This window comes from Actinomadura pelletieri DSM 43383, from assembly GCF_003634705.1.
Lineage (GTDB): Bacteria > Actinomycetota > Actinomycetes > Streptosporangiales > Streptosporangiaceae > Spirillospora > Spirillospora pelletieri.
This window is the reverse complement of sequence record NZ_RBWU01000001.1, coordinates 1284322-1396629: the sequence shown is the minus strand read 5'-3', so window position 1 is coordinate 1396629 and position 112308 is coordinate 1284322. Positions and strand designations below refer to the sequence as shown.

Genomic DNA, 112308 nt, shown 5'->3' with positions numbered 1-112308 from the left:
GTGCAGCACCCGGATCGGTGCCGTGTCAGCCGTGTCGGCCGTGTCAGCCGTGTCGGCCATGGCCCGTCCGCCGCCGCTCGGACAGGCGCGCGCGGGTCCGGGCCAGACCGGCGAACGCGGCGGCCGACGCCGACCGCCCGAGGATGATCCGCTGGTTCTGCACGAAGTCCGGCCGCCATTTCAGCTTGTACGGTTCGACGCCGCGCAGCAGGCTGACGCCCTGCCGGTGCCGTTCCCGCGCGATGGCGAGGTCCTCGCGCAGCAGCATCAGCGAGACGTCCACGCGGGCGCGCAGGTCGGGGACCGCGCCGTACAGGTAGGCGCCGACATGGCGGTGCCCGATGAGGACGAGGTCGCTGGCGACGAGCCGCTCCCGCGACCGGTACTGGAGGACGGCGGCGCGCCCGTCGCGGACCATCCCGGTGGCGGCCTCGGCGAGGTGGCGGCCGAACCGTTCCCGCGTGTGCTCGGGATTGATGGGGCGGCCCCGCCACTGCCGGACGTGCAGGTCCAGCAGGGCGTGGACGGCGTCCGCCACCCCGTCCGCCGGAACGGACTCCACCGTGAGGCCGTGCACGTCGATCTTGCGAAGTTTGGCGCGCATCTTCCCGGCGGAGCGGCGCGGCAGCCGGTCGAGGACCTCGTCGATCCCGTCGACGGGCAGTTCCAGGCACATCGACGACGGCAGCCGCCATGCCCGGTGCGGCCACCGCGCCGCGACCAGGTGCGCCGCCGACCCGGGACGGACCTCGCGCAGGTCGACGGCGCACGCTCCGCGCTCGTCCAGCAGTGCCCTGACCAGATGCCGGACGGCGCCGTCCGCGTACACGGGATCGAGGAGGAAGTCGGTGAAGTCGCTCTGCTCCGCCGCGATCGGCACCAGCACCGGGAACCCGTGCCGGACGCTCGCCATCAGCGGCGCCGCCGCGACGAGCCGTCCCCGGCGCCGGACCAGGACGAGCCGGAGCCGCCCGCGCGTCCCGTACCAGCCCCACCACGCCTTGATCCACTCGTAGGTCTGGAACGGCGTCGCTGCGGGGCTGCGGTCGTAGAGGTCGCGCAGTTCGTCGGCCGCGCCGATGAGCGACTGTTCGTCCCGGTGGACCTCCGCCGTCCAGTCGACCGCCGGAGAGGCGAGCCGGGCGGCGGGCGCGACGGCCGTCACGATCCCACCTCCGCGAGCCGACGGGCGGACTCGGGCCGCTCCGCGCCGGACCCGCCGCGCGGAGGCCGCCGCCCGCTCAGCACGGCGGCGCTCAGCCCGGCGAGCAGCACACCCGACGCGGTGCCGACGGCGACGCCGAGGGGCAGGTTCGGCGATGTCGGCGCGGACGGCGGCACCGCGAGGCTCATCAGCGTGACCCGGACCCCGGTTTCGGCGCGGTGGGTCGTCCCGTACCGGACGAGCGCGTCGGCGGCGGCGTTGGCGAACCCGGCGGCGACCCGGGACGTCCGTCCGCTGCCGGTGAGCCGGATCAGCGGCGTGTCCGGCGAGGTGGACGCCCGGACATGGTCGCGTGTCCGGCCCGGCTTGACCTTCGGCAGCGGGCGTGTGGAGTACCGCAGCGTCTCCGGCAGCGGCGCGAGCCGCCCGTACGCCTGCGCGAAGCTCACCGCCGCGGGGGCGGTCCGTCCGTCATCGGTCTCCTCCACGACCAGCACGAACGCGGTCGCGGTGTAGGTGGTGGGCGCGAACAGCGCGTATCCGAGCCCGCCGAGGAACCCGGCCAGGACCAACGCGATCGACACCCCGAAGCGGCGCAGCGTCGCGACGATCGCGCCACGCCACCTTCCTTCGCCGTCAAGTGGCGGCATCATGAGCCCTTTCTCGTGTCGGAACGGTTTCGGGCGTCTCGGCCCGGTAGAGCCGGGTGAGCCGGGCGGCCTGCTCGGCGATGGCGTAGCGGCCGACGACCGGCGGCACGACCGTCCTGTCCCGGTTCGCCGCCGACTCCAGGACCCGCCGGAGTTCGGCGGTCCAGGCCCGCACGTCGGAGGGCAGGCGCCGGGCGTTCGGGGCCTCACCGGGCGGAAGGTCGTCGAGGGCCGGGCAGGTCGTGTAACGGACGGGCAGCCCGGCGGCCAGGGCCTCCACGACCCCGAGGCCGAAACTCTCCTGGACGGACGGCGCGGCGAGCACGTCCATCGCGGCGAGCGCGCCCGGCATGTCCGACACCTCACCGGCGAAGGTCACCCGGTCGGCGACGCCGAAGGCCCGCACGAGCCGTTCGAGCGGCTCCCGCATCGGGCCCGTCCCGGCGACCAGCAGCCGGACGCCGTCCAGCCTGGCGACCGCCTCGACGACCAGGTCGAACCGTTTCGTGGGGACGAGCCGACCGGCCACACCGACGACGGGTTCGTCCGCGCCGATGCCGAGCCGCCGCCGTGTCTCGGTGCGCCGCTCGGCGTCGAACGCGAACTCCGCCGCGTCGACGCCGTTCGGGATCACGACGATCCGGCCGGGCCGCACCCCCCAGCCGCGCAGCCGGGCCGCGACGGTCGGCGACACCGCGACGGTCACCGACCCGAGCCGTTCCGTCGTCCGGTACAGCGCCCGGACGCCGCGCGTCGTGGAACGTCCTTCGATGTGGCCGTCGCCCAGCGAATGCTCGGTCGCGACGACACGGGACGTACCGGCCAGACGGGCCGCGACCCTCCCGTACACGCACGCCCGGTACAGGTGCGTATGGACGACGTCGTACCGTCCCCGCCTGATCACCCGCACCAGCCGGGGCAGCGCGGCGAGGTCCCGGTTCCCGCGCATCCCGATCTCGTGGACGGTCACCCCCGCCCGCCGGATCTCCGCGCCGACCGACCCGACCCGGGTCAGCACCGCGACCTCGCTCGCGACGGGAAGATGCCGCAGCAGCAGCGCGAGCTGCCGTTCCGCGCCACCGCGCTCCAGCCCGGTGATCACGTGCAGGACCCGGGTCACACGCGGCTCCGGTGCCGCAGCTCATGCCGGACGACCTTCGCCCGGAGCCGCAGCGGCCCGTCCCGGTCGCCGACATAGGTGCGGGGCAGCGCGTGCCGCTGCGGCTCGTCGGGACCGATGTCGCAGGCGTAGTCGTATCCCGCGGCCCGTACCGCCGCCACCTCCCGGGGCGTGGCGTGCCCGTACGGGTAGGCGAACCCGGTGACGGGCCCGTCGACCAGTTCCTCCAGCGCGGCCCGGCTCTCCTCCAGTTCCTCGCGCAGTTCGGTCTCATCGGTTTCGGGCAGGGAGACGTGGTGCCGTCCGTGCGAGGCGACCTCGATGCCCGCGTCCGCGACGGTTCGGAGCTGGTCGGACGTCATGAGCGGTTTGCGGGGGCCGTCGTCCCACGCGTTGTAGGTGCCGATCCGTCCGGTGACGACGAACACCGTGGCGCCGAACCCGTAGCGCAACAGCACCGGAAGGGCCCGGGTCGCGAAGTCGGCGTAGCCGTCGTCGAAGGTCAGCCCGACGAGGCCGCGGGCCCGTCCGGCGGCGTGCGCGTCCAGGTATTCGCGCATGCCGACACCGCGCAGTTCCCTCGCCCGCAGCCACGCCATCTGCCGCGCGAACCGCGCGGGCGACACCGTCACCAGGTGCGGGTCCTCATCGAAATGGTCGACCGAGTGGTACATCAGCACCAGCGGCACCGGTCGGATCTCCTCCGTCGGACGCGCGGGCGCCGTCACTCGTGTCGGTTCGGTCGGCTGGCTCACTGCTCTCCCCCGATTCGGTTCTGCCACGACGAAATGAAGCGATAAGAAGGTCGGGTGCGATCAGGACGGTCAGCACCACGAAAGCCGCCCCTGTCACCACCCCGCCCACGACGAGTTCCACGACCGCGCCGCCACCGAGCAGCGCGGCGGTGAACGCACCGGCGCCGCACGCCCCGACGGCGGCGAGCACGAGCCGGGAAACGTCCACGCCGACCCGGCGCAGCGAGATCGGCGCGACGCCCGTCCGCAACCCGGCCAGCAGCAGGACGGCGGCGAGCGTGATCCCGGCGGCGTTGGCGGCGGCGAGCGCGACCGTCCCGGCGGACGCGACGAACACGCCACCGATCACGGCGGTGACGGCGAGGCCGAGGCCCAGCACCAGCGCGGGCCGCCAGGTCGGTCTGCGCTGCGCGAAGAACGCCCGCGCGGCGAGCCCGACGGCCGACTGCCCCCACAGCCCGAGCGCGTACACCCGCATGATCGACGCGGTGTTGTCGGTGTCGGCGGACGTGAACTCCCCGTGCTCGAACAGCACCCTGACGATGGTGGGCGCGAACGCGACGAGGAACGCCGTCGCCGCCAGCACCATCGCGCTCGCGACCACAAGGTCCTGCTGGATCCGGCGGGCGACGAGCCGGGTGTCGCCGTCCGCCGAGGCCCGCGCGAGCCGGGGGAACGTCACCGTCACGATCAGCAGCGACAGGATCATCGGCACCTGCGCGACCTTCTGCGCGTAGTTCAGGTGCGAGATCGACCCGGCGGCCAGCCCGGAGCCGAAGAACCGCTCGACGAACACCTGCGCCTGCCGGGTCACGGTGTAGACGACGGCGGGTGCGACGGCCGCGAACCCCATCCAGACCTCGACCATGTCCGGCGTGCCGCGCTCGCGGAGCGATTCGCGGGGGGTGGCGCGCAGGCAGCGCAGGAACGCGGGCAACTGGACCGCGATCATTAGAAAGCTGCCGCAGGCGACGCCGATCATGATGCTCGTGATGCCGACGAGACCGGACAGCCCGCCGATCAGGGCGAGCACGCCCACGTTGTACGCGAGATAGATCGCGGCGGGCGGCCCGAACCTGTGGTGGGCACGGAGCGCGGCGCTCATGAACCCCGCCACCCCGAACGTCAGCACCGTGATCGCCGTCAGCCGGACGCCCTGGACGGCCGGGCCCCGCTCGGTCAGGCCGGGGGCGAGAACGTCCACCAGGACGGGCGCGGCCACCATCAACGTGACCGTGACCAGCGACAACCCCAGGACCATGCGCGGCACCACCGTGCCGATGAGCGGGCGCAGGCCGTCGCCCCGCGCGAGCAGCCGCGTGACGACGGGCACGATGAGCAGCGCCATCGCGTCCTCGATGAGCAGTGGGGAGGCGGTCTCGGGGATCGTCCAGGCGACGAGGAACGCGTCCGTGCCGCCGTCCGCGCCGAACAGGTGCGCCACCGTCAGGTCGCGGGCGAACCCGAGCCCGGTCCCGGCGGCGATCAGCACTCCGGACAGGGCGGCGGCCCGGCCGACCGACGTCATGCGCGCACCGTCCCGAACGCCCGTGCCGCCACCGCCCCGAGGACGACCGCGACGAGCGCGCACGTCGGCCCGCCCAGATCGGCGTACAGAAAGTTGACCAGCAGGAACGTCACCAGCGCGACGCTCGCGAGCCAGAGCGGGTCCCGGCTGCGGCGCCGCCGCCACAGCCCGGCGAGCAGCGCGCCGAGCAGCGCCATGAGCCCGGCGAAACCGACCACGCCCTGCTCGGCCAGGAACAGCAGGTACTCGTTGTGCGGCGACAGGAGCGGCTGACGGACGTACCCGTTCGCCGCGTCGGCGGTCTCGCTGCCCGACGACAGTTCGAGGCCCGCGTAGGCGTCGCGGTAGGCCGGGAAGTTCTTCACCCCGACCCCGGTGACGGGATTGTCCTCCCATATCCGGACGGCGGCGCCCCAAAGGTGGTAGCGGTCGGTCACCGACCGGTCCGGTTCGTGAACCGAGCCGACCATCGACTTCGACCGGTCCACGATGGTCTGCGACCCGCCGCCCGCGACGGTGACCATCACGAACATCAGCGCGGCGCAGCACGTCAGCACCTTGACGGCCGTCCACCGGTCGAACAGCACCAGCACGAGCACGGCGGCGGCGCCGAGCGCGAGCCAGGTGCCGCGGCTCAACGCGACCGCCAGCGCGACGGCGAGCACGCCGAGGCCGGCGAGCGCGGCCACGACGACGGTGACGCCGCGTCCGGGGGCGGCCATCGCGAACGCGGTCAGCACCAGGAACGCGAACCCGACCACGATGGACATGGCCATGACGTCCAGCGACCCGAACGTCCCCACCGCCCGGATGGTCTGGCCGCCCATCGACGCGCCGTTCCCGGTGGCCGACTGCCAGATCCCGTACGTGGCCTCGCCCAGTCCGAGCCCGAGCAGCGACGCGCAGACGATCGAGAGGTCACGGCGGTCCCGGACGAGCACGACCACGGCCAGCGGCACCAGCACGAAGATTTGTAAGGCGCGGACGAACCCGGGCAGGCTCGACGCGATGTCGGCGGAGCACACCGTGCTGATCCCGAGCCCCGCCACCAGCGGCCCGAACGCCAGGAACGCGGCGCGCGGCAGCACGACCCGCCTGGTGACCAGCAGGAAGGCGGCGGCCAGCACCAGCCCGGCGCTGGCGACGTCCCCGAACGTGACCTGCACACCCGGGCCGAACGACTCCGAACCGGGCGGCGCCCCGACACTGACCACGGCCGCGGCGACCAGCCAGCTCGGCCGCCGGAGACCGGCCAGCCGCCAGGGGAGGGGAAGCGCGGATACCGTCATCCCGCGTCCCGGAAGATCATCGCCCGGACGGTCAGCAGCAGGATCTTCAGATCGTCGGTGAACGTCCAGTGGTCGATGTAGTGGTTGTCGAGCCGGGCGCGCAGCTCGATGGAAGTGTCACCCCGGAACCCGTGGATCTGCGCCCATCCCGTCAACCCGGCGGGCACCCGGTGCCGCAGCGAGTATCCGGGGCACGTCCGGGAGAACTGCTCCACGAAATGCGGCCTTTCGGGACGCGGCCCCACCATGCTCATGTCACCGCGAATGACGTTCCACAGTTGCGGAAGCTCGTCCAGCGACGTGGCCCGCAGGAATCGCCCGACCTTCCCGACGCGTTCTCCGTCGACCGTCCAGCGGGTGTCGGACTCGCGCTCGTCGACCGGCCGCAACGTCCGGAACTTCAACAGGACGAACTCCTTGCCGCCGAGCCCGACGCGCCGCTGCCGGAACAGCACGCCCGGACCGTCCAGTCGCACCGCGACGGCACACGCCACGAACACCGGCAAGGCCATCAGCAGCAGCAACGCCCCGACCCCCACGTCGAGCAGCCGCTTCGCGCACCTGGCGGACGGCTCCCGCAGCCCCCACCCGACCCGCGCGCAGGTCAGCCCGGCGAGCTGTTCCCGCCGCGCCACCGGCACCGGCACCATGTCCGACGGCGGCCGGACGAGCAGCGTCTCGCACGGCAACCCGAACGAGACGTGCAGGACCGTTCCCAGCTGATCCGGGTGGACGTCCTCGGCGACCACGACCAGGACATCGACCCCGTACCGCTCGACAAGCGCGGGCAGGTCGGCGATCTCTCCCACCAGAGGCGCCACGGGCTCCCCGTGAACCCCGGCCGCCACCTGCCCGACCGCGGCCAGCCCGAACTCCCCGCGTTCCCGCAGGATGCCGATCAGATGAGCGGACGTCCCACCCGTCCCGACCACCAGCGCAGGCCGCGCCCACGACCGCCGAAACCGGTACGTCCTGACCGCCGCGTTCACGAACGCCCGGACACCGAGCGCCGACCCCCCGGCCACCACGATGATCCACAACCAGGCGAGGGTCGCGTCCCGCACCGGGCCAAGCAGCAGCACCGCCGCGCCCACACCCGCCGTCCGAACGAGCACCCGCGGCGCGTCCGCCAGCAGCGACGGGCTCCGCCGCACCCGGTAGAGCCCACCGGCCGCATTGCACACGATGATCGCCACGGCCGCCGCGCCCGGCAGCGCCGCACCCGGCCCCGGCCGCAGCGCCGCCACCGCGACCGCCATCGCCCAACCGTCCGCCACGGCGACGCACACCGGGCCCAACATGCCCAGCACCCGCGCGCCCGCCCCGCGATACGGACGGTCCGGCGCGACGACCGCCGCACCGGAGGTGAGATCGGACGCACCGGAGTCGATGGAGGGACTCAACCCCTGGGTACTCATCGCGCGCCCCTTCACCGGATTCACTGGAGGATGCCCCGGCGTTCAAGCCGGGCGAGGAACCCGGACTCCGCCAGGACCACAAACGTGTCTTCTTGTGAACTCCACCGCCGCAAAGCGTCGGCCTTCCCGCCTTTCACCAGGTGACCCGACATGAACCGGCACGGCGGCCACAATCCAGCATCGCGCGCCCCCGCACGCGGATCGCCGCTTTTGACCGCCGCCTTCCCAATCTTGAATAGAAGATCAAGACCAGGCCCCCGGCCTGCGGGAACGTCCCCGGAAAGCCCCATCACCGCGCCAAAGTGATCATCCGTTCCCGGCGGCATTTCCCCCACGCCGGAATTCCGCCAATTATTTCCGGAAGCGTCCCACCGCCGCACGGGACACGAGGGATCCGGAAACCGGTCACAGGTGGCCGACCTTCGCGGGACAATGGACCCCATCGGACGTGTCGACCCGCCCGCCCGCCACCACGCGGGCCGGAACATCAGGCCCGTTCCGTAAGCGATCTTGATGCCGGGGTGCGGGCCCGGCGGGCTGATGAGGGAGAGCGGTGCGAGGCAAGGCGTTGGCGATGGCGCTGGTCCTGGGGCTGGCGACGGCATGCGGCGGAGGCGGCGGCGACAGCGGCGGCGGGACGACCACGAAGGGCGGTGACGAGGGCACCCCGCAGGTGACGATCACCCCCGCGAACGGCGACGGCAAGGCCCGTCCCGACACCGGGGTGACCGTCAAGGCGTCCGGCGGAACACTCGGTCCGGTCTCGGTGAAACTCAAGGGAGCCGACGTCCCCGGCGCCCTGTCCGCCGACAAGACCACCTGGCGCTCCACCTGGACCCTGAAACCCGGCGGCTCCTACGAGGTGTCGGCCACGGCGACCTCCCCCACCGGCAAGACCACCACGGCGACCAGCGCGTTCCGCACCAGCCGCGCCACGGCCGCCACCCGGATCAACAACGTGGTCCCGAGCCAGAACGAGACCGTCGGCACCGGAATGCCGGTGTTCGTCCAGTTCAACAAGGCCGTCCCCGAAAAGGCCAAGGCCGCCGTCGAGCGCAGCATCGAGATCTCCTCGACCACGCCCACCGAGGGCTCATGGCGCTGGCTCAGCCCCGGCGAGTCCTTCAACGGCCTCCCCTCGGTGGTCTTCCGCCCCGCCCGCCCATGGAAGCCGCACCAGAAGGTCACCGTCACCGTCCACTACGCGGGCCTGAAGATCGGCGACAACGTCTTCGGCGACCGCGACGTCACCCGCACCTTCCGGATCGGCGACTCCCACACCATCAACATCAGCGCCAAGACCCACCGCGCGGTCGTCAAGAAGAACGGCCGCGTCATCCGCACCTGGCCGGTCAGCCTCGGCAAGGGCGGCGACGTCCAGCGCGACGGCGTCGACCACCTGATCACCACCAGCGGCGTCCACCTCACCATGGACCGCAGCCTCCTGGAACGCATGCGCCCGCCCGGCAAGAAGAAGGGCGACCCCGGCTGGTACGACGAGAAGGTCCCGTGGGCGACCCGCATCTCCAACAGCGGCGAGTACATCCACCAGAACATGGACGACCCGTCCTGCCTCGGCCGCCGCAACTGCAGCCACGGCTGCGTCCGCTCCCCGTCCGCCGACGCCCAATGGTTCTACAACTGGTCCTACCGCGGCGACATAGTCACCATCACCGGCACGAACCGCCCCCTAACCTGGTGGAACGGCTGGGGCTACTGGCAACTCCCCTTCACAAAGTGGACAAAGGGCAGCGCCCTAGGCAAACCCATAACCACCACCCCCCACCCCTGATCACCAGGTGGACGGGTACATGCGGCGCTTGAGGAGCAGGTCGACCTGCTCCGCGGCCGCCTTGGCGTCCCCGCACGGAGACAGATAGGCGGCCCTCCGGACGTCGTGGTAGCCCCAGAGCCCCCGGCCGCAGACCCGCACGTCGATGACGATCCCGACATCGTCGGCGACGCCGCTCGCGTACACCCAGAGCAGCGGCCGGGGGAACTCGCGCCCGTACAGCTTCACGCACCGCCACCCGCGCACCTTGACCGCGAGCGCCAACACGTCCAGGTACCGGACGGCGGTCCGCCTCCGCCGCCACGTCCACCACCGGCTCAACACGCGACCGCCGCCCACACCCACTTCCCGACCGGCGGCGTCGCCTTGACCCCGCAGCCGGACGCGAGCGCCTGAACGATCTGAAGCCCCCGCCCGCCCTCCTCCAACGCCAACGCGTCACCCCGAATGTCATCCAGGGTCACCTCCACAACCGGCCGCGCCACCGGCATCCCATCACCCGGATCCCACACCGCCACCACGACGGCCCCGACGTCCCGGGTGAACTTGACCCGAATTTCCCGATCCGGCGCACTTTGCACCGCATTGGCGACCAATTCACCGGCCACCAGAAGCACATCCCCGGCGACCCGCTCCAGCCCCCAGTCCGCAAGCCGGAACCCCACCAACGACCGCACCATCCCCGGCACCGTCCCGGCGGCCCGACAAGAAATGTCCAACTCGCCCACCTGCACCACTTTCGCCACCATTTCCCCCTCCTCCTTTTCTTTGCATTCTTCGAACAAGCGTGGCGCCAAGGAGTTAGCTTGTCGCTATTCCGTGAAAGACCCGGAAGTCGGATGAGAGGGGCACCGGCAGAATGAACGTCAACGAGCCACCTGACCCGAGGCTCAACCTCTGGGCGACCATCGCGTTCTACCTGCGGTTTTTCCGCACACAACACGGCCAGACCGGCGACACCGTCGCGCGCTGGCTCAACCGGTCCCGCTCCTCGATTTCCAGACTCGAGAGCGGCGAATCACAGCTCAAGGAGAACGAGGCCAAGATCCTGGACGCCCGATGGAACACCGGCGGCCTGTTCGGCGTCCTTCTGTGGTTCGCTCGCCTGGGCCATGACCCGAATTGGAACAAGAACTACCTAGCCTTCGAGGAACGTTCGTCCGAGATCCGCATGTACGAGGGCCAACTGGTTCCGGACCTGTTCCAAACCCCCGGCTACGCACGCGCGCTGCTATTGGCTGGCCGCCCCAAAAACCTGGAAAAGTCTGTCGAAGCTCGCATAGCGCGCCAGACGGTCTTGCATAGAGCGAGCGCCCCGGAAGTTTGGGTACTCATCGCAGAGACGGTCCTGGGGCCGGACGTAGGCGGACGAGACGTGATGCGGGAGCAGATCGCGCACCTGATCCGGCTTTCGCACCTTCCGAACGTGATCTTGCGCATCGTTCCAAACAGTGCGGGCGCCAACGAAGGCCTAGATGGACCGTTCAAGGTCCTGAGGGTCAAGGAGGGCGAGATCGGTTACCTTGTAGCGCCAAACGGGGGCCGACTAGAGTTGGACACCGAAGAGGTGGCGGGCCTGCGGAAAAGGTTCGACCGCATCGGTGCCATAGCACTACCCGTGGAGATGTCCCGGGCACTACTCAAGGACGCAATGGAGAACACGTGATGACGACTCCCCCCGAATGGCGCAAGAGCAGCCGAAGCACAGGTGGCACCTCCGAGCAGTGCGTGGAACTCGCGCAACTTCCCACCGGCATCGGCTTCCGCGACAGCAAAGCCCCTCACACCCCCCATCTCACCCTCACCCCCGACGCCTTCACCACCCTCCTCACCCAGGCAAAACACGGCAAGCTGGACCCCTAAAGGAGCAGGCCATGGCCACATGGCGGAAGTCCAGTCACAGCGACGAGACCGGAGGTCACTGCGTTGAGATGGCCGCGATCCCCGGCGCCATCGCCATCAGAGACAGCAAAACCCCTTACGCCCCCACCGCACCCTCACCCCTGCAGCCTTCGCCACCCTCCTTCACCAGGCGAAACAGGGCGACCTCGACTACTGAGGGAGCAAACCATGACCACATGGCGCAGATCTATTAGGTCGGAGGATCATGGCAACTGCGTCGAGCTGGCTGCCCTACCCGACACCATCGCCATCAGAGACAGCAAAGCTCCAGACACCGGCCACCTCAACCTCACCCCCGACGCCTTCGCCGCCCTCCTCACCCAGGTAAAGCACGGCAAGCTGGACCTCTAAGGAGCGGGCCATGGCCACATGGCGCAAATCCAGTCACAGCGAGAGCACCTCGACCCAGTCAGACTGCGTTGAGGTAGCTGATCTGGGCCAAGAGCTCGGCATCCGCGACAGCAAGGCTCCCCACACACCCCACCTCACCCTCACCCCCGCAGCCTTCGACGCTCTTCTCGTCCAGGCGAAGCGAAACGAGCTGAACCTCTGAGGAGTGCTATGCCCGCATGGCGTCGTGCGGGCCAGGCGGCGCCTATGGGGATGAGTGCGTCGAGGTCAATGAGCCTGGCGTGAGCGTCGGGTACAGGGGTGGCAAGGCCTCGAGCACAGGCTGCCTTGCACTCATCCCCGCAGGCTTCGCTGTTCTCCTCGGACGGTGATCGGCAGGTTGTGCGGCAGTGTCTTGCCTGTACTGAGTGCGGCTCGGGGGTTGCCCTGAAGCGGTATCAGAGTTGATCTGTCCGATCTCTTTCGTACAGTGGTGGGGACGCGGCGCCTGGCGCGGCCCGATCGAGGGATTGCCACTGACCGATTTGGTTTCGAGCATGGCAGGCTCTGGTCATTGGTCTGGCGGGTTCCGCTGCGGCGCATGGACCATCTTCGAGGAGCCCGTCTTCTACCAGGAGCGATCATGACGACGCTGCATTTGACGACCGATGGCCTGCCGCCGACTGATCGCTTTCCGTTCTGGTACGACGTGGTGCTGCGCAGCCAGGTGCCTTGCTACATCCGCAGTGCGGAAGTTGCCGCCTTTCATGCTTCCCTGCACTCCTTGAGCCTGGGCGAGGTGCAGATCTCGGAGGCGTCGGGCGCGCCGATACGGTCGTCTCGCCCGGCCAAACTGATCCGGTCGGATGACCCCGATCTCTATGGCTTCTTCTTCATACTTCAGGGAGTCATCGGGTATGCCACGAAAGATCATCGAGTGGTGCTCAGAGCGGGGCAGTCCTTGATTATGGACACCCATCTTCCCTCGGAGGGCTGGCAGGCCTCCCGGTACGCGCGGGCACTGATGGTCGGGGTTCCTCGTAACGAGCTACGGCTGCCCACCCGTGTGATCGACGATATGATCCCGGGCCCGCTGGACACGCGGACCGGAATGGGAGCGGTGCTGGTGAGCCATCTTCAGCAGGTGCTGCGCCAAGCCGACACCTACTCCAGTGTCGACCGGTCGGCACTGGCCCGGATCACCCTGGACCTGACCGCAGCCGCCCTTGCCCAGCACCTGGACATCGACAACGCCGTCGATGATGCCACCCAGCGAAAGACGCTGCTGGCACAGATCTATCACTTCATCGATCAGCATCTCGCCGATCCCGCCCTCTCCCCTGCCACCATCGCCGCAGCTCATCGCATATCGGTCCGCTACCTCCATAAACTTTTCGAATCCGAGGAACTGACCATAGGCGCCTGGATCCGGCACCAGCGGCTGCAACGCTGTCACCGCGACCTGGCCGATCCTCGTCTCGCCGGGCACCCCGTGCACGCCATCGCCGCTCGCTGGGGACTCACCGACCGCGCCCACTTCACTCGAACCTTCCGCTCCACCTACGGCATGACACCCGGTGAGTTCCGCCGCGCCAGCCACGACGCCGGCCGTGCCGCCGGCTGAGTGCACTCAGCCCCACACACAGTGCACTCCTTGACAATGACACGCCCAGCCACCGCGTGCCACACTTCACTAAACGCCAATTTCAGCGGGGAGAAAAAGTGGGATGCCAGGGGGCTCGGCACGTGGTGAACAACGTCCGCTGCGGGTCGCGTTTTTCGTGCGTCTCGACGTTTGACCGATCGCCTTTGACTTCGGAATCCTGAGCGTATTTTACGCCAGCCTTCGGGCCACAGGCGTTTGGAAGGGGACGGGGTGACCAAAAGAGCTGTATGAGTTGGTTGCGTCGGTGAAGGACGTCCCAGGGATGCCTTCGACGCCGACAAGGATGTCTCGGGGGCAGCGGGGGCGCGTCCTAGACGTCCAGGACGCGTCGAACAGCCCAACGGTGACCACAACATCCTCCACCCTGACGACGTCGAGATCCTCTCCGTCATGGCGATTCGGCGTCGGGGCTCCACTTCGGGGTGGCCGCCGTCGAAAGGGACGAACGCCGGAGACCACCGACGGCGTCGAGTCGTCGGTGGTCCCGGCCTTCGTGGCACGTTGGCACCCTAGGGAATGAGGCGCACCGGAACCGCCGTTCACGAGGATCGGCGTGGGTCAGGGCACTCTTTCCAGGCGAATTCATAGAGGTCGTCGTTGGGTAGTTCGAGGAAGTTCCTTCTGGACTTGTCCGGGGCGTCAACGAGCAAGTTTGTCTGGATGCGGATGAGGCGATCCTCGCCGCACGGGTTGTACCGCAGTTCGGTGTCGGCGGGCGGAAGTTGCCGGAGCCCTGTGAAAGGGCCGCTGAGCTTCTCCGTTCTCGTCGGTATGCCCTGATCGCCCGTGAAGAAGGTCCGCACCCACAAAGTAGCCGTGGTACCGGTCCTCAGTTGCCCACGAACGGTGTAGGTCACCGGCTTGAGGGCAAAGGTGTGGCTCGACGGAATATCGTGATCAAGGATCAGGTCGCAGCCTTTATGGAGTTCACCTTCTCCTGAGCCGGGGCCGATCTTGGCAGCCATCGAGCCCAGTCCGAGGGTGAATCCGGTGTGATCCTTCTTGAGGGAAAGCCTTATTTGCGCGGCCGGGCCGGGCGGGCATCCTGTACCGGAGAATTCCCTCACCTTCAGGGTCATCTCCGTGGGCGGGATGGGGTCGGCGGACGCCGTGGAGGTCAGACAGGGCAGGACGAGAGCGGCACTCAGGGCCACGAGCATCGTGCGTCCGGTGTTCACCATTGGGCAGCACTCCAGGCCAGGCGTGAGCGAAGGCCGTGCCGGTGGCCGGTACAGCCGCGATGATCCTGGCGCCGGGAATCACCATCAGACTAATTCCGGTTATCAAACAATGTCAATGTTGAATTCGTTCTGTTTCCTTTCACCTTTTAACTTGAAGGGCACCAATACCTCCACCGGCCTCCGATCAACTCTCCCGCACCGAGCACGGTGACCTGCCGGTTCCTGCCCGGCATCGACATTCCAGAGCGACGCCCGCGCAAGGTGCAACCAGCACGCTCGTCCGGCGGCACCTAGGCCTTTATTAGTTGGTGGCCGCCGTCGACGAAGATGTGAGCGCCGGAGACGGCACGGAATCCATCGTCGGTGATCGTGGCGATAAGGGCCGCGACGTCGTCGGGTTCGGTGATTCGGCCGAGGACGGAGTTCTCGGCGATGAATGTGTCACGTTCCGAGGTGCGGGCCGCGCGGGTCGCCTCGGTGTTGACCAGGCCGGGGGCGACGGTGTTGACGGTGATCCCATGGCGGCCCGCCTCGGCTGCGATCTGGCGGGCAAAGGTGTTGAGGGCTGCTTTCGCGGTGGCGTGCGAGAGCGCACCCGGCATGACCACGTCAGCGAGCACGCTCGAAACGTAGACGATCTGCCCGGACCGCTGCTCAAGCATCCGCTCAAGGGCGCGCTGTGTGACGTGGAAGACGGCCGCCAGTTCGCCCACGACCTTCGCGGAGAAGTCCGTCCAGCTCATCGCGCTCGCCGGGGCGAAGGTGGGGGCGATGTTGGCGTTGCAGACCAGAAGGTCGATCCGAATTCCGTCGGCGATGAGGTCGGCGACCTCGGCCGGATCTCGCACATCGGCCTGCACGGCTTCGGCCGTACCACCCGCCGACTCGATATCGGCGACCACCGCTCGCGCCGCCTTCTCGCTGCGGTGGTAGTTGACGATCACGTGATATCCGCGCCTGCCCAGGCGGGTCGCGGTCGCGGCGCCGATCCCGCGGCTCGCACCGGTGATGAGAGCGGTCCTGTTCATGTGCTTCCTCCGCGTCGACTTTCCGTGCTCGCCGAACGTACGGAACGCCGCTAACTTTTGGAAAGTACATACCTCTAGGTAAGCTGATGAGGCTGCGGGTGGTTTCCAGATGGGAAGAGGGCTGCCAAGGAAATGGGTGACGCATTTCATGTCGACTGCCCGGCCCGCGCCGTCCTCGACCATGTCACCAGCCGATGGGCCACGCTGATCCTGACCGGCCTGCGTGACGGGCCACTCCGGTTCTCGGAACTGCGCGCCAAAATCGAGGGCATCAGCGAGAAGATGCTGTCCCAGACACTCCGCACCCTGGTGGAGGACGGCCTGATCGCACGCACAGTGCACCCGTCCACACCCCCGGCCGTCAGCTACCGGCTCACCGAACTCGGCAACGGCCTCACGCACCTGCTGCACGGACTGATGACCTGGATCGGCGAGCACGCCGACGAGGTCCAAGCCGCACGCACCACCTACCGAGAATCCGCGTCACTCACGCCCCAGTGACGCACACGCCCCATCTCAGGTGGTGCGGGCCACTGCCACAGCGGACGAAGACCACACCGCTGGCGTCGAAAGGACCTGGCATCATCCCGGACCGGCTCTCCTTCACCGCGTCGACCCGTCCGACCGGCGGTCGCCAGTAGTTGGGGGAGTTGCGGGCAACTTGTGGTTGGGGGTGTTCGTTGGGAGCGCGTGGCCGTTCTTGTTTTCATAACGATTCCCGGGCTTGTGGTCGGGCTGGTCGCGTTCGCCGGTCTCGATCGGGTGGGGCTGTGGGGGCAGCGCCGGTTCCATTTGCCGTGGCGGCGGGACGAGGTGGGGCGTCCGATCTCGGCGGTCGCGGTCGGTGAGTTGGACGCCTTCTTTCACGGCACGCATCGTCACCAGCAGGAGCAGCGCCGCATGTCGTTGATTCTGCGGGACGAGGAGAACGACGGCGCGCCGCCGCGGACCCGCATCGATCTCGATGCCGGGATCGCGGTTGTTCGGCGTCCGTCCGACCCTGTTTGAGCCGGTTCGGGGGAAGCTGACGTATCTGCGTCATGTATCGCCTTCTTGTCTGGATGTCGGCGCCATCTGCTCCCTAGCGTGGTGACTTCGTCCAGGGGGGAGAGCGATGGTCGTCGTCACCGAGCTGTACACCTACCCGGTCAAGGGATGCGCGGGGGTCCTGTCGACCGAGACGGCGTTGACGGAGGCCGGGCCGGCGCATGACCGCACGTTCATGGTGGTCGACGAGGGTGGGGTGGCACGGACGCAGCGGCGGGATCCACGGCTCGCGGTCGTCCGGCCCGAGATCGACGAGGGGGGTCGGCGGTTGACGCTGCGGGCGCCGGGTGTTGATGCGTTGCGCGTCGATGTCGAGGTGGGCGCCGGTCGGCGGGCGGTGGAGATGTTCGGGACGGCCTATCAGGGCATCGACCAAGGGGACGCCGCGGCGCGGTGGCTGACGGGGGTGCTCGGGAAGCCGAGCAGGCTGGTTCGGGTGCCGCCCGAGCATGATCGGGTGACCGATGGGTGGACGCCGGGCACGTCCGGTTACGCCGACAGTTGTGCGGTGCTTTTTGTTTCTCGGGCCAGTCTGAAGGCGTTGAACGCCCGGGTTGAGGGCCCGGCAATTCCGATGAACCGGTTTCGTCCCAACATCGTGGTCGACGGTTGGGACCGGCCGCATCGTGAGGACGAGGCGCGCCGGATCGTCATCGGGAATGGCGAGTTGGGTTTCGCCAAGCTCGCCATTCGGTGCGCCGTCACCATGGTCGACCAGCACACCGGCGTCAAGTCGGGGCCCGAGCCGCTCCGCACGCTCGCCACCTACCGGCGGGCGTCCGAGGGTGGGGTGGCGTTCGGCGCCAAATTCGCCGTGGTGCGTCCCGGCAAGCTCGCCGTGGGCGATGAGGTCGTGGTCACCTCGTGGGAAGAACTTGAGTGAACCTGGATTGGGAGGAGTTCTGGGCCGGTCTCTGGCCGGTGTGGCGACGTGTTCTGGCGGGCACCGAGTCGCCGACGCCGCCGCCCGCCGGGCCGATTCTGCGGCGTCGCCGTCTCACCACCGATTTCGCGTGGGTCGGGACGTTCGAGCCGGTCAGGTACCTTCCGGCGGTGACTGAGGCGCTTCTGTGGGACGACAACGGCATGGACCTCGGGCCCCTGACCGGGCGTCATTGGGAGTTGCTGCACCTGGGCGGTCCGGCCGTGATCGACATCGGTGAGTTGAGCGGCACCCCGGTCGACCACCTCGCGTTGACGGTCGTGGACGTGCGCGACATCGTCCGCTTGCGCGAGATTCCGGGCCTGCGGTCCCTGACTTTGGCGCACGGCGATTTCGGGGAACTCCCGGCGCTCGACCGCCTCATGGAATTGACCATTTATGCCGAGGTGACCGTCGATACCGCTCGGAACCCTGGTCTGCGGGTCGTCCGGCGGGACGAAATGTACTTTCCTCCCTTCGGCCCCGACGACGTGGACGTTTGATGCGGCCATAACCGTGCCGATGCCTACGACAGGTCGATTGACTCGATGCTCATGCCCGGCCGGGGACGACGGACGGTCCGGCGATGCGGATGGCAGCCGTCACCACCTGTCCGGGGAGTACGGCCTGAGCCACAGGATGACCTGGAGGGTCACTGACTTGAACCAGGCCTGGTGCATGCGCTCGACGTCGGCTTCGCCGTGGCCCTTCTTCGCGAGGAACGGACGCATGGTCGCCGTGATCGGGTAGATGAAGGCGACCATGTAGCGCAACGGAATATGGGGAACGGACGGAGCGTCGTCGGTCTGGTTCTTCTTCTCGTAGGTGTGCCGCAGGCTGATTTCGTGGGCGTAGGAGAGCCATTCCTGGTCGTGCGGGCGGCGGCACGTGTCCAGGATCCACTGGCCGAACCGGCCGCGGACGCGTGTCAGGTAGTCCTCCAAGAGCGTTCCGTCCGGGGTCGAGAAGTAGGCGGCGAGGTGCGGGTGAGCGGCCACGAAGCCGTACCAGACGTCCAGGACGTCCTCGACCTGGCTTTCCAGGACGTCTCCCGCCATGCGCAGGGCCTCCCGGTCCTCGGCGGTGAACAGCACGCTCGCCTCCAGCTTGGCGAGCTCCTCCAGCGAGACGGGGCTGGGCGGGGTCGAACCGTAGGTGTATCCGGCCGGGGCCTGTGTCGTCATGACGGTACCTCTTATCTATAGGACTCCTATGCATATATAGAGAGGAGTCCTATAGGGTGTCAAGCATGGGGAGCAATCAGGATGTCGGCGACAAAACCGTCGATGCTCTTGAGCGGCTGACCGTCGCCTACCGGGCCTTCGGCCAGCAGGTCGCCGGCGCCGAGCGGCTCAGCCCCCTCCAGGCGCAGCTCCTCGCCCTGCTCGCCGCCGGGCCGCCGCCGGAGGCTCGCGTCGACGCGCTGCACCGCGAACTCCAGGTGTCGCAACCGACCGTCAGCGATGCGATCACCGCCCTGATCTCCAAGGGCTTGGTGACTCGACACCCCGATTCGACCGACCGTCGCAGGCATCGGCTGTCCCTCACCCCCGCGGGACGGGAGACGGCGGACGGCATCGCCGCCCGGCGCGGGGAACTGGTCTCCGTCGTCGACGCGCTACCCGTGGAGGTGCGCGAGACCGTACTGAATTCTTTGCTGATCCTTATTGAGCGGTTCCACCGTGCGGGCATCATCGCCGTGGCCCGGACATGCCTGACGTGCCGATTCCATGAACTGCACGGCGGCGACCACCATTGCGCGCTGCTCAACATGCACCTGGACGCCGGAGATCTACGCGTCAACTGCCCCGAGCACCAGCCCACGAGTGCCTAGGTTCGTAGGCGTGCCAGGTCGGAGACCGGTCCGAGGTGGCCGAGCTTGTCGGGGTTGTTCACCGATCGGATCGTCTGGATCCGGGCCCGGCGCGTCGGCGGGGACGACGACCGGCTCCGGTAGCCAGTCACCGACGTACGTTTCCCGCCGCACACGCGCCGAACTCAGATGGTTGATGCCGAGTCGCGTCACCGCCGTCGTCAGGTACGCCTTCGGGTCGATGATCGTGGTGCCGGCCCGGCGTGCCCGGGTCAGGCCGAGGAACGCGTCCTGGACGATGTCCTCGGCGTCCCCCACGGAGCCGGTCATCCCGTAGGCGATGGAGAACATCAGCGGCCGGTACGTCTCATCCGGCGACCCAGGCACGGAATCCCTCCCGCCAGCTCGCGTACCTGGGCTCCCAGCCGAGGATCTTCTTGGCCTTCGCGTTCGAGTAGCCGCGCGAGGTGGTCATCTGGGCGACCATGAACTCCCCGGCGAGGGGCCGCGCGAGCCATGTGGGCACCCGCAGGGGCGGTTTGGCGCCCGCGAGTTCGGCCAGGTACGGCAGCCATTCCCGGACGGGAGCCGGATCGTCGTCCACGATGTTGTACAGGCCGGGCGGGGCGCTCTCGATCGCGGCGACGGTCGCGGACGCGGCGTCGGTGATCTCGATGAACGATCCGACGCCCGTTCCGCCGCCGACGAGCGGCACCTGCCGTTTGCGCACGGCCTCCAGCAGGACGTCCGAGGCGCCCGGCCCGTAGAACCCGCCGTAGCGCAGCACGATGCCCTCCGACACCCGCGCCGGGACGGTCTCCTCCACATGCTTCATCGCCGCCCGGCCGCGCAGGGCTCCCGGGATCGGCCGCCAGTCGTCGGTGTCCTCCTCGGTCTTCGGCGGGCCGGGATACCGGTCGGGTCCGAGGCCCGCGTAACTCTGCGCGACGACCCGGCGGGTGCCCGCCCGTTCCGCCGCGTCGAGCAGGTTGTCGGTGCCGCGGGTGCGCAGCTCGTTCGTGGCGGCGAAGAACTTGTCCGGGTTGCGGACGTGCCGCATGCTGCCCGTCAGCGCCGTCATCTGATGGACGATCACGTCGGGCGCGGCGTCCAGGACCGCCGCGATCACGGCCTCGCGGTCGAGACCGTCCAGGACGACCGGTTCCGCGCCCGCCTTCCGCAGCCCCTCGACCTTGCCGGGCGAACGTGTGGTGGCCGTGACGTCGTGCCCCGCCGTGACCAGGCCGGGGACGAGATGCCGCCCCAACGCTCCGGTCGCCCCCGTGACGAAGACTCGCATGATCTTTCCCTTCCGCGTGGTGCTCTGCCTTATAGACAGGGCCCTACCCGGAGATGTGACATCCAGGGAAAAATGCTCGTCTGTCGGGTGGCCGCGTCGTGTATCGCAACCACCGCGGGGTGCGCTCAACTCACGAGTCGTCGTCTCGTGGTCGCTTCGCCTGCTCCGGGGCGTCGTCCGTAGTCTCGGCGGTTCCGAAGTCCTCGGCGGTCATCAGGTCGGCGTCCCGGCCCCACCGCGCCCAGTCGGCGAGGGCCTCGTTGACTCGGATTCCGGCCTCCAGGGCGATGCGCATGGCGCGTGCCTGCCCGCCGGTCCCCCACTCGCCGCGGTCCTTGGCCTCGGCGTAGCCGCGCAGCCTCCGGGCCATCTCGGCGTAGAAGCGCTCCTCCTCGGCGAGGTGCGCCCTGACCTCGTCCGGCTCCATCAGCCAGAAGAAGTAGGAGCGGAACAGCGTCTCCATGCGGAAGGTGTGGTCCACCTCCACCTGGGTCAGCCAGCGGCGGACCTCGGCGCGTCCCGCGTCGGTGATCCGGTACGCCTTGCGACCGCGCGGGCCGTGGCTGTCCACCTCGATGAGGGCGGCGGTCTCCAGACGCGACAGCTCGGTGTAGATCTGCGGGTGCCGAGCGGGCCAGACCAGGCCCAGCGCCTCCGTGAAGCGGCGCGCCAGGTCGTACCCGCTCGCCGGCCCTTCGGCGAGCAGCCCGAGCAGCCCGTGGCGCAGCGACATCCGCACGCTCCTCACGACGACCTCTGTTCCGGGCTCGGGACCATCCTGACACTTGACAGCAACAGGTCGATCGTTACATGTTCCTACCAACATGTCTCTCCATACAGCTGTGAGGGTGATCGCATGACGAAAGCGAGCGGATCGCGGGCCGTGCTGCTGACGGGCGCGAACGGCGGACTCGGCGTGGCCACGGCACGGGTGCTGGCCCAGAAGGGCTTCCGCGTCTTCGCGGGGGTCCGCGGGCGCGCCGGCCAACTCTCGGACCTTCCCGACGTGCGGATCGTCCCCCTGGACGTCACCGAACCGGACAGCGTCGACGAGGCGGTCCGCCAAGTGCGCGCGGATACCGGTGGCGCCCTCCACGCGGTGGTCAACAACGCGGGGATCATCGTCCAGGGCCCGCTGGAACTGGTCCCGGACGAGGACTTAGCGCGGCAGTTCGAGGTCAACGTGTTCGGCCCGGCCACCGTCACCCGGGCGTTTCTGCCGATGCTGAGGGCCGCCCAGGGGCGGGTCGTGAACATCACCGCCGCCACCGCGCGGGTCGCCGGTCCGTTCTTCGGGCCCGTCTCGGCCAGCAAGGCGGCACTGGCGTCGATGTCGGACGCCCTGCGCCTGGAACTCGGGCACTGGGGCATCCGCGTCATCGTGGTCGAGCCGGGCCTGATGGACACCCGGATCTTCGCCAAGGCCGGGGCCGCCGCCGCGAAGACGGTGGCCGCGCTGCCCCCGGAGCAGGTCGCGATGTACCGGCGGCAACTCGACGCCGTCAACGCATCGGTGGGGTCGTCGAAGCCCGCGCCGCCCTCGCTCGTCGCCGGTACGGTCGAGCGGGCGCTGACCTCGTCCAGGCCGCGGCCCCGTTACACCGTCGGCCCCGACACCCGGCTGCTCGGGCTGCTGGCGCGGTTGCCGCTGCGAACCCGCGACCGGCTGCTGGCCAGGGTCATGGGGCTGCACAGGATTGCTCCGGTGCGGGGCTGAAGGCGCGGGGTCAGGGGGAGTAGAGCCAGGGGTCGCGCAGGTCGTGGAAGGTCGCCTCCGCGTCGTAGTGCGTCATCTCCTCGTCGCGCCACTCCTTGAGGTCGGGTGGCATCGGTCTGCGCTCGCCCTCGCGCGCGTCCTCCTCGGTGGTGAAGAAGACCTCGATGGTGCAGGCGCCGTCCGGGAAGACGATGAACAGGCCGCCGATGGTGTCCGGTCTCGCCACGGCCATGGCCCGGGTCTCCTCGTCCGTCCAGAACGGGCGAAGGGCCTCCCGGTCGCGGACGCGGGTCTGGATCAGCTGGACGAACTCCGCCGTGTCCGAGCCACCCACCCCGAACTTCTCGACGTCGGTGGTCTCGTCGACGGTGGGTTCACCGTGGAGCAGTTCCGGGAGGGTCGCCCACCATTCGCGGTGGGCCCGCCGCCTGTCGTTGCGGTGGGCGGCCCGGGGGGACTTGAAGCGCGACACCCAGACGAACGCCGCGTCGTCGTCGGTCACTCCGGCGGTCGAGCCCAGCCAGCCTCGCGGGGCCAGGTCCCGATGCCAGCGGTCGAGCGCGTCCCGAAGCCCTGTCGGGTCACGTGCTCTTCCCTGGACGATCCGGACGTGCATCCTGCTCTGGAATGGCATCCCCGCCCCCGCGCACTCCCCTGCCCTCGGCCCTACAGCCTTACCCTGGGTGGCCGTGTCCTCACCTGGCGGCCCATCCGGCGGTTCGGGGCCGTCGATCATAGGCGGGATCAAGGACGAAAGCACGTGATAGCACCCCGTTCGCAAGGGGGAGGTGCTAAATCGGGGCATTTCACTAGGATGCTCACGTGCACGAAGAGCGAGGTGTCCCGGACGACGGCGTGTTGACCGCGCCGCTCCGGCTGGCGATCGACGGCCCGGGAAGCGGGTCGACAGACGAGCCGGCGGGCGGAACTGCCGTCGTGCCGGCCAACGGACCGGTCGGTGGCGGTGAGCGCGCGCTGCCGGTCGAAGCTGCGCAGGTCAGGGCGTTCGCGAGGGACGTCGAGCGGCTGGCCGGGCTGGTGGGCCAGCTCGCCGCCGCCGCGTCCACGCTCGGTGAGCGGCTGGACGGCGAGGTGCGCGACACGCTCGACCAGGCGGAGACCGCGCTGGCCGAGGCGCGCGGCGCCCGACAGCAGGCCGCCGAGGCGGACGATCGGGCCCGGCAGGCCGAGGCGCGGGCGGAGACGGCCGCGCGTGAGGTCGCCGCCGCGCAGGAGGAGCTGGAGAAGGTCACCGCCGCCGCGGCCGCCAGCGTCAGCGCCGCGCAGGAGAGCGAGGCGAACGCGTGGAAGGAGGCCGGTGCCGCGCAGCAGGCCCGCGCCACCGCCGCCAACGAGGTCGCGAACGCCGAGGGTCTCCGCAAGCGCGCCGAGACGGCGTGGAGCACCGAACATCAGGCGCGCACCGAGGCCGAACGGGAACGTGACGATCTCGCGACCCGCCTCGCGGCCGAGCAGACCGCGCTCGCGACCGCGCAGGCCGAACTCGCGACCCTCCGGGCCGAGATGACCGAGGCGCGTACCCTCCTCAAGACCACGACCGAGGCCGAGCGGCAGTTGCGCGCCGAGCTGGCGGCGGCCAAGGGCGAGATCGCGGGCCTCACCGTCGAACGCGACTCCGTCGTCGCACGCGCGGCCGAACTTGCCACGCGCGCCGACCGCGCGGAGGAACGGGCCGACGCCGCGGAGGTCCGCGCCGAGCGGGCCGAGCTGCGCGCGGAGGCCTCCGAGATCCGCATCGACCGCGACGCCTCGACCGTCCGCGGCCTCCAGGACACGCTCCGCGCGGCGCTGGACCTTCCGTCCGTGGAGGACCTGCCCGAGGGGTACGGGGTGCGGGTCGGTGACTCCGGCGCGGTCACCGCGCTGTCCGGTGCCCTGATCGGCGTGGACCAGATCCCGGCCGTCATGGACGGTGAACAGGCCGCGAGGTTCGCCCGCGCGCTCCTGGCCGTCCGCGTGCACCAGGCCACACACCGGTCCGTCGAGGACGAACCGGACCCGGCGGACGAGGACGAGGCGCCCCCACTCGACGACGACTGAGCCCGGTCAGCGCGGCGGGGCCTGGATCTTGCCGATGCCGAGCGTGTTCTCGGCCGGCATCAGGCCCGTCTCCAGGACCTTGACCAGGATGGGCATCGTGAGTTCCGCGAGCCGGTCGGCCTTGTCGGGGCCGAGCGTCCGCCACGGCTCGTAGGCGAGGTCGTCGGTCGTCCGCTCGACGGAGTCGCGCAGCTCGCGGCCCCGGTCGGTGGCGGTGCCGTCCGCGTGCACGAGCCCGCGGGACGCGAGACGGTCACGGGCGGCGGCCCATTCGGCGTCCGTCCAGCCTCGGCTCGCGAACGTCCGCTCCGACGCGGCGCCGACGGCCGCGAACGAGACCAGCGCCTCCACCGGGTCGAGCCCGGCGGTGAGGAGCGCGGCCACATGCCCGTCGCCGCGCTGCTCGCGCAGGATGCCGATGGCGTGCCAGAGGACGAGATGCGGCTCGTCCGGCCAGGGCAGGTCGGCGTTGGCGGCGGCAAGGGGACGGCCCGCGACGCTCGCGCCCTCCGCGGCGGCACGGGCGAGATCGGCGGCCTCATCGACGTCCAGATCGTCCAGCAACGCCCTGTACATCCGGTCGACGGCCCGGAGGCGCGCCTCCAGGACGCGGTCGGGCGGCGCGACCTTCCAGGCGGCGGGGACGTACTCGGCGACCTTGCGCGGGTTGAAGCTGTAGAAGGCGGCCGAGACGGCCTCGGTCCCGGCCGCGCCCAGCGGCGCGGCCCGCCACGCGAAGTAGCTCGGCCAACGCTCGTCCACCGCGTATCCGAGCGCCTCGGCCTCGGCGAACACGTCGGGCGAGTACCAGAACAGCGCGTGCAGGGGTTCGAGCTGGTGCCACATCCGTCGAGCCAGTCCAGCGTCCGTCATGAGCCCTCCCGTAATCTTGACAGTGACAAGACTACCTGATGGAGAGGGGGTGGTGGAACACGTTGTGGGGGTCGTAGCGGCGTTTGGTCTGTTGGAGGCGGGGGTGGCTGCGTCCGTAGTAGAGGGTGTGCCAGGGGGTGGACGAACCGTTCTGTCTCGGGTCGGCCAGGTCTGTGTCGGGGTAGTTGATGAAGGTGCCCTCGTCGGCGGGTCCGGCGGGGACACCGCCGGTGTCGGCGTAGACGTCCCGGTAGAAGTCGCGGATCCAGTTCAGGTGGCGGGCGTCCTCGGCGGGGTCGTCCCAGCCGACCAGGAAGCCGACCATGAATTTCGAATCGCGGTGCGACACGGCGGTGGCGTCGGGGGCGACGGTGTTGACGCGGCCGCCGTAGGTGTTGATGAACATGTGCCCGTACGGGTGGCGGTAGTCGGACCTGCTCAGATGGTGGTGGGCGACGCCGAGTTGACGGTCGGTGAAGCGGTGGCGGCGCAGACCTGACTTGATCTTGATGCGGTGGAAGGGACCGGGGCCGCCGCCCCAGCCCTTGGTGGCGGCGGTGAGCCAGGGGAGGGTCGACGACCGGCGCCACGGTCGGACGTCGACGCCGTGGCCGAGGGCGTTCACCAGGTCGTCCAGCAGGCGTCGCGCGCCGGTGTCGGTGGCGACCTGCCCGGACAGGGTGATGGTCTCGGACGGCCTGCTGGTGAGGGTGAACTCGCCGTAGAGGGCGGCGGCGGGTGAGCCGGGCGCCGAGTTGTCCTCCGTCCACTGCCCGTAGTTGCGGAGCAGCCGGACGAACGAGTCGCGGCTGAGGTCGTCCCACGGCCAGTCGAGCGAGAAGTCCAGCACCGTGGAGGGCGGTCTGGGCAGGGATCGGGTGGGGGAACGGAACCAGTAGCGGGTGACGATGCCGAAGTTGCCGCCGCCTCCGCCGGTGTGCGCCCACCACAGGTCCCGATGGGGGTCGGACGGCTCGCGGGTGGCCACGACGCTCTTCGCCCTGCCCGAACGTCCGACCAGGACGACCTCCACGGCGTACAGGTGGTCGACGGTCAGGCCGTGCAGCCGGCACAGCGCGCCGTAGCCGCCACCGGCGACATGCCCGCCCGCCCCCACGTCGGCGCAGGTACCGCCGGGAATCGTGACGCCCCACCCCAGGTACAGGCGCCGGTAGATCTCGCCCAGCGTGGCGCCCGCCTCGACCATGAAGGCGCCGCGGCGCTCGTCGTACTCGACGGCCGTCATGGTGGACATGTCCACGAGCATCCGGACGGCGGGGTCGTCGACGAAGCTCTCGAAGCAGTGGCCGCCGCTGCGGACGGCGATGCGTCGCCTCGTCCGTACCGCGTCGTCGACCGCCCGTACGACGTCGCGGGTGGACGTGACCACGCGGATCTGGTCGGGCCTGCCCTCGAAGCGCCGGTTGTAGCCCCGGAGCACCAGGGAACGGTAGCGGGGATCGTCGGGGCCCACGGTGATGGGCGGGTCCTTGCGGGGGGACGAAGCTGAACCGCCCATGGGGACGGCTGCGGCGGTGAGGGCGGCGCCGCGCAGAACGGTCCGTCGGGAGTGGTCGGCCACGAGCAGGCTCCTACGGTCGGGGTCGTTGGTGCCGCCAGGCTCGTGCGCGGGGATCGGTCGGGGCATCGGCCGATCCGGTGCTTCGGGTCGATGGAAAGCCGCGATCTTGGGGGGTCGGCGTACAACTTTCTGCCGACGCCGAAGGGGTCGTGGCCCGGTTAGGTTGACCTTCATGGGTCTGTGGGGGCACCGGCGCGCGGTGTTCGACGCGGTCCTGGCGCTCGCCGTCGCCGCGACCACGGCGGCCGGGGACGGGGGCGTGGGCCGGTCGCTGGGCAGCCACGACATCGCCTTTCTCGACCGGGAGCCGCCGCTGTGGTTCGCGGTTCCGCTCGGGGCGCTCGTCGGCGTCGCGGTGTGGCGGCGGCGCCGGTGGCCGGAGTGCCTCGTCGCCCTGGCCCTGGCGGCGTGGGTGACGATGGGCGCGTTCGTCGTCCTGCTCGTGGCGCAGTACACGTTGGCGGAGCGCACGACGTCCTGGCGCAGGGTGTCGGTCGGCACGCTCGCCGGCGCCGTGCTCGTCGGCGCCCCGGTGTGGCGGGAGGGCGGGCCCGACGCCGCGCTGCCGTTCGGCCTGGGGATCTGCGCCGGGCCCGCCCTGCTGGGCCTGTACGTCGGGACGCGCCGTGAACTGGTCGCCAGGATGCGGGAGCGGGCCGAACGGGCCGAACGCGAGCAACATCAGCGTGTCCTTCAGGCGCGCAGCGACGAGCGCGCCCAGATCGCCCGCGACATGCACGATGTCGTCACGCACCGGGTGGCGTTGATGGTGCTGCACGCCACCGCGCTGGAGGCGGCGGGCGGACGGGACGCCGTCACGATCGCCGGGCGGATCGGCGGGATCGGACGGGAGGCGCTCACCGAGCTGCGGTCGCTGGTACAGGTGCTGCGCGCCGAGGACGGCGCGCCGCTGGCGCCGCTACCGGGTCTCGCCGACCTGCGGGACCTGATCGCCCAGTCACGCGACGCGGGCACGCCGGTCACGCTGGACCTGGACGACGGGTCGGGCGATCCGCCTCCCGCGATGGTCGGGCACGCCGTGTACCGGGTCGTCCAGGAGGCGCTGGCCAACGTGCACAAGCACGCGGGCGGCGCGCCCGCCCATGTGCGGGTGCGGCGGACCCCCACGGAGCTGCGGCTGTCGGTGGTCAACGGGCGCGGTGGCGGTTCCGTCCTGCCCGGCGGTGGTCACGGCCTGCTGGGCGTCGCCGAGCGGATCCGGCTCGTCGGCGGGCGGCTCACCGCGGGTCCGACATCCGAGGGCGGTTTCGAGATCAGCGCCGAGGTGCCCCTGGAGCATGGCCGATGAGCGCGCCGATCCGGGTCATGATCGTGGACGACGAGTGGATGGTGCGCGCGACACTGCGCACCATCATGGAGACCGCCCCGGACGTCAGGGTGGTCGGCGAGGCCGCGGACGGCGACGAGGCGGTGCGCCGGGCGTTGACGGACCGTCCGGACGTCGTCCTGATGGACATCCGGATGCCGCGCGCCGACGGCCTGACCGCCACCGAACGCCTCGCCCGGCTCGCCCACCCGCCGAACGTCGTGGTGCTCACGACGTTCGACCTGGACGAGTACGTGCACGCCGCGCTCCGGCACGGCGCGGTCGGTTTTCTGCTCAAGGACGCCTCCGCGCAGGAGATCGTCCTCGCCATTCGGAGCGCGGCCCGGGGCGATGCCATGCTCTCCCCCAAGGTCACCCGGCGGCTGCTCCAGGAGTTCGTGGACGCCGAACCGGCACGGGCTCGGGCTCGGGAGCGCCTTTCGGTGTTGACCGGAAAGGAACGCGAGGTGCTCGTCGCGGTGGGCGGCGGGCTGTCCAACGCCGACATCGCGGCGACCCACCATATGAGCGAGGCGACGGTGAAGACCCATGTGAGCCGAATCCTCAACAAACTTTCCCTCACCAACCGCGTCCAGGCCGCCATTCTCGCCCACGAGGCGGGGCTGCTCGGCAAATGAGCCTCAGGGCCGGGGAATGTTGCGGAGGTTGCTGCGGGCGAGATCGAGCATCTTGCCGACGCCGCCGGTGAGGACGGTCTTTCCGGCGGCCAGCGCGAAACCCTTCACCTGCTGCGGGGTGATGTGCGGGGGAATGGAGAGGGCGTTCGGGTCGGTGACGACGTCCATGAGGTAGGGGCCGGGGGCGGCGAGGGCCCGTTCCATGACCGTGCGGACATCGGACGGACGTTCGACACGGGCGGAGTCGATACCGATGGCCTCGGCGATCGCCGCGTAGTCGACGGGTTCGTGGTCGGTCTCGTAGGACGGGAAACCGTCCACCAGCATTTCCAGGCGGACCATGCCCAGTGACGCGTTGTTGAACACGATGATCTTCGCGGGGATCCGGTGCAGTTTCACCGTGAGGAGTTCGCCGAGCAACATGCCGAGGCCGCCGTCGCCGGAGACGGAGATGACCTGCCGTCCGGGGGCGCCGTACTGCGCGCCGATGGCGTGCGGAAGCGCGTTCGCCATCGAACCGTGGACGAACGAGCCCATGACACGGCGGCGACCGTTGGGCGTGATGTAGCGGGCCACCCAGACGTTGCACATGCCGGTGTCGACGGTGAATATCGCGTCGTCGGCGGCGAGGTCGTCCAGGACGCTCGCCACGAACTCCGGATGGATCGGAATGTGCTTCTCGATGTCGCGCGTGTAAGCGGAGACGACGCTCTCCAGGGCGCGTGCGTGGCGCTTGAGCATCTCGTCCAGGTACGACCGGTCGCGTTTCTGGTGCACCTTGTCGAGGACGAGCCGGAGCGTTTCCCCGATGTCGCCGTGGACGGCCAGATCGAGGACGGTTCGGCGGCCCGGTTTGGACGGGTCGTCGTCAATCTGGATGGTGTTCTTCCCCGGCAGGAACGGGTCGTAGGGAAAGTCGGTGCCGAGGAGAACAACCAGGTCCGCCTCCTGCATCGCCTCATAGCAGGCGCCGTAGCCGAGCAGCCCGCTCATGCCCACATCGAACGGGTTGTCGTACTGGATCCATTCCTTGCCGCGCAGCGCATGGCCGATGGGAGAAAGCAGCTTGTGAGCGAGCCCCATCACCTCGGAATGGGCGTCCTTGACACCGGCACCGCAGAACAGCATGACCCTCCGGGCCCGGTTCAACGCACCGGCGAGCCGTTCCACCTGGTCGGACGGAGGCCGGACGATCCCCTTCCGCACCAGGAAGTCATGCTCCCCGGTCGGATTGGCGGCGTCCTTGCTGGCGATGTCGCCCGGCAGGGTCAGCACGGAGACACCACCGAGGCCGACCGCGTGCTGGATCGCGATTCGGAGAATGCGCGGCATCTGCGCCGGAGTGCTGATCGACTCGCAGTAATGGCTACAGTCGACGAAGAGCCGTTCGGGGTGCGTCTCCTGGAAATAGCCGCTGCCGATCTGCGTGCTCGGAATCTGCGACGCCAGCGCCAGCACCGGAGCCCCCGACCGGTGCGCGTCGTACAGGCCCTGGACGAGGTGGGTGTTGCCGGGGCCGCAACTTCCCGCGCACACGGCGAGCCGACCGGTCGTCTCGGCCTCCGCGGCGGCGGCGAACGCCCCGGCCTCCTCGTTGCGGACGTGCACCCAGTCGATGCCGTCCGTCCGGCGGACGGCGTCCACGATCGGGTTGAGGCTGTCGCCGACCACCCCGTAGATCCGGCGAACCCCGGCCTGCCGCAGCACCGCGATGAACTGGTCGGCGACCGACGCCATCGTCCCTCCCCACACGCCCGCACACGCTTCCCCCACACCCATGCCCGACGATCTTCGGCTGACACCCGAGCCCCGGACGGGTTAAATGGTTTACACCTGAATCAAAATCGAGGAGGTTTTCGAGTGGCGGCCACGGAGAGCAACGTCGACGACCTCGACTTCTGGTCGTTCGTCGACCTCGCCGGGCGGCGACTCTCGGACGAGTACGGTTTCCGGCACCGGCTGGCCACCCGGCTGCTGCTGACCCTCAACCGGGCCTCGGCGATCGTCACCTATGACCTGGAGTCCACCGTCCACCGGCCACGCGGACACTCGTGGGCGGCGTTCCGGCTGCTGTTCGTCACCTGGCTCGCCGGGCCGCTGGAGCCCGGCCGGGCCGCGGCGCTCGCCGGAATGAGCAGGGCCGCCGTGTCGAACCTGACGAAGACGCTCGTCGCTGCCGGAATGATGGACCGCTCCCCGGGCGAACGGGACGGCCGCTCCGTGATCCTGTCCCTGACCGACGAGGGACAGCGCGCGATGCTGGACATCTTCAAAGGCCAGAACGAGCGGGAGCGCCAGTGGGCCGACGCGCTCACCGAAACCGAACAACAGATGCTGATCATGCTGCTGGACAAGCTGATCGCGGGCCGCACCCGATTCGACGCGCGCGAACGTACCTGATTCTTGCAGGCCCGGCCCACTTCGCTCGCCTGGCGGCTGTGTTCACTGCAGGCCCGGCCCACTGCGCTCGCCTGACGGCTGTGTTGACTGCAGGATCGGCCCACTCCACTCGCCTGGCGGCTCGCTACGTGACCGCCCCTGGGGCGAACGCGACATCGCTTCGCGATCCGCCCGGTTTCGCTCGCCTTCGGCGTCGCTGCACCGGGCGGGTAGCGCGTTCGCGTGCGGGCCGAGGCCACTCCGTGGAGCTGGCACCAGCCCGTGCCGCGAGGCGGGTTAGGCCCTTCCCTCTGCCGGAGAAGAGTCGTAGTGTCGGCACAAAGTAGTTAACGCGTTAATCATCGGAGGCGATGGACCATGGCCCACTACCGCCGGGTCGGCCACGTGCCGCCGAAACGGCACACCCAACATCGTCAGGACGATCACGGGGGCGGCGAGGGGCGGCTCTACTACGAGGAGCTGATGGGCGAGGAGGGGTTCTCGTCGGACTCGTCCCTCTTGTACCACCGGGAGATTCCGTCCGCGATCGTCGACTCGCAGCCGTGGGAGATCCCGGACGCGGCCACCACGCCGAACCATCCGCTGAAGCCGCGCCATCTCAAGCTGCACGAGCTGTTCCCGAAGGAGACGTGGGCCGAGACAGACGTCGTCACCGGCCGCCGGTTGATCCTCGGTAACAGCGACGTCCGGCTGTCCTACGTCGTCTCCGCCGCCGACTCGCCGCTGTACCGCAACGCCACCGGTGACGAGATCGTCTACATCGAGTCCGGCACCGCGACCGTCGAGACGGTCTTCGGGTCGTTGGAGGTGAAGGAGGGCGACTACGTCATCGTCCCGACGTCCACGACGCATCGTTGGCTGCCCACCGGCGACCAGCCGCTCCGCGCGTACGCCATCGAGGCCACGGGACACATCGCGCCGCCGAAACGCTACCTGTCGCGGTACGGACAGTTCCTGGAACACGCCCCCTACTGCGAACGCGACCTGCACGGCCCCGGCGACCCGATCCAGGCGGACGGCACCGACGTCGAGGTCCTCGTCAAGCACCGCGGATCGCGCGGCCTCACCGGCACCCGAATGACCTACGCCCGGCACCCGTTCGACGTCGTCGGCTGGGACGGCTGCCTGTACCCGTTCACGTTCAGCGTCCACGACTTCGAGCCGATCACCGGCCGCGTGCACCAGCCGCCGCCCGCCCACCAGGTGTTCGAGGGCCACAACTTCGTGGTGTGCAACTTCGTGCCCCGCAAGGTCGACTACCACCCGCTGTCGATCCCGGTGCCCTACTACCACTCCAACGTCGACTCCGACGAGGTCATGTTCTACTGCGGCGGCGACTACGAGGCCCGCAAGGGCTCCGGCATCGGGCAGGGGTCGGTGTCCGTCCATCCGGGAGGGTTCGCGCACGGCCCGCAGCCCGGCGCGTACGAGCGCAGCATCGGCGTCGAGTTCTTCGACGAACTGGCCGTCATGGTGGACACCTTCCATCCGCTCGAACTCGGTGAGGGCGGCCTGGCCTGCGAGGACGACGCGTACGCCTGGACCTGGGCGAGGCAGCGGTGACCGGCTTCCCGACCTTCGCCCTCGGCCTCTGCGACGACGCGGCCGTGTTCCCGCCCGGCCTCGCACCGCTCGCCGCCGCCGTTCCGGCGCACCGCGCCCACCGCTCCTCCTCGTACGCCGAGCTGGTCGGCCCGCTCGTCCTGCCCGCCTCGGCGCTGGACGACCTCGAACCGCTCCTGCGCGACTCCGACCCCCTCGATCTGTCGATCACCGCGCCGGGCGGCCCGTGCGAGGCGGCGAAGGCGGTCGCGAAGGCCGCCCATCTGGCCGTCGACGTGCGCGGGCTGGAGGTCGCCGTCCCGCCGGGGATGGGGGCCGACGAGTTCTTCCGGGTTCTCGGCAGCGTCGACGTGCCCGTTTACGTCGAGGTTCCCAGGGACGAACGGCGTGCGTCGATCATCGAGGCGGTCGCCGAGTTGGGGCATCGCGCGAAGTTCCGCACCGGCGGCGTGAAACCCCAGCTGTATCCCAGTCCGGAGGAGCTGGCCGCCGCGATCAAGGCGGTGGTGGACGCGGGCGTCCCGTTCAAGGCGACGGCGGGGCTGCACCATCCGGTCCGCAACACCGACCCGGAGACCGGTTTCCACCAGCACGGGTTCCTGAACCTGCTGCTCGCGACCGACGCCGCCGCGGACGGCCGCCCGGTGGACGAACTGGCCGCCGTTCTCGCCGACCGTGACGCGGCGGCCGTGGCGTCCCGGGTCGCCGGGCTCGGGGAGCGGCGGACGGTCGCCGCCCGTGCCCGCTTCCTGTCGTTCGGGACGTGCAGCATCACCGACCCGCTGCACGAACTCACCGACCTCGGTCTGCTCACTCCCATCCTCCAGGAGTCCGCCTGATGACCCGCATCGCGATACCCGAAGACTCGCTCTTCGGGCTCGCCAACCTGCCCTACGGCGTGTTCTCCACGCCGGGGACCCGGCCCCGCGTGGGCGTCCGCGTCGCCGACTCGGTCGTCGACCTGACCGTCCTCGACGAGGTGTTCGCGGCGCCTTCCCTGAACCCGTTCATGGCGCAGGGTCACGCGCGCTGGGTGGAGGTCCGCGAACGGATCCGCGACCTGGTCTCGGGCGACGTGGACGACGCGGCCGTCCACCCGGTCGACGCGGTCACGTTGCACATGCCGTTCGAGGTGGCCGACTACGTCGACTTCTACGCGTCCGAACACCACGCGTCCAACCTCGGGCGCCTCTTCCGACCCGGGTCCGAGCCGCTGCAACCGAACTGGAAACACCTTCCCGTCGGCTACCACGGGCGCGCCGGGACGGTCGTGCCGTCCGGGACGGACATCGTCCGGCCGAGCGGCCAGCGCAAGGCCCCGTCCGACGCGGCACCGACGTACGGGGCGAGCCGCCGCCTGGACATCGAGGCCGAGGTCGGTTTCGTCGTCGGCGCCGGGTCACCGCTCGGCACGCCGGTCGGGATGGACGACTTCGGCGAACGGGTCTTCGGGGTCGTCCTCGTCAACGACTGGTCGGCGCGGGACATCCAGGCGTGGGAGTACGTGCCGCTCGGCCCGTTCCTCGGGAAGAGCTTCGCGACGTCCATCTCCCCGTGGGTCGTGCCGCTCCTCGCCCTGGAGTCGGCCCGGGTCGCGACCCCTCCCCAGGACCCGGAACCGCTTCCGTACCTGCGCGAGAAGAACCCGTGGGGGCTCGACCTCGAACTGAGCATCTCCTGGAACGGGCAGGTCGTGTCCCGTCCGCCCTACCGGGAGATGTACTGGTCGCCGGCGCAGATGCTCGCGCACCTGACGGTGAACGGGGCGTCGTCCCGCACCGGTGACCTGTTCGCGTCCGGGACGGTCTCCGGCCCCGACCGGGACCAGCGCGGCGCGTTCATCGAGCTGACCTGGGGCGGCGCGGAGCCCGTCGAGGTGAACGGCGAGCCCCGCACCTTTCTGGAGGACGGCGACGAGGTGGTCATCTCCGCGACCGCACCGGGCCCGCCCGGCACCCGCATCGGCTTCGGGGAGGTGGCGGGTCGCGTTCTGCCCGCCCGCTGACCTTTCGTGGACGGTCAGAGGGAGCCGGCGGGGGCCCGGACGGTCACGTTGATCGTGTTCCAGGCGTTCATCGCGGCGATCGCCATCAGCAGACCGGCGAGCGTCTTCTCGTCGTAGTGGTCGGCGGCGGCGTCCCAGACCTCGTCCGGGACCCCGTCCGGCTCGGTCGCGATCCGGGTGGCGGCCTCGGCGAGCGCGAGCGCCGCCCGCTCCTCGTCGGTGTAGTACGGCGCCTCACGCCACGCCGCGACGGACCAGATCCGCTCGTCGGTCTCCCCCGCCTTCTTGGCGTCCCGCGAGTGCATGTCCACGCAGAGCCCGCAGCCGTTGATCTGGCTGACCCGCAACCTGACCAGCTCCAGGGTGCGGTGCGGGACGCCGCTGCCGTAGACGTACGACTCCAGCGCCAGCATGGCCTTGTACCCCTCGGCGGCGGCCTTCCTGACGTTCATTCGCGCAGACATTGATGGTTCCTCTCCATCTCGGACACTTAATATCCAGAATTACGGTGTACGCCGCTCGCCGGTGGACGGCGAACGGTCAGGTCCGCAGGTTCGCGAACCGGTTGCGGGTGTCGCCGGGCACGGTCGGATGCCGGTTCTCCACCGTCCTCTGCAGGTCGGCGATGGTCTGACCCGCCAGTTCCCTGCGCCACGCCATCTCCGCGCGCCGCATGGACTGCGAGATGGCGCACGCCTTCCGGTAGTCGACTCCCTCGTGGTCTCCGGGAACCCGGCGAAGGATCTCCTCACATCGGAACGCCGGCTCGGCACCCTCGATCGCGGTCACCACGTCCAGCACGGTGATGTCCTCGGGGGGTCGTGCGAGCCGGAACCCGCCTTTGGGCCCGGACGTGGACGTGAGGATCCCCGCCCGCGCCAGCGCCTGGAGCTGCTTGTTCAGGTAGGCCGTCGGAAGCTGGAAGTAGCCCGCGAGCTTCGCCGCGGTCATCGCCTCACCGGGTCCCACCCAGGCGAGGTTGAGGCAACTGTGGAGCGCCCACTCGACGCCCTCACTCATCCGCATATTCTGGATATTAAACGTCCAGGATCACCGGGTCAACCCGGACAAGTCCTACAATTTCATTCCGTGACACATGTCAGCCCCTCCTTCCGCCCGGCCACCGAGGCCGACATCCCCGCCCTCGTCGCACTCATCGAGTCCGCCTACCGCGGCGACGCGAGCCGCGCCGGCTGGACGACCGAAGCCGACCTCCTCGGCGGCCAGCGCATCGACTCCGGCATGGTCGGGGCCGTGGTGCACGGCGACAACGGCCTGATGCTCCTCGCCGAGACCGACGGCGCCCTCGAGGCCTGCTGCCAGGTGGAGAAACGCGATGACCACGCCTACTTCGGGACGTTCGCGGTCCGTCCCGGCCGCCAGGGCGGCGGCCTCGGCAAGGCGCTCCTCGCCGAGGCCGAACGGATCGCCCGCGACGAGTGGGGCGCGCCCGAGATGCACATGACGGTGATCAGCCTCCGCGAGGACCTGATCGCCTGGTACGTCCGGCGCGGCTACGTCCGCACGGGCGAACTGCGCCCGTTCCCCTACGGCGACGAGCGGTACGGCATCCCCAAACGCGACGACCTCACCTTCGAACTCCTGACGAAGAAACTCCACCACGCCTGACCCGGCCGAGGCCGCCAGGGGCTCGATGCCGTCGTCCGGAAGCCCGCGCGCAACGCGCGGAGCGTCAGATGGCCCTCCTGTTCTCAACGTCTCCCCTATCCGCGACGTGAGACTCCTCCGCGCCCCCGCCTAGACGACGAACCCCTGTACCAACTGCCCTGTACCAGCTGCCCAGCCGGGGCCGACACGGGTGGGGAGCGCCGTCCGCGAACCGTTCCTCTGGCTCGCCTGCTGCTTCCTTGTTCCTCCATTTGAGGCTTTTCCGGTGCACCACGCGTGTCTGCGGGGGCTTTTGATGGAAACCTTCACTTGCTATTTCAATGAAATGGTTGAAGGAGGCGATAGTGGGAGGTGAGGGGCGTGAAGTTCGTCCTGGAGGTCGACATGAACCGAGGTGTCGTGGGTGAGGACACCGTCCGCGAGTTGGAGCGCATCCTGCGGTACTGGGGTGGGAACCTCCGCCATTACGGGTTGAAGCCCGGTGACACTTCGGTCATCTACGACTCCGGTTACAGCGAGGTCGGACGGTGGCGCATCACCGACCCGGCCGAGACGCCGCCGGAATGAGGCGGAACGCGACGAAGGCGGGGAGAAGCTCCAGCTTCGCGTGGTCGTCCGGGTAGCGTTCGGCCATCTCCGGCACGGGACGCGGCTCCAGCAGCTCATCGATGAGGAAACCGGCGGCGCGGAACTCGGCGCAGATGGAGGTCAGCGGACGTCGCCAGGCCCGGATCGGCCAGTCCCGGTCCGGGCTCAGCGACTCCTCCACGGGCTCCTCGGTGAAGTACGAGCCGCCCAGCCGGGTCCAGCTCATGGTCGGGTGCTCGGTCGACAGGACGAGCGCGCCGGACGGGCGCAGGATGCGGCGGAACTCCTCGAGCAGGGTCACCCGGTCGTCGAAGTAGTGCAGCGCCAACGCGAACACGACCAGGTCGGCCGAACCGTCCGGGACCCAGGTCAACGGCTCGGTGAGGTCGTGGACGCGCAGGTCGGCGCGGCCGTCGCAGCGGGCGCGGGCGAGGTCCACGAAGGTGGGGCTCACATCGCAGCCGGTGACGCGGGCGCCGCGGTCAAGCAGTTCGCGGGCGTACAGGCCGGGGCCGCAGGCGGCGTCGAACACGGCGAGGTCGGAGACGTCACCGGCGAGGCCGAGTACGGCCGGACGATCGTAGAGGGCGTTGTGGGAGTTGTCCTCGGCATGGGCGGCGTATTCGTGGGCGAAGCGCTCGTACATGCACTGATCGTTTCAAACCTGTCAAGTCGAGGTGTCAGAAGACCTTCGACACCAGTCAGGCTCACGGCTCCGCCAGGGTCGCGCCGCCTCCCTCCGCCGGTGCCCGCTGGACCTCGCGCTGGGCGGCGCGCGACTCCTCCGCGACACGGTCGAGTTCGGCGACCCGCTCCTCGTCCCGGGTGAGGTTGTCACCGGTGGCCGGGTCGAAGAGGTGCAGCCTGGACGTGTCGATCCACAGCTCCGCCTCCCGGCCCGGCGTGATCATGCTGGCGGCGTCCAGCGAGACGACGGCCTGGGTGCGGAGCTGGTCGCTGTCCAGCTCCCGGGACAGGTCGCGGAGCTGCGCGGCGAGGTCGGCGGGCGCCTCGTACGGGACGTACGCGTACTGCTCGTTGCCGAGCCACTCGGTCACGTCCACGCGCGCCCGGATGATGCTGCCCTGCGGCTTCTTCTCCTCCCCGACGAGTGACGCGTCCTCAAAGTGCTCCGGACGGATGCCGACGAGCACCACCTCACGGTCGCCCACGGCGGCGAGCTTGCGTTCGTCGTGCACCTCGAACCGTCCGAGTGGGGTTTCGAGGAAGGAACCGTCCACGGACGCGGGAAGGAAGTTCATCGACGGCGACCCGATGAACCCGGCCACGAACAGGTTGACGGGCTCTTCGTACAGAGCACGCGGGCTTCCGACTTGCTGCAGGACGCCCTTGCGCAGCACCGCGACCCGGTCGCCGAGCGTCATCGCCTCGGTCTGGTCGTGCGTGACGTACACGGTCGTGACACCGAGGCGTCGTTGGAGGCGTGAGATCTCGGTGCGCATCTGGCCGCGGAGCTTCGCGTCCAGGTTCGACAGCGGCTCGTCGAACAGGAACGCGTCCGCCTCCCGGACGATCGCGCGTCCCATCGCGACGCGCTGCCGCTGACCACCGGACAGGTGCGAGGGCTTGCGGTCCAGATGCTCGGTCAGCTCCAGCAGCTCCGCAGTCTCCTTGACGCGCCGGTTCACCTCTTCGTTCGGCGTCTTGGCGAGCCGTAGCGGGAACGCGATGTTCTCGAACACGGTGAGATGCGGGTACAGCGCGTAGTTCTGGAACACCATCGACAGGTTCCGCTCCCGCGGCGCGACCTTGTTGACGACCTTCCCGCCGATGAGCATCTCCCCGGACGTGATGTCCTCCAGCCCGACGATCATCCGGAGCAGCGTGGACTTCCCGCAGCCGGACGGCCCGACCAGGATCATGAACTCGCCGTCCCGGACGTCCAGGGACACCTCCTTCACGGCCGGGAAACCGTCGCCGTACCGCTTGACGATGTTCTTCATGGTGATGGCGGCCATGATTTCCCCCTCAGCCCTTGACGGCGCCGGACGTCAGCCCGGCCACGATGCGACGCTGGAACAGCAGGACGACGATCACGACCGGGACCGTGACGACCACCGCGGCGGCACAGATCGCGGTCGTGGGCTGCTCGAAGAAGGACTCCCCGGTGAAGAACGCCAGCGCCGCCGGAACCGGCCTGGCGCTCTCGGTCGAGGTCAGCGAGATCCCGAACACGAAGTCGTTCCAGCAGAAGAAGAAGGTCAGGATCGCGGCGGTGAACACCCCCGGCGCGGCCAGCGGCACGATCACCTTGCGGAACGCCTGCCAGGACGTGGCCCCGTCCACCTGCGCCGCCTGCTCCATCTCCCATGGGATCTCGCGGAAGAACGCCGACAGCGTCCAGATCGCCAGCGGCAGCGCGAACGAGATGTACGGGATGATCAGGCCCGGCCAGGTGTCGTACAGGCCGATGTCGCGCCACAGGTCGAACAGCGGCCCGACCAGCGACACCACCGGGAACATCGCGATGGCCAGCGCGAACGACAGGATCAGCCGCTTGCCGGGGAAGTCCAGCCGCGCGATCGCGTACGCCACCAGCGTCGCGAACGTCACCCCGATGAAGGTCGCGATCAGCGAGATGCCGATCGAGTTGATCAGTGCCGAGGTGAACAGGTCGGTCTTGAAGACGGTCTCGTAGTTCTCCCACGTCCAGTCCTGCGGGAAGAAGCCCTGGACGTTGCCGATCTCGCTGGGCGTCTTGAACGACAGCATCACGATCCACAGGATCGGGAACGCCGTCCACACCAGGATCAGCAGGGAGACGACGATCCACAGCGCCCTCGAACGCGTCGACTCCATCAGCGGTCACCTCGCACCTGGGAGAGATCCACTCTGAACCCCTTGATGAACACGGCCGCGATCAGCACCACCGACAGGAACAGCAGCACCCCGACCGCGTTGCCGAGGCCGAGTTCGGTCCGCGTGATGATCTGCTGGTAGGTCAGGAACGACAGCACCTGGGTCTTCTCCTGGCCCGCGGTCATGATGAACACGTTGTCGAAGATCCGCCACGCGTCCAGGGTGCGGAACAGCAGCGCGACGAGGATGGCGGCCTTCATGTTCGGGATCGTCACCCGTTTCAACCGCTGCCAGGCGGTGGCGCCGTCCACCGTCGCCGCCTCGCCCAGGTCGCGCGGCACCTGCGCGAGCCCGGCGAGCAGCAGCAGCGACACGAACGGCGTCGTCTTCCAGATCTCCGACAGGACGATCACGAACAGCGCGGCCCACCGGTCGGAGAACCACGCGTAGTCGCCGAGCCCGAACCACGAGTTGACGAACCCGGACTGGACGTCGAAGGCGTACTTCCACGCGAACGCCGAGATCACCGTGACGATGCCGTACGGCAGCAGGATCGCGGTCCGCACCGTCCGGCGTCCGAACACGGCGCGGTGCATGACCATGGCCAGCGCGAACCCGATGACCAGCTCCACGCCCACCGTGACCACCGTGATGATCAGCGTGGTGAGCACCGTCTGCCAGAACAGGCCGTCGGTCAGCGCGGTCGCGTAGTTGTCGAGACCGACGAAGCGCCGGTCGTCCGGCGCGGTGAGCCGGTAGCTGAACAGGGACTGGTACAGGGCGTTGCCCAGCGGATACGCGGTGACCAGCAGCATCACGACCACCGCCGGGGCGGACAGCAGCAACCCGAGCCTGCGCTCGGCCCGGCCGCGGTCGGAGATCTCCCCGCGAGCGGGGGCCGTGTCGACGGACGTCATCCGAACACCTCCGTTAGAGCAGGGCCTGGCCGCGCAGGACCGCGCGGATGAACTCGGCGGACTCGCGCGGCGTCGTGTTCGGGTTCACCGACGCGGGCGGGTGCCAGCGGCTCTGGATGGCCCCGGACACGTCCGCGTAGTAGGGCGTGGCCGGACGGGGCGCCGCGGCGGCGATGGAGTCCCGCATCAGCGGGGCCATCGGGAACTCCTTGAGGATGTCCGGATCGCTGAAGATCGCGGGACGGGCGGCGACATTGCCCTCGTCGAGCATGTACCGCTTCATGTTCGCGGGCGAGGTGATGCAGCGGACCGCCTCGATCGCCAGATCGTCGCGGTGCTTGCCGTACGCGCTGACGCCGATCTCGATGCCACCGAACGGCGGCCTGCTCTCCTGCCCCGGATTCACCCGCGGATAGCGCGCCCACCCCAGGTCGGCGGGAATGTTCTTATTGATGGCACCGGCCTCCGCGTCACCCTGCTCGGCCCGCCAGACATATCCCCAGTTGAGCAGGAACCCGCCGCGCGGACCGTTGATCGTCGCCCGGGACGGCTCCTCGATGTCGGTGGACAACGTCGGGCTCGCCGCCCGCGACCTGGCCAGCTTCTGGATGATCGCCGCCGCCTGCCGTCCCGCCGGAGAGTCGATCTCGATCCTCGCCTCGTCGCCCTTCTCCGCGTCGCTGATGATCCGTCCCCCGGCGGACGCGATCAGCGCGTTGATCCACACCATGTAGCCCTCGTACCGGTTGCCCTGCACACCGATCGTGGTGTTGGTCCGGACGGCCGCGTCGATCAGCTTGTCCCAGGTGAAGTCGGGGGCGGTCGGGTCGATGCCCGCCTTCTGCGCGACCGACTTCCGGTACCAGAGCAACTGCGTGTTCGCCCAGAACGGCGCCGCGTAGAGCCTGCCCTCCCACGTCGAACTCCGCACCGCGCTGTCGAACACCCCCTGCGTCAACGGCGCGGCCTCGCTCGCGGTGAACGGCCGCAGGAACCCGGCGTTGGCGGCCTCGGCGACGAACACGGGGTCCAGGCTCATCAGGTCGACGCCCTTGTCCTCGGCCGCCAACCGCCTGATCAGTTGCTCCCGCTGCTGGGTCGCGTCGCTGGGCAGCAACGCCGTCTTGATCCGGTACTGGCCGCCCGCGGCCTTCGTACAGGACGCGGCGATCGCCGCCTGCCCGCCGTTGTCCGGGTTGATGTACCAGTTGAGGGTGGGAGTCCCCCCGCCGCCCCCGCAGGCCGCCAATCCCCCGGCCACCAGCGTCAGCGCGACCCCGGCTCGCAACAGCCGTCCCCCGGGCCCGTGCCGTCCGGTCGCCCTCCCCCGTCGGGACCGCACGTCCGGTTCCGCTCGTCCGGCCTGCTCGATTCGCTCGACCATCGGACCTCCCGAAGCCACCCACCCGGACGCGACACTCCGGCGGGCCGCATCCGTGGCGGTTTCGACCTCTATTCGATCACCGGATCCGGTAACTGTCGAGATCCAAGGAGTGATCCGAAGCGGATTTGGTTTGTGATTCCGCGGTGAACCCCCGTGCGCGACCTGCTCTGAGGGGACACAGCGAAGGAAGGCGCGGAGGGTGCGGACCCCGACCGACCCGCGACGCCTCCGCGCCTTCGTCTGTGGTGGTGGCTAGTAGCCGCCGCCGGTTCCCGTGGTCGCGGCTCTCGTGCCCGTGGGGGTGGTGGCCCACCAGACGCCGCCGACGCCCTGGCCCTTGACGTCACCGGGTTGTTCGTCCTGCTCGTAGTAGTACATCGGCCAGCCGTTGACGGTGAGCTGGCACGTGCCGTCGTCCTTGCGCTCGATGAAGCTGACGAGCTTGCGGTCGACGCCTTCGAGCTTGAGCTTCTTCCAGGTGGTGAAGGTGACGGGCGGCCATGCCTTCTTGCACGCGCCGAAGCAGTTCGTCGTCGGTGGCTTGGGGGTGTCCTTGTCGAAGCGGTACATGGTCCGGCCCTTGCCGTCCGTCAGGATGATGCCGAGCTTCGGGTCGTTCCTCGTCTTGACGACCGTCCAACCCTTCCAGCGGTCACCGGTCTGCGCGGGCGTGGGTTTCGCGAGGGCCTTCTTGCCGGTCGGGGACGCGGCGAACCAGGTGCCGCCCACGCCCTGGCCCTTCACGTCGCCGGGGCCGTCGTCTTTGGCGTACCGGTACAGCGGCCAGCCGGCGAGGGTGACCTGCCACTTGCCGTCGGGACGTTTGACCTTGCCGACCAGGGACTGGTCGACGCCGTCCACCCGTGTCGCCGCGTCGCTCGCCGACACCGGCGGCCACGTCTTCGCGCACGCGTCGGCGCAGGTCGACGCGGGAGGACGGGCCGTGTCGTCGTCGAAGCGGTACAGCGTCCTGCCGTCGCCGTCCGTGACGACCTTGCCGAGCCTGGTGACGTTGGCGACCTCGAGCGTGGTGGGTTCGGGCACCGGTGACGGGGACGGTTCCGCCGAGGGCTCGGCCTGCGGCTGGGTGCCCGCGGCGTTCTGCCGGCTGCGAGGGTTCTCCTGTCCGCAGGCGGTGAGCAGCAGCCCGGACGCGGTCAGGGCGGCCGCGGCGGGAATCGCCCAACGTGGGATCTTCATCGTCTGTGTCCTCCGTGTCGTCTGGGCCCGGCTCCGGTTCCTGGTCCCTTCCGCCGATCGGGGTTGGAGCTGCCCGCACCGCTCTCCCGGATCGTGGAGCAGTACGGTGAACCTCACGGAACGGGTTCAACCCCTCGGAACCGGTCACCCCCGCGCCGAGTCAAATGCACTGTTCAATGGCATTCGGCGGTTCACGAGGCGGTGGAAGTGAGCTCGGACGACTCTCCGATCAACCTGGGCAAGCAGGCCCCACCGGCGCGTCCGGGACCGGCGTGGATCGTGATGCCGGCGCGCGTGGTCGCGTTGGTCGTGGTGGTGCCGCTGCGGCTCGTCTACGAGCTGGTCCTGGTGCTCGGCCGTGGTGTTCTGGCGGTCTGGAACGGTCTGATGCGGGTGCCGGTGTGGATCGGTCGCCTGCTCTACCGGTTCGTTCTCGCTCCCTTCGGCCGACTGCTCGCGGCCATCGGACGCGCGCTCGCGGCCGTGTTCGGCCCGCCGCTGCGGTGGCTCGGCCGGATGCTGCTGGTGCCGCTGCGGTTGCTGGCGCGGGGGCTGGCCTGGCTGCTGAACGTCCTCGTGGTGCTGCCCTGCAAGTTCCTGTGGCGGTACGTTCTGCGCCCGCCGCTGCTGGCGCTCGCCTGGCTAGGCCGGGGCGTGGTCGTCGTCCTCCGCGCGTTCGGGGCGGCCATGGTGTGGTCATGGCGGCTGATCGGCCGGTGTCTCGCCTGGCTGGCGCGCCACCTGATCGTGCTGCCACTCCAGATGCTGTGGCGATACGTCCTGGGGCCGATCGTCGCGGCGGTCGTGGGAACTTGGCGGTTCGCGGCTCGTGTGCTGCGGTGGCTCTGGAACGTGCTGGTCGTCGTTCCGGTGCGGGTACTGGTCGTGGTGCCTGTGCGCTGGATCAGGACGAACGTGCTGCGTCCTGTCTGGCACGGTGTCCGTGAGACTTGGCGGGTCTGCGTGGGTGACCCCGTCCGGGCCGTCCGCCGGACGCTGCGGGACGCGGGCCGCGACGTCCGACTGCAACTTCGCCGCGTCTTCCGCGGACACTGAGCGTTCCGCCGCCGCGGGCGCCTGGGATACTCGGGGACGATGTACCGACTCCTCTTCTCACTGGTCATCGCCCGGGTTCCGGCGGAGACCGTCCACCACCTGACATTGCGGGGACTCCGGGCACTTCAGGCCGTGCCCGGCGTCGTGCCGCTGTTGCGGCGGCTGCTCGCTCCCCGCGACCCGGCGCTGGCCGTGCACGCGTTCGGGCTGGAGTTCCCCTCACCTCTCGGGCTCGCGGCCGGGTTCGACAAGGACGCCGTCGCGTACGAGGCGCTCGGCGCGTTCGGGTTCGGTCATGTCGAGATCGGCACGGTGACGGGACACCCACAGCCCGGCAATCCGCGCCCCCGCCTCTTCCGCCTCGCGGCTGACCGAGCGGTCGTCAACCGGATGGGGTTCAACAACCAGGGTTCGGAGGCCGCCGCGCGCCGCCTGCGCGGCCGGGCCCGCCGGACGATCGTCGGCGCCAACATCGGCAAGACGAAGGTCGTCCCGGAGAGCGAGGCCGCCGCCGACTACGTGACCAGCACCGAGCGTCTCGCCCCGCACGCCGACTACCTGGTCGTGAACGTCAGCTCGCCCAACACACCGGGCCTGCGGAACCTCCAGGCCGTGGAGCACCTGCGCCCGCTGCTGACGGCGGTCCGCGAGGCCGCGGACCGGTCGTCCGAGCGCCGTGTCCCGCTGCTCGTCAAGATCGCACCGGATCTGGCGGACGACGACATCGACGCGGTCGCCGACCTCGCCGTCGAACTCGGCCTGGACGGCATCATCGCGACCAACACCACCATCGCCCGGGACGCCCTGCAGTCCCCGCCCGCCCTGGTGAAGGAGACCGGCGGCCTGTCCGGCGCCCCGCTGAAGGAGCGCTCCCTGGACGTTCTGCGCCGCCTCCGCTCCCGCACGGACGGCCGCCTGGCGCTGATCTCCGTCGGCGGTGTCGAGTCCGCCGACGACGTGTGGGAACGCGTCCGCGCGGGCGCCACCCTCGTCCAGGCGTACACCGGCATGATCTACGGCGGCCCCCTCTGGGCCCACCACATCAACCGCGCCCTCTCCCGCCGCCTCCGCGAAAGCACCTTCCCCACCCTCAACGACGCCCGCCCCTAACCCCGCCGCTGCGGGTGGGTGGGCGGCTCAGGTGAAGAAGCCGTCGGCTATCAGTTCGGGGAGGACGGTTTCGGCGTGGGTGCGGACCTCGGCGGGGTCCGTTCCGGTGAGTTGGGCGATGGCGTCGAGGAGGGGGTCGAGGGGGAGGTCGCCGTCGCAGACGCCGGCCAGGGCGGCTTCGACCGTGCCTACTCCGGCGGCGCGGCGTAGGCGGGCGGTTTGGCGGAGGATGATGCGTTCGGGGTCCTCCGCGCCGGGCGGGCCGATCTGTTCCTGAACGAGTCCGGGGGCGACCCCCAATTTTTGTCCACAGGTTGTGGAAAACTCTTCGGCGCGGACGAAGCCGTCCAAGATGTCTTGGACGTAGGCGCCCACGGGGTCCTCGACGGCGTGCCGGAGTTCCTCGACGCGGACGGTGGGACGGTCGGCGCGTCTAAGGGTGATCCATCCGAAGCCGATTCCGGTGACGTGGTGGCGGTCGAAGTGGTCCAGCCACGCGTCGTAGCGGGCGTGGTACTCGGGGGTGCCCGCCTCGCAGGAGTCCCGGAGCCACAGCTCGGCGTACTCCGCCGGGTCTTGGACATCGCGCTGGACGATCCACGCGTCGCATCCGTCCACCCAGGAGCCGACTCGTTCCTCCCAGGGGACACCGTCGATATGCAGCCAATTCGCCAGGAGCTGGCAGTATCCGCCTTCGTTGAGATGGTCCGGCGCCTCGGCGACGAGGCGGCGGCAGAAGTCGTCGCCCGGGAGGCCGGACTCCCGATAGGTGAAGCGTCGACCGTCCGGCGGCGCGACCACGAACGGCGGGTTGGACACGATCAGGTCGAATCGGCGCCCTCGGACGGGCTCCAGTAGCGGGCCCTCGATCGGTTCTACATCGTCCATGCCGGAGAGGGCGAAGCTCATCGCGGCGAGGGTGAGCGCGCGCGGGTTGACGTCCGTGGCGGTGATGCGCGCGCCGGGATCGCGGCTCGCGAGGTGCACCGCCTGGACTCCGCAGCCCGTTCCAATGTCGAGCGCGTTATCCACAGGCCTGTGGATAACCAGGCGGGCCAGATTTCCCGACGCGCCGCCCGCGCCCACGACATGGTCGGCCGCCGGGACGGTTCCAGAGCCGGGGCGAACCTTCAGATCGGAGACGACATATCCGGCATGTCCGTCTCCGTCGACCGCCTCCAGTGGCTCGATCCGCAACCGGGCCCGCGCCTCGCCGCCGGACGTCTCGGCGAGGCCCACGGCGACGAGGTCGGCCATCGGGATCGCCGAGGCGTCCACCGGAACCTGCAACCAGAACAGCCTTGTCAGGGTCTCCAGCGGCGAGCCGCCACGTGTCGCCCGCAGTGCCGGGACGATCTCGTCCCGCGCCAGCGCGCCGCCCGCCACGGGACCGAGCAACTCCCGCACACCGGCGACCGTGTATCCGGCGTCGAGCAGAAGGTCGCGGACGCGAGGAAGATCGGCCGCGGTCACGTGAGGTAGCTCGCGAAGCCCTTGGCCAGCGACTCGGCGATGCGCTGGCGGAACGACGCGCTGGACAGCTTCGCCGCGTCGCCCTTGTTGCGCATGTTGCCGCATTCGATGAAGACCTTGGGGACCGTCGACAGGTTGAGGCCGCCGAGGTCCTTGCGCTTGTCGATGCCGTCCTCGCCGAGGTAGGTGGAGTAGGCGATGCCGGTGCCGTCGCGGTAGGCGTCCCGCAGCGCCCTGCCGAGTCTGGCGGCCCGCGGCACCATCCCGGCGTTCTTGCCGACGGCGACCGGCTGGATGATGTGGAAGCCGTGGCCGGACGCGGCCGCGCCGTCGGCATGGATCGACACCGCGGCGTCGGCCTTGAGCCGGTTGCCGACGTCCGCGCGCTCGTCGATGCACGGGCCGACGCCCTTGTCGTTCTTGCGCGTCAGCGTGACCTTGGCGCCGCGGGCACGCAGGATCTTCGCCAGCCGGTTGGAGACGTCCCAGGTGAAGGCGTGCTCGTTGTAGCCGTCAGCGGTGCTGGTGCCGGTCGTGTCGCACGCCTTGCTGCCGTTGCCGATCTTGACCTGTTTGTTGATCTCGGACGGGTGTTCGGCGTTGCCGCCGTTGTGCCCGGGATCGATGACGATCACCTTGCCGTCCAGCGCGAACATGCCGTCACCGGACGCGGGCTTCTCCCCGGTGATCGGCCCCTCCCGCGTGTCGGTCGTCGGCGGGTCCGCCGGCTCGTCCGCGGACGGCTCGGCGGAGGCGTTGCACGCGGTCAGCGCGCCGAGGCACAGCGCCAGACCGGCGACCACGTGCCGGGCGGATGCGGTACCGCCTCGCTGAGTTCGCACCGACCGCACCTCCGTGATGTCTTCGTTATCGACCCTGACAGTCTGCACGCCGCCGAAGGTTCGTCAAACGCAGTCCGCGAAACCCGTCAGCTGAGCGGGTCGTCCTTGCCCAGCAGCGCGGCGAGGGCGCGTGCCTCGTCGGCGTCCAGGCCAAGGACCACACGGGGACGGCCCCACGGATGATCGATCGAATGGGCGACGTAACTGGCGACCGACTCCGCGACCTGCTCCGCCATGCCCCGCGCGTGCCGCCACTCCGACCACGCGCGTTCCAATTCGCTCGCCGCACGCTGCGCGCACGACACCAGTTCCGGATCACGCACGAGCTGAACCCCCCAGGTGGACTTTCTCGTGTCCGCCCCGGCGGGCCTCCCGTCCGGGCGGCCTTCCCGAGGCCACCCGGGGCACCCGCCGGACCATGGAGTCCATTAACCCGCCGACGGCGGGTCACGGACCGGCGAATACGGCAGTCTTGGCCGGGCTCTTACCCGGTGCACACCGCTTCGAGGGACAACAGGCCGTCATCCGGCCGGCACGCGGGGTGGAAGCGGTGGACCAAAGCGGGTCAGCCGACCGGGCGCCTGGCCATGCGCGTGCCCGGACATGTGTCCGGAGGCATGGCCAGGCAGGGCCGCACCGAACGTCGGGGTGGGTCGGACCTGCGGGAGGGAGCCGAGGCGGGGGGGACGTTCCTGTGACCGGGGCTCACAGGACCGGAGCTGGGCCCGTCGTCGATCTGACCACCAGGTGCGGGACGACGAGGTTCTGGCGGGCCGTGCGGGCGGGGTCGCCGATGCGCGCGGTCAGCATCTCGGCGGCAACGCGGCCCATGTCCCGGCGGGGCTGGTCCACACTGGTCAACGAGATGTGCCGGATCGCCGCGAGATGGGTGTTGTCGTACCCGACGATCGACAGTTGCGCCGGCACCCGCATCCCGAGTTCGTCGGCCGCCGACAGCGCGCCGGTCGCGACCAGGTCGTTGGGAGCGAAGATGGCGGTGGGACGAGGGTCACGGCGCAGCAGCGCGCGGGCGGCCCGGTAGCCACCGTCCTCGGTGAAGTCACCGGCCTCGACGACGATCTCGTCGGCGAGTCCGTGCCGGTGCATCGCCTTCTCGTATCCGGCGCGGCGGTAACGCGCCGTGGTGGAACGTGCCCCCTCGATGTGCGCGATCCGCCGGTGCCCGAGCTCGACGAGATGGTCGACGGCGAGGCTGGCGCCGAGTTCGTCGTCGTCCACGACGATGTCGACTCCGACGACGTCGCGTTCGCCGACGACCACGACCGGGACGCTGGCCGCGGCCTCCTTGAGGGACTCGGGGACGACGCTGAGCAGGACGAGCCCGTCCACGCGCATCTCCAGGAACGCCTCGACCGCCTCCGCCTCGAACAGCGGGTCCCAGCGACCGCTGCCGACGAGCATGCGCAGGCCGGCGCCGTGCAGGCTCTCCTGAAGGCCGTCGAGGAACTCGGCGAAGAAGGGGTTGTGCAGGTCGGCGACGATCGCGCCGATCAGGCGGGTCCGTCCCTCGACCAGGCTCCTCGCCACGGCGTTCGGGCGGTAGCCGAGTTCGCGTGCGGCCTGGAGTACCGCCTGTCTCCTCCGTTCGCTCACATGGGGTGAACCTCGCATCACGAGGGAGACCAGTGATTTGGAAACACCGGCGCGCTCCGCGACGTTCCGGATCGTCGGTTTCGGCGCGGGGACGGCCCTCCCCTCGTCGCGTCTGGCGGGAGAGGGCTCGCTGCGCGGTTGTGGCACAACACCCTCTTCCCGCATGTTGTGCAGGGGGTTCGCTTGATCAGCTGACATGGCACTCCGTCCAGGGGGACCTGCAGGACCTGCCGCGACCGGCGCGCGGTGGGGTTGGAACGCGCCGTCCTCCACTCGGGGAGGAGATGCCATGATGCCGCGCCTTCCCCCCAAACCGCCGCAACAGTGAGTAACGGGCATCCGACAATGGTGGTTCGGGCCTGTGGTGTTCTGGATCACAGCCCGCCGGAGGGCGTTCAGCGGACGACGAAAAGGCGGCTCTATCCCCTTTTGTCGCCGTAATACGGCGCCGACGCTCGGCCGCCCCACCCCCGGGGAAGAACGCGCGGTCGGCGACCGGCCACGGGCCGGGCGGAACGGCGGACGAAGCCTTCCCGGGCTCGGCCTCGACCAGCGCCGGAACGAGCCGATCGCGGCGGCACCGCGACCGTTCGACACCCGATCTCCGGAGGACGTCTCGACCGGCGACGTCGCGGCCTCGAAGGGTGCGTCGCGCGCGCTGGTCCACCACCATTTCGGCGGTGGCCACGAGCTTTACCCGGCGACGCTCGGCGGCGCGGCGAAACGGCTGTCGGTACTGCTGGAACCGCCGACCGGCGGCGGACCGCTCGATCGTCCGCGCATCTCCCTGAGCCGCCACTTCGACTTCGTGGAGGGCCATGCGGCCGGTTACACCACGCTGTCGCGCGATGGTCCGACCGACCGTTCGGGCAAGGTCAGGGAGATCATCGCCGGTATCCGACAACTGCTGCCGGACCGGATTCTTCAGTCGCCGGACGTCGCCACACCGCGGCCCATCCTGCGCATCACGCTTCGGGCGTGGTCGGCCGCCATCGAGACCGCCGGGCCGGATTGGCTGGAACACCGTGATGTGCCCCGTCCTCAACTGGAAGGACTGCTGATCGACCACCTGATGGTCATCTTCAACACGGCCGAACGTCACAACCCGGGCACGGGCCACCTTTTCGACCGGCCGGCCCGGGAAGGGATGGGATGACATCACGCGGTGGAAGCCGCACTCCCGCCCTACCGGACCAAATCTCCGGTACGTTTTATCCGGACTTTACGGTCTGCACCCCATTTGCTGACCTTGTCCTCATGTGGACAAAAAATCACCTGTGTCCAAAATTCTGCGCACGTCAGCGGGCATTTCGACCTCTGATGGCGACCCGCCCGACCGTCGAATGACCGTCGAAATGACCGCCGATCGTCACGCTGAGTGACCACGGGCGGCCGTCGCGCGACCGTCGGAGGCCTTCGCCCGTCGTTCTCGGGCCGGACACCGGTGGCGCCCGGCCCGAGAACGACGCGAATTGAGCACAGCGACGAACGGCCGTCCCCCCAAGCCATCACCGACATCGGCCACCGGCGTTGACCGGCGCCGCCATCGGCCATGGCGATCGCATGCGGAGTCAGGTTCGCACCAAGACGAGAACCTGGTCGCGCAGCGAGCCGCGCTCTGTGCCGCGAGCGCTACTCCGAACGCTGCTGCGGGATGCCCGCGAGCAGCGCCCGCACCTCCGCCTCGCGGTAGCGGCGGTGACCCCCCAGCGTCCGGATGGACGTGAGCTTCCCCGCCTTCGCCCACCGCGTGACGGTCTTGGGGTCGACGCGGAACATCGTCGCCACCTCCGCCGGCGTCAGCAGGGGCTCGGCCTCTGGCGTACGTGCTGACATGTTTGCGGCCTCTCCTCCATGGACCGATGACAGCGATCCTGCGATTGATCCTCGCGTGGTCACTGATGTCCCCTATGGCCCGAGTTGAGCCACTATGACATCACAACGTGTAACCTTGCCACCACTCAGCGCTACAAGCAAGTTCCTGGCGGTAGTTGCGCGGAAACCTCCCCGTGAGCGGCGCCTATCCGATGGACAGTGGGTCACGCTGCGTGATTCTAGCGACACGTATAGTCGTATCGCGCGCTGATTCGGGAAATTTGTTTTAGTTCGCCGCTTCGAGGGCCCGGACGGGCCTCCAGCGGGCCAGCAGCCGCTTGTACATCGCCACGGTCAGCTCGACCTCAACGCGCCCCATCCCGGTGAGGGCCACGGCCATCTCGGCCACGGAGTCGTCGGTACTGAGCGTCCGGTCGTCCAGCAGATGGACGAGCCCGCCGTAGTCGAGCTCGACGAGCGCGGCCGGATGGAACCCGCCGAGCCAGCGGCCGAGCGTCTCCAACCGGCCCGCCGACAGCAGGTAGACGTCGCCCTTCCCGTCGCCGAGGTTCTTCCGCACGACCGGCAGCGCGTCCGCCACCCGCCTGCGCGCCTCGCCCATCGAGGTGACGTAGATGAGGGTACGCGCGGGCGCGGCCGTCGCCGACCCCTGACCGGGGACCGGCGGTTCGGCGTGTTCCTCGGACGACCCCGGCCCGCCGTACCCGGTTCCGGGGGTGCCCAGCATCAGGCACCGCTCCTCACGCGCGAACGGAACGAACCAGTCCAGCGGCACGTGCCAGGTACTCGTCAGGATGTGCGGCCGCAGGGGTTTGCCCGAACGCTTCCACTGCTCGAAGTCGCCGACCACCCGCTCCGCCACCCGCGGCGGGACGAACGCGGCCGCGACATCGGCGGCGTGCTCGTCCCGGAAGCGTTCGAACGCCAGCCACGAACGCAGCCGCGTCTCCCACGGGCACACGTAGACCATGTCGTCGAGGCGGCGCACGTAGGCGTCCCTGCTCTCCCGCTCCGGCACGACCTCGGGCGGCGAACCCGTCAGCCGAAGCGCGGCGTCCCGGTGCTCGACGCCGAGCGCGTGGATCCGTCGCGGGCGCCGCCTGGAGTCGGCGTAGACCGTCCACAGCGTCCTCGCGGGCTCGGGGAAGGCGGTCACCGGCTCATAAACCCGTAGGTAGGCGGCGTACGGAAGCACCACCGCATCGTGACATGAGATTCGGTCGGGCGCGGCGGCATCACGCGGCCTAGGCTGATCACAGAGACAGAGAGGAGGGCACTACCGTGCCTAATGTCTTCGGTGCGCCCCACAAGGGCGCCGACCATGTCACCCAGGGGGGCAACCCGTCCGCGCCCCCCGCGGTCGCCCAGGAGGGCGACCCCGCCACACCCTCCGGCACATCCCGCTTCGGGAGCCACGAACAGGTCGTCTTCTGCCAGGACGAGGCCAGTGGTCTGCGCGCCATCATCGCCATCTACTCCACCGCGCTCGGCCCGTCCCTGGGAGGCACCCGCTTCTACCCGTACCGGACCGAGGACGAGGCGCTCGCCGACGTGCTGAACCTGTCCAAGGGCATGGCGTACAAGAACGCCCTGGCCGGACTGGACCTCGGCGGCGGCAAGGCCGTCATCATCGGCGACCCGTCCACCGACAAGACCGAGGCGAAGCTGCGGGCGTACGGACGGTTCGTCCAGTCGTTGAACGGCCGGTACTACACGGCGTGCGACGTCGGCACGTACAGCGAGGACATGGACATCGTCGCCCGGGAGAGCCAGTACGTCACCGGTAGGACGGTCGCGTACGGCGGAGCCGGCGACTCGTCCATCCTGACCGCTTTCGGCGTGTTCCAGGGCATGCGCGCCGCGGCCGAGACCGCGTGGGGGTCGCCCACGCTCCGCGGCAAGCGGGTCGGCGTCGAAGGCGTCGGGAAGGTCGGCCACCGCCTGGTTGAGCACCTCGTCGAGGACGGCGCGAGCGTCGTGATCTGTGACGTGAACCGGTCCGCCGTCGACCGGGTCCGGTCGGCGCACCCCGAGGTCGAGGTCGTCGCCGACACCGAAGCGCTGGTCAACACCGAACTGGACGTCTACGCGCCCTGCGCGCTCGGTGGCTCCCTCAACGACGACACCGTGCCCGCGCTGACCGCCAAGGTGGTGTGCGGGGCCGCGAACAACCAGCTCGCCCACACCGGCGTGGAGAAGAGCCTCGCCGACCGCGGCGTCCTGTACGCACCCGACTACGTGGTCAACTCCGGGGGTGTGATCCAGGTCGCGGACGAGATCGGCGGCTTCGACTTCGACCGCGCCAAGTCCCGGGCCACCGGCATCTACGGCACCACCCTGAAGATCTTCGCGCTGGCCGCGGACGAGGGCGTCCCCCCGGCCGTGGCCGCCGACCGGCTCGCGGAACGCCGGATGTCCGAGGTCGGAAGGCTGCGCGGCATCTGGCTCTGAAAAACGTCGAAACACCGTCGAACGACGGTCGGACACCGTCCCGAGGCCGCCGTGCCCCGCTCCACGGCGGCCTTGGCGCGCACACGTGACCACCGGATACACTGTTGTTATAAGCAACAGAAGCGCCGCCACGTACCGTCGATGTACCGAGCCGGGCGCAAAACGGGTACGGTTGTACCCGTGACTGACGCATGGCTCATCAGGCACCGGTTCGTGTGGTACACGCGCGCGTTGATGGGCCCACGAAAGCCCTGACCATCGAGGGGGTCGAGCCAATGGGTCGCGGCCGAGCCAAGGCCAAGCAGGTGAAGGTTGCCCGACAGCTCAAGTACAACAGCGGCAACACGGACCTCGACCGCCTGAAGAGCGAATTGGGAGTCAACGACTCGGGGGACGACTCCTACGACGATCTCGCCGAGAAGTACGCCGACTACGCCGACGACTACGGTACGGACGACCGCAAGGACGGCACCTCCGGTTGATCGGCTGACATCACGCCACTGCCCCCTGGGGGCAGTGGCGTTCGTCATACCTGGACCACCCCACGCAGCACGGTGACGTCCGTCATCGCCACGCGGCCATGGTCACCCGTCCCACCCCGACCGAGCCGCTATCGGCAGCGACCGACACACCACGCCGGCAGCACCCGTCTCTCCGCGCGTTTCAGGACGTGTGGGGGTCTTGTGTGCCGTCGCCCCTAGGGTTGACCTTCGGTGCGGGGGTGGGGACGGACGGTGAAGGCGGGTCGGTGGGGCGCTGAGCGGCACGAGGGGCGGCGTTGGGTGGGCGTGGGCATCCCTGTGGCTTATATGGCATGAGAGAGGCTCAGGGGGGCGCTCAGGGCCGTTCAGGTGGTGTGGGGATGATCACAGGGGCCGGGTCGGTCAGGTGAGGGTGGCCTGGCCGGTGCCGGGGGTGATGTCGCCCAGGTGCCAGGCGGGGACGCCGCGGGAGGTCAGGAGGCGGAGGGCCTCGTCGGCCGCGTCCGGGGCGACGATGGCGGCCATTCCCACGCCCAGGTTGAAGGTCTTGTCCATCTCGGACTGTGGGACTTCCCCGTGCGCCTGCAGGACGCGGAACAACGGCGGTACCTGCCAGGACGAGCGGTTCAGGACCGCGTCCACGGTCGGAGGCAGGGAGCGGGCGAGGTTCGCGGCCAGGCCGCCGCCCGTGATGTGGGCGAACGCCCGTACCTCTCCCGAACCGGCCAGTTCCAGACAGTCCCTGGCGTAGATGCGGGTCGGGGTGAGGAGCGTCTCACCGAGGGGGCGGTCCAGGTCGGCCGGGTGGGAGTCGAGGGTCAGGTCGGTGGTGGCGAGGATGCGGCGGACGAGCGAGTACCCGTTGGAGTGGATGCCCGACGACGCCATGGCGATGACCGCGTCGCCGGGGCGGACACGGTCCGGGCCGAGGATGGCGTCGGCCTCGACCACGCCGGTGCCCGCGCCCGCCAGGTCGAACTCGTCGGCGTCCAGGAGGCCGGGGTGCTCGGCGGTCTCGCCGCCGACGAGCGCGCAACCGGCGAGGGCGCAGGCGTCCGCGATGCCGCCGACGATGTCGGCGATCCGTTCCGGGACGACCTTTCCGCAGGCGATGTAGTCCGTCATGAACAGCGGTTCGGCGCCGCAGACGGCGAGGTCGTCGATGACCATGCCGACCAGGTCGTGTCCGACCGTGTCGTAGACGCCGAGGCGGCGGGCCAGGTCGACCTTCGTTCCGACGCCGTCGGTGGACGTGGCCAGGAGGGGACGCCTGTAGTTGCGGAGGGCTGAGGCGTCGAAGAGGCCCGCGAATCCGCTGGCGTCGTCGACGACCTCGGGGCGCCTGGAACGGGCGACCCGCGACTTCATCAGTTCGACGGCGCGTTCGCCCGCCGCGATGTCGACCCCGGCGTCCTCGTAGGACGTCATCGGGTGACCTCCAGAAGGTGCTTGCCGCGGGCGTCCTGCTCCACCGGGATGGGGTAGACGCCGTCGAAACACGCCCGGCACAGGTTGTCCTTGGCGATGTGGGACGCGGAGATCAGCTCGTCCAGGGAGATGAAGCCGAGGGAGTCGGCGCCGATGGAGTCGCGGATCTCCTCCACCGACAGGTTCCCGGCGATCAGCTCGGCTCGGGTGGCGAAGTCGATGCCGTAGAAGCAGGGCCAGGAGACGGGCGGGCTGGAGATCCGCACATGGACCTCGGCGGCTCCGGCGTCCCGCAGCATCGCGACGATCGCGCGCTGGGTGTTGCCGCGGACGATGGAGTCGTCCACCACGATCAGGCGTTTGCCCTCGATCGCCTCGCGGAGCGGGTTCAGTTTGAGGCGGATGCCGAGCTGGCGGATGGTCTGGGACGGCTGGATGAACGTCCGGCCGACATAGGAGTTCTTCACCAGGCCCTGGCCGTAGGGGATGCCGGACGCCTCCGCGTAGCCGATCGCGGCCGGTGTCCCGGACTCCGGCGTCGGGATGACCATGTCGGCCTCGACGGGATGCTCGCGGGCCAGGCGGCGTCCGACCTCGACGCGGGTGGCCTGGACGCTGCGTCCGGCGATCGTCGTGTCGGGCCGCGCCAGGTAGACGTACTCGAACAGGCAGCCCTTCGGTCGGGCCTCGGCGAACCGTTCCGACCGCACCCCGGCGCCGTCGATCGCGACCAGTTCGCCCGGCTCGATCTCGCGGACGAAACGGGCGCCGACGATGTCGAGGCCGGCGGTCTCGGACGCCACGACCCAGCCGTGGTCCTCCAGGGCGCCGAGGACGAGCGGCCGGATGCCCTCCGGGTCGCGGGCCGCGTAGAGCGTTCCCTCGTCCATGAAGGCCAGCGAGAACGCGCCGCGGGTGACGGGCAGGATCTGCCGTGCGGCGGCCAGGGTGCCGCCGTCGCCGTGGGTGGCGAGCAGGGCCGTGAGGACCTCGGTGTCGGTCGTCGCGGTCAGCACGCCGGGCTCCAGCCGTTCCGCCAGCTCCGGGGTGTTGATCAGGTTGCCGTTGTGGACGAGCGCCAGCCCGCCCGCGTCCGACGACCGGAACGTGGGCTGCGCGTTCTCCCACGTGGACGAGCCCGTCGTGGAGTAGCGGCAGTGACCGACGGCGATGTGCCCGCGCAGTGTGTTCAACACGGATTCGTCGAAGACCTGGGCGACGAGGCCCATGTCCTTGAACACGACGATGCGGGAGCCGTCGCTGACGGCGATTCCGGCCGACTCTTGCCCACGGTGCTGGAGTGCGTACAGGCCGTAGTACGTGAGCTTGCTCACTTCTGCCCGGGACGCCTGGTCCGGGGGGACCCACACGCCGAAGACCCCGCAAGCGTCCTGCGGGGGGCGATCCGTGGGATCGATGTCGTGGCTCAGACGTCCGTCGCGGAGAGGCACGTGCTTCAGTCTAGATGCCGGGTTCACCTGCTCGAATCGGCGGTATCTCCTTAACGGACCTTTACCCCGCGGAACCACGCGCATCACGGGACGCGGGGGACTCTGGTGACCGACACGTGGAGGACCACATGACGCTGCCCGGGTACCAGACGTATTCGCCTCCCGCTCCGCCCCGGCGGAGCACGCTGGCGAGGTCTTCTCAGGTGCTCGGAATCACCGGGCTGGTGGGGCTCGTCCTGTGTCTGGTGGGGATGATCCCGGCCCTGGTCGGGGTCGTTCTCGGGGCGGTGTCCCTGGTGCGGCGCGACGGGGATCGGCGTCCCGCGATCGTGGGCGTCATCTGCTCGTCGTTGGCCCTGGCCGTCGGCGCGGCGGCGCTCTTCGTTCTGTTGAGCAAGGCGGCCCAGTGTGGGGACGAGACGCGGTACCCGGACGACACGTCGCGTCGGCACTGCGTCGAACGAGAGTTCCCCTTCGCCCAGGCCGACAGGACGTAGCCCGACCCCGCCCCTCAGCCGGGTTCGGTGACCGCTCGATCTACCGGCAGTGGAAGGTGCTCGGACAGGTCGGCACGTGCGCCACTGGCACGGACCCGGCCGTCCTCGACTGTCTCGTTCCAGGACAAGCGGCCCGTGGCCAGCCCGATCCACGTCGCGGCGTCCATCTCCACCACATTCGGTGGCGTACCACGGGTATGGTGCGGCCCGTCGATGCATTGGACGGCGGCGTAAGGAGGAACGCGAACCTCCACCGAACGGCCGGGCGCCAGCTCGGCGAGCCGGTCGAGCAGGAACCGCACCGCTCCTTTGACGATCGGCCGGGACGGTTCGGCCTCGCCCGCCTCCATCCCGGCCAGGACGGTGTCCAGGGCCGCACGACGCAGCTCGGCGGGATCGTCGGCGCCGCCGTACGGCGGTAGTCCGAGGGCGGCGCGCTGTTCGTTGAGGACGGAGAGGGTGAGCGGTGTTCGCGGCACCATCCGAAGCTACCCGGTGGCGGTGACGAGGCGGGCCGGTGCCACGATTGCCACCGTGTCACCGCGCAGACGGTAGAAAGGACCCCGGTGCCGGGCCAGGGGGCGGCCTCGGGAAGTAAAGGAGATCGGGGAGGCCGGGGACGCCGTCCCCGGAAGGACACGGAGGTTCGTCAGATGCCCGAGGCGCTGCCTCTGCAGCCGGGTGACCCGCGAAGACTCGGCGCCTTCGAGATCACGGGCCGGCTCGGCGTGGGCGAACAGGGCACCGTCTTCCTCGGCCGGGACCCGTCCGGCGGCCCGGTCGCCGTGAAGGTCCTGCATGTCCGGCTCAGCGGCGAGCCCGCCGCCCGGTCACGGTTCGCGGACGCGTTCGCCTCCGCCAGGAAGGTCTCCGGCTTCTGCACGGCCGCCATCCTGCACGCCGACGTGGAAGGCGACCGCCCCTATGTGGTGAGCCAGTGGGTGGACGGACCGTCCCTCCAGCAACTCGTGGACGAGGAGGGCCCACGCGGCGGCACCGTCGTCGAACGAGTCGCCGTCGGTACAGCGATCGCTCTCGCGGCCGTGCACCGTGCAAGCGCACTCCATCACAGTCTGAAACCCGGCAACGTTCTCCTGGGACGGGACGGCCCGCGCCTGTGCGATTTCGGCATCGCCCAGGCGCTGGAGGCCGTCAACGCCTCCTTCAGCGGACACATGACCGAGGACCCGTCCTACAAGGCGCCCGAGCAGTTGCGCGGTTCGGGCAGCGGCGAGGCCGTGGACGTGTTCGCCTGGGCGTCCACGCTCCTGTTCGCCGCCACCGGCGCCCTGCCGTTCGGCGACGGTTCGCCGTCCGAAGTGATGCAGCGGATCGTCTACGACGACGCCGACCTGGCGAAGGTCCCCGACTCGCTCCGGGACGTCATGGCCGCCGCCCTTGCCAAGGACCCGGACGACCGTCCGACGGCCAGGCAACTCCTCGAACGGCTCCTGGACGAGAACGCGCCGCTCGCCGGTCGAACGCCGCCCACCATGGTCGAGGAAGGGCGCGCGCTCGCGTCCGGGCGGCCCGCGCCGCAGCCCGCACCCGCCCCGGCGCCGCCGATTCCGCCGACGCAACTGCCGCGAACGCCGATGGGAGCGCCGCCCCACCCGGCGCCCACCACCGGGCAGGGGCCGGCGCCGTCCACACCACCCGCGTTCACCCCGGGCCCGCCGACTCCGCCGAACCCGCCGGCCCCCGCCCCGGGGATGCCCCCTGCTCAGGGCGACCCCTCGACGCCGTCCATCCCGCTGCTGGGGAAGCTCTCCCGAATGCGACGGCCACGTCCTGAACCCAGGCCGGAGCCCGGGCCGTCCCCCGCCGACCTGGACCCGGCGGCCTTCGAGGAGACCACGGCGTTCCAGGCACTGGACGAGAACGACCCGCCCCGCTCCGCCCCGTCGGGCCGGATCGACGAGACCACGAGACTCGACCCGATCTCCGTCGACCGGACGGCCACATTCGACGCCGTCGACCTGGACGAGACCGGCGACAGCGCCGAATCGGCCCCGCACCTCATCCCGGGGCTGGCGTCCGGTCACGACGGCAACGAGCACGGCCGGTCGCCGTTCGCGTCCCGCGCGAAGTCGCGGCGTCCGAGCAACCACGTGCTCGGTGTGGCGCTGTCCCTGTTCATCGGCGTCGGTGTCGGCATCGCCATCATCGCGCTCGTGCTGTGGCCCCAACTCCGCGCCGACGACAACGACCCGCCCCCCGACAACGCGAACGCCTCGAACAACCGTCCGGTGACGACCATCCCGTCGGCGTTCGGGGGGACATGGAAGGGGACGATGGTCAACACCAACCGCAACGTCTCCTTCCCCCTGGAAGTGACGTTCACGTCCGGTGGGACCACGGGCCGCGTGTTCTACCCGAGAGAGCGGTGCAACGGCACGGTCACGTTGACCCGGGGCACGGAGAGCGCGCTGAAGATGTCCCTGTCCGTCGGGAAGCCGTGCACGTCCGGGGTCGTCGAGATCACCCGGCAACCGGACGGGACGATCCAGTACACGTGGAGCAGGCCCGGCACGAACCTCGGCTACGGAGGCCGTCTGAACCGAGGCTGAACCCGTCCCGTACAGAAGAAGTGGCTGAACCGCCTTGCCCACAAGGAAAGCTGTGAGCCGTGTCACGTAAGATGGCTCGGCTCCCAGGAAGCGATCGGGCTTCTCGCGCTTCGCCCCGTCCCACTGATCCCTTGGGTCTAACCTTGGCGAGGCACAAACGGCACTTTCATGACCATTGACCTACGGCAGTGACGAGAGGAGTACACGTGGAGACCCCCGCCTCCGCACATCGGCGCCGTGGCAGACGCGCCGGTCTGGCTCTCGTGGCCTTCGCCACGGCACTGCCGTTCATCGGCACCGCCACCCCGTCCGCCGCGGCTCCCCCCGCCCTCGCCGCCCTTGCCGCCTACGCCGCCGACCCCGGTGACAGCAAGAAGTTCCAGCAGCTCAACCGGCAGATCGAGAAACTCGACAAGGAGTACGGCGGCGACCTGGCCAAGCTGAAGGACGCCCAGTACGCCGCGAAGAAGTCACTCCAGAAGTCCCAGAACCTCCAGCAGGACCTCACCGAAGCCCGCGACCTCGTCGCCCAACTCGCCGCGACCCAGTACATGATGAACGGCGAGGACCCCACGGTCACGGTCGTGACCGGCGCGAACCCCAGCGACCTGCTCAGCAACTCCGCCCTGGTCAGCCATCTGGCGCAGAACAAGGCCGGACGGGTCAAACAGATCCAGAAGCTCGTCCAGGACGAGGTCCAGGCCCGTAAGCAGGCCGAGCTGAAGATGGCGCAGCTGAAGAAGGAGATCAAGGACCTGCTCAGCCGTAAGGCCGAGATCACGGCACTCGTCAAGCGGTACAAGCCCGAGTCGCCGAGCATCGGCATGGGCGGCGTCACCCCCCGAATGCTCAGGGTCAAGAACACCATCGACCTGGAGACCGGCCCGTTCCCCGTGATCGGCTGCACACGCCCCGGCGACCCGCAGGACCACGGCACCGGCCGCGCCTGCGACTTCATGGTCACGACCGGCGGCGCGATGGCCACCGGCAGCGCCCAGTCGAAGGGCGACGCGGCCGCCCAGTACGCGATCACCCACGCGCGTTCCCTCGGCATCAAGTACGTCATCTGGCGCCAACGCATCTACGACATGCGCAGCCCCGGCTGGCGCATGATGGAAAACCGCGGCGGAACCACCGCGAACCACTACGACCACGTCCACATCTCGGTCTTCTAGCCGTATTCATTGCAGGCCCGGCTCGCTACGCGACCGTCCCGGGCGAACGCGCATCGCTTCGCGATCCACCCGGCTGTGTTGATCGCAGGCCCGGCCCACTCCGCTCGCCTAACGGCTCGCTACGCGACCGTCCCTGGGCGAACGCGCATCGCTTCGCGATCCACCCGGCTACGCTCGCCTTCGGCATCGCTCCACCAGGTGGGTAACGCGTTCGCGTGCGGGCTGAGGCCACTGTGTTCGATGGCCATGGACGACTGGAACGGCCACCTCAAGCTGGGACGGCCCCCACCGTCTCGTCCGGCGGAGAACGGCCCGGGACAACGCCGGAACGCCGGACTTACCGCAGGGCCGTGATCTCGCTATCAGAACTCGATCCCCGAGCTGGCATGTGCCCACGTGAAAGGGCGTCCCTCAGGGTTTGAGGGACGCCCTTTCGTGTTTTACGTGGTCGCCGCGTCGATTTGGTGAGCGCGGACGTTGCGGGTCAGTCGGCGTAGCTGGGGAGCATGCGCTCGTGGGCCTCGCGAAGCTCGTGCAGCGGGATGCTGAACAGCTCCTGCTGGTCGCCCTCCGGCGCACGGCCCGTGACGGTCAGCGCGTCGCCGCCCGCCACACCGAGCTGCGCGACGGGGACGCCCGCAGACTCGCACAGCGCCGCCAGGCGCGCCTCCGCGCCCGGGGTGACGACGACCATGGCGCGGGCCACCGACTCGCTGAACAGCGCCGTGAACGGGTCGCCCGGCAGCGTGATCCTGGCGCCGAGCCCGCCGCGCAGGCACGACTCCACCAGCGTCTGCGACAGGCCGCCGTCCGACAGGTCGTGGACGGCGGTGACCAGCCCGTCCCGAATGGCGCTCACCATCACCGACGCCAGCGCCGCCTCCGCCTTCAGGTCGACCAGCGGCGGCAGGCCGCCCAGGTGCCCGTAGACGACATGCGCCCACTCCGACCCGCCGAACTCCTCGCGGGTCTCACCGAGCAGCGCGATCGTCGCGCCGTCGGTGGTGAGGGACATGTTGACGCGGCGGCGCACGTCATCGTGGACGCCGAGGACGCCGACGACCGGGGTCGGGTTGATCGCCGTGGTGCCGGTCTGGTTGTAGAAGCTGACGTTGCCGCCCGTGACGGGGATGCCGAGGTACTGGCAGCCGTCCGCCAGGCCCTCGACCGCGCGGGCGAACTGCCACATGACGCCCGGGTCCTCCGGGGAGCCGAAGTTGAGGCAGTTGGTCACGGCCAGGGGCCGCGCGCCGGTGGCGGCGACGTTCCGGAACGCCTCCGACAGCGCGAGCTGCGCGCCCGCGTACGGGTCGAGCCGGGAGTACCGGCCGTTCCCGTCCAGGGACAGCGCGATGCCGAGCCCCGACTCGTCGTCGATGCGCACCACGCCCGCGTTCTCCGGCATGGCCAGCACGGTGTTGCCCAGTACGTAGCGGTCGTACTGGGAGGTCACCCAGGTCTTGCTCGCGAGGTTCGGCGAACCGGCCAGCCACAGCACGGTGCGGCGCAGCTCGTCGCCGTTGGACGGACGGGTGAGCCGCCCCGGCGTGTCCGACTGGAGGGCCCCGAGGTCCTGCGGCGGCTCCAGCGGACGCTGGTACACCGGCCCCTCGTCGACGGCGGTCACCGGCGGGATGTCGACGATGGTCTCGCCCCGCCAGGTCATCACCAGGCGGCGGGTGTCGGTGACCTGCCCGATCACGGTCGCCGGGATCTCCCAGCGGGCGCAGATCTCCAGGAAGCGGTCGACCTTGCCCGGCTCCACCACCGCCATCATCCGCTCCTGCGACTCGCTCATGAGGATCTCCTCGGGGAGAAGCGTCTCATCGCGCAGCGGGACGAGGTCGAGGTCGATGTGCATGCCGCCGGTGCCGGCCGCGGCCAGCTCCGTCGTGGCGCACGACACCCCGGCCGCGCCGAGGTCCTGGATGCCGACGACGAGGTCCTCGCCGAACAGCTCCAGACAACACTCGATCAGCAGCTTCTCCATGAACGGGTCGCCGACCTGGACGGACGGCCGCTTCTTCTGCGACTCCTCGTCGAACGTCGCCGACGCGAGGACGGACGCGCCACCGATGCCGTCCGGGCCCGTCATCGCGCCGAAAAGGATCACCTTGTTGCCGGGGCCGGAGGCCACCGCGCGCTTGATGTCCTCGTGCTTCATCACACCGACGCACAACGCGTTCACCAGCGGGTTCTGCTCGTAGCAGGCGTCGAAGGCCGTCTCACCGCCGATGTTGGGCAGGCCGAGCGAGTTGCCGTAGCCGCCGATGCCCGCGACGACACCGGGCAGCACCCGCTGGGTGTCCGGCGCGTCCGCCGGGCCGAAGCGCAGCGAGTCCATGACGGCGATCGGCCGCGCGCCCATCGAGATGATGTCGCGGACGATCCCGCCGACGCCGGTCGCCGCGCCCTGGTAGGGCTCCACGTACGACGGATGGTTGTGCGACTCCACCTTGAAGGTGACCGCCCACCCCTGGCCGATGTCCACGACCCCGGCGTTCTCCCCCATGCCGACCAGCAGCTTGTCGGTCTTCGGGGCCTTGTCGCCGAACTGGCGCAGGTGCACCTTGGAACTCTTGTAGGAGCAGTGCTCGCTCCACATCACCGAGTAGATCGCCAGCTCCGACGAGGTCGGACGGCGCCCGAGGATGTTCCGGACGCGCTGGTACTCCTCCTCGTTCATGCCCAGCTCGACGTACGGCAGCGGACGCTCCGGAGACGCCGCCGCGATCGCGACGGTGTCCGTACCGGAGTAGGCCGGTGCGCCCGACCCGAGCGCGGGCTGCGGACCCGTTCCGGGACCGAGCGCGGGCTGCGGCCCGGTGCCCGGCCCGACCGCGGGCCGCGGGTCGTTCCCTGGGCCTATGGCGGGCTGTGGTCCCGTGCCGAGGTGAACCGTGGGCTGAGGGCCTGTCACCTGGCCCAGAGCGTGCTGGGGGCCTGTGCCGCGTCCGATCGCGGGCTGCGGACCGGTACCGGGCCGCTCAGGCTGGACGAAGTGTTGCGGACCGGTGTTCGGGCCGACGGTCGGCTGCGGACCGGTTCCGGGCCCGACCATCGGCAGCGGCCCCGTCCCGGGATTCACGGCGGGCAGCGGACCCGTCCCACGTCCGACCGAAGGCTGCGGCCCGGTGTTCGGACCGACGGTCGGCTGCGGACCCGTACCAGGACCGACGGTGGGCTGCGGACCCGTACCAGGACCGACGGTCGGCTGCGGACCCGTGCCGGGGCCGACCGGAGGCTGCGGGCCGGTGTTCGACCCCACGGTGGGCTGCGGTCCTGTGCCCGGTCCGACAACCGGCAGCGGTCCGGTGCCGGGGGGCACGGTGGGCAGCGGGCCCGTCCCTCCGAGCGGGGGCTGCGGGCCGACCGAGGGCAGCGGGCCGGTGTTCGGGTTGACCAGAGGCTGCGGGCCCGTGCCGGGAGCGACGGTGGGCTGTGGACCCGTGTTCGGGTCGAGGGGAGCCTGGGGAGCGGGCGGAGGCACCGGCGGGGCGGGGTGACCGTTCGTGTCGGGAGGAGAGGGCATCGCGTCCGCCACGGTGGACGAGGGGTCGCCGGAGGCGCGTTCCTCGGCCAGGGCGCGGGCGAACTCCTGGTCGGGCCGCTCAGGGCCACCGCCGGACAGCGGCGGGACGGCCAGGGCCGCCGCCGCGTTGAGCGCCGCCTGGACGGCCGCGTCGACCTGGATGACCGGCTCCGCACGAACGACCGGCTCCGCCTGGACCTGGACCTGCGCGGGCGGCGGCGCCTGGGCAGGGGGCTGCGGCGGGGCGGCGGCCGGGTCGGCGGGCTTGGCCTCTTCGAGCATGGCCTCGAAGGCCTGGGTCACCGAGGGGTTGACCGGCTGGAGTTCCGGATCTTCGGCGTCGGACTTCAGCTCGCCGAGCCACTCCATCGAGGGCTCGTCCGAGGACTCCCGGGTCGCTCGCCCAGCAGGTTGGGACCGTTGCTCGCTCATGCGTTCTCCTTGTGGGGGACGACCCCCCACGTCCCCCGATTCACTGCGCTCATACGTGCCCCAGGCGAGGGGACGACCCCCCACACCCCCCGGTTCACTTCACTCATACGTGTGCCTTGTGGGGGGACGACCCCCCACACCCCCCGGTTCGCTGCGCTCATGCTGTCACCAGTTTCTTCACCACGGAGGCGAAGAACCCTAGACCGTCCGTGGACGGTCCGGTGAGTGACTCCACGGCGTGCTCCGGGTGGGGCATGAGCCCGACCACATTGCCGGCCTCGTTGCAGATGCCGGCGATGTCGTCGAGGGATCCGTTGGGGTTGAGGTCGACGTACCGGGCGACGATCCGGCCGGTGTCGGCCAGCTCCGTCAGGGTCTCCCGATCGGCGGTGTAGCGGCCGTCCCGGTTCTTGATCGGGATCACCAGCTCCTGGCCTTCACGATATTCGCTCGTCCACGCGGTGTCGGCGTTCTCCACCCTGAGACGCTGGTCACGGCACACGAAGTGCAGGCCGGAGTTCGGCAGCAGCGCGCCGGGCAGCAGGTGCGACTCGCACAGCACCTGGAAGCCGTTGCAGATGCCGAGGATCGGCAGGCCGGCGCCGGCGGCGGCGACCAGTTCGGTCATCAGCGGCGCGAACCGGGCGATCGCGCCGGCCCGTAGGTAGTCGCCGTAGGAGAACCCACCGGGGAGCACGACGGCGTCGACTCCACGCAGGTCATGGTCGCCGTGCCAGAGCACGACCGGTTCCGCGCCGGCCAACCGGACGGCGCGTGCGGCGTCCCTGTCGTCGAGCGAACCGGGGAAGGTGATGATCCCCACCCGGGCAGCGTCCATCTGTTCTGTTCCTCCGAAATGAGGGGGCGGCCGGGACGGGCGGGTCGTACCGCCGAACACCCCGATGCGCGTCACATCCCCCGCGCGCGTACCAATCTACCCGGCGCTACGGCTGAGTCGGCGGTCGAGGCGTCGGACCAGTGCCTCATCACGCCAGGTCAGGCGCTTCCGCAGGTGAACGATGGTGCCCCGGTCGGGTGATGAGTCGATGTCCAGGTCGTCCACCAGAGCACGCATGATCTTAATGCCGCGGCCGGATTCGCTCAAAATCCCCCGTTCTCCGGGGGCCGGTCGGGGTCCACGACCCCAGTCCATGATCTTCAGTGTGCAGACGCCCTCGTCGACCCGTCCGACCACCACGTACTCGCCGGTCGCGCGGGCGTGCTGGACGGCGTTCGTGCAGGCCTCGGAGAGGGCGACCAGGACGTCGTCGACGCAGTCGGCGGTGACGCCCAGCCCCCGCAGCGCGTTCCCCACCACCCGTCGGACCACCGGGATGCTCGGCTCCTCGCGCGGCAGCGAGAGCGAGAATCTCATATCCACCCGGACACCTCGTGTCAGCTCCGGAAAATTCACCGACGGTCCCCCGACCCCGGAGCGTGCTCGACGAAACTTCGACGCAGCTAACACTTCCCCCGCGGAATGTTCCGTAATCGCTATACTCGCGGGCCCTCCACAGAAGACCCGCCGACACCGGCAACCGATCGGCACCGTGTGGAACGCGCCAATGCGGGCTATCGCCGCACGCTATTCCCTGCCATTTCTGGTCAGAAGCGTCAGATAACGCGAACCTCATAGTTCTCGATGACGGGGTTGGCCAGCAGCGTCTCGGCGATCTTGCCGACCCGTTCCAGGGCCGCCTCGTCGGCCTCGCCCTCCAACTCCACCTCGAACCGCTTGCCCTGGCGGACGGCGACGACCCCGTCAAAGCCCATCTGCGGCAACTTCCGGGCGATCGCCTGCCCCTGCGGGTCGAGGATCTCCGGCTTGAGCATGACGTCGACGACGACACGCGCCATGGCCGCCCCCTCTGTGATCAGCGCTTTTCCTTACGACCCTGAAGCGTACGGCACCATTTACCCATCACGAACCAGCCGCACCCCCCGGAGCCGCCCGATGGACATCGAGGACCTGACCCCTGCGGAGCGCCGTCTTTGGACGGCGTTCCCCAAGGGCGAATCGGTCGACCTGTCGTCCGGTGACCCGGTCTACGACGACATCGGTCAGGCCGACCAGTGGGGCCACGAACGGGTGGTCAGAGCGGAGGTCCTCGTCGCGCTGCTCGTCGGCGCCGTGGAGCCCGAGCCGGGACAGGTCGCGGCCGTCCGGCTGGGCGGTGCCCGCATCACCGGCTCGCTGAACCTGGGCCATGCCGAGGTCACCGTTCCGCTGGCGCTCACCGGCTGTTCGTTCGACGAGGCGCCGCACCTGTACTGGGCGAGCATGAACAGCGTCCATCTGATGCGCTGCCGCCTGCCGGGTCTGATCGCCTCCGGTACGCGGGTCGACGGGCATCTGTGGCTGGAGGGCAGCCGGATCAGCGGCGGGCTGTGGCTGGACGGCGCCAACATCACCGGCATCCTGAACATGTCGGGCGTCCAGTTGAGCAACCCGGGCGGGGACGCGCTGCTCGCCGACCGTCTCACCGTCGAGGCCAACGTGTACTGCGACCAGGGCTTCAGCTCCACGGGTGAGGTCCGGCTGCCCGGCGCCACGGTCGGCGGTCAGCTGATCTTCCGGGGGGCGCGGCTGCACAACCCGTCCGGCGCCGCCCTGTACGCCAGCCGCCTGAACGTGGCGGCGAACGTGTTCTGCGACGGCGGGTTCAGCGCCGAGGGCGAGGTGCGGCTGCGCGGCGCCACGGTCGGCGGGTACCTGTCGTTCGTCGGCGCGCGGCTGTCCGCGCCGCAGCGCACGGCCCTGAACGCCGACGACCTGACCGTCGAGACCGACATCTACTGTTCCGACGGCTTCTCGGCCGTCGGCACCGTCAGCTTCTCCGGCGCCCGCGTCACCGGTCAGCTCAGCTTCCGGGACGCCCACCTGCGCCACGACCAGGGGACGGCCCTCAGCCTCCAGCGCGTCCAGGCCGAGGAGCTGCTGCTGCGCACCGCCGAACCGATCCACGGCACCGCCGACCTGTCCTACGCCCGGATCAACCTGCTGCGGGACGACGCGTCCTCCTGGCCGGAGCGCCTCCAGCTCGACGGCCTCCAGTACGAGACCCTCGATCCGCCGCTCACCGCCCGCGAGCGCCTCGCCTGGCTGCGCCGCGACACCGACGGCTACGCCCCGCAGCCCTACGAGCGGCTCGCCCAGACGTACCGGTCCCTCGGGTTGGACGCCGACGGACGGTCCGTCCTGCTCGCCAAGGCCCGGGACCGGCGCAAGACGCAGGGCATGTCCCGCAAGGTCATCGGCTTCCTTCAGGACGGCCTGGTCGGCTACGGCTACCGTCCGTTCCGCGCGGCGAGCTGGCTGATCGGTCTGCTCGCGTTCGGAACGATCGTCTTCTCCCTGCACAAGCCGGATGTGCTGGACACCGGTCAGAAGCCGCACTTCAATGCGTTCTTCTACACGCTCGACCTCATCCTCCCCATCGGCACCCTCGGGCAGGAGACGGTGTTCGCGCCCAAGGGCGTCTACCAGTGGATCGCCAACTTCATCGTGGCGGCCGGGCTCGTCCTCGGTCTGACCGTCGCCGCGGGCGTGACCAGGGCGCTGTCCCGCGAGTAACCCGCCCGTTCGGGGGAACCGGGTGGGATGTGTCACGTTTGCGTCAGGGAAGTGGGCTGAGGGTAGGGACCCGGGTGGCGGGACTTGCATCGCAGGGTGTGATGTCTGCCACGATGGCATAAGCGGCTTTCGTCCCTTACCGGGGCCGGGAGCCGTTGGCATCGGCCACCGCACGGCGATCCCGTGCGCCGGCCCCGAACGAGGAGTGTCATCGATGACGATCGACTCCGTGCGCGGCGCGCCCGACACCCCCGAGCTCGCCGAACCTGAGCTCGTCCAGCTGCTCACCCCCGAGGGGGAGCGCGTCGAGCATCCCGACTACCCCCTGGACCTCAGTGCCGAGGAGGTACGCGACCTCTATCGCGATCTGGTGATCGTACGGCGCCTCGACCTGGAGTCGGTGGCGCTCACCCGGCAGGGCGAACTGGGCCTGTGGCCGTCGCTGCTCGGCCAGGAGGCCGCGCAGATCGGCTCGGGACGCGCCCTGTCCGAGAACGACATGGTGTTCCCCACCTACCGGGAGCACGGCGTCGCCTGGTGCAGGGGCGTCGACCACCTCAACATGGTCGGTCTGTTCCGCGGCGTCAGCCACGGCGGCTGGGACCCGGCCGAGCACAACTTCCACCTGTACACGGTCGTGATCGGCGCGCAGACGCTGCACGCGACCGGCTACGCGATGGGCGTCCAGCGGGACGGCGTCGTCGGCACACCGTCGGCGACCGCGACCGTCGCCTACTTCGGTGACGGCGCGACCTCCCAGGGCGACGTGAACGAGTCGTTCGTGTTCGCCTCCGTGTTCAACGCGCCCATCGTGTTCTTCTGTCAGAACAACCAGTGGGCCATCTCCGAACCCCTCGAACGGCAGTCGCGGATCCCGCTCTACCAGAGGGCGCAGGGGTACGGATTCCCGGGCCTGCGCGTGGACGGCAACGACGTCTTCGCCTGTCTGGCCGTGACGAGGAAGGCCCTGGAGAACGCCAGGGAGGGGCAGGGCCCGACGCTCATCGAGGCGTTCACGTACCGGATGGGCGCCCACACCACCACGGACGACCCCACGCGCTACCGGCTGAAGGCCGAAGAAGAGGCGTGGAAACTCAAGGACCCGATCGAGCGGGTCAAGGCGTACCTGGTCCGCAACGACCACGCCGACACCGCCTACTTCGAGAAGATCGAGGACGAGGCCAAGCAGGCCGCGCGGGACCTGCGCAACCGGTGCCTCGCCATGCCCGACCCGAAGCCCCTGACGATGTTCGACCATGTCTACGCCGAACACCATCCGTTGATGACCGAGGAGCAGGAGCAGTTCGCCGCCTACCTGGCGTCGTTCGAGGAGGAGGCGAAGTGACCACGCTCACCCTCGGTAAGGCCATGAACGAGGGCCTGCGCAAGGCCCTGGAGAACGATCCGAAGGTCCTCGTCATGGGCGAGGACGTCGGCAAGCTCGGCGGCGTCTTCCGCGTCACCGACGGCCTGCAGAAGGACTTCGGCGAGGAACGCGTCATCGATACCCCGCTGGCCGAGTCCGGCATCGTCGGAACAGCGATCGGGCTGGCGCTGCGCGGCTACCGGCCCATCGTCGAGATACAGTTCGACGGGTTCGTGTTCCCCGCCGCCGACCAGATCATCACCCAGCTCGCGAAGATGCGGATGCGGTCGCTCGGCGCGCTGTCGCTGCCGGTCGTCATCCGGATCCCGTGCGGCGGTGGCATCGGCGCGGTGGAGCACCACTCGGAGTCGCCCGAGGCCTACTTCACGCACACCCCCGGCCTGCGGGTCGTGACGTGCTCCAACCCGGTGGACGCGTACACGATGATCCAGCAGTCGGTACTGTCCCCCGACCCGGTGATCTTCTTCGAGCCGAAGCGGCGGTACTGGGACAAGGCCGAGGTCGACGTCGAGTCGTCACCGGGCGACTGGACGCCGCTGCACCAGGCGCGGGTCGTCCATGCGGGCGAGCACGCGACGCTGCTGGCGTACGGCCCGTCGGTGAAGACGTGCCTGGAGGCCGCGGCCGCCGACGAGGGACGTTCGCTCGAGGTCATCGACCTGCGCTCCCTGAACCCGCTCGACATCGACACCGTCGTCGAGTCGGTGAACCGGACGGGACGGTGCGTCGTCGTGCACGAGGCGCCGGTGTTCAACGGGTTCGGCGCCGAACTCGCCGCGCGGATCACCGAGCGGTGCTTCTACCGGCTGGAGTCGCCGGTGCTGCGCGTCGGCGGGTTCTCCACGCCGTACCCACCGTCCCGCAACGAGGACGACTACCTGCCCGACCTCGACCGCATCCTGGACGCGGTCGACCGGACCTTCGCGTGGTGACGCCGGTGAGCCAGCCGAAAATCTTCAACCTGCCGGACGTGGGCGAGGGCCTGACCGAGGCCGAGATCGTCAAGTGGCATGTCCAGGTGGGCGACACGGTCGAGATCAACGACACCATCGTGGAGATCGAGACCGCGAAGGCGATCGTGGAACTGCCCTGCCCGTTCGAGGGCGTGGTGACGGAGCTGATGGTCACCGAGGGCGCGACCGTGGAGGTCGGTGCCCCGATCATCGCGGTGAACGCGGCGGGCGAGGGCGGCGTGGCCACCCCCGTCCCGGAGCCTCCGGCGCAGACCGCGGCGCCCCGGGCGGAGGACGCCGTGCCGACCGCCGACGAGCCCGGCATCGTGTCGGCGCCGCCGAAGGAGCAGCCGAAACGCCAGCCCGTCCTCGTCGGTTACGGGGTGAAGGAGGGGGCGACCAAGCGCCGTCCGCGCAAGACGCCGAACGGCACACCGCCGCCCGCGCCCCCGGCCGCGCCGCCCGCTCGTGAGGCGGCGGTCACCGCGCCGCCCGCGCCTCGTCCACAGCCTGTGGAGAACGGGATGCCGCTGGCCAAGCCGCCGGTCCGGAAGATGGCGAAGGACCTCGGCGTGGACCTCGCGACCATCGCCGGTTCGGGCCCCCGCGGTTCGATCACCCGGGACGACGTCCTCGCCGCGCACTCCGCGCCGTCCGCGCCCGCCGCCCAGGCGGGGCCGCGTGAGGAGCGGACGCCGGTCAAGGGCGTCCGCAAGGCGACCGCGGCGGCGATGTCCCAGTCGGCGTTCACCGCGCCGCACGTCACCGAGTTCCTCCAGGTGGACGTGACCCGGACGATGGAGACCGTGAAACGGCTCCGCGAACTCCCCGAGTTCGCGGACGTGAAGGTGTCCCCGCTGTTGCTGGTGGCGCGCGCGCTGATCACGGCGGTGGCACGGAACCCGCAGGTGAACGCCACCTGGGTGGACGGTCCGTCCGGCGCCGAGATCGTCGTCAGGCGCTATGTGAACCTGGGGATCGCGGCGGCCACCGACCGGGGTCTGATCGTGCCCAAGGTGAAGGACGCGCAGGACCTCGACCTGCCCGGCCTCGCCCGCGCCCTGCACGAGCTGGCCGTCAAGGCCCGCGCGGGCAAGGCGTCCCCGGCCGACCTGTCCGACGGGACGATCACGATCACGAATGTCGGGGTGTTCGGCGTGGACGCCGGAACTCCGATCCTCACGCCCGGTGAGGCGGCGATCCTCGCGTTCGGCCAGATCCGCGACATGCCGTGGGTGCACGAGGGCGAGCTGGCGATCCGGAAGGTCACCACGCTGTCGCTGTCGTTCGACCACCGGATCGTGGACGGCGAACTGGGGTCGCGGGTCCTGCGCGACGTCGGCGACATGCTGGAGGACCCCGTCCGCATGTTGGCCTGGAGCTGATCGCACGCTCGCGGGGCCGGTGCCGCGCCACGGCACCGACCCCGCGAGCCTGTTCAGGGCCGGAGGTCAGGGGCCGGGTGGGTTGTCGCCGTCGTAGAGGCGCTCGTCGCGTCTCGACTGGAACCGCGGCCCGCGCTGCTGCATCCGGGACATCATCAGCATCTGCAACAGGAAAGTCGCCCCGCCGACAATGATCAGGATGACGCCGATGATGTGAATGTCCACCGGGTCGGTCATCGCGTCCGGTTTGATCGCGAATTTAAGGATCAGCCCGAGGGTGATCGTGAAAACACTGACGCCGAGACCCATGCGATGACCTCCGCCAGACGATCTGTGTCCGTGCTCTTTAACTATCCGTTCGGCTCGTCCGTCACACGTCGAAGCGATCACCTACGAGACGGGGACCTTGTCGACCTTGCCGAAGGGGCCGCCGTCGAAGGTGACCGACGTGACGTTCCCGGGCGGCGCGGGCAGGTAGACGAAACCGCGGACGGGCTGGTCGACGCCGGTGCGGAAGACGGCGCGTCCGGGACCGACATAGGGGGCGGGCGCTCCGGGCGCGCGCGGCCCGACACGGACGGCGCGGTAGATCTCCTTCGCGCCCGGCACCTGGAGGGAGAAGGACGTGAACACGCCGCCCGGGTAGTCCTTGTGCGGGTAGGAGGCGTACGGCGGGGTCGGCCCGGGGCCCTCGTTCACGATGTCGAACACGGCGACGATGTAGGCGCCGTCCCGGTAGAACGGCTTGACGTCCAGACGACGTTTCGCCACGCCGAAGCGTCCGTACCGGCTGGCGACGGTCTCACCGTCCTGCGGCCGGAACGCGGCGGGCCCACCCGGAGCGCCGCTCGCGCCGGTGGACGGTCCCCGCGAGCCCGGCGTGCCCACGGGCGAGTCGGTCGCCGCCCGTTTGACCTGGTAGGAGATCTCGACCCGGCGGTTGCGGGCGCGGGCCTTGGCGTCGTCCGCGCCGCCCTCCTTGGCGACCGGTTCCGCCTCGCCCTTGCCACTGGCGGTGTAGACGAAGCCGCTGCCGAGCCGCGACCTCATCTCCTTGAGCACCGCCTCGGCACGTTCCTTCGACAGCCGCAGGTTGTGCTTGTCGCCGCCCTTGGTGTCGGTGTGCCCGGTGAAGGTCAGCGGGCCGGAGGCGGTCGTCTTGATCTGGCGTGAGGCCTCGTCCAGGAGGGCCTTCGCGCGGCTCGACAGCTTCGCCGAGTCGGTGTCGAACAGCACGTCGGTGCGCAGGCCGACCGTCACGCTGGTCCCGCTGGCGCTGACGTCCTTGGTCTCGCCCTCGACGATGTCGTACAGGTCGGCGGGGTTGCCGCCCGGCACGGTCCCCGGCAGGGTCATCTCGGGGAACGGGCCCGTCTCGGAACGCGACGGCGACGGCCGGGGCGACCTCGCGTTCGGGCGGGCCGAACGCGAGCGCTCGGACGAGGGCGAGCGTGACGGCGCGGCCATCGGATCGGCCCCGCCGGGTCGTCCGTCCCCCTGAGGTGAGAATCCCGGGGGGAGGGAGAACCCGGGCGGAAGCGAGAAACCGGGCGGCGGTGAGAACCCGGGTGGGAGGCCGCCCCCGGGCGCAGCCGAGGAGCCCGGACCGGACGGCGGCGAGAAGCCCGGCGGCAGCGGCCCGGACCCTCCGGCGGGCGGGCCGGGCGAGGGGACGGTCACGGGAATGCCGGTGAACTCACCGGCCGTGCCCGGGGTCAACGCCGTGATCTTCTGGACGTCCGGCGGAAGCGCCGGATACTCGGCCGCCATCTCGCGGGACGAGCCGGGCGCGAAGTGGTCCCCGCTCGTCGACCCGGTGGGACGGTAGAGCTTCCGTCCGACGGGGTCGAGGAGGTCGATGGCGAACGTCACCGACTTCGTCTCCGAGTCCAGCGACGTCACGCTGTAGCGGAGCACCGACTTGCCGCCCTGCCGTTCGACGCCCTTGATCTCGACGCGCGCGTGCAGGCCCTCCGCTCCCCCGAACCAGCCCTCCTTCGCGTATCCGGCCGTGGCGGTGTGGGATCCGCCGACGCCCACCGTGGGCGGATCCCACGGCTCGGCCTTGTCGGCGGCGGTACAACCGGCGATCAGCAGGAGCCCGACGAGGGAGCCGGCGAGGGAGACAGCGGGAGGCAGGGCGGGCATCGGTCATCCGGTCGGGGGAGACTGTCGAAGGACGCGGCCAACAGTAGCCACCCGCCGCGGGCCCCCGCCAACATCCGGCGGAGGGACCCGCGACACGAAATGATCACGACGCGGTCGGGACGCTCAGAACGCCGCTTCGGGCAACTCCATCACGTCGAGGTCGGTGGCCTCGGCGATGGCGCGTTCCGATGCCAGCCGCGGCAGCACGGTCCGGCAGAAGAACTGCGCCGCCGCGACCTTCCCGGTGTAGAACGCCTCGTCGGAGTCGGACACCGGGGGACGCCCGTCCGCGCCGGCGAGCGCGGTGAGCGCGACCTCGGCCTGGCGGCACAACAGCCAGCCGACGATGAGGTCGCCGAGGGCGAGCAGCAGCCGGGACGTGTTGAGCCCGACCTTGTACAGCTCCCTCGGGTTCTCCAGCGAGCCGAGCGCCCAGCCGACCATCGGGTCGATGATGCCCTGCACGTCGTCCAGGGCCCGGCCGAGCAGGGCCCGCTCGTTCTTCAGCCGCCCGTTGCCCGCGTCGGACTCGGCGAACGCCCTGATCTCCCCGACGAGGACCTGGAGCGCCGCGCCGTGGTCCCGGAGGATCTTGCGGAAGAACAGGTCCTGGCCCTGGATCGCGGTGGTGCCCTCGTACAGGGTGTCGATCTTGGCGTCGCGGATGTACTGCTCGATCGGATAGTCCTGCAGGTAGCCGGACCCGCCGAGCGTCTGGAGCGACTCGGCGCCGAGCAGCGCGTAGGCGCGTTCCGAGCCGAAGCCCTTCACGATCGGCAGCAGCAGGTCGTTGAGCTTCTCGGCGCTCTCGTCCCGGCGGCCCTCGTGCTCGGCGACCTGCACGGCGTCCTGGTAGGACGCGGTGAGCAGCACGAGCGCCCGCATGCCCTCCGCGTACGCCTTCTGCGTCAGCAGGCTGCGCCGGACGTCCGGATGACGGGTGATCGGCACCCGCGGGGCGCTCTTGTCGGTCATCTGGGTCATGTCCGGCCCCTGGACGCGCTCCTTCGCGTACTCCAGCGCGTTGAGGTAGCCGGTGGACAGCGTGGCGATGGCCTTCGTCCCGACCATCATCCGCGCGTACTCGATGACGAGGAACATCTGCTTGATGCCCTCGTGGACGTCGCCGACCAGGTACCCGACCGCCGGGTGCTTCTCGCCGAACGTCAGCTCGCAGGTCGTGGAGACCTTGAGGCCCATCTTCTTCTCGACGTTCGTCACGTACACGCCGTTGCGTTCGCCGAGTTCACCGGTGTCGAGGTCGACCAGGTACTTGGGGACGAGGAACATCGACAGGCCCTTGGTGCCGGGGCCGGCGCCCTCGGGACGGGCCAGCACCAGGTGGAAGATGTTCTCCGCCATGTCGTGCTCGGCGGAGGAGATGAAGCGCTTGACGCCCTCGATGTGCCAGGTGCCGTCGTCCTGCCGGACGGCCTTCGCGCGGCCCGCGCCGACGTCCGATCCGGCGTCCGGCTCGGTCAGCACCATCGTGGCGCCCCACTTCCGTTCCCTGGCCAGCTCGGCGAACCGCTTCTGCTCGGGTGTGCCGATGCGCCACAGGATCTGCGCGAAGCCGGGGCCGGACGAGTAGATGTACACGGCCGGGTTCGCGCCGAGGACCTGTTCCGCGACCGCCCAGGTGAGGGAGCGCGGGGCGAGGCTGCCGCCGAACTCGGGCGCGAGGTCGAGCCGGTACCACTCGGCGTCCATCCAGGCCCGGTACGACTTCTTGAAGCCGTCGGGCACGGTGACGGTGCCGGTGGCCGGGTCGAACGCCGGCGGACGGCGGTCGGCGTCGGCGAAGGAGTCGGCGATCGGGCCCTCGGCCAGCCGGGTGACCTCGGCGAGGACGCTGCGCGCGGTCTCCTCGTCGATGTCCTCGTATGGGCCGGTGCCGAGGAGGTCCTGGCGCCTGAACACCTCGAAGAGGTTGAACTCCAGGTCACGGACGTTGCTCTTGTAGTGGCCCATGCGAGCCTCCGTTGGATCCCGTGGCGGTCTGACGACCGGCCGCATTGCGTACTGGTCGGTAACTCACCTTCATGCTACCCGCTGGTAACCGTCATTGGACCCCCAAATCGCCCCCAGAAATGGATGCGGATCACATCGAACCGCGCTCGGTCCACTGTTGTGACGCAAATCACCTCCATCCCAGGTGTATCTCTACTAAGCGGTAGCCCAATAGCGACAAACAGGACATTTAGGATGTTTGGCTACAAACGACATGACCTGCCTGCGAAGTTGATCTCTGGCGACGTGACGAGCGTCCTAATAAGGGGCGACCAATCAGAGCTTTTCACGACGATTCCGGTCTATCTCTTGACAAGATTTAGGGCGATCCGGTAGTGGACCGGACCCATCAGACCGTATGTGGCCGAACCCGACGAATCTGAACCATCATCTGATCTGCTCACTCTTAACGGAGGTAGCGCGGGGGGAGCCACCACCGAACTTTCCCCTCGCCCCATGCAGAGGAAGGTTCGATCTTGTCGTCTGTTACGGGGTGGTTGAGTGATGCCTGGAGTTCGATCACGGGGTCCGTGTCGTCGGGCGACTGGCGATCCTTCGTCCCCCTAGGGTTCGCGGGGCTTCTCGTCTGGGGCCTGTGGATCTATCGCGTCATCTTGTCCCGCATGTACAAGCCGGTGGTCAACAACTTCCGGACGACCACCTCCGTGGTGGTCCCGTCCTACCGCGAGGACCCGGAGATCATGATCCGGTGCCTGGAGAGCTGGCTCGCCCAGGACCCCAACGAGGTCATCGTCGTGATCGACGTCGGCGACACCGAGGGTCAGCGCCGGCTCACCCAGGTCACCGACCCGCGGTTGCACATCCTCGTCTACGAGCACTCCGGCAAGCGTTCCGCGCTCGGCGTCGGCATCCGCGCCGCCCGCGGCGAGGTCGTCGTGTTCGCCGACTCCGACACCTGGTGGCAGCCGGGTCTGCTCGCCGCCGTGCAGATGCCGTTCGAAGACCCGCAGGTCGGCGGCGTCGGCACCCAGCAGAACGTCTACCAGCGCACCACCAGCGTCTGGCGGCGCATCGCCGACTGGCTGGTCAACCTGCGCTACTACGACTACGTCCCCGCCATGGGTTCCAAGGGCGGCGTCGCGTGCCTGTCCGGCCGCACCGCCGCCTACCGCCGTTCGGTGATCCAGCCCGTGGTCGAGAACCTGGAGAACGAGTTCTTCCTCGGTCGCCGCTGCATCGCCGGGGACGACGGCCGGCTCACCTGGCTGACCCTGTCCCAGGGGTACAAGACCGTCCACCAGTCGTCGGCACGCGCGATCTCGATGTTCCCCGACTCGTTCCGCGCGTTCTTCAAGCAGCGCATCCGCTGGAGCCGGAACTCCTACCGCTGCTACCTGACCGCCCTGTGGAAGGGCTGGCTGTGGAAGACGCCGTTCGTCACCAAGGTCACCGTGCTGCAGATCCTGCTGACCCCGGTGACCATGGGCGTCACGCTCGGCTACCTGATCTTCAGCCGGATCCTCGGCAACCTGACCCCGCTCGGCATCGGCCTGGCGATCGGTTGGGTGCTGCTCGGCCGCGCCATCCGCGGCTGGTCCCACCTCAAGCGCCACCCCGGAGAGATCCTGTTGCTCCCGCTGACCGTGCTGGTCATCATCCTCATCTCGCTGCCCATCAAGCTCTACGCGTTCATCACGATGAACAAGCAGGGCTGGCTGACGCGCTCCGCCGACCAGGTCGGCGGCGCCGGCCAGACCGCGAGCTCGCTCCAGGGGGTGGGATGAGGTGTCAGATGCCCAACCCTCCTCCCCGCCGGTGGGTGGCACGATTCGCCGCTCCCTAGTCGCCGGACTGGCGCTGACCTTCGGCCTCCTTCCCCTGACGCTCCCCCTGGCACTGCTTCCCACCACTCCGGCGCACGCGGCCCCGTCGCCGGAGGGGGACGGGCAGGCCGCCCTCGTCGACCAGGAAGACCAGAGGCTGTTGCAGACCCGCGCCGTCCTGGCCGCGATCCTGCAGGCGGGCGGTGTGACCGCGATGACGTGGAAGCAGCCGCAGATCTACGGCTCCAGCCACGGCAAGACGCTCGTGCTGCCGGCGCTGAACACCGACCAGCCGTACACCATGGCGGACCTGATCAAGTACGGCGGCAAGTACGTCAAGAAGCTGCCCGACGGTTCGTACCTGCTCGGCATCCACGTGTTCGTGTCGGACGGCGCCAGCCTGCTCCTCCAGAGCTCGTCCGGCCCGCTCACGCTCCGCATGGGAAGCATCCCCGGCGCGTTCAGCTCGATCGTCAGCTTCGGCGGCAAGATGACGATCGAGGGCACCAGGCAGAACCCGGTGCGTATCACGAGCTGGGACTTCAGGGCCGGCAAGCCGGACACCGACCCCAACGACGGGCGCGCCTACATCCGCGCGGTCGGCGGCGAGTTCCACATGAAGTACGCCTCCACCGGCAACCTCGGCTTCTGGGGCGGCCGGACCGGGGGCGTCGCCCTGACCGGGACCGACCGTCCGTCGAGCGAGCAGAAGCACCTCACGAAGGAACAGCGGCACGCCAACAAGAAGAAGCGGCAGCAGGAGAACGAGAACAGGGGCAGTAGCGGCGGCGGTCCGGGCGACATCGAGGTCGAGAAGCCGGGCGGCACCGCGACGCACGTTCCGGCGGCCGACCTGGTGACCGGGTCCATCGACCACAGCACCTTCAACGGCAACGCCTACGGCCTGTTCGTGTCCGGTTCCAACCAGTCCAAGGTCACCAACGTCAAGATCGCGAACAGCCTGGTGGACGGCCTGGTCATGCACCGGTTCACCAAGAACGCCACGATCGAGAACGTCACGGTGTCCGGCAGCCGCGGGGACGGGTTCGTGCTGGCCCGCGCCACCGAGAAGATCCGGGTCACCGGAGCCGCCGCGCTGAACAACGGACACAACGGATTCACCGTCAACGGCACCGCGCTGGCGGAGGGCCCGTCCGCGTCCGGCGAGTCGCTGGAGACCTTCGGCGACAGCTCCATCAACAACAGCCGGGCCGAGAACAACGGCCACTACGGCGTCGAGCTGCTCGGCGGGGACAAGCTGTCGGTGCAGAACACCCAGATCGTCGGCGGTGACATGGGCATCGTCGTCCGCTCTGCCGCCACCCGGGTACAGATCTCCGGCAACCGGCTGTCCAAGCAGACCCGGCAGGGCATCTCGCTGCGCGACGGCGTCAAGGAGGCGAGCCTGGCCGGCAACTCCATCACCGGCGCCCGCACCGGCATCTACCTCAGGAACTCGTCCGGAAGGCTCACCGGGAACGTCATCAAGGGCGCCACCGCCCACGCCATCACCATGATCGGCAACGCCGACGGCACCGAGGTCCGCAGCAACACCTTCGAGGGGTCGGGCACCAGCGCCATCAGCACGTCCCGCGCCGACGGAAAGATCAAGAAGCACGACAACAACACCGACCGCTGGGACGACACCGCCTCCCTGTGGATGAAGGCCCGGCGTTACCTCAAGCCGATGAACTTCATCTGGGCGTCCGTCTTCACCGTCGTCATCGTCTCGATGATCCGCTCGCGCAACAACCGCCGCCGCTTCGCCCGCCTCGGGCGGCACCCCTACGCCCTCCAGATGCCGATGGAGGAGCGCAAGGTGTGGCGGCTCCCGCACCGCGGCGACCGGCAGCGGGGCAGGCCCCCGGCCGGCCCCGTCGCCGAACCCGTCGGCGCCCCGGCGGGCGGTTCGGGCGGCGTGCGGCGGTCCACGACCGTCACGGTGCCGCAGATTCCGGTGCCGGTGCGCCCTGCGAACCCGAACGGCGGTCAGTCGAACGGTGCGCAGCCGCGCCGTCCGCAACCGCACGGCGTCCAGCCGAACGCCCAGCACCCGCACGCTCCACGGCCGAACGGCGCCCCCGCCGGTGCCCAGCCCAACGGGGCCCAGCCCAACGGGGCCCAGCCGAACGGGACCTGGTCCGCCGGGCAGCCGCCGCGGCAGGGACTGCCCCAGCCCGAACGAGGAGGTGTCTGAGATCAGCGCGCCACATGCGAACGTCCCGGCGCTTCCGCACGACGCGGAGCCGCCCAAGCAGAAGAAGGGCCGCGGCCGCCGGGTCTTCACGACCGTCCTCGTGCTCGGCCTGGTGGGCGGTGGCGTCTACGGCTACCGCGTCTACAGCGAGCGGACGGCCGAGCCACCGGACGTCAACGACGTCTCCGCGGCCTCGGCGCGGCAACAGTCCGAACTCGTCGACCAGGAGGACGTGCGGATCATGCAGATCCGCGCGAAGCAGGAGTCCGACCTCGCGGGCGGCGGCGCGGCGGCCCAGCAGGCGCGGTCGCCGCGGATGCTCAACTCCGCGAACGGCCGGACCCTGATGCTCCCGCAGCGGCGCGAGCCGTACTACGTGGCGGAGCTGGCGAAGCTGGCGGGCGAGGACTTCCAGAAGCAGAGCGACGGGTCGTACCTGCTGCGGGTGAACGTCGTCGTCGCCAGCGGAGGCAAGCTGATCCTGCAGAGCTCCACCGGGCCGCTGACGATCCGGATGCGCAGCGTGCCCGGCTCGTTCACCTCGATCGTCAGCACCGGCGGCAACGTCAAGATCAACGGTTCGGCGCAGAACCCGGTGCACATCACGAGCTGGAACGAGGGCACCCACAAGCCCGACACGAGGGTCGAGGACGGCCGCGCCTACATCCGCGCGATCGGCGGCTCGTTCAGCATGACGCACGCGGAGATCTCCGAGCTGGGGTTCTGGAGCGGCCGGACGGGCGGCATCGCGCTGACCGGCTCCGACCGGCCCGACTCCACGGCCGAGCGGAGCGTCGCGGCGGTGCCGCCGCGGGCGGTGGCGCTGCCGAACGGGACCCGCGAGCCGACCCGCGGCGGCCGGGACGAGGTCGAGGTCGGCCTCGCGGGCAAGGCGGGCCGCACCATGACCTTCTCCGTGCCGGCGGCGAGCCTGGTCACCGGCACGATCGACCAGTCGACGTTCCGGAACAACGCCTACGGCGTGTTCGTCACGGCGGCGAACCAGACCCGGCTCACCAACAGCACCATCACCGGCAGCCTGGTCCACGGGGTGCTGCTGCACCGGTTCGCCAAGAACGCCACGATCGAGAACACGAAGGTCAGCGGCAGCCGCGGCGACGGGTTCGTGCTGTCGCGCGGCACCGAGGGCGTCCGCATCACCAACTGCACGTCCGACGACAACGGCGGCAACGGCTTCACGTTGAACGGGCAGCCGTTCGCCGAGGGGCCCTCCGCGTCCGGTGAGGCGACGACGGCGTTCGGTCAGAACCTGGTGAGCAGCAGCATCGCCAAGAACAACGGGCACTACGGCTTCGAGGTGCTCGGCGGCGACGACATCGCCATCCAGAACAGCCGTGTCGTCGGTGGCCAGATGGGCATCGTGGCGCGCGAGCAGGCGGTGCGCGTCCACATCGCGGGCAACCAGGTGCGCGACGCCGACCGGCAGGGCATCGTCCTGCGGGACGGTGTCCGGAACGCCACGGTGTCGGGCAATATCGTTACCGACAGCCGGACGGCGTTGTACATCCGCGACTCCAGCGGTGCCATCAGGGGCAACACCGTGCAGTCCGCGACGCGGCACGCGATCACGCTCAAGGGGAAGGTCGAAGGCGCTGTCATCACCGGCAACACCTTCAGCGGCTCCGGTAGGGGCGCCACGGACTACGACCGTGCCGTCGGCCGCTACCAGAGCAAGGACAACAACACCATGAACTGGAACGAGACCGTGGGCCTCAAGACCTGGCTCAAGCGGATCTTCAAGCCGATGAACGTCATCTGGGGCGGCGTGTTCCTGCTGGTGATCATTTCGGTGTTCCGGTCGCGCAACGCCGGGCTGAGCATCGGTCGCATCGGCGTCCATCCGTACGAGCAGCAGCGCGCGCTTGAGGAGCGCCCCGTGCGCCTGCTCCGCCACGACGTTCAGAAGGAGCCCATCCACCGATGAAGATTGATTTCAAGTTCCTCGCGGGCCTGCTGGTCGGCGCGGTCGTCGTGGGAGTGACGGTGTTCGTGTTGACCAGCGGCGGTGACGACGGCAAGGAGTCCGAGAACGCGTCGGACGGTCGGACGATCGAGCCGGTGGAGCCCACCGAGGACGGCGACAAGGGCGACGACGGGGGCGGCGACGACCCCGGCGGCGCCGCCCCGACCGAGGGGCTGTCGCTGCCCGTCCCCGAGGGCGGCGGCAAGGTCCGGTGCCCGAGCCCGACCAAGACGGTCGACGACGCCGGGTCGCTCTCGGCGGCGCTGGCGCAGGCGAAGCCCGGTGACGTCATCAAGATGAATCCCGGCACCTACGCGGGCAAGTTCGTCGCGAAGACGTCCGGCACCCGGGCCAAGCCGATCTTCCTGTGCGGCGACGCGCAGGCGATCATCGACGGCGGCGGGGTGAAGAAGGGCTACGGCTTCCACCTGAACGGCGCCAATTACTGGCGGCTCGTCGGATTCACGGTCCGCAACTGCCAGAAGGGCGTGATCGGCGACACCACGAACGGGACCATCATCCAGGGCCTGACCGTGCACGACGTCGGTGACGAGGCCATCCACCTGCGCAAGTTCTCCACCGGCAACACCGTCCAGTACAACAAGATCTACAACACCGGGCTGCGGCGGGAGAAGTTCGGCGAGGGCGTCTACCTCGGCACCGCCGAGTCCAACTGGAAGTCCATCACCGGCGGCAAGCCCGACAAGAGCGACAACAACGTGGTCCGCGGCAATGTCATCCGCGCGACCGCCGAGGCGATCGACATCAAGGAGGGCACGACCGGCGGGAAGATCCTGAACAACGTGTTCGACGGGTCGAAGATCGGCGGCAGCAAGCACAACGACTCCTGGGTCGACGTCAAGGGCAACAACTACCTGCTCGAAGGCAACAAGGGCACCAAGACACCGGTGGACGGGTTTCAGACGCACGAGATCCTCGACGGCTGGGGCAAGGGCAACGTCTTCCGCAACAACACCATCACCCTCGCGGGTGGATCCGGCGTCGGCATCAACGACGTCAGGGGCGGCAACACCATCGACTGCGACAACAAGGTCACTGACGGGAAGCTCACGAAGAAGGGCGCCTGCTCATGACGGCTCCCGAAGCCGCAGAAGCCAGCACGTCCGTCAAGGTGCAAGGAGGAGCAATGAACACGACGGAGCTTCCGAGGCTGACCGTCATCGGAACGGGGTATCTCGGCGCCACGCACGCCATCTGCATGGCCGTGCTCGGTTATGAGGTCCTCGGTGTGGACGTCGACCAGGGCAAGATCGACAAACTGGCGTCCGGTGAGGTGCCGTTCTTCGAGCCCGGACTGCCGGAGCTGCTGACCAAGGCCCTGGAGTCGGGACGGCTGCGCTTCGGCACCTCCTTCGAGGAGGCCGGCGAGTTCGGCGACGTCCACTTCGTCTGCGTGGGCACCCCGCAGCAGGCGGGTTCGGACGCCGCGGACCTCACCTACGTCGACGCCGCCTTCCGTTCCCTGGCGCCCCACCTGAACCGCCGCGCGCTGGTCGTCGGCAAGTCGACGGTGCCGGTCGGCACGGCCAAACGGCTCACCGAGGTCGTCCAGAGCCTGGCGCCCGCGGGCGCCGAGGTGGAGCTGGCGTGGAACCCCGAGTTCCTCCGCGAGGGCTTCGCCGTCGACGACACGATGCGTCCCGACCGGTTGGTGTTCGGTGTCGCGTCCGAGTGGGCGGAGGAGCGGCTCCGGGCCGCGTACCAGCCCGTCCTGGATCTCGGCACCCCGGTCGTGCGGACCGACCTCGCCACCGCCGAGCTGGTGAAGGTCGCCGCCAACTCCTTCCTCGCCACCAAGATCTCCTACATCAACGCCATGGCGGAGGTGTGCGAGGCGGTCGGCGCCGACATCAAGGACCTGGCCGACTCCCTCGCCCTCGACGACCGGATCGGCGGCAAGTTCCTCAAGCCGGGTCTCGGCTTCGGCGGCGGCTGCCTGCCCAAGGACATTCGCGCGTTCGCGCACCGCGCCGAGGAGATCGGCGTCGGGCAGGCGGTGTCGTTCCTGCGCGAGGTCGACGACATCAACCGGCGCCGCCGGGCCCGCACCGTCGACCTGGTCCGGGAGATGCTCGGCGGGATCTCCGGCAAGCGGATCGCGGCCTGGGGCGCGGCGTTCAAGCCGAACTCCGACGACATCCGGGACGCGCCCGCGCTGGACGTGGCGCGCACCATGCACGGCCTCGGCGGCCGAGTACGGGTCTTCGACCCGGCGGCGCTCGACAACGCGCGCCGGGCGTTCCCCGAGCTGCGCTACGGCGACAGCGCGTTCGACGTGGCGCAGGACGCCGACGTCGTCGTGCTGCTCACCGAGTGGTCGGACTTCCGGGAGATCGACCCGGCGGCGCTGGCCAAGGTCGTCAAGCACAAGCGGATCGTGGACGGACGTCACGCCCTCGACGCCGAGCAGTGGCGGGCGGCGGGCTGGGAGTACCGCGCGCTCGGCAGATCCTGACCGTTCGGGGAATCCCCCGAGGCACAGGGCCGTTGAGGCGGACGAGGGCCATGCTCGGTCCTCCCGGACGAGGTGCGTCGTACCCGGCAGGCGAAGACGGCGCGTGACCGTAGTCGTCTCGTTCACCGGGAGCACGCCATGGCCTGGATCCTCGTCATCGCCGCCGGCCTCTTCGAGGTCGCGATGGCCCTGTGCCTGAAGGGCGCCAGGGGCTTCACCGAGCCCCTGGCGTCCGTCGGTTTCGTCGTCTTCGCCGTGACCAGTTTCGGCCTCCTCAGCCTGGCCCTGAAGAACCTGGACGTCGGTACCGCCTACGCGGTGTGGGTCGGGATCGGCGCGGTCGGCACGGCGACGCTGGGCATGGTCGTCCTCGGCGACCAGGTCTCCGCGCTCAGGATCGCCGCGCTGGCCTTCATCGTCATCGGCGTCGTCGGCCTCAATCTCGCGGGCGGCGGCCACTGAACAACGGAAACGGAACAACGGTCGGACCGGCGTTTCGCAGGTCAGAAGCGGATTGAGGAACGTAATCTCCCGTAACAGCGTCTATGGGACGAGAGAGCGCCCGAGGTGCTCGGACACGGGAGGACGGACCTTGGTCTTCAAGAAGATCCGCAAGGCGATGGGCATCGGCGGCCCATCGATCGAAACGACGTTGCACGACCCCAACACCACGCCCGGTGGTGTCGTCACCGGCGAGATCGCCATCATCGGCGGCCAGCACGACTCCGACATCAAGGCGGTCAACCTCGCGCTGCGCACCAAAGTCGAGATCGAGTCGGGCGACAACGAGTACACCACCAACCTGGAGTACTCCAAGCTGCAGGTGGCCGGGGCCTTCGAACTGGACGACGGCGCCCGTTACAGCATCCCGTTCCAGTTCCCCATCCCGTGGGAGGCGCCTCTCACGCACATGTACGGGCACCCGCTGCACGGCACCACGGTCGGGCTCGCCACCGAGCTGGAGGTCGCGGGCGCGCTCGACCCGGGCGACCTCGACCCGATCGCCATCCACCCGCTGCCCGCGCAGGAGCGCATCCTGGCGGCGTTCTCCAACCTCGGCTTCCAGTTCCGCAACGCCGACTGCGAGAAGGGCCGCATCTGGGGCGTCCACCAGGAACTGCCCTTCTACCAGGAGATCGAGTTCTATCCGCCGAGCAGGTACGCACGCGGCATCAAGCAGCTCGAAGTGACGTTCGTGTCGTACCCGCAGTCCATGGAGGTCGTACTGGAGCTGGACAAGCGGGGCGGTGCGTTCACCGAAGGCCATGACGCGTTCAGCCGGTTCACCGTGGACTACGCGACCGTCGACAACACCAACTGGGAGCAGGAACTCGACGGCTTCCTCCAGGCCGCCGGACGACGCCGCGGCTTCTTCTGACCGTCCGTGAGATCCCCTCCGCGAGGACGATCGTGGAGGGGATCTCCATCTGGAAAGAGGGTCCGTGCCCCAGCCCCCCGGCCTCAACAACGCCGAACGTCGCCTCTGGGCCGCGTTCTCGACCGGCGCCACCGTCGTCCTCGGCGAGGACCGTCCCGACGGGCCGCTCCCCGACCGAATGATCCGCGCCGAGGTCATCACCCAACTGCTCCTCGGCGCGGACGAGGCACGTCCCGGCTGCGTGGCCGCGGTCCGCCTACGCGGCGCCTACGTGCTGGGACGGATCGACGTCTCCGGCGGGACGGTCGAGCACGAGCTACGGCTGGAACAGTGCCGGCTCGTCGAGGAACCCGACTTCTCCAACGCCGAGACCCGCCAACTCCGGTTCTCCGACTGCTGGATGCCGGGGTTCGACGGCGGTGGCCTCCGCGCCGACGGCTATGTCAGCCTGTCGGGCTCGGTCGTCCACGGCGAGATACGGCTGCCGCGCGCCCACATCAGCGGTGGGCTGCGGATGAACGGCATCGAGATCACCGTGACCGATCCGGACAAATGGGCCTTCTTCAGTGGGGGTCTCGTCGTGGACGCGGGCGTGTTCGCCCGCGACGCGCGGATCACCGGCGGGATCCGGCTCGTGGGGGCGCGCTTCAGCGGCGGGTTGTTCATGGAGCGCGCGACGCTCAGCAATCCCGGGCGTCTCGCCTTCGACGGGCAGAACATGGTCGTCGAGGACACCGCCGAGTTCAGCCAAGGCTTCACCGCGCTCGGGACCATGCGGCTGCGCAGCAGCCGGTTCAACGGCATCCTGTCGTTCTCCCGGGCGCGTCTCGACTCCGGCGACCCCGCCCGTATGGCGCTGCACGCCAGCCACATGCAGGCCGACGAGCTGCTGTTGCTGCCCGCGGAAAAGATCAAGGGCCGGGTGTCGCTGTCGTACTCCCGAATCTCCCTGATCATGGACCGGGCGCACGTATGGCCGGACGAGCTGTACCTGAACGGCATGACGTACGAGACACTGCGCGGCGCGGAGTTCAAGGACCGGCTGAGCTGGGTGTCCCGCGACCCCGAGTTCCATCTCCAGCCGTACGAGCAGCTCGCCGCCTGGTACCACGGCATCGGCCACGACGACCTCGCCCGCAAGGTGCAGCTCGCCAAGCTCCGCGCCCGGCGCCGCGGCCTGCACCCGGTCGGGCGGGCGTACAACCAGCTCCTTGACTGGACGGTCGGTTACGGTTACCGGCCGTGGCTCGCCGCCGCCTGGTTCGCGGCGCTCCTCGCCATCGGGACGACCGTGTTCTCCATCGAGGAACCGCGTCCCGTCAAACCCAAGGACGAACTGCCCGCCTTCCACGCGCTGATCTACACCCTGGACCTGCTGATACCGCTCGACACGTTCGGGCAGCAACTGTCGTACGACGCCGTGAACTGGTCCCGCTGGGTGGCGTACGGGCTCGTGACGACGGGCTGGGTCCTCGCGACCGCGCTCATCGCGGGCGCGACGCGGGTGTTGCGACCCGCGTCCAACTGAACCGAACCCGCGGAGGGGCCCCGGCGTCCATTTCGATAGGGGACCGACCAGAATGGAACGCCATGGGCACGTATCTGATCACGGGGGCGACCGGCGGCATCGGAACGGCCGTCGCCGAGCTGCTCCGCGAACGCGGGCATGACCTCGTCCTCACCGGCCGTTCCACCGAACGCCTCGACCGGCTGGCCGCGCGGCTGCGCGGCGCCGCGCACGCCCCGACCCAGGTCATCGATCCGGGCGCGGTCATGTCCGGGCGGCGGAACGCGTCCGTCACCACGATCCCGCTGGACCTGACGGAGCCGCTGCGCATCGAGGCGTCCCTCGCGGCGGCCGGGCTTCCGGCGCGGCTGGACGGCGTCGTCCACGCGGCGGGCATGGTGCACCTCGCGCCGGTCGCCGACATGGAGGCGGTCGAGTGGATCCAGCATCTGTCGGTGAACCTCGTGTCCGCCGCGGAGATGACCCGCCTGCTCCTGCCCGCGCTGCGCGCCGCCGAGGGGCATGTCGTCTTCGTCAACTCGACCGCGGGTCTGCGCGCCAACCCCGAGTGGTCGGCGTACGCGGCGAGCAAGTTCGGCCTGCGCGCCCTCGCCGACTCGTTGCGCGCCGAGGAACCGTCGCTGCGCGTCACGACCGTCTACCCGGGGCGGACGGCCACCGAGATGCAGCGGAAGGTCCGCGCGCAGGAGGGCCACCCCTACGCCGAGGACGACTTCGCCGCCCCCACAACGGTGGCCCGTGTCCTCGTCTCCGCCCTGGAGACGCCGCGGGACGCCGTGGTCTCCGACGTGACCGTCAGGCCGAGCTAGCGCGGCGGCGCAGGAACCAGGCGCCGAGGACACCGCCGATCAGCCCGAACAGGTGGCCCTGCCAGGAGATGCCGGGCTCGCCGGGCAGGACGCCGAGCAGCATCGTCCCGTACACGGCGACGACCGCGACGGCGATCAAGAGGTCGGCGACCCGCCGCTCGAAGATCCCACGACCGAGCAGGTAACCGAAGAAGCCGAAGATCAGGATGCTGGAGCCGAGGGTGTTGGCGGAGCCGGTGAACCACACGCCGAGGCCGCCGACCACGATGACGATCAGGCTGGCGACCAGGAACTTGGGGACGCCCCGGGCGGCCGCGATGAACCCGAGGATCACGAACGGGATCGTGTTGGCCATCAGGTGCCCGAACCCGCCGTGCATGAACGGCGCGGTGAAGATGTCCGGGAGGTCGCCGACGTCCCTGGGCTGGACGCCGAACCGGTCGAACCACCCGTTGGCCGTGTAGTCGAACGCCTCCAGGACCCACATGACCGCGGTCACCGATCCGATCAGGACCGCCGCCGAGAGCGCTCGCGCGCCGTGCTTGGCCAGCCCTGTGGAGCGTTGCGTGTCGGGGGTATAGCTCATATCAGTCCACCGTAGTTCCGGGTTCCCCTGCACGGTCAACGCGCGGGACGTCCAGAAGGTGCCTGCTAGGCGGCGGACGCGTGCTCCGACTCCGAGGCGTCACCCCGGACGACGATGACCGGCAGCGGCCGCCGGGCGGGAGCGTCGGCCGTCCGCCGCAGGTAGCGGCGCTCTTCGGGCGTGGTCCCGCCCCAGATGCCGTCGGGCTCGCCCACCCGCAGCGCCCAGGCCAGGCAGTCGGCCTTCACCGGACAGTTCGCGCAGATCGCCTTGGCCGCGTCCTCCTGCGCCTTGAGCACGGGCGCGGAGTAGCCGATCGGGAAGAACAGGTCGGGGTCGGCACCGCGGCAGATCGCGTGGTCGCTCCAGTGTTCCTCGTTCTCGGTGTTGTGCATTGGCTTCTCCCTGCGCGGCGAGGAGACCACCGGCAGTCCGTCGGTCGGATCGTCTCACTCAACGTAGTACTACAACACGTAGTACTACAAGACGTTCGTGAACCTTGCAAGTCAGCGTGCGGATAACCTGTGCGACGTGAGGCGTGATCAAGAAGTGACCTTCCGCGAGGCGACGGTGGACGACCTGCCCCGGATCGTCCGGCTACTCGCCGACGATCCCCTGGGAGCGACCCGCGAAACGCCGGGGGACGAGATTCCGGACGCCTACTTCACCGCCTTCGCGACGATCGAAAAGGACCCCAACAACGCGGTGATCGTCGCCGAGATCGCCGGCGAGATCGCCGGCACGCTGCAGCTCACCTATATCCCCGGCCTCACCTACACCGGCGCCGAACGCGCCCAGATCGAGGGCGTCCGCGTGGCCGCCGACCACCGCGGCATCGGCCTCGGCCAGAAACTGATCACCTGGGCCATCGACCGGGCACGGGCCCGGGGCTGCCGCGTCGTCCAGCTCACCACCGACCGCCAGCGCCCCGACGCCATCCGCTTCTACCAGAAGATCGGCTTTCGCCCGTCCCACATGGGCATGAAATACCACCTGACCGACGACTGAGCGCCCCTGCCACCACCCGAACGACGGCCGCTCCGGCCTTGTCGTCGGAATCGCCTTACCCGCCACCCCCTTTGCCAGTACTGTGAGTAACTACGCACGGACACTGTGTCGCCGACGCGGGAGGCGAGAGTGAAGTACGGAGCCGAGCTAAGACGAGAGATCCTGTCGGAGAGGGTCACCCCACTGATCGGGGTGTTCGACATGTTCTCCGCCTCCGTCGCCGCGAAGCACTACGACGGGCTCTTCGTGTCGGGCTTCGGGTTCGCGGCGTCCCACTACGGACTGCCCGACATCGGCTTCATCGCCTGGCCTGACATGGTGGCGTTCGTGCAGCGGCTGCGGCTCGCCTTCCCCGGCGAGCACCTGCTGGTGGACATCGACGACGGCTACGGCGACCCGGAGGTCGCCTGCCACGTCGTCGAACACCTCGAAATGATCGGCGCGTCCGGCGTGATCCTGGAGGACCAGCAGCGGCCCCGGCGCTGCGGCCATGTCGACGGCAAGCGGATCCTGCCGCTGGAGGAGTACCTGACCAAGCTCGACATGGTGTTGAAGACCCGGCGTGATCTCGTCGTGGTCGCCCGCACCGACGCCACCGACGAGGAGGAGGTCCTGCTGCGCGCCAAGGCACTGGCGCACACCGACGCGGACGTCGTCCTGATCGACGGCGTTCGCAGCGTCGAGTGGATCCGGCGGGCCCGTGAGGTCATCGGCGGCAAGCCGCTGCTGTTCAACCAGATCGCGGGAGGCAGGTCACCGCGCCTCTCGCTACCCGAGCTGGCCGAACTCGGCGTGAACGTCGCGATCTACAGCACCCCGTGCCTGTTCGCGGCCCAGACCGCCATGGACGAGGCCCTGCTCGGGCTCAAGCGCGACAACGGTCGGCTGCCCGAGATGGCGCCCGGCGCCGTCGGCGTCAAGGAATCGTTGGCGCTCCTGGAAGGCAACATCAGCCGCCACCATCCCAGGGGCTGAGAGTCTCGGGGCCCGGGAAGCCACGTCAGCCGGTCGGCTCCAGCGCCTCGTGCCAGGGAACGGTGTCGGTGTACTGGTGCAGCCAGGAGATCCGACCGTCGGTCACCCGCCACAGATGGACGAACTCGGCCTCGTACGCCCGTCCGGTGCCCCGCGCCTTGCCCCGGTACCGGCCGGTCACCACGACCATGCCGTCGGTCGTCTCGTGCCGGCTCTCCGCGAAGGGGGCGGTGTCGTACTCGGCGAACACCGCTCCCCACACCCGGGCGAGCGTCTCCCGGGGCCCCTGGAAGGTTCCACCGGCCCCGCACGGCAGGCCAGGCGCGGTGTGCGCCTCGAAACGCGGATGGAGAACCTCCAGGATTCCCGCCGCATCGCCCTCCTGCGCGGCACTGTAGAAACGGGCGACGACGTCCGAGTCGGCACTCATGGGCACCACCTTTTTAGAGAAGCCGTTCTAGAATTAGATTAGCATCACCCCGAGGGGAGTCCGCGTGGGGAGACCCGCCAAGTTCAGCCGGGACCAGATCCTCGACGCGGCCCTGGCGATCACGGCCGAGAGCGGACCCGGAGCGGTCACGATCTCCGCGATCGCCAGGCGGCTGGGCGCCCCGTCCGGCTCCCTCTACCACCGGTTCGGCTCACGCGACCTGATCCTGGCGACCCTCTGGACCCGTACCGTGCGCCGCTTCCAGGAGGGCTTCGCCACGGCCCTGGACGAAGACGACCCCGAGGCCGCCGCGCTGCACACGCCCCGATGGTGTCGCCTGCACATGGACGAGGCCGCGGTCCTGCTCCTCTACCGGCGCCAGGACCTGGCCGCCTCCTGGCCTCCCGAACTCACCGAAGACCTGAACACCCGGGCCACGGACGCCCTGACGGCCTTCGCCGCCCGCCACCCCGACATCGACCGGGAACGACTCGTGTTCGCCACGGTGGACGTCCCCTACGGCGCCGTCCGACGCCACCTCGCCGACGGCCGTCCACCACCGCCCCACGTGGACGACCTCATCACCACAACCTGCCAGGCCGTCCTCGGCACGGCGGCATCCACGTCCGCGCCGCTCCCTCGTGATCGGTGAGGAGCGGCGTTCACGCGGTGGGGGCGAGGTGGTGGGCGAGCCAGGTCAGGGCTTGGGGGTGGCGGTATTCGATGGCGTGGTGGCCCGCCTCGAAGAGTTCGAAGTGCACGGAGTTCCGCGGGACGCCGGCCTTGTCCAAGGCCTCGCGGAAGGCCAGGGCGCCGAGGTCGAGGAACCATTCGTCGCGGGTTCCGGCGTCGAGCCAGATGGCTCGCATCGAGCGCAGCGCCTTGCCGTGCGCCGGTGCCATGCGGACGGGGTCCCAGGCCAGCCAGCGTCGCCATGGCCCGGGGCGGAGTGCTCCGGTGACCGGATCGAAGGGCAGCAGGGGGGTGCCGTCGGCGTCGGGTGAGAAGCAGGCCGACACGGCGAGGATCTCCAGCAGGCGCAGGTCCTCCGCTTTGGTGAAGGCGATCCGGGAACGGAAATCGTCCCACCAGGTGAAGATGTCGCCGCCGTAGGCGCGCAGGTCGCGTGCCGCCTCCAGGAAATGCGGAATGTACTGGGCCTCGGAGAGGGAGTCACCGCTGTGGGAGGCGAACGCGCCGAACAGGTCGGGGCGCAGCATCGAGGTGACCATGGCGCCCAGCCCACCGCTGGACTTGCCCGCGATGGCCCGATGGTCTCGGGTGGCGAGCGTCCGGTAGCGGGCGTCCACCCACGGCACCACCTCCTCGCACAGGTAGGAGTGGTAGCGGCCGGTTCCGACGGAGTCGACGTACTGGCTGCCGCCGTAGGTCGTCCAGGCGTCCACGAAGACCAGGATCATGGGTGGGGCCCCACCCGCGGCGAAGATCGCGTCGGTGGCGACCGGGATCGAGGTGCGGTAGGCCCCGGGCTGGTTGCTCCAGGCCGAGAGCCGTCCGGTGAAGCCCAGAAGCATGTAGACGACCGGATAGCGGCGCTCGGTCTCGGTGTCATAGCCCGGCGGCGTGTAGACCCACAGGGGTCTTTCGTGGGGGTCGCCCAGCGGGTTGTCGCGGAGCAACTCGCTGGCGATGGTGTGTTCGTCGATCCTGCCTGCGAAGTCGGCGGGCCATAGCGGCATGGACGGCTCCCATCACCTGGAGTTATTATGAAAGCATAATATATGAAATGGTACGGTTCGGAGATGGAAGACTCGGTTGATCGGCATATCGAGTACTGGTCCCGGGAGGTGCCCGGGCTCGACCCGGATGTCGAGGGGACGATCACCCGGATGCAGGGTCTCGTTCGGGTGCTGGGGGACCGTCGCGCGGCGGGGCTGTCCGCCAGGGGCCTCAAGAGCTGGGAGTACGACATCCTGTGGCGGCTACGCTCCGCCGGGCCGCCCTACCAGGGAACGCCGAGTTGGCTGGCTCACGCCCTGAACGTCCATCCCGCCACCCTCACCAGCAGGTTGGATCGGCTGGAAGGGTCGGGGCACATCGCGCGGACGCATGACCGGGCAGACCGGCGACGGCTTCTGGTACGGCTCACCGATCAGGGGCATCGGGCCTGGGAGGACACGATCGACGATCAGGCGGCCAACGAGCGCGCGCTTCTCGCGGCGTTGAGCGAGGAGGAACTCAGGAGGCTGTCCGGGTTGCTCCGCAAGGTCGTGGTGGCGCTGGAGGACGACGGGCCGCCGCTCATGCCGTCCGTCGAACCCTGATCAGGCGCGGAGGACGGACTGGACGACCGTGGAGGTGTCGGTGAGGTCGGGGAGGACGACCTCCGCGCCGGAGAGGCGGAGGTCCGCGGCGGAGGTGGCGCCGGTCGCCACGGCGACCACATGGGCGCCGCCCTCGTGGCCCGCGCGGACGTCATGCGGGGTGTCGCCGACCAGCACGGTGTTGGCCGCGGTGAACTCGTCACCGTATTTCCTGGTGGCGCGTTCCTGGGCGAGTTTTACGAGGGGCGGACGTTCGAAACCGTCCGTGCCGTAGGCGCCGGCGTCCAGATCGAAGAAGTCGATGAGCGCGAATGCCGTGAGTTTGCACACGGCTATCCGGCGCATGTTGCCGGTGAGTGCCGACTGGATCACATCGCGTCGGGCGGAGAGGGCTTTCAGCGCGGCCCGCGCGCCGGGCAGGACATGGCCGCGGTCGGCCATTTCTTTCTGCCGGGACGTGAAGGCCTCGGCGAGCGCCTCGGTGAACGACGCCATCAGGGCGGGCGTCGGTTCGACGCCGTTGCGGCGGAGGGTCTCGGCGGTGATGGCCAGGTCGGTGCGTCCGGCCATGGCCGCGACCGTCGACGCCGGTCGGCCGACGAACCGCTGGAACACCGTTCCGTAAATCTCGGCGCTGATGCCGCCGGCGTTGACGATGGTGTGGTCGATGTCCCAGAGAACCAGTGTGCGCACCTCCGCATGCTAAACGGAGCCCAAGGATTTCTGTTGCCGTTCACGCGGGCGTGGAATCCTGGTCAATGAGGTGTGCGCCCTTGTCGGACTGGAGGAGCCGAGCGTGGCCGAAAGGCATCTAGAGGTTGAGCAGAAGTACGACGCGGCGGCGGAGTTCGTCCTGCCGGAACTGGACGGACTGCCGGGCGTGGTGTCGGCCGCGGAGCCGGAGGTGCACGAGTTGCACGCCGGGTACTTCGACACCGCGGATCTGCGGCTCGCGGCGCACGGCATCACGCTCCGGCGACGGCGGGGCGGGGTGGACGCGGGCTGGCATCTGAAGATGCCCGTCGGGCCGGACAGCAAGCAGGAGCTGCGGGCGCCGCTGGGGCGTCCGCTGGTCGTCCCGGCGCGGCTGTCGGGGCTGGTCGCGGCGTACACGCGCGGGAAGGAGCCATGCCCGGTCGCGACGCTGTCGACGCGGCGGACCGTCGTCCGGTTGCTCGGCGCGGACGGCACCACGCTGGTGGAGATCGCCGACGACCTGGTGACGGGGCAGGTGGAAACGCGCACGGAGCAGTGGCGGGAGATCGAGGTCGAGCTTGGCAGTGGCCCTCCGGAGTTGTTGAAGGCGGTGGGCAAGCGGCTGCGCAAGGGCGGGGCGCGCAAGGCCGCGTCGTCGTCCAAGCTGGGGCGGCTGCTCGGTGAGGCGGTCGTGCCGTCGCCGGCCGTGGCGGCGCGGGCGGCGGCGCGGGCCCGGGTCGCGGCGGCCACCAGCAACGGGAAGGGCCCGGTGGTGACGACCGGGGAGGTGGTGCTGGCCTACCTCGCGGCGCAGGTCGATGCCATCCTCGAGTTCGATCCGAAGGCGCGGTTGGGGGAGGACGACGCCGTCCACCGGATGCGGGTGGCGGTGCGGCGGTTGCGGAGCGCGCTGCGCAGCTACCGGTCGGTTCTGGACGCGGAGCGGACGGTCCCGCTGGGTCCGGAGCTGCGCTGGCTGGCCGCCGTCCTCGGGGAGGTGCGCGACCGCGAGGTGCTGCGGATGCGGTTCACGGAGGCACCCGCGTTCGTGTTGGAGGATCTGCAACGGCAGGAACGGTCGGCCTATCGAAGGATGAACGCGAGCCTCAAAGAGCCGCGGTACTTCGCCCTGCTCGACGAGCTCGACAGGTTGATCCTCGATCCGCCCGTGACCCGGACGGGCGAGCGTAAGGCACGAAAGGAACTGCCGGGTCTCGTCACGCGGGCCTGGAGCCGGATGGCGAAGGACTACGCGAGGATTCAGACGTCCGACGATCCCGACCTGGCGCGGCATGACACCCGCAAGGCCGCCAAGCGGGCCCGGTACGCGGCGGAGCTGGCGGTTCCGGTGCTCGGCGTGGAGGCGAAACGGCTGGTCAAGGACGCCAAGCGCATCCAGGAGGTGCTCGGCGGATACCAGGACGGTGTGATCGCCATGGAACATCTCGCGGCGGCGGGCCGGCGCACCAAGGTTCCGGCGGAGGCGTTCACCCTCGGCGTCCTCTACGGCAGGGAGGAGTGCCAGGCGGAGGCGGCGCGTGACCTGCTGCCGACTACATGGTCGCAGACGCTTGGGCCGTCGTTCTGACACTGTGGCGCTCCAGGGCGGCCATCGATCCGCCGCTCAGGTGCGCCGCCCAGAACTCGGCCTTGCGCAGGCTCGGGTCGTCCGGGCTCTTCTCCCCCATTTCCTTGCACAACCCGGTGACGAGCGCGGAGACGACCTCGCCATGGGTGCACACGATGGTCGGGACGCCGTCCGCGACCAGGGAGAGAAGCCGCTCGACGGCCCGATCCGGGCTCGTGTCGCCGACGGTGAACGCCGCGTCCGTGACGACGGGTTCGCGGGTGAGGCGCGCGTACGGCAGGACGGTCTCGACGCAGCGGGCCGTCGCCGAGCTGACGATGCGGGCCGGGCCGTAGGCGTGCAGGAGCCCGGCGAGGTTCGTGGCCTCGGCGCGGCCCGCGGCGTCCAGCGGGCGCAGCTCGTCGGCCTCGCGCCAGTCGAGCTTCTCCCCCGCGCACGCGTGCCGCAGGATGACGAACGGCGAGGTGGTCATGGGGCCGTTCAGGAACTCGTGGAGCAGGTCGACGTCATGGCCGTAGCTGAGCCTCGCCTCGGCCTCGGCGGGCGGCAGCCAGACGAGTTCGTCGACCTCCTCGTTCGGGGTGAACACGCTCTCCGCGACGGGACGGGCCGCCCAGTAGTGGACCTGTTTCGTCCGGTCGTGGACGGGATAGATGGTGGTCGGCAGTCTGCGGCCGAGGCGGGGGACGATGCCCGTCTCCTCCCCGGTCTCGCGGACGGCCGCCCGCAGCATGTGCTCATCCTTGTCGATCTTGCCTTTGGGGAACGACCAGTCGTCGTAGCGGGGGCGGTGGATCACCGCGATCTCGGGGCCGTCCCGCCACAACAGCACACCGGCCGCCCGGACGGCGGGCTGCGACGCCGCCGTCCCTTCCAGGGGCGTCATTGGTTATCGACCGTCCTCCACCGGCGGCTCTTCACCAGATGCGTCTGAATGTCCTGCAGGGACTCGCCGGGACGGGCGGTGAGCCGCGTCCACGTGCCGTCTCCGGCGAGCGCCCAGGCGTCGGTTCCGTCGTCCATGGCCCGGTCCAGCAGGGCGAGCAGTTCGCCGCGCTGCGCCCGGTCGGTCACGGTGACCAGGGCCTCGACGCGACGGTCGAGGTTGCGGTGCATGAGGTCGGCGCTGCCGATCCACACCTCGGGTTCACCGCCGTTCTCGAACGCGAACACGCGGGAATGCTCCAGGAACCGGCCGAGGACGCTGCGCACCCGGATCAGCTCGGAGAGTCCCGGCACGCCCGGACGCAGCGCGCAGATGCCGCGGACCCAGACGTCCACCGGCACCCCCGCCCGCGAGGCCCGGTACAGCGCGTCGATGATCACCTCGTCCACCAGGGAGTTGCACTTGATCCGGATACGGGCGGGATGCCCGGCCCGCCGGTTGTCGATCTCGTGCTCGATCCGCTGCACGAGCCCGGCCCGCAGGCTGTTCGGGGCGACGAGCAGCCGGTGGTAGGAGCCCTGCCGGGAGTAGCCGGTGAGGTGGTTGAACAGCGCGCTGACGTCCTCCCCGACCTCCGGGTCGGCGGTGAGCAGCCCGAAGTCCTCGTACAGGCGGGCGGTCTTCGGGTGGTAGTTGCCGGTGCCGATGTGGCAGTACCGGCGCAGGTGGCCGTCGTCGTCCTGCCGGACGATCAGCGCCAGTTTGCAGTGCGTCTTCAGCCCGACGAACCCGTACACGACGTGGCATCCGGCCGTCTCCAGTTTCCGTGCCCACGCGATGTTGGCGCGCTCGTCGAATCTGGCCTTCAGCTCGACGACGACCACGACCTGTTTGCCCGCCTCGGCGGCGCTCATCAGCGCGTCCACGATCGGGGAGTCGCCGCTGGTCCGGTACAGCGTCTGCTTGATCGCCAGGACGCGCGGATCGACCGCGGCGTCCTCGATCAGCCGCTGGACGGTCGTGGTGAACGAGTCGTACGGGTGGTGGACGAGCACGTCCCGGTCACGGATCGCGCTGAAGATGCTCGCATCCTGCGGCAGCGCCTCCTTCGACGGGACGAAAGGGGGGTACTTCAACTCCGGGCGGTCGAGGTCGGCGATGGCCGCGAGGCCGCCGAGGTCGAGCGGTCCGACGACGCTGTAGATCTGGCCCTCGTCCACGCCCAGCTCGGACGTCAGCAGGTCCAGCACACCGCTGGAGATCGACTCCTCGACCTCCAGCCGGACGACCGGGCCGAACCGGCGGCGCAGCAGTTCGCGCTCCAGCGCCTGGAGGAGCCCCTCGCTGATGTCCTCGTCGATCTCCAGATCCTGGTTGCGGGTGACGCGGAACGCGTGGTGCTCGACGACCTCCATCCCGGTGAAAAGCTGGCCGAGATGGGCGGCGATGACGTCCTCCAGCGGCGTGAACCGGTCGGGTGACGCCTCGATGAACCGGGGCAGCAGCGGCGGCACCTTGACCCGCGCGAACATCGTCGCGTCCGTCTCCGGATCGCGGACGATCACCGCGAGGTTGAGCGACAGGCCCGAGATGTACGGGAACGGATGCGCGGAGTCGACGACGAGCGGGGTGAGGACGGGATAGATCCGGTCGCGGAACAGCCGCCGCAGCCGTTCCTGTTCCGTCTCGGCCAGCTCGTCCCAGCGCAGGATGTCGACGCCCTCGTCGCCGAGCGCGGGCCTGATCTCGTCGCGGAAGCAGGCCGCGTGCCGTTCCATCAGCTCGTGCGCGACCTCGCCGGTCCGCTGGAGCACCTCGCGGGGCTGGCGGCCGCTGGCGGACTGGACGGCGAGCCCGGTCGCCATCCGGCGGGCGAGCCCGGCGACGCGGACCATGAAGAACTCGTCCAGATTGCTCGCGAAGATCGACAGGAACCTGACACGTTCGAGCAGCGGCAGCTTCGGATCCTCGGCCAACTCCAGGACGCGCTGGTTGAACCGGAGCCAGCTCTCCTCCCGATCGAGGAAGCGGTCATCGGGCAACGCCTCGGCCGCATGGGGCATCTGTCCTGGATTGACGGTCATACCGTAATTTTCCCTGAGCAAGATGAACGACAGTCGAACTTGGGTGTTTCACCGAAGTATCAGACACTTCGAACATCCCCCGGGTTCCCCCGGCCCTAACTTCGACCGGAACGGCGGCGGGGTCAGGAACCGGACTCGCCCCTGATCAGGCGGTGGCCCAACCTTCGCGTCAGGTCGGCCACGAACGCGTCCGCGAGCGGCGGCCAGTTCCAGAAGCGCAGGCCCAGTTCGGCGAAGGCGCACGGGGTCGGCCAGTTCCAGTCGTTGAGGCCGGTGCGGGCGCCGCAGCGGGCGCAGACCAGCGAGTCCGGGCCGCCCTCAAGCCACTCCTCGACCTCCGGCAGGACGACCTCGAACGGCAACCAGGACCCGCACCGCGGGCAGGTCACATGGTCGTCCTCGTGGACGTCCCCGTAGAACGCGCTGCGGCCGACGTCGATCTCCAGGCCGTTGGGCCACACGTCCGGGAACCCGGCAGGGTCTCCGGCCACGAGGTCACCGGCCACGAGGTCACCGGCCACGATCGTTCGGGCGGACGGCCCCGGCGCGTATCCTCCGGGGACGTCGCCGAGCACGCAGTCGGTCCGGTCGGCGACCACGACCTCGGCGTCCACGAGCCAGCGAAGGACCGCGCGGGCGAGGTCGGGCGCGTCTCCCTGGTGGGCTTCGATATCGGCGACCCACCGGTTCCACTCCCGCACAAGCCCCAACACTACGCCCAGAACGCGCGTTTCAGGAGGGTGCCGACAAGGGGAGCAACCGAAGTCTCCACCGGGAGGGCTTCTCTCCCGGTGGCGCCGTGTGTACAACGAGAGTCGTGACCCTTCACGAGCCTCCCCCACCGGCCATGACAGCGGTGTTCTGGCCGCGGTGTTCGGCCGTCCACGGATGCGCGGGCCGTGCCGTGGAAGGGGCGGGCGGTTGTCTCGCGCATCTGTCCTCCGACGAGTTCGAACGGTTCCTGGGCTCGCTTCGTCCGGGCGCCGAAATAGACCTGCGCGGCGTTACCGTCCCACCCGGGCTGCTGGACGCCGTCCTGCGGGCCGTCACCAGCCCGGACGGGCGGCCTCATCTCGGTCGGGCGCGCTTCGACCGGGCGGTACTGCCGTCCGGCGCGGCTTTGCGCGGGGTCCTCGTCGAGGGCGACACCTCGTTCGACGGCGCCTGTTTCCTGGGTGGCGCGTCGTTCTACGACGCGCGGTTCCACGGCAACGTCTCGTTCCGTGGGGTCCGGTTCGGACGCAACGTGTCGTTCCATGGGGCGTGGTTCCACCGGCACGCCTCGTTCGAGGAGGCCGTCTTCATCGGGGACGCCCTGTTCGGCGAGGTCGGCTGGGACGTCGACGCGTCGTTCCGGCGCGCGGTGTTCCTGGGGGCGGCGTGCTTCGACCGGGCCCGGTTCGGGCGGGACGCGGCGATGCAGGCCGCGTCGTTCGGCGGTCCCGTCTCCTTCAAACGGGTCCAGGTCGCCCGGCACGCGCGCCTGGAACGGACCAAGTTCCGCCGCGACCTGTGGCTAGGACCGTTGGTCGCGGGCGGCCGGATCGGCCTCGCGGACGCCACCGCCCACGGCTGCCTCCGGGTCCGCGCGGCGGCGCGGCAGGTGATCGGGCGCGGCGCGGTCGTCCATGGGGAGGCCGACTTCCGGTTAAGGCATGCCGAACTCGACCTGGAAGGCGCCGTCTTCGAGGGGAGGGTGTCGGTCAGCTCGCTGCCCCGCCCGCTCCAGGGGCTCACCGAACCGCCCTGGGCCGGGGCCAAGGACGTCCCGGAGCGCGCGGAGACCGGGCCGGAGAACGCCGCACAGACCACTCGGCTGACGTCGCTGCGGCGGGTGGACGCCGCACGGATCGAGCTGACCGACGTCGATCTCAGCGGATGCGGCTTTCTCGGTCTGCGCCACCCGGACGCGCTGCGCATCACGGGCGACTGCGCGTTCGCGACGGCGCCGCGCCGGTCCTGGCGGCGCCACGGGCGGGGACACGCGGTCCTCGCCGACGATCTCCCGCCCGCCGCCGGCGGCCCCTCCCACGAGGACGACGACCGCCTCGCGGCCCTCTACGGCGACCTGGCCCGCGTCTCCGCCGACTCCGGCCGCGGCCGTCTCGCCCGCGACTTCCGGTACAGCGAACTGGAGAAACGGCGGCACAGCGAAACCGTCCCGTGGCGGCGCTGGATTCTGCACATCCTGTGGATAACCTGCGGTTACGGGCTGCGCGCCGGACGCGCCATCGCCTGGATCGCCATCATCGTCGCGCTGATCTGTTCGAGCGCGACGCTTCTGCACGACGGCAGCCGGCACGACGCGGCCCGCATCCTCCACATGAGCGGCGACCACACATAACCGCCTCGTGATGTGGCGGACGCGCCTCCCCAAGGGATCTCCGTAAAAAGAAGGCCTCCCGTTTTGTCAGACCCTTGGGTAATCATTCTTGTTATGAGCAGAGACACCCATCCGGGGGTGCAGTGCCCGCACTGCCAATCGCATCTCGCGCTCGTCCCCGTGCCCACGAACTCCACCACCGCACCGGTTCCCCTCCTGCCGATCACCCCGAAGGAGGAATGGCAGCCGCCGCCCGTCGCCGATGTCCTCGCGGTTTACGCCGGACGCGTCAAGGACACCGCGACCGCGACCCGTGGCGCCGCCAAGGTCAGAGAAAGCCTCAACCGAGCGAGAGCGGCCGCCGCACAGCGCAGGGCCGCCCAGAAAACCGCCCGTCGAACACCCAAAAGCGCCTGATCGCAAACCCTGATCACTTGTCGGTCACCAACCGCGCGCATGAAGAAGGGACGGCACCGCCCTCCATGGCACCGTCCCTTCCCTCCGTCGTCAGCGCGGAACGGAGTCCGTCCATTCCGCGGCGAGCGTGACTCCGGAACCGAGTGTTCCTCCCGCCGGGAAGTCCACCCCCGCCGCCGGCTTCACCAGCGTGTGCGTGGTGGCCAGCGCGTCACCGCTGCCCAGATCGATGATCAACTGATCGCGGACCACGCCCTTCTCCACCCTGTGCTCGATCGCGATGGCGTGCCCCGGCCTGCCCTCCGGGTCCTTGACCTGGCCGAGCGACTTCACCAGGGGAAGCGACGCCAGCATCCGGTACGCGGCCGCACGCACCTCCGGCTTCACCGGGAATCCCGTCAGCAGGCCACCGGCCACCTCGTAGAGCCACCGGTCGGCCTCCATCGGCCGATCCCCTTCGGTGTCGTGGCCCTCGTAGTACCGCATCAGCTCGGCCTTGAGCCGCTTCGGGTCGGACGGCAGTGCCTGGAGCTCCTTCATCGTCATGTTCCGGCCGAACCAGGCCACCGCGCCGTCGTGCAGGCGGCTGCTCTCCATCTCGACGGGCCCGGGGGCGGTCGTCCCCTGGAACTGCTTGCGGGTCTTGCTCCCCGGAGGGGCGACCAGGAAGGCCGTGAAGGTGGTCGGCGACCCCGCGCGCCGCCACGCCGCCACGTCCTTGGGCGTCGCGGGCTTCGTCCCGAGGTCCTGGCGGCGGATCAGCACCTTGGCCTTCGGGTCGCCGGGGGTCCAGGTCTCGTACTTGGTCCGGCTCACCACCGCGTAGCTGGATCCCGGTTCGCCCACCACGGCCGTGTGCGACTCGATCGACTGCTGGTACCAGTACGCCCGCCTACCGCCGGGCTGCCCGCCCGCCTTGTCCGCCGCCGCGAGCAGGACGGTCCGCGCGTCGAGGGGCTGCGTCCGCCCGGGGCCTTCGTTCTTGGGCGGCCCGGTCTCGTCCTCACCGCCGGGAACGAGGATCAGCGCGGCCAGCGTCCCGGCCGCCACCGCCCCGGCCAGCCCGACACCCCAGATCGGGCGGAACCGCCTCCGCGCCGCCGGTGTCGCCGGTTCCCGCAGGTCCCGCGCGGGACCTGCGGCCATGGCGCGCGCCAGCTCGGCATGCCGGACGCGCTCGTCGACGGGCGCGTCCGGGTCGAGTTCCGCGGGACGGGCCCTTCGCAGCGTTCGCATCACGTCGTTCATGACATCTCCTCACTCATGGTCCGAACCTGCTGACGCGTCCCAGCGCGCCCCGTCCCCGGCTCCCCGCCGCTCGTCCCGAGCCCGCCCTCTCCGGCGGCGCGGACGAGGCGCCGCCGCGCGCGGTGCAGCCGCACCCGCAGCGCGGCGGGCGAGCAGCCGACGACCCGGGCGGCCTCGCGCGGGGACAGTCCCTGCCAGGCGACGAGGATGAGGATCTCCCTGTCGGCGTCGGGCAGCGTCGCCATCGCGCGGAGCACGGCGAGCCGTTCCGCCACGTCCTCGGCGATGTCCCCGGTGGGCCGGGCCGTCCATCGTCCGAGTTCGGCGTGGAACGCCTCGTCCCGCACCTGCGCCCGGTGCCGGTCGCGCAGCACGTTCCGCGCGACGCCGAGCAGCCACGGCAGCGCCGGATCGGGAATGTCGGCGAGGCGCCGCCACGCGATGGCGAACGTCTCGCTCACCACCTCGTCGGCGACCTGCCGCCCGGCGCGGCTGACGGCGTACGCCCACACGCGCTGACGGCACGCGTCATAGATCGCGGTGAAGCGTCGTTCATCGTCGGCTTCGTCTGCCACGGCCTGCTTCTCCGTCCGTCCGGTGTTCGCGTCACCGGGTAGTGGTCCGGGAAGGCTCATCGTTACGCGACGGAAGGTCGAAGGCCGACGAACGAGAGAAGTACGGTGGGAACGAGGTGGGCTCCGTTTCGGGCGAAAGTTCGCGACTTGGTGTGCGATGCTGCGGCTCGGTGCCCTTATATTTGCTTAACGGCAAGCAAGGACTCGCCTGGCGGGGGCGATCGCGATGCAGGCCAAGGGAGCTGAGAGATGACCGCGATGCACAGTCGCGGCGCCGAACGGCTCCTCGGTGTCGCCGGTTCCCCGCATCTGCTCCTCGTCGAGGACGACCCGGGCGACGCGTTCCTGTTCGAGGAGCTGCTGTCCGAGGCGCAGCCCGATGTGCGGATCACGGTCGCGACGACGCTCGCCGAGGCCCTCGACGCGCTGCGGCCCGACATCCAGTGCGTCATCGTCGACCTGGCGCTGCCCGACGCGCAGGGCCTGGACGCGCTGCGACAGGTCCGCGGCCATGCGCCCGACACCGCCGTCCTCGTGCTGACCGGGCTCGCCGACGCGCACGTCGGCGTGGAGGCAGTCGCCGCGGGCGCCCAGGACTACCTGGTCAAGCAGGACGTCGACGGCGCGCTGCTCACCCGCGCGATCAGTTACGCGATCGAACGCAAGCGCGCCGACGAGTCGGAGCGGCAGCTCGTGGAGGCGCGGGCGCTGAGCCGGGAGAACGCGCGCCTGGAACGCGGGCTGCTGCCCGTGCCGATCCTCAACGACACGACACTTCGGCACCACACCCGGTACCGGCCGGGACGCTACCGGGCCCTGCTCGGCGGCGACTTCCACGACACCGTGGAGACCTCGGACGGCGCCGTGCACGTCGTGATCGGCGATGTCAGCGGGCATGGCGCGGACGAGGCGTCCCTCGGCGTCCGGCTCCGCATGGCGTGGCGGACCCTCATCCTCGCCGGGCACACCGGGGAACGGCTGCTCGACACGCTCGACGCCGTCCTGCAGCACGAACGGTGGGCCGAGGAGATCTTCACGACCGTGTGCATGTTGACGATCGCGCCGGACCGGCGCACCGCGCGGCTGCACCGGGCGGGGCATCCGCGTCCGCTGTTCTTCGGCCCGGACGGCGTGGTCGCCGTCCCGGACGAACCGCGCGGTCCCGCGCTGGGGCTGATTCCCTCGGTGCAATGGCCGTTCCTCGATCTCGAACTCGGCGACTCCTGGGGGCTGCTGCTCTACACCGACGGCCTCATCGAAGGTCATGTCGGCGACGGCTACCTCGACCTGTCCGGGCTGATGGAGCTGGCGACGACCGCGCACGGCGCCGGGCAGCGCGGCGATGTGCTCGTCGACGGTCTCATCGCGGAGGCGGAGCGGCTGAACGGGGACGTCCTGTCCGACGACCTGGCGGTACTGCTGCTGAGCCGGGGCGACGGCTGATGCGGGGCGACGGCTGATGACCGGGGACGACCCTCGCGCGCCCGGCGCGGCCGAGCTGGATCGAGGCCCGGCGATCGTGCTGCCGGAGGCGGACGTCCCGGTGGCGCGGGGCATGAGCCGGCTCCGGCTCGTGCAGATTTATCGGATCGGCTCGATCGTCCTCGGACTTCTTCTCATGGTCGCCTTCGCGCATACGGCGTTCGCGCAGCACGAGCACACCAAGGCGCGGGCCGTGCTGATCGACAGGGTGGACCCGGCCGCCCTGGAACAGTACCGCCTCTCATCGGCGATCAACCGCCAGGACACCGCCATCCGCGACTACGCGCTGGACGGCGGGCGGGCACCGGTCGCCGACTACCGCGAGGCGGTCGCGCGGGAGGCGATGGCCGCGGCGCGGATACGGCGGCTCCTGCACGGGCTTTCCGGCGGCGGAGACGTCCTGCGCCGTCTCGACGACGTCGTCGCCGACTCGCGGGCGTGGCGTGCCGAGTTCGCCGACCGGGTCGCCGCCGGGCCCGGCGGGGAGGGCTTCCAGCCGGAACAGACCCGGCGGGCGCGGTACCTGCTCAACCAGGCGCGCGACGCGATGACCATGTTGCAGGCCGACACCACCCGGCTGCACGACCGGGCGTCGAGCACGCTGCGGGCCCGGTCGACGACGGCGATCTGGTCGACGCGCGCCGCACTCGGGCTGGTCGTGCTGGCCGCGCTCGGGCTTGCCCTGCTGATCCGGCGCACCGTGCTGACTCCCGTGTCATCGCTGACCGGCCGCGTCCGGGCGGTGGCGCAGGGGGACCTCGGGCATTCGCTGGACGTCGGCGGGCCCTCCGAGATCAACGAACTCGCGGTGATCATCGATGCGATGCGCGAACGGATCATCGACGAGTGGCGGGCCACCGTGGAGCAGACCCGGCTGCTGGACGCGCAGACCGAGGAGCTGCGCCGCTCCAACGCCGAACTGGAGCAGTTCGCCTACGTGGCGAGCCACGACCTTCAGGAGCCGCTGCGTAAGGTCGCGAGCTTCTGCCAGCTGATCGAGCACCGGTACGGCGACCAGCTCGACGAGCGCGGCCGCCAGTACATCGACTTCGCCGTCGACGGCGCCAAGCGCATGCAGATTCTCATCAACGACCTGCTCAACTTCTCCCGGGTGGGCCGGGAGACCGACTTCACGGACTCGGTCGACCTGAACGAGGTCGCGGACCTGGCCCTGGACAATCTGGCGGCGCTGCGGGAGGAGACGGGCGCCGAGGTGGACGTCGGCGACCTGCCGCACCTCCCCGGCGACCGCGGCCTGCTCATCCGGCTCTTCCAGAACCTGCTCGGCAACGCGATCAAGTTTCACCGTCCGGGCGTGCCGCCCCGCGTCACCATCGAGGCCCGCCGCACCGGAGACGAGTGGGAGTTCCGCTGCGCCGACAACGGCATCGGCATCGAACCCCGGCACACCGACCGGATCTTCCTGATCTTCCAGCGGCTCCATCCGCGGGACACCTACACCGGCACGGGCATCGGCCTTGCCCTCTGCAAGAAAATCGTCGAGTATCACGGCGGCCGGATCTGGCTCGACACCGGTGACCATGACGACCAGGGCGACGTCCCCGGGACCACCTTCCACTGGACGCTCCCGGCCCGGCGGCCCCACCACGGCGATGGAGATCGACATGACTGAGACCTCGCACCCGATCGAAGTCCTGCTCGTCGAGGACGACCCCGGCGACGTCCTCATGACCGTCGAGGCGTTCGAGCACAACAAGGTCAGCAACATTCTGCACGTCGTCAACGACGGCGAGCAGGCGATGGCGTTCCTGCGCCGGGAGGGCGCGTACGCGGACGTCGCGCGCCCCGACCTGATGCTGCTCGACCTCAACCTGCCGCGCAAGAGCGGCATGGAGGTGCTCGCCGAGGTCAAGGCGGACGACGATCTGCGGCGCATCCCGGTCGTCATCCTCACCACGTCCGAGGCCGACGAGGACATCCTGCGCAGCTACAACCTGCACGCCAACGCCTACGTCACCAAGCCCGTCGACTTCGACCGGTTCATCTCCGTCGTCCGCCGGATCGATGATTTCTTCGTGTCGGTCGTGAAACTCCCCCGCTGACGCGCCGCCCGGGCCGGTGCCCGTGACCGCGCGGACCCCGGGATGCCGTTGACGGTGCGGTGTGTAACAGTGGGGGGCATGGTGGAGACGCCGGGTGAGGAGGCCGCCGAATCGGCGGCGGCGCTCGACGACGCGGCCTTCGCCCTGATGGACGTCTGGTCCCGCGCCCACACCGCGCCGGACGTGCATGTTCCGTCCACGCAGCTGCGCGCGATGTTCGTCCTGGAGCGCGGGCCGGTGAACGTCACCCACCTGGCCGGCGAGCTGGGCGCGCTGGTGTCGTCGGCGAGCCGGCTGTGCGACCGGCTGGAGGCGTCCGGGCTGCTGACCCGCGACCACGGGCGGGACCGTCGGGAGGTCACGGTCCGGCTGAGCGCCGACGGCCGGGCGCTGCTCGACCGGCTGCGCCGACGGCGGCGCGAGGAGCTGACCCGCGTGCTCGCCTTGATGCCGACGTCCGCGCGCGCGGCGCTGCTGTGGGGGCTCGCGGAGTTCCATGAGGCGGCCGTTCGGCCCGAGGCCGAGGGCGACACCTTTTCGCTGCCCGCCTGACCCGTCCTTAAAATCCGATTTCCTGGAGTTAGCCCTCCTTTAAGACGCACCTTCGGCAAATTGGGCGATTATTGCATTTCTTATGACCGGGCTCCCGGTTCAATTTTTCGCCATATCCGATACGCGCCCTTCCCCGGTCACTAACATCCGGGCTCATGGCGACTCGAATTGTGCGGGATCCGCGCCGCGCCGGTCTGTTCGCCGGCGGCCTGGTGCCGGCGGCCACGGCCGCGCTGCTGCTGCTCGGCGGCTGCGGCACCACCCCCGCCGGGACGGCGTCCGGGAAGACGCCGCCCCCCGGGACGGCGACCGGGGGCCAGACGGCGCCCGGCACGCCGGCGGTGTCCAGGATCCCCCAGGCCACGACGTTCAGCACCGTCTCCGGCGCGCCCAGGGACGCGACCCCGGACGGCGCCACCGACGGCCTGGTCGTCCACCCGGAACGGGCCGTTCCCGTGTTCGACCGTCCGGGCGGACGCCCCATCGCCACGCTCCCCACCGAGCAGCTCGGCGCCCCCACCTGGGTGCCGGTGGTGGAGAGCTCCGGCGGCTGGCGGCGCGTGCTGCTGCCGTCCCGGCCCAACGGATCCAGCGGCTGGATCCCCGGTGGCGGGCTGCGCGCCGCGCACACGCCCTACACGGTCCGCGTCGATCTCGCGCACCGGCGGCTCACGCTGTTCCGGTCCGCGAAGGAGACCGGGCGGTGGACGGTCGCGATCGGCGACGCGAAGACCCCGACCCCGCCGGGCCGGACGTTCCTCATGGCCACGCTCGCCCCGGCCAGGAGGACCCCGAGCCCGATCGTGCTGCCGCTCGGCACGCACTCGGCGACCCTCGACACCTTCGGCGGCGGTCCCGGCACCGTCGCCCTGCACGGCTGGCCCGACGCCTCCGTGTTCGGCAAGGCCGTCACCCACGGCTGCGTCCGGGTGCCGAAGGACGCGCTGCGGGCGCTGTCACGTGTTCCGCTCGGCTCCCTGGTGTTCATCACCGGCTGACCGGCCCCAGGCCCCGGCCACCGCCGGTTCCGCCGCAGAATCTCAAGAATTCGGAGAACATTCCCATGTCTCACAGCCATGTCGCCGGACGGCTCACCGCCGCCGGTCTGCTGGTCACCGCCCTCGTCGCCGCCGTTCCCACGGCGTCGGCCGCGGCCCCCCACGACGCCGAAGGGTCCGCGTACGGGCTGACGGTCGCCGGGCCGCTCGACGTACCTCCGGTACCGGCCGTGTCGTCCAGATCCGGAGACGTCAGCAAGCACCTGGTGCGCGAGGACCTCACCGACCTGGTCGACGCGTCCGCCCTGGACGTCAGCGCCGCCGCGGACCGTGCCCGCTCCACCGTCGCGCGGGTCGCCGTCCCGTCCGCGAAGCTGCGCGCCGAGGCCGTCACCGCCGAATGCAAGGGCGGCGAGGGCCATGTCAGCCTGGCCCGTGCCTCCCTGGCGGGCCGTTCCCTGGACGTCTCCCCGCCGCCGAACACCACCGTCCCGGTGGACGTGCCCGTCGTCGGCCGCGGCTCCCTGACCCTCAACAAGCAGCAACGCCGGGCCGACGGGCGGCTCGACGTCACCGCGGTGGAGCTTCGCCTGCCCATTCCCGGCGACGCCGCGACGATCCGGATCGCGTCCGCCACCTGCGGTCGCGCGGCGGCCCCGCCGAAGGCGCCCGCCCCGACCCCGGTGAAGCGCGACCTGCCCGTCACCGGCTGACGGGCGTCCCGCGGCGGCCCGGCCGAGCACCCCGCGGCCCGGGCCGCCGCGGTCACAGCGCCAACGACTTCTCGAAATGCACGATCGCGCCGTCATGATGCACGCGATCGGCGATATGCAACTCCTCCGTGAACGCCCGTATCAGCTGAAGCCCCCGTCCATGCTCGGCCAGCGGCGCCCCGCGCGGGACCTCCCACCCGGCGCCTCGCTCACGACCCTCACCGCTGCCGAGTTCGTCGGCCGCGCCCCCGTCGATGACCTCCACGACACATCGCGCCCCGTCCATCCGCGCCCGGACCTCGTACTCCAGTCCGTTCGCGGCGTGCTGGATGACGTTCGCGCACGCCTCTCCCAGCGCGAGCGCGATATCGGCACGGATCTCGGAGGCGACCCCGAGCCCGCGGAGAGAGGCATCGAGCGTGTGCCGTACCAGCGGAGCGCTCTCGGCGTTCCTCGGCAGGGTCATTTCGAGAACGACCTCCATGCCAATCGCCTCCGTTCCTCTAGCATCCAGATTTCCCGCTGGTCCTCAACGGAAACTCCAGGCACCGAAAAACCGCGCCCACCAGCGCCGCGACCCATTAGGCGCGAGATTTCCGCGCCGCGAGCACCTTGACCCGTGGCGCCGGACCGGCAGACTGGGGCGGTGGTCAAGTCGCTGCGTCCGCAGAACTACAACGAGGTCCTCTATGTCGGGCACTTCTTCCGCAAGGGCGTGCCCGTCCTGATGGACCTGTCGGACGTGACGGACGCCGAGGCCAAACAGATCGTCGACTTCGCCACCGGCCTGGTGTTCGGCCGTGGCGGCGCGATGGACCGCGTCGACCGCAGGCTCTTCCTCCTCCAACCCTGACCCGATCCGGACGCCCTTCCCCTACCCGCCCGAGGCTCCGGCATTCTCGACGGCGTCCCGGGGAGGCGCCTCACGGAACCCGGCAGGGCTCCGGAGCATCCTTTCCTCCAGGTTCCGCTTGCGGCCGTCGTGACGCTGGGTGGCACACTCCTGCTCAGCAGTTGCCAGACCGTCTCGAGCTCGTACGCCTGCGCGAACGGCGAGTGTCACGTGACCGTGAACGGGCCGGACCAGAGCATCGAGATCAACGACATCGACCTGACCGTCTCCGAGATCACCGCTCACAGCATGACCATCTCGGCCGAGGGCTCGACCCCGACAAGGATCACGGTGGGCCGGCGCGCCCGGGTCGGCGCGGTGGAGATCACGGTCACCTTGGTGAAGGACGGCGAGGTCGAGTTCGACCTCCGCTGATCACCGACCGCGGCGGCTCCGTTGAGATCGGCCGGTCCGCGGCAGCGACACCTTCTCCACCGGCAGCGGCCAGGTCAAGGTCAGGCCCTCGTCGACGGCCACCGCCGCCCAACGCTCGGCCGCATGTCGCAGCGCGTTGATCGCGGGCTCCGCGTCGGCGGCCGCCACCGGCAGCGGCGCCGCACTCGTGATCCCCCAGTACGCACGCAACCGCTTCATGACCTCGTCGAGCGTGAGATCCTGCTCGACGGCGTCATGAACCGCCCCGGCGAGCGCCTCGGACATCCCGAGGTCGTCCGCATGCGCCTTGATGATCTGCTTGGACCGCTCGGCCGCATGCGGCTTCTGCCGTCCCGAGACCACGACCATGTTGGTGAACAACGCCCCCGCGGCGACGCTCCCCCAGAACCCCCGCGTCACGCCGAACTCCCGCTCGGCGACGAAATGCGCAAGGTCATGCGGGATGGCGCTCGTCCGGTCGTACCCGGGAACCCGCACCGTCACGCCATCGGCACGGGCCGCGTTGGCGAAATAACGATTCCCGCCCAACCGCTGAAACGTGACGTCCATGGCACCCACCCTGACCAACCACCACCAACCCGCACAACTTCTTTTCCGGCCGCCCTGGGGTCGTCAGGGAGTGTCCTACGTCGCGCCTAAGTTGCGTCCATGGGTTATGACATCGAATTCATGGAGAAAAAGCCCGGCCAGTCGTGGGAGGAGGCCATGGACGCCTGGGAAGCACGGGCCGAAGGCCCGGACGTCCATACTCGTCCACCGAACTGGGACCTGGTCGTCACCAGGTTGCGAGAGCTTCTCGGGGACATCTCGGTCGAGGAAAACCCACCTGAGTGGGAGATATACCACAGCCCCGCCAAGATCCTGGTGAGCTGCATCTCGGGCGAATGGTCCCTGAGCGTGCCCTACTGGTTCGAGGGCGATGCGGCCAGGAGTGTCACC

General features: G+C 69.8%; 115 protein-coding genes and 1 riboswitch (2 of these 116 cut by a window edge). Of the genes, 59 read left to right on the top strand and 56 right to left on the bottom strand.

Annotated elements, in window-relative coordinates; genetic code table 11:
• The 8 genes in view from BZB76_RS06350 to BZB76_RS06315 are tightly spaced (each overlapping or abutting the next) and all read right to left on the bottom strand, a layout consistent with a single transcriptional unit that may run on beyond the window.
• A protein-coding gene (locus tag BZB76_RS06350) for a glycosyltransferase (protein ID WP_121433290.1) crosses the window boundary here: on the bottom strand, positions 1-60 show its 5' portion. Its footprint begins 1173 nt before the window's first position; only the first 60 of its 1233 coding nucleotides appear in the window; its start codon is at positions 58-60; the stop codon falls past the left edge of the window.
• The gene (locus BZB76_RS06345) at positions 44-1165 is read right to left on the bottom strand and encodes a GNAT family N-acetyltransferase (protein WP_121433289.1); all 1122 of its coding nucleotides are present in this window, start codon (positions 1163-1165) and stop codon (positions 44-46) included. Before BZB76_RS06345 ends, BZB76_RS06350 begins: the two co-directional genes overlap by 17 nt.
• Positions 1162-1818, bottom strand: coding sequence for a YveK family protein (locus tag BZB76_RS06340; protein WP_121433288.1), 657 nt, complete (start codon positions 1816-1818; stop codon positions 1162-1164). The genes BZB76_RS06345 and BZB76_RS06340 overlap by 4 nt, the downstream gene beginning before the upstream one ends.
• Positions 1802-2935, bottom strand: coding sequence for a glycosyltransferase (locus BZB76_RS06335; RefSeq protein WP_246006774.1), 1134 nt, complete (start codon positions 2933-2935; stop codon positions 1802-1804). The genes BZB76_RS06340 and BZB76_RS06335 overlap by 17 nt, the downstream gene beginning before the upstream one ends.
• On the bottom strand, positions 2932-3624 hold the full coding sequence (locus tag BZB76_RS06330; protein ID WP_246006773.1) for a polysaccharide deacetylase family protein: 693 nt from the start codon (positions 3622-3624) through the stop codon (positions 2932-2934). Before BZB76_RS06330 ends, BZB76_RS06335 begins: the two co-directional genes overlap by 4 nt.
• Positions 3581-5218 carry a lipid II flippase MurJ gene (locus tag BZB76_RS06325; RefSeq protein ID WP_121433287.1) on the bottom strand — a complete coding sequence of 546 codons (1638 nt, stop codon included), beginning with the start codon at positions 5216-5218 and terminating at the stop codon, positions 3581-3583. The genes BZB76_RS06330 and BZB76_RS06325 overlap by 44 nt, the downstream gene beginning before the upstream one ends.
• A complete protein-coding gene (locus tag BZB76_RS06320) occupies positions 5215-6507 on the bottom strand; it encodes an O-antigen ligase family protein (RefSeq protein ID WP_121433286.1) in 1293 nt (430 codons plus the stop codon). Before BZB76_RS06320 ends, BZB76_RS06325 begins: the two co-directional genes overlap by 4 nt.
• Positions 6504-7925 carry a sugar transferase gene (locus tag BZB76_RS06315; RefSeq protein ID WP_147449345.1) on the bottom strand — a complete coding sequence of 474 codons (1422 nt, stop codon included), beginning with the start codon at positions 7923-7925 and terminating at the stop codon, positions 6504-6506. The genes BZB76_RS06320 and BZB76_RS06315 overlap by 4 nt, the downstream gene beginning before the upstream one ends.
• A gap of 553 nt (positions 7926-8478) precedes the next feature.
• Between BZB76_RS06315 and BZB76_RS06310 the strand changes: the two genes are divergently transcribed.
• Positions 8479-9717 carry a L,D-transpeptidase gene (locus BZB76_RS06310; RefSeq protein WP_246006772.1) on the top strand — a complete coding sequence of 413 codons (1239 nt, stop codon included), beginning with the start codon at positions 8479-8481 and terminating at the stop codon, positions 9715-9717.
• Here the strand turns inward: BZB76_RS06310 and BZB76_RS06305 are convergent, their stop codons facing one another.
• Positions 9718-10041 carry a hypothetical protein gene (locus tag BZB76_RS06305; RefSeq protein ID WP_211342847.1) on the bottom strand — a complete coding sequence of 108 codons (324 nt, stop codon included), beginning with the start codon at positions 10039-10041 and terminating at the stop codon, positions 9718-9720.
• Complete coding sequence (locus BZB76_RS06300; RefSeq protein ID WP_121433282.1) at positions 10035-10466, bottom strand: ATP-binding protein; 432 nt, start codon at positions 10464-10466, stop codon at positions 10035-10037. Before BZB76_RS06300 ends, BZB76_RS06305 begins: the two co-directional genes overlap by 7 nt.
• Before the next feature lie 110 nt (positions 10467-10576).
• Here BZB76_RS06300 and BZB76_RS06295 point away from each other — a divergent pair, with 110 nt between their 5' ends.
• The 6 genes from BZB76_RS06295 (at position 10577) to BZB76_RS06270 (ending at position 13573) form a co-directional block, all read left to right on the top strand.
• Entirely contained in the window at positions 10577-11383 is an 807-nt protein-coding gene (locus BZB76_RS06295) for a helix-turn-helix domain-containing protein (RefSeq protein WP_121433281.1), read from the top strand.
• Positions 11383-11580 carry a DUF397 domain-containing protein gene (locus BZB76_RS06290; protein WP_121433280.1) on the top strand — a complete coding sequence of 66 codons (198 nt, stop codon included), beginning with the start codon at positions 11383-11385 and terminating at the stop codon, positions 11578-11580. The genes BZB76_RS06295 and BZB76_RS06290 overlap by 1 nt, the downstream gene beginning before the upstream one ends.
• 11 nt (positions 11581-11591) lie before the next feature.
• Complete coding sequence (locus BZB76_RS06285; RefSeq protein ID WP_211342846.1) at positions 11592-11813, top strand: DUF397 domain-containing protein; 222 nt, start codon at positions 11592-11594, stop codon at positions 11811-11813.
• On the top strand, positions 11788-11970 hold the full coding sequence (locus BZB76_RS06280; protein WP_121433279.1) for a DUF397 domain-containing protein: 183 nt from the start codon (positions 11788-11790) through the stop codon (positions 11968-11970). Before BZB76_RS06285 ends, BZB76_RS06280 begins: the two co-directional genes overlap by 26 nt.
• A 10-nt stretch (positions 11971-11980) precedes the next feature.
• Positions 11981-12172, top strand: coding sequence for a DUF397 domain-containing protein (locus BZB76_RS06275; protein ID WP_121433278.1), 192 nt, complete (start codon positions 11981-11983; stop codon positions 12170-12172).
• Positions 12173-12592: 420 nt separating this feature from the next.
• Positions 12593-13573, top strand: coding sequence for a helix-turn-helix domain-containing protein (locus BZB76_RS06270; RefSeq protein WP_170180523.1), 981 nt, complete (start codon positions 12593-12595; stop codon positions 13571-13573).
• A gap of 581 nt (positions 13574-14154) precedes the next feature.
• On the opposite strand, the gene BZB76_RS06265 is transcribed toward BZB76_RS06270, so the two are convergent.
• Positions 14155-14796: a DUF4360 domain-containing protein gene (locus BZB76_RS06265; RefSeq protein WP_121433276.1), complete on the bottom strand. Its 642-nt coding sequence runs from the start codon at positions 14794-14796 to the stop codon at positions 14155-14157.
• Between the two features lie 290 nt (positions 14797-15086).
• Positions 15087-15824 carry an SDR family oxidoreductase gene (locus BZB76_RS06260; RefSeq protein ID WP_121433275.1) on the bottom strand — a complete coding sequence of 246 codons (738 nt, stop codon included), beginning with the start codon at positions 15822-15824 and terminating at the stop codon, positions 15087-15089.
• 132 nt (positions 15825-15956) lie between these two features.
• On the opposite strand from BZB76_RS06260, the gene BZB76_RS06255 reads away from it, so the two are divergent.
• From BZB76_RS06255 to BZB76_RS06240, 4 genes are all read left to right on the top strand, one after another.
• The gene (locus tag BZB76_RS06255) at positions 15957-16325 is read left to right on the top strand and encodes a winged helix-turn-helix transcriptional regulator (protein ID WP_121433274.1); all 369 of its coding nucleotides are present in this window, start codon (positions 15957-15959) and stop codon (positions 16323-16325) included.
• A gap of 189 nt (positions 16326-16514) precedes the next feature.
• Complete coding sequence (locus tag BZB76_RS06250; protein ID WP_147449343.1) at positions 16515-16832, top strand: DUF6191 domain-containing protein; 318 nt, start codon at positions 16515-16517, stop codon at positions 16830-16832.
• 106 nt (positions 16833-16938) lie between these two features.
• Complete coding sequence (locus BZB76_RS06245; protein ID WP_121433272.1) at positions 16939-17754, top strand: MOSC domain-containing protein; 816 nt, start codon at positions 16939-16941, stop codon at positions 17752-17754.
• Entirely contained in the window at positions 17751-18296 is a 546-nt protein-coding gene (locus tag BZB76_RS06240) for a hypothetical protein (RefSeq protein ID WP_121433271.1), read from the top strand. Before BZB76_RS06245 ends, BZB76_RS06240 begins: the two co-directional genes overlap by 4 nt.
• A gap of 99 nt (positions 18297-18395) precedes the next feature.
• Here BZB76_RS06240 and BZB76_RS06235 read toward each other — a convergent pair whose 3' ends face one another.
• Positions 18396-18977, bottom strand: a complete 582-nt coding sequence (locus BZB76_RS06235) for a protoglobin domain-containing protein (protein WP_121433270.1) — start codon at positions 18975-18977, stop codon at positions 18396-18398.
• A gap of 65 nt (positions 18978-19042) precedes the next feature.
• Here BZB76_RS06235 and BZB76_RS06230 point away from each other — a divergent pair, with 65 nt between their 5' ends.
• Positions 19043-19627: a MarR family winged helix-turn-helix transcriptional regulator gene (locus BZB76_RS06230; RefSeq protein ID WP_121433269.1), complete on the top strand. Its 585-nt coding sequence runs from the start codon at positions 19043-19045 to the stop codon at positions 19625-19627.
• Here BZB76_RS06230 and BZB76_RS36315 read toward each other — a convergent pair.
• The 3 genes from BZB76_RS36315 to BZB76_RS06215 form a co-directional block, all read right to left on the bottom strand.
• The gene (locus BZB76_RS36315; protein WP_281273848.1) at positions 19586-19993 is read right to left on the bottom strand and encodes a sigma factor; all 408 of its coding nucleotides are present in this window, start codon (positions 19991-19993) and stop codon (positions 19586-19588) included. The two genes, BZB76_RS06230 and BZB76_RS36315, sit on opposite strands and share 42 nt — an antisense overlap.
• On the bottom strand, positions 19974-20906 hold the full coding sequence (locus BZB76_RS06220) for an NAD-dependent epimerase/dehydratase family protein (RefSeq protein WP_121433268.1): 933 nt from the start codon (positions 20904-20906) through the stop codon (positions 19974-19976). The genes BZB76_RS36315 and BZB76_RS06220 overlap by 20 nt, the downstream gene beginning before the upstream one ends.
• Before the next feature lie 130 nt (positions 20907-21036).
• A complete protein-coding gene (locus tag BZB76_RS06215; protein WP_121433267.1) occupies positions 21037-21639 on the bottom strand; it encodes a PadR family transcriptional regulator in 603 nt (200 codons plus the stop codon).
• Positions 21640-21762: 123 nt separating this feature from the next.
• On the opposite strand from BZB76_RS06215, the gene BZB76_RS06210 reads away from it, so the two are divergent.
• Positions 21763-22623: an SDR family NAD(P)-dependent oxidoreductase gene (locus BZB76_RS06210; RefSeq protein WP_121433266.1), complete on the top strand. Its 861-nt coding sequence runs from the start codon at positions 21763-21765 to the stop codon at positions 22621-22623.
• A gap of 10 nt (positions 22624-22633) precedes the next feature.
• Here the strand turns inward: BZB76_RS06210 and BZB76_RS06205 are convergent, their stop codons facing one another.
• Positions 22634-23257: a hypothetical protein gene (locus tag BZB76_RS06205; RefSeq protein ID WP_147449342.1), complete on the bottom strand. Its 624-nt coding sequence runs from the start codon at positions 23255-23257 to the stop codon at positions 22634-22636.
• 188 nt (positions 23258-23445) lie between these two features.
• Here BZB76_RS06205 and BZB76_RS06200 point away from each other — a divergent pair, with 188 nt between their 5' ends.
• Positions 23446-24684, top strand: a complete 1239-nt coding sequence (locus BZB76_RS06200; RefSeq protein ID WP_121433264.1) for a coiled-coil domain-containing protein — start codon at positions 23446-23448, stop codon at positions 24682-24684.
• Positions 24685-24690: 6 nt separating this feature from the next.
• On the opposite strand, the gene BZB76_RS06195 is transcribed toward BZB76_RS06200, so the two are convergent.
• Positions 24691-25557: an SCO6745 family protein gene (locus BZB76_RS06195; protein ID WP_121433263.1), complete on the bottom strand. Its 867-nt coding sequence runs from the start codon at positions 25555-25557 to the stop codon at positions 24691-24693.
• A 31-nt stretch (positions 25558-25588) separates the two neighbouring features.
• The gene (locus BZB76_RS06190) at positions 25589-27205 is read right to left on the bottom strand and encodes an FAD-binding oxidoreductase (protein WP_211342845.1); all 1617 of its coding nucleotides are present in this window, start codon (positions 27203-27205) and stop codon (positions 25589-25591) included.
• A gap of 106 nt (positions 27206-27311) precedes the next feature.
• On the opposite strand from BZB76_RS06190, the gene BZB76_RS06185 reads away from it, so the two are divergent.
• Together BZB76_RS06185 and BZB76_RS06180 are read left to right on the top strand one after the other, a co-directional pair.
• Positions 27312-28448: a sensor histidine kinase gene (locus BZB76_RS06185; protein WP_121433262.1), complete on the top strand. Its 1137-nt coding sequence runs from the start codon at positions 27312-27314 to the stop codon at positions 28446-28448.
• The gene (locus BZB76_RS06180) at positions 28445-29104 is read left to right on the top strand and encodes a response regulator transcription factor (protein ID WP_121433261.1); all 660 of its coding nucleotides are present in this window, start codon (positions 28445-28447) and stop codon (positions 29102-29104) included. The genes BZB76_RS06185 and BZB76_RS06180 overlap by 4 nt, the downstream gene beginning before the upstream one ends.
• 3 nt (positions 29105-29107) lie before the next feature.
• Here the strand turns inward: BZB76_RS06180 and BZB76_RS06175 are convergent, their stop codons facing one another.
• Positions 29108-30841: a pyruvate dehydrogenase gene (locus BZB76_RS06175; RefSeq protein ID WP_121433260.1), complete on the bottom strand. Its 1734-nt coding sequence runs from the start codon at positions 30839-30841 to the stop codon at positions 29108-29110.
• 123 nt (positions 30842-30964) lie between these two features.
• On the opposite strand from BZB76_RS06175, the gene BZB76_RS06170 reads away from it, so the two are divergent.
• From BZB76_RS06170 to fahA, 4 genes are all read left to right on the top strand, one after another.
• Positions 30965-31504 carry a MarR family winged helix-turn-helix transcriptional regulator gene (locus BZB76_RS06170; protein ID WP_121433259.1) on the top strand — a complete coding sequence of 180 codons (540 nt, stop codon included), beginning with the start codon at positions 30965-30967 and terminating at the stop codon, positions 31502-31504.
• 357 nt (positions 31505-31861) lie between these two features.
• Positions 31862-33067 (top strand): homogentisate 1,2-dioxygenase, encoded by a 1206-nt coding sequence (locus tag BZB76_RS06165; RefSeq protein WP_121433258.1) that lies wholly within the window; start codon positions 31862-31864, stop codon positions 33065-33067.
• Positions 33064-33906 (top strand): hypothetical protein, encoded by an 843-nt coding sequence (locus BZB76_RS06160; RefSeq protein WP_121433257.1) that lies wholly within the window; start codon positions 33064-33066, stop codon positions 33904-33906. The genes BZB76_RS06165 and BZB76_RS06160 overlap by 4 nt, the downstream gene beginning before the upstream one ends.
• Positions 33906-35072: a fumarylacetoacetase gene (gene fahA, locus BZB76_RS06155; RefSeq protein WP_121433256.1), complete on the top strand. Its 1167-nt coding sequence runs from the start codon at positions 33906-33908 to the stop codon at positions 35070-35072. The genes BZB76_RS06160 and fahA overlap by 1 nt, the downstream gene beginning before the upstream one ends.
• A 14-nt stretch (positions 35073-35086) precedes the next feature.
• Here fahA and BZB76_RS06150 read toward each other — a convergent pair whose 3' ends face one another.
• Together BZB76_RS06150 and BZB76_RS06145 are read right to left on the bottom strand one after the other, a co-directional pair.
• On the bottom strand, positions 35087-35536 hold the full coding sequence (locus tag BZB76_RS06150; protein ID WP_121433255.1) for a carboxymuconolactone decarboxylase family protein: 450 nt from the start codon (positions 35534-35536) through the stop codon (positions 35087-35089).
• A gap of 76 nt (positions 35537-35612) precedes the next feature.
• Complete coding sequence (locus tag BZB76_RS06145; protein WP_246006771.1) at positions 35613-36092, bottom strand: RrF2 family transcriptional regulator; 480 nt, start codon at positions 36090-36092, stop codon at positions 35613-35615.
• A gap of 69 nt (positions 36093-36161) precedes the next feature.
• Between BZB76_RS06145 and BZB76_RS06140 the strand changes: the two genes are divergently transcribed.
• Positions 36162-36701: a GNAT family N-acetyltransferase gene (locus tag BZB76_RS06140; RefSeq protein WP_121433253.1), complete on the top strand. Its 540-nt coding sequence runs from the start codon at positions 36162-36164 to the stop codon at positions 36699-36701.
• A 360-nt stretch (positions 36702-37061) separates the two neighbouring features.
• Positions 37062-37268: a hypothetical protein gene (locus BZB76_RS06135; protein WP_121433252.1), complete on the top strand. Its 207-nt coding sequence runs from the start codon at positions 37062-37064 to the stop codon at positions 37266-37268.
• Here BZB76_RS06135 and BZB76_RS06130 read toward each other — a convergent pair.
• The 6 genes from BZB76_RS06130 to BZB76_RS06105 form a co-directional block, all read right to left on the bottom strand.
• Positions 37237-37935 (bottom strand): class I SAM-dependent methyltransferase, encoded by a 699-nt coding sequence (locus BZB76_RS06130; RefSeq protein WP_121433251.1) that lies wholly within the window; start codon positions 37933-37935, stop codon positions 37237-37239. The two genes, BZB76_RS06135 and BZB76_RS06130, sit on opposite strands and share 32 nt — an antisense overlap.
• Before the next feature lie 61 nt (positions 37936-37996).
• On the bottom strand, positions 37997-39268 hold the full coding sequence (locus tag BZB76_RS06125) for an ABC transporter ATP-binding protein (protein ID WP_121433250.1): 1272 nt from the start codon (positions 39266-39268) through the stop codon (positions 37997-37999).
• A 10-nt stretch (positions 39269-39278) separates the two neighbouring features.
• The gene (locus tag BZB76_RS06120) at positions 39279-40109 is read right to left on the bottom strand and encodes a carbohydrate ABC transporter permease (RefSeq protein WP_121433249.1); all 831 of its coding nucleotides are present in this window, start codon (positions 40107-40109) and stop codon (positions 39279-39281) included.
• Positions 40109-41026, bottom strand: coding sequence for a carbohydrate ABC transporter permease (locus tag BZB76_RS06115; protein ID WP_121433248.1), 918 nt, complete (start codon positions 41024-41026; stop codon positions 40109-40111). Before BZB76_RS06115 ends, BZB76_RS06120 begins: the two co-directional genes overlap by 1 nt.
• A 13-nt stretch (positions 41027-41039) precedes the next feature.
• Positions 41040-42410: an extracellular solute-binding protein gene (locus BZB76_RS06110; RefSeq protein WP_121433247.1), complete on the bottom strand. Its 1371-nt coding sequence runs from the start codon at positions 42408-42410 to the stop codon at positions 41040-41042.
• Positions 42411-42662: 252 nt separating this feature from the next.
• Positions 42663-43610, bottom strand: coding sequence for a hypothetical protein (locus tag BZB76_RS06105; RefSeq protein ID WP_121433246.1), 948 nt, complete (start codon positions 43608-43610; stop codon positions 42663-42665).
• A gap of 207 nt (positions 43611-43817) precedes the next feature.
• On the opposite strand from BZB76_RS06105, the gene BZB76_RS06100 reads away from it, so the two are divergent.
• A complete protein-coding gene (locus BZB76_RS06100) occupies positions 43818-44666 on the top strand; it encodes a hypothetical protein (protein ID WP_121433245.1) in 849 nt (282 codons plus the stop codon).
• A 39-nt stretch (positions 44667-44705) separates the two neighbouring features.
• On the top strand, positions 44706-45776 hold the full coding sequence (locus BZB76_RS06095; RefSeq protein WP_121433244.1) for a quinone-dependent dihydroorotate dehydrogenase: 1071 nt from the start codon (positions 44706-44708) through the stop codon (positions 45774-45776).
• Positions 45777-45803: 27 nt separating this feature from the next.
• On the opposite strand, the gene BZB76_RS06090 is transcribed toward BZB76_RS06095, so the two are convergent.
• The 4 genes from BZB76_RS06090 to BZB76_RS06075 form a co-directional block, all read right to left on the bottom strand.
• Positions 45804-47249, bottom strand: coding sequence for a DUF7059 domain-containing protein (locus BZB76_RS06090; RefSeq protein WP_246006770.1), 1446 nt, complete (start codon positions 47247-47249; stop codon positions 45804-45806).
• Entirely contained in the window at positions 47246-48091 is an 846-nt protein-coding gene (locus BZB76_RS06085; RefSeq protein WP_246006769.1) for an N-acetylmuramoyl-L-alanine amidase, read from the bottom strand. The genes BZB76_RS06090 and BZB76_RS06085 overlap by 4 nt, the downstream gene beginning before the upstream one ends.
• 86 nt (positions 48092-48177) lie before the next feature.
• The gene (locus tag BZB76_RS06080) at positions 48178-48414 is read right to left on the bottom strand and encodes a hypothetical protein (protein WP_117403240.1); all 237 of its coding nucleotides are present in this window, start codon (positions 48412-48414) and stop codon (positions 48178-48180) included.
• A 382-nt stretch (positions 48415-48796) separates the two neighbouring features.
• Positions 48797-49870 (bottom strand): LacI family DNA-binding transcriptional regulator, encoded by a 1074-nt coding sequence (locus tag BZB76_RS06075; protein WP_420534766.1) that lies wholly within the window; start codon positions 49868-49870, stop codon positions 48797-48799.
• Positions 49871-50069: 199 nt separating this feature from the next.
• Here BZB76_RS06075 and BZB76_RS06070 point away from each other — a divergent pair, with 199 nt between their 5' ends.
• Positions 50070-50861: a TetR/AcrR family transcriptional regulator gene (locus BZB76_RS06070; RefSeq protein WP_246006767.1), complete on the top strand. Its 792-nt coding sequence runs from the start codon at positions 50070-50072 to the stop codon at positions 50859-50861.
• A 476-nt stretch (positions 50862-51337) separates the two neighbouring features.
• Here the strand turns inward: BZB76_RS06070 and bldC are convergent, their stop codons facing one another.
• Positions 51338-51541: a developmental transcriptional regulator BldC gene (gene bldC / locus BZB76_RS06065; protein ID WP_012850682.1), complete on the bottom strand. Its 204-nt coding sequence runs from the start codon at positions 51539-51541 to the stop codon at positions 51338-51340.
• A 265-nt stretch (positions 51542-51806) separates the two neighbouring features.
• The gene (locus BZB76_RS06060; RefSeq protein ID WP_121433473.1) at positions 51807-52736 is read right to left on the bottom strand and encodes a DUF8083 family protein; all 930 of its coding nucleotides are present in this window, start codon (positions 52734-52736) and stop codon (positions 51807-51809) included.
• Positions 52737-52822: 86 nt separating this feature from the next.
• Between BZB76_RS06060 and BZB76_RS06055 the strand changes: the two genes are divergently transcribed.
• Both BZB76_RS06055 and BZB76_RS06050 read left to right on the top strand, forming a co-directional pair.
• Complete coding sequence (locus BZB76_RS06055) at positions 52823-53992, top strand: Leu/Phe/Val dehydrogenase (RefSeq protein WP_121433241.1); 1170 nt, start codon at positions 52823-52825, stop codon at positions 53990-53992.
• A gap of 275 nt (positions 53993-54267) precedes the next feature.
• Entirely contained in the window at positions 54268-54474 is a 207-nt protein-coding gene (locus tag BZB76_RS06050; protein ID WP_117403247.1) for a DUF3073 domain-containing protein, read from the top strand.
• 402 nt (positions 54475-54876) lie between these two features.
• Here the strand turns inward: BZB76_RS06050 and purM are convergent, their stop codons facing one another.
• Together purM and purF are read right to left on the bottom strand one after the other, a co-directional pair.
• Positions 54877-55902, bottom strand: coding sequence for a phosphoribosylformylglycinamidine cyclo-ligase (gene purM / locus BZB76_RS06045; RefSeq protein ID WP_121433240.1), 1026 nt, complete (start codon positions 55900-55902; stop codon positions 54877-54879).
• A complete protein-coding gene (purF, locus tag BZB76_RS06040; RefSeq protein ID WP_121433239.1) occupies positions 55899-57353 on the bottom strand; it encodes an amidophosphoribosyltransferase in 1455 nt (484 codons plus the stop codon). The genes purM and purF overlap by 4 nt, the downstream gene beginning before the upstream one ends.
• 128 nt (positions 57354-57481) lie before the next feature.
• Here purF and BZB76_RS06035 point away from each other — a divergent pair, with 128 nt between their 5' ends.
• Positions 57482-57850, top strand: coding sequence for a DUF4190 domain-containing protein (locus BZB76_RS06035; RefSeq protein WP_121433472.1), 369 nt, complete (start codon positions 57482-57484; stop codon positions 57848-57850).
• A 14-nt stretch (positions 57851-57864) separates the two neighbouring features.
• On the opposite strand, the gene BZB76_RS06030 is transcribed toward BZB76_RS06035, so the two are convergent.
• Positions 57865-58332: a sterol carrier family protein gene (locus BZB76_RS06030; RefSeq protein ID WP_121433238.1), complete on the bottom strand. Its 468-nt coding sequence runs from the start codon at positions 58330-58332 to the stop codon at positions 57865-57867.
• A gap of 171 nt (positions 58333-58503) precedes the next feature.
• Between BZB76_RS06030 and BZB76_RS06025 the strand changes: the two genes are divergently transcribed.
• Positions 58504-60420 carry a serine/threonine protein kinase gene (locus BZB76_RS06025; RefSeq protein WP_121433237.1) on the top strand — a complete coding sequence of 639 codons (1917 nt, stop codon included), beginning with the start codon at positions 58504-58506 and terminating at the stop codon, positions 60418-60420.
• A 206-nt stretch (positions 60421-60626) separates the two neighbouring features.
• Positions 60627-61595, top strand: a complete 969-nt coding sequence (locus tag BZB76_RS06020; RefSeq protein ID WP_121433236.1) for a coiled-coil domain-containing protein — start codon at positions 60627-60629, stop codon at positions 61593-61595.
• A gap of 484 nt (positions 61596-62079) precedes the next feature.
• Here the strand turns inward: BZB76_RS06020 and purL are convergent, their stop codons facing one another.
• The 4 genes from purL to purS form a co-directional block, all read right to left on the bottom strand.
• Complete coding sequence (gene purL / locus BZB76_RS36535; protein WP_337959737.1) at positions 62080-65559, bottom strand: phosphoribosylformylglycinamidine synthase subunit PurL; 3480 nt, start codon at positions 65557-65559, stop codon at positions 62080-62082.
• 157 nt (positions 65560-65716) lie between these two features.
• Positions 65717-66397 carry a phosphoribosylformylglycinamidine synthase subunit PurQ gene (gene purQ, locus BZB76_RS06010; protein ID WP_121433235.1) on the bottom strand — a complete coding sequence of 227 codons (681 nt, stop codon included), beginning with the start codon at positions 66395-66397 and terminating at the stop codon, positions 65717-65719.
• 96 nt (positions 66398-66493) lie between these two features.
• Positions 66494-66934, bottom strand: a complete 441-nt coding sequence (locus tag BZB76_RS06005) for an ATP-binding protein (RefSeq protein ID WP_246006766.1) — start codon at positions 66932-66934, stop codon at positions 66494-66496.
• Positions 66935-67173: 239 nt separating this feature from the next.
• Positions 67174-67416: a phosphoribosylformylglycinamidine synthase subunit PurS gene (purS, locus tag BZB76_RS06000; RefSeq protein ID WP_117403263.1), complete on the bottom strand. Its 243-nt coding sequence runs from the start codon at positions 67414-67416 to the stop codon at positions 67174-67176.
• Between the two features lie 97 nt (positions 67417-67513).
• Between purS and BZB76_RS05995 the strand changes: the two genes are divergently transcribed.
• The 4 genes from BZB76_RS05995 to BZB76_RS05980 all read left to right on the top strand — a co-directional run bounded on the left by BZB76_RS05995 (position 67514) and on the right by BZB76_RS05980 (position 72858).
• The gene (locus BZB76_RS05995) at positions 67514-69133 is read left to right on the top strand and encodes a hypothetical protein (protein WP_121433233.1); all 1620 of its coding nucleotides are present in this window, start codon (positions 67514-67516) and stop codon (positions 69131-69133) included.
• Between the two features lie 214 nt (positions 69134-69347).
• Positions 69348-70478 carry a pyruvate dehydrogenase (acetyl-transferring) E1 component subunit alpha gene (pdhA, locus tag BZB76_RS05990; RefSeq protein WP_121433232.1) on the top strand — a complete coding sequence of 377 codons (1131 nt, stop codon included), beginning with the start codon at positions 69348-69350 and terminating at the stop codon, positions 70476-70478.
• Positions 70475-71452 carry an alpha-ketoacid dehydrogenase subunit beta gene (locus BZB76_RS05985; protein ID WP_121433231.1) on the top strand — a complete coding sequence of 326 codons (978 nt, stop codon included), beginning with the start codon at positions 70475-70477 and terminating at the stop codon, positions 71450-71452. The genes pdhA and BZB76_RS05985 overlap by 4 nt, the downstream gene beginning before the upstream one ends.
• 5 nt (positions 71453-71457) lie before the next feature.
• The gene (locus BZB76_RS05980; RefSeq protein ID WP_121433470.1) at positions 71458-72858 is read left to right on the top strand and encodes a dihydrolipoamide acetyltransferase family protein; all 1401 of its coding nucleotides are present in this window, start codon (positions 71458-71460) and stop codon (positions 72856-72858) included.
• A 66-nt stretch (positions 72859-72924) separates the two neighbouring features.
• On the opposite strand, the gene BZB76_RS05975 is transcribed toward BZB76_RS05980, so the two are convergent.
• From BZB76_RS05975 to BZB76_RS05965, 3 genes are all read right to left on the bottom strand, one after another.
• Positions 72925-73167, bottom strand: coding sequence for a DUF6458 family protein (locus BZB76_RS05975; protein WP_121433230.1), 243 nt, complete (start codon positions 73165-73167; stop codon positions 72925-72927).
• A gap of 81 nt (positions 73168-73248) precedes the next feature.
• Entirely contained in the window at positions 73249-75006 is a 1758-nt protein-coding gene (locus tag BZB76_RS05970) for an OmpA family protein (RefSeq protein ID WP_121433229.1), read from the bottom strand.
• Positions 75007-75129: 123 nt separating this feature from the next.
• Positions 75130-76977: an acyl-CoA dehydrogenase gene (locus BZB76_RS05965; RefSeq protein WP_121433228.1), complete on the bottom strand. Its 1848-nt coding sequence runs from the start codon at positions 76975-76977 to the stop codon at positions 75130-75132.
• A gap of 662 nt (positions 76978-77639) precedes the next feature.
• On the opposite strand from BZB76_RS05965, the gene BZB76_RS05960 reads away from it, so the two are divergent.
• The 9 genes from BZB76_RS05960 to BZB76_RS05920 all read left to right on the top strand — a co-directional run bounded on the left by BZB76_RS05960 (position 77640) and on the right by BZB76_RS05920 (position 89172).
• Positions 77640-78761, top strand: a complete 1122-nt coding sequence (locus tag BZB76_RS05960) for a glycosyltransferase family 2 protein (RefSeq protein WP_121433469.1) — start codon at positions 77640-77642, stop codon at positions 78759-78761.
• Positions 78762-78792: 31 nt separating this feature from the next.
• Positions 78793-80997: a right-handed parallel beta-helix repeat-containing protein gene (locus BZB76_RS05955; RefSeq protein ID WP_121433227.1), complete on the top strand. Its 2205-nt coding sequence runs from the start codon at positions 78793-78795 to the stop codon at positions 80995-80997.
• On the top strand, positions 80990-82942 hold the full coding sequence (locus BZB76_RS05950) for a right-handed parallel beta-helix repeat-containing protein (protein WP_121433226.1): 1953 nt from the start codon (positions 80990-80992) through the stop codon (positions 82940-82942). Before BZB76_RS05955 ends, BZB76_RS05950 begins: the two co-directional genes overlap by 8 nt.
• On the top strand, positions 82939-84075 hold the full coding sequence (locus BZB76_RS05945; protein WP_211342844.1) for a right-handed parallel beta-helix repeat-containing protein: 1137 nt from the start codon (positions 82939-82941) through the stop codon (positions 84073-84075). The genes BZB76_RS05950 and BZB76_RS05945 overlap by 4 nt, the downstream gene beginning before the upstream one ends.
• Before the next feature lie 53 nt (positions 84076-84128).
• Positions 84129-85457 carry a UDP-glucose dehydrogenase family protein gene (locus BZB76_RS05940; protein WP_121433225.1) on the top strand — a complete coding sequence of 443 codons (1329 nt, stop codon included), beginning with the start codon at positions 84129-84131 and terminating at the stop codon, positions 85455-85457.
• Between the two features lie 40 nt (positions 85458-85497).
• Positions 85498-85563, top strand: a riboswitch (guanidine-III (ykkC-III) riboswitch).
• A 32-nt stretch (positions 85564-85595) separates the two neighbouring features.
• Entirely contained in the window at positions 85596-85919 is a 324-nt protein-coding gene (locus BZB76_RS05935) for a DMT family transporter (protein WP_121433224.1), read from the top strand.
• A gap of 130 nt (positions 85920-86049) precedes the next feature.
• Entirely contained in the window at positions 86050-86835 is a 786-nt protein-coding gene (locus BZB76_RS05930) for a sporulation protein (protein WP_121433223.1), read from the top strand.
• A 64-nt stretch (positions 86836-86899) separates the two neighbouring features.
• Positions 86900-88363, top strand: coding sequence for a hypothetical protein (locus tag BZB76_RS05925; RefSeq protein WP_121433222.1), 1464 nt, complete (start codon positions 86900-86902; stop codon positions 88361-88363).
• Positions 88364-88425: 62 nt separating this feature from the next.
• Complete coding sequence (locus tag BZB76_RS05920; protein ID WP_121433221.1) at positions 88426-89172, top strand: SDR family oxidoreductase; 747 nt, start codon at positions 88426-88428, stop codon at positions 89170-89172.
• On the opposite strand, the gene BZB76_RS05915 is transcribed toward BZB76_RS05920, so the two are convergent.
• Positions 89159-89758 (bottom strand): rhomboid family intramembrane serine protease, encoded by a 600-nt coding sequence (locus BZB76_RS05915; protein ID WP_121433220.1) that lies wholly within the window; start codon positions 89756-89758, stop codon positions 89159-89161. The genes BZB76_RS05920 and BZB76_RS05915 overlap by 14 nt on opposite strands.
• 65 nt (positions 89759-89823) lie before the next feature.
• Complete coding sequence (locus BZB76_RS05910) at positions 89824-90153, bottom strand: WhiB family transcriptional regulator (protein ID WP_121433219.1); 330 nt, start codon at positions 90151-90153, stop codon at positions 89824-89826.
• Positions 90154-90307: 154 nt separating this feature from the next.
• Between BZB76_RS05910 and BZB76_RS05905 the strand changes: the two genes are divergently transcribed.
• Together BZB76_RS05905 and BZB76_RS05900 are read left to right on the top strand one after the other, a co-directional pair.
• Positions 90308-90766 carry a GNAT family N-acetyltransferase gene (locus BZB76_RS05905; RefSeq protein WP_121433218.1) on the top strand — a complete coding sequence of 153 codons (459 nt, stop codon included), beginning with the start codon at positions 90308-90310 and terminating at the stop codon, positions 90764-90766.
• 129 nt (positions 90767-90895) lie between these two features.
• Positions 90896-91741, top strand: a complete 846-nt coding sequence (locus BZB76_RS05900; protein WP_121433217.1) for an isocitrate lyase/PEP mutase family protein — start codon at positions 90896-90898, stop codon at positions 91739-91741.
• A 25-nt stretch (positions 91742-91766) separates the two neighbouring features.
• Here BZB76_RS05900 and BZB76_RS05895 read toward each other — a convergent pair whose 3' ends face one another.
• Entirely contained in the window at positions 91767-92171 is a 405-nt protein-coding gene (locus BZB76_RS05895) for a nuclear transport factor 2 family protein (RefSeq protein ID WP_121433216.1), read from the bottom strand.
• A gap of 64 nt (positions 92172-92235) precedes the next feature.
• Here BZB76_RS05895 and BZB76_RS05890 point away from each other — a divergent pair, with 64 nt between their 5' ends.
• Entirely contained in the window at positions 92236-92823 is a 588-nt protein-coding gene (locus BZB76_RS05890; protein WP_121433215.1) for a TetR/AcrR family transcriptional regulator, read from the top strand.
• Between the two features lie 10 nt (positions 92824-92833).
• Here BZB76_RS05890 and BZB76_RS05885 read toward each other — a convergent pair whose 3' ends face one another.
• On the bottom strand, positions 92834-93871 hold the full coding sequence (locus tag BZB76_RS05885; protein WP_121433214.1) for an alpha/beta hydrolase: 1038 nt from the start codon (positions 93869-93871) through the stop codon (positions 92834-92836).
• Positions 93872-93934: 63 nt separating this feature from the next.
• On the opposite strand from BZB76_RS05885, the gene BZB76_RS05880 reads away from it, so the two are divergent.
• Positions 93935-94456 carry a MarR family winged helix-turn-helix transcriptional regulator gene (locus BZB76_RS05880; RefSeq protein ID WP_121433467.1) on the top strand — a complete coding sequence of 174 codons (522 nt, stop codon included), beginning with the start codon at positions 93935-93937 and terminating at the stop codon, positions 94454-94456.
• Here the strand turns inward: BZB76_RS05880 and BZB76_RS05875 are convergent, their stop codons facing one another.
• Entirely contained in the window at positions 94457-95149 is a 693-nt protein-coding gene (locus tag BZB76_RS05875) for an HAD family hydrolase (protein ID WP_121433213.1), read from the bottom strand.
• Between the two features lie 103 nt (positions 95150-95252).
• On the opposite strand from BZB76_RS05875, the gene BZB76_RS05870 reads away from it, so the two are divergent.
• Entirely contained in the window at positions 95253-96740 is a 1488-nt protein-coding gene (locus BZB76_RS05870) for a CYTH and CHAD domain-containing protein (RefSeq protein ID WP_147449341.1), read from the top strand.
• Here BZB76_RS05870 and BZB76_RS05865 read toward each other — a convergent pair.
• From BZB76_RS05865 to BZB76_RS05855, 3 genes are all read right to left on the bottom strand, one after another.
• Positions 96706-97626 (bottom strand): NUDIX hydrolase, encoded by a 921-nt coding sequence (locus tag BZB76_RS05865; RefSeq protein ID WP_121433211.1) that lies wholly within the window; start codon positions 97624-97626, stop codon positions 96706-96708. The two genes, BZB76_RS05870 and BZB76_RS05865, sit on opposite strands and share 35 nt — an antisense overlap.
• Entirely contained in the window at positions 97623-99710 is a 2088-nt protein-coding gene (locus tag BZB76_RS05860) for an RNA degradosome polyphosphate kinase (RefSeq protein WP_121433210.1), read from the bottom strand. Before BZB76_RS05860 ends, BZB76_RS05865 begins: the two co-directional genes overlap by 4 nt.
• Before the next feature lie 122 nt (positions 99711-99832).
• Positions 99833-100411 carry a hypothetical protein gene (locus tag BZB76_RS05855; RefSeq protein ID WP_121433209.1) on the bottom strand — a complete coding sequence of 193 codons (579 nt, stop codon included), beginning with the start codon at positions 100409-100411 and terminating at the stop codon, positions 99833-99835.
• Between the two features lie 116 nt (positions 100412-100527).
• Here BZB76_RS05855 and BZB76_RS05850 point away from each other — a divergent pair, with 116 nt between their 5' ends.
• Complete coding sequence (locus BZB76_RS05850; RefSeq protein ID WP_147449340.1) at positions 100528-102054, top strand: pentapeptide repeat-containing protein; 1527 nt, start codon at positions 100528-100530, stop codon at positions 102052-102054.
• A gap of 93 nt (positions 102055-102147) precedes the next feature.
• Entirely contained in the window at positions 102148-102450 is a 303-nt protein-coding gene (locus tag BZB76_RS05845; protein WP_121433207.1) for a hypothetical protein, read from the top strand.
• A gap of 90 nt (positions 102451-102540) precedes the next feature.
• On the opposite strand, the gene BZB76_RS05840 is transcribed toward BZB76_RS05845, so the two are convergent.
• Together BZB76_RS05840 and BZB76_RS05835 are read right to left on the bottom strand one after the other, a co-directional pair.
• Positions 102541-103698: a CU044_5270 family protein gene (locus tag BZB76_RS05840; RefSeq protein WP_121433206.1), complete on the bottom strand. Its 1158-nt coding sequence runs from the start codon at positions 103696-103698 to the stop codon at positions 102541-102543.
• Positions 103695-104273, bottom strand: a complete 579-nt coding sequence (locus tag BZB76_RS05835; protein WP_246006765.1) for an RNA polymerase sigma factor — start codon at positions 104271-104273, stop codon at positions 103695-103697. The genes BZB76_RS05840 and BZB76_RS05835 overlap by 4 nt, the downstream gene beginning before the upstream one ends.
• A 249-nt stretch (positions 104274-104522) precedes the next feature.
• On the opposite strand from BZB76_RS05835, the gene BZB76_RS05830 reads away from it, so the two are divergent.
• The 6 genes from BZB76_RS05830 to BZB76_RS05805 all read left to right on the top strand — a co-directional run bounded on the left by BZB76_RS05830 (position 104523) and on the right by BZB76_RS05805 (position 110081).
• On the top strand, positions 104523-105716 hold the full coding sequence (locus tag BZB76_RS05830) for a PP2C family protein-serine/threonine phosphatase (RefSeq protein WP_246006764.1): 1194 nt from the start codon (positions 104523-104525) through the stop codon (positions 105714-105716).
• Between the two features lie 16 nt (positions 105717-105732).
• Positions 105733-107388 carry a sensor histidine kinase gene (locus BZB76_RS05825; protein WP_121433204.1) on the top strand — a complete coding sequence of 552 codons (1656 nt, stop codon included), beginning with the start codon at positions 105733-105735 and terminating at the stop codon, positions 107386-107388.
• The gene (locus tag BZB76_RS05820) at positions 107381-107818 is read left to right on the top strand and encodes a response regulator (protein WP_121433465.1); all 438 of its coding nucleotides are present in this window, start codon (positions 107381-107383) and stop codon (positions 107816-107818) included. Before BZB76_RS05825 ends, BZB76_RS05820 begins: the two co-directional genes overlap by 8 nt.
• 78 nt (positions 107819-107896) lie before the next feature.
• Positions 107897-108370, top strand: a complete 474-nt coding sequence (locus BZB76_RS05815) for a MarR family winged helix-turn-helix transcriptional regulator (RefSeq protein WP_121433203.1) — start codon at positions 107897-107899, stop codon at positions 108368-108370.
• 155 nt (positions 108371-108525) lie between these two features.
• The gene (locus BZB76_RS05810; protein ID WP_121433202.1) at positions 108526-109368 is read left to right on the top strand and encodes a L,D-transpeptidase; all 843 of its coding nucleotides are present in this window, start codon (positions 108526-108528) and stop codon (positions 109366-109368) included.
• Positions 109369-109433: 65 nt separating this feature from the next.
• Entirely contained in the window at positions 109434-110081 is a 648-nt protein-coding gene (locus BZB76_RS05805) for a choice-of-anchor P family protein (protein ID WP_121433201.1), read from the top strand.
• A gap of 52 nt (positions 110082-110133) precedes the next feature.
• On the opposite strand, the gene BZB76_RS05800 is transcribed toward BZB76_RS05805, so the two are convergent.
• Positions 110134-110565: an ATP-binding protein gene (locus BZB76_RS05800; RefSeq protein WP_121433200.1), complete on the bottom strand. Its 432-nt coding sequence runs from the start codon at positions 110563-110565 to the stop codon at positions 110134-110136.
• Positions 110566-110727: 162 nt separating this feature from the next.
• On the opposite strand from BZB76_RS05800, the gene sepF reads away from it, so the two are divergent.
• Both sepF and BZB76_RS05790 read left to right on the top strand, forming a co-directional pair.
• Complete coding sequence (sepF, locus tag BZB76_RS05795) at positions 110728-110934, top strand: cell division protein SepF (RefSeq protein WP_158581660.1); 207 nt, start codon at positions 110728-110730, stop codon at positions 110932-110934.
• 210 nt (positions 110935-111144) lie between these two features.
• Positions 111145-111348 (top strand): hypothetical protein, encoded by a 204-nt coding sequence (locus BZB76_RS05790; protein ID WP_147449339.1) that lies wholly within the window; start codon positions 111145-111147, stop codon positions 111346-111348.
• On the opposite strand, the gene BZB76_RS05785 is transcribed toward BZB76_RS05790, so the two are convergent.
• Positions 111349-111918 carry a hypothetical protein gene (locus BZB76_RS05785; protein ID WP_121433198.1) on the bottom strand — a complete coding sequence of 190 codons (570 nt, stop codon included), beginning with the start codon at positions 111916-111918 and terminating at the stop codon, positions 111349-111351.
• A 99-nt stretch (positions 111919-112017) separates the two neighbouring features.
• Between BZB76_RS05785 and BZB76_RS05780 the strand changes: the two genes are divergently transcribed.
• A protein-coding gene (locus BZB76_RS05780) for a hypothetical protein (RefSeq protein WP_121433197.1) crosses the window boundary here: on the top strand, positions 112018-112308 show its 5' portion. Its footprint extends 228 nt past the window's final position; the window shows 291 of its 519 coding nt (coding positions 1-291); the start codon lies at positions 112018-112020; the stop codon falls past the right edge of the window.

Excerpts from the sequence above, each read along its gene's own strand:
- BZB76_RS06220 (WP_121433268.1), bottom strand. The coding sequence starts at position 20,906 with ATGCGAGTCTTCGTCACGGGGGCGACCGGAGCGTTGGGGCGGCATCTC.
- BZB76_RS06130 (WP_121433251.1), bottom strand. The coding sequence starts at position 37,935 with ATGTACGAGCGCTTCGCCCACGAATACGCCGCCCATGCCGAGGACAAC.
- BZB76_RS06115 (WP_121433248.1), bottom strand. The coding sequence starts at position 41,026 with ATGACGTCCGTCGACACGGCCCCCGCTCGCGGGGAGATCTCCGACCGC.
- BZB76_RS06175 (WP_121433260.1), bottom strand. The coding sequence starts at position 30,841 with ATGGCGTCGGTCGCCGACCAGTTCATCGCGGTGCTGCGGCAGGCCGGG.
- BZB76_RS05965 (WP_121433228.1), bottom strand. The coding sequence starts at position 76,977 with ATGGGCCACTACAAGAGCAACGTCCGTGACCTGGAGTTCAACCTCTTC.
- BZB76_RS05785 (WP_121433198.1), bottom strand. The coding sequence starts at position 111,918 with ATGGACGTCACGTTTCAGCGGTTGGGCGGGAATCGTTATTTCGCCAAC.
- BZB76_RS06290 (WP_121433280.1), top strand. The coding sequence starts at position 11,383 with ATGACGACTCCCCCCGAATGGCGCAAGAGCAGCCGAAGCACAGGTGGC.
- BZB76_RS05805 (WP_121433201.1), top strand. The coding sequence starts at position 109,434 with ATGTCTCACAGCCATGTCGCCGGACGGCTCACCGCCGCCGGTCTGCTG.
- BZB76_RS06145 (WP_246006771.1), bottom strand. The coding sequence starts at position 36,092 with ATGAGTGAGGGCGTCGAGTGGGCGCTCCACAGTTGCCTCAACCTCGCC.
- BZB76_RS05825 (WP_121433204.1), top strand. The coding sequence starts at position 105,733 with ATGACCGGGGACGACCCTCGCGCGCCCGGCGCGGCCGAGCTGGATCGA.
- BZB76_RS06325 (WP_121433287.1), bottom strand. The coding sequence starts at position 5,218 with ATGACGTCGGTCGGCCGGGCCGCCGCCCTGTCCGGAGTGCTGATCGCC.
- BZB76_RS06165 (WP_121433258.1), top strand. The coding sequence starts at position 31,862 with ATGGCCCACTACCGCCGGGTCGGCCACGTGCCGCCGAAACGGCACACC.
- BZB76_RS06185 (WP_121433262.1), top strand. The coding sequence starts at position 27,312 with ATGGGTCTGTGGGGGCACCGGCGCGCGGTGTTCGACGCGGTCCTGGCG.
- BZB76_RS06105 (WP_121433246.1), bottom strand. The coding sequence starts at position 43,610 with ATGAAGATCCCACGTTGGGCGATTCCCGCCGCGGCCGCCCTGACCGCG.
- BZB76_RS06050 (WP_117403247.1), top strand. The coding sequence starts at position 54,268 with ATGGGTCGCGGCCGAGCCAAGGCCAAGCAGGTGAAGGTTGCCCGACAG.
- BZB76_RS06210 (WP_121433266.1), top strand. The coding sequence starts at position 21,763 with ATGACGAAAGCGAGCGGATCGCGGGCCGTGCTGCTGACGGGCGCGAAC.
- BZB76_RS05865 (WP_121433211.1), bottom strand. The coding sequence starts at position 97,626 with ATGACGCCCCTGGAAGGGACGGCGGCGTCGCAGCCCGCCGTCCGGGCG.
- BZB76_RS06300 (WP_121433282.1), bottom strand. The coding sequence starts at position 10,466 with ATGGTGGCGAAAGTGGTGCAGGTGGGCGAGTTGGACATTTCTTGTCGG.
- BZB76_RS05945 (WP_211342844.1), top strand. The coding sequence starts at position 82,939 with ATGAAGATTGATTTCAAGTTCCTCGCGGGCCTGCTGGTCGGCGCGGTC.
- BZB76_RS06295 (WP_121433281.1), top strand. The coding sequence starts at position 10,577 with ATGAACGTCAACGAGCCACCTGACCCGAGGCTCAACCTCTGGGCGACC.
- BZB76_RS06025 (WP_121433237.1), top strand. The coding sequence starts at position 58,504 with ATGCCCGAGGCGCTGCCTCTGCAGCCGGGTGACCCGCGAAGACTCGGC.
- BZB76_RS06245 (WP_121433272.1), top strand. The coding sequence starts at position 16,939 with ATGGTCGTCGTCACCGAGCTGTACACCTACCCGGTCAAGGGATGCGCG.
- BZB76_RS05840 (WP_121433206.1), bottom strand. The coding sequence starts at position 103,698 with ATGAACGACGTGATGCGAACGCTGCGAAGGGCCCGTCCCGCGGAACTC.
- BZB76_RS06120 (WP_121433249.1), bottom strand. The coding sequence starts at position 40,109 with ATGGAGTCGACGCGTTCGAGGGCGCTGTGGATCGTCGTCTCCCTGCTG.
- BZB76_RS06035 (WP_121433472.1), top strand. The coding sequence starts at position 57,482 with ATGACGCTGCCCGGGTACCAGACGTATTCGCCTCCCGCTCCGCCCCGG.
- BZB76_RS05860 (WP_121433210.1), bottom strand. The coding sequence starts at position 99,710 with ATGACCGTCAATCCAGGACAGATGCCCCATGCGGCCGAGGCGTTGCCC.
- BZB76_RS06075 (WP_420534766.1), bottom strand. The coding sequence starts at position 49,870 with ATGCGGGAAGAGGGTGTTGTGCCACAACCGCGCAGCGAGCCCTCTCCC.
- BZB76_RS06255 (WP_121433274.1), top strand. The coding sequence starts at position 15,957 with ATGGGTGACGCATTTCATGTCGACTGCCCGGCCCGCGCCGTCCTCGAC.
- BZB76_RS05880 (WP_121433467.1), top strand. The coding sequence starts at position 93,935 with ATGGAAGACTCGGTTGATCGGCATATCGAGTACTGGTCCCGGGAGGTG.
- purS (WP_117403263.1), bottom strand. The coding sequence starts at position 67,416 with ATGGCGCGTGTCGTCGTCGACGTCATGCTCAAGCCGGAGATCCTCGAC.
- BZB76_RS06005 (WP_246006766.1), bottom strand. The coding sequence starts at position 66,934 with ATGAGATTCTCGCTCTCGCTGCCGCGCGAGGAGCCGAGCATCCCGGTG.
- bldC (WP_012850682.1), bottom strand. The coding sequence starts at position 51,541 with ATGTCAGCACGTACGCCAGAGGCCGAGCCCCTGCTGACGCCGGCGGAG.
- BZB76_RS05995 (WP_121433233.1), top strand. The coding sequence starts at position 67,514 with ATGGACATCGAGGACCTGACCCCTGCGGAGCGCCGTCTTTGGACGGCG.
- fahA (WP_121433256.1), top strand. The coding sequence starts at position 33,906 with ATGACCCGCATCGCGATACCCGAAGACTCGCTCTTCGGGCTCGCCAAC.
- purQ (WP_121433235.1), bottom strand. The coding sequence starts at position 66,397 with ATGGACGCTGCCCGGGTGGGGATCATCACCTTCCCCGGTTCGCTCGAC.
- BZB76_RS05830 (WP_246006764.1), top strand. The coding sequence starts at position 104,523 with ATGACCGCGATGCACAGTCGCGGCGCCGAACGGCTCCTCGGTGTCGCC.
- BZB76_RS06195 (WP_121433263.1), bottom strand. The coding sequence starts at position 25,557 with ATGACGGACGCTGGACTGGCTCGACGGATGTGGCACCAGCTCGAACCC.
- BZB76_RS06340 (WP_121433288.1), bottom strand. The coding sequence starts at position 1,818 with ATGATGCCGCCACTTGACGGCGAAGGAAGGTGGCGTGGCGCGATCGTC.
- BZB76_RS06280 (WP_121433279.1), top strand. The coding sequence starts at position 11,788 with ATGACCACATGGCGCAGATCTATTAGGTCGGAGGATCATGGCAACTGC.
- BZB76_RS05810 (WP_121433202.1), top strand. The coding sequence starts at position 108,526 with ATGGCGACTCGAATTGTGCGGGATCCGCGCCGCGCCGGTCTGTTCGCC.
- BZB76_RS05935 (WP_121433224.1), top strand. The coding sequence starts at position 85,596 with ATGGCCTGGATCCTCGTCATCGCCGCCGGCCTCTTCGAGGTCGCGATG.
- BZB76_RS06110 (WP_121433247.1), bottom strand. The coding sequence starts at position 42,410 with ATGGTCGAGCGAATCGAGCAGGCCGGACGAGCGGAACCGGACGTGCGG.
- BZB76_RS06275 (WP_121433278.1), top strand. The coding sequence starts at position 11,981 with ATGGCCACATGGCGCAAATCCAGTCACAGCGAGAGCACCTCGACCCAG.
- purM (WP_121433240.1), bottom strand. The coding sequence starts at position 55,902 with ATGACGTCCTACGAGGACGCCGGGGTCGACATCGCGGCGGGCGAACGC.
- BZB76_RS05920 (WP_121433221.1), top strand. The coding sequence starts at position 88,426 with ATGGGCACGTATCTGATCACGGGGGCGACCGGCGGCATCGGAACGGCC.
- purL (WP_337959737.1), bottom strand. The coding sequence starts at position 65,559 with ATGAGCGAGCAACGGTCCCAACCTGCTGGGCGAGCGACCCGGGAGTCC.
- BZB76_RS05800 (WP_121433200.1), bottom strand. The coding sequence starts at position 110,565 with ATGGAGGTCGTTCTCGAAATGACCCTGCCGAGGAACGCCGAGAGCGCT.
- BZB76_RS05845 (WP_121433207.1), top strand. The coding sequence starts at position 102,148 with ATGAGCAGAGACACCCATCCGGGGGTGCAGTGCCCGCACTGCCAATCG.
- BZB76_RS05815 (WP_121433203.1), top strand. The coding sequence starts at position 107,897 with ATGGTGGAGACGCCGGGTGAGGAGGCCGCCGAATCGGCGGCGGCGCTC.
- BZB76_RS06150 (WP_121433255.1), bottom strand. The coding sequence starts at position 35,536 with ATGTCTGCGCGAATGAACGTCAGGAAGGCCGCCGCCGAGGGGTACAAG.
- BZB76_RS06230 (WP_121433269.1), top strand. The coding sequence starts at position 19,043 with ATGGGGAGCAATCAGGATGTCGGCGACAAAACCGTCGATGCTCTTGAG.
- BZB76_RS06320 (WP_121433286.1), bottom strand. The coding sequence starts at position 6,507 with ATGACGGTATCCGCGCTTCCCCTCCCCTGGCGGCTGGCCGGTCTCCGG.
- BZB76_RS06205 (WP_147449342.1), bottom strand. The coding sequence starts at position 23,257 with ATGCCATTCCAGAGCAGGATGCACGTCCGGATCGTCCAGGGAAGAGCA.
- BZB76_RS06265 (WP_121433276.1), bottom strand. The coding sequence starts at position 14,796 with ATGGTGAACACCGGACGCACGATGCTCGTGGCCCTGAGTGCCGCTCTC.
- BZB76_RS06260 (WP_121433275.1), bottom strand. The coding sequence starts at position 15,824 with ATGAACAGGACCGCTCTCATCACCGGTGCGAGCCGCGGGATCGGCGCC.
- BZB76_RS06095 (WP_121433244.1), top strand. The coding sequence starts at position 44,706 with ATGTACCGACTCCTCTTCTCACTGGTCATCGCCCGGGTTCCGGCGGAG.
- BZB76_RS05940 (WP_121433225.1), top strand. The coding sequence starts at position 84,129 with ATGAACACGACGGAGCTTCCGAGGCTGACCGTCATCGGAACGGGGTAT.
- BZB76_RS06190 (WP_211342845.1), bottom strand. The coding sequence starts at position 27,205 with ATGCCCCGACCGATCCCCGCGCACGAGCCTGGCGGCACCAACGACCCC.
- BZB76_RS05910 (WP_121433219.1), bottom strand. The coding sequence starts at position 90,153 with ATGCACAACACCGAGAACGAGGAACACTGGAGCGACCACGCGATCTGC.
- BZB76_RS05895 (WP_121433216.1), bottom strand. The coding sequence starts at position 92,171 with ATGAGTGCCGACTCGGACGTCGTCGCCCGTTTCTACAGTGCCGCGCAG.
- BZB76_RS05970 (WP_121433229.1), bottom strand. The coding sequence starts at position 75,006 with ATGCCCGCCCTGCCTCCCGCTGTCTCCCTCGCCGGCTCCCTCGTCGGG.
- BZB76_RS05975 (WP_121433230.1), bottom strand. The coding sequence starts at position 73,167 with ATGGGTCTCGGCGTCAGTGTTTTCACGATCACCCTCGGGCTGATCCTT.
- BZB76_RS06285 (WP_211342846.1), top strand. The coding sequence starts at position 11,592 with ATGGCCACATGGCGGAAGTCCAGTCACAGCGACGAGACCGGAGGTCAC.
- BZB76_RS05820 (WP_121433465.1), top strand. The coding sequence starts at position 107,381 with ATGACTGAGACCTCGCACCCGATCGAAGTCCTGCTCGTCGAGGACGAC.
- BZB76_RS06125 (WP_121433250.1), bottom strand. The coding sequence starts at position 39,268 with ATGGCCGCCATCACCATGAAGAACATCGTCAAGCGGTACGGCGACGGT.
- BZB76_RS06180 (WP_121433261.1), top strand. The coding sequence starts at position 28,445 with ATGAGCGCGCCGATCCGGGTCATGATCGTGGACGACGAGTGGATGGTG.
- BZB76_RS06270 (WP_170180523.1), top strand. The coding sequence starts at position 12,593 with ATGACGACGCTGCATTTGACGACCGATGGCCTGCCGCCGACTGATCGC.
- BZB76_RS06215 (WP_121433267.1), bottom strand. The coding sequence starts at position 21,639 with ATGTCGCTGCGCCACGGGCTGCTCGGGCTGCTCGCCGAAGGGCCGGCG.
- BZB76_RS05885 (WP_121433214.1), bottom strand. The coding sequence starts at position 93,871 with ATGCCGCTATGGCCCGCCGACTTCGCAGGCAGGATCGACGAACACACC.
- BZB76_RS06235 (WP_121433270.1), bottom strand. The coding sequence starts at position 18,977 with ATGACGACACAGGCCCCGGCCGGATACACCTACGGTTCGACCCCGCCC.
- BZB76_RS05960 (WP_121433469.1), top strand. The coding sequence starts at position 77,640 with ATGTACAAGCCGGTGGTCAACAACTTCCGGACGACCACCTCCGTGGTG.
- BZB76_RS05915 (WP_121433220.1), bottom strand. The coding sequence starts at position 89,758 with ATGAGCTATACCCCCGACACGCAACGCTCCACAGGGCTGGCCAAGCAC.
- BZB76_RS06315 (WP_147449345.1), bottom strand. The coding sequence starts at position 7,925 with ATGAGTACCCAGGGGTTGAGTCCCTCCATCGACTCCGGTGCGTCCGAT.
- pdhA (WP_121433232.1), top strand. The coding sequence starts at position 69,348 with ATGACGATCGACTCCGTGCGCGGCGCGCCCGACACCCCCGAGCTCGCC.
- BZB76_RS06030 (WP_121433238.1), bottom strand. The coding sequence starts at position 58,332 with ATGGTGCCGCGAACACCGCTCACCCTCTCCGTCCTCAACGAACAGCGC.